This window comes from Streptomyces sp. NPDC045846 (assembly GCF_056431605.1).
Genome location: NZ_JBWKKJ010000012.1, coordinates 172,814 through 288,156, shown reverse-complemented (window position 1 = coordinate 288,156; position 115,343 = coordinate 172,814). Strand labels below are relative to the sequence as shown.

General features: G+C 71.2%; 88 protein-coding genes and 2 pseudogenes (2 of these 90 running past the window's edge). 41 read left to right on the top strand and 49 right to left on the bottom strand.

Going from position 1 to position 115,343, the window contains the following annotated elements; genetic code table 11:
- The 3 genes from zapE to AC07F3_RS31635 all read left to right on the top strand — a co-directional run.
- Positions 1 to 328, top strand: partial view of a cell division protein ZapE gene (zapE, locus tag AC07F3_RS31645; protein ID WP_479117835.1) — the 3' end only. It extends 779 nt beyond the left edge of the window; only the last 328 of its 1,107 coding nucleotides appear in the window; its start codon lies beyond the left edge, outside the window; its stop codon occupies positions 326 to 328.
- 66 nt (positions 329 to 394) lie between these two features.
- The gene (locus tag AC07F3_RS31640) at positions 395 to 820 is read left to right on the top strand and encodes an OsmC family protein (protein WP_189965666.1); all 426 of its coding nucleotides are present in this window, start codon (positions 395 to 397) and stop codon (positions 818 to 820) included.
- A gap of 79 nt (positions 821 to 899) precedes the next feature.
- Positions 900 to 1,772 carry a PPK2 family polyphosphate kinase gene (locus tag AC07F3_RS31635; protein WP_479117834.1) on the top strand — a complete coding sequence of 291 codons (873 nt, stop codon included), beginning with the start codon at positions 900 to 902 and terminating at the stop codon, positions 1,770 to 1,772.
- Positions 1,773 to 1,784: 12 nt separating this feature from the next.
- Here AC07F3_RS31635 and AC07F3_RS31630 read toward each other — a convergent pair whose 3' ends face one another.
- Entirely contained in the window at positions 1,785 to 2,540 is a 756-nt protein-coding gene (locus tag AC07F3_RS31630) for a hypothetical protein (protein ID WP_479117833.1), read from the bottom strand.
- A 230-nt stretch (positions 2,541 to 2,770) separates the two neighbouring features.
- Here AC07F3_RS31630 and AC07F3_RS31625 point away from each other — a divergent pair, with 230 nt between their 5' ends.
- The gene (locus AC07F3_RS31625; protein WP_479117832.1) at positions 2,771 to 3,634 is read left to right on the top strand and encodes a polysaccharide deacetylase family protein; all 864 of its coding nucleotides are present in this window, start codon (positions 2,771 to 2,773) and stop codon (positions 3,632 to 3,634) included.
- 14 nt (positions 3,635 to 3,648) lie between these two features.
- On the opposite strand, the gene AC07F3_RS31620 is transcribed toward AC07F3_RS31625, so the two are convergent.
- From AC07F3_RS31620 to AC07F3_RS31605, 4 genes are all read right to left on the bottom strand, one after another.
- Positions 3,649 to 3,855: a hypothetical protein gene (locus AC07F3_RS31620; protein ID WP_479117831.1), complete on the bottom strand. Its 207-nt coding sequence runs from the start codon at positions 3,853 to 3,855 to the stop codon at positions 3,649 to 3,651.
- A 67-nt stretch (positions 3,856 to 3,922) separates the two neighbouring features.
- Positions 3,923 to 4,591, bottom strand: a complete 669-nt coding sequence (locus AC07F3_RS31615) for an ABC transporter (RefSeq protein WP_479117830.1) — start codon at positions 4,589 to 4,591, stop codon at positions 3,923 to 3,925.
- A complete protein-coding gene (locus AC07F3_RS31610; protein WP_479117853.1) occupies positions 4,588 to 5,424 on the bottom strand; it encodes an ATP-binding cassette domain-containing protein in 837 nt (278 codons plus the stop codon). Before AC07F3_RS31610 ends, AC07F3_RS31615 begins: the two co-directional genes overlap by 4 nt.
- A 14-nt stretch (positions 5,425 to 5,438) precedes the next feature.
- Positions 5,439 to 6,116: an AIM24 family protein gene (locus tag AC07F3_RS31605; protein WP_479117829.1), complete on the bottom strand. Its 678-nt coding sequence runs from the start codon at positions 6,114 to 6,116 to the stop codon at positions 5,439 to 5,441.
- A 70-nt stretch (positions 6,117 to 6,186) separates the two neighbouring features.
- Between AC07F3_RS31605 and AC07F3_RS31600 the strand changes: the two genes are divergently transcribed.
- The 6 genes from AC07F3_RS31600 (at position 6,187) to AC07F3_RS31575 (ending at position 12,947) form a co-directional block, all read left to right on the top strand.
- Entirely contained in the window at positions 6,187 to 6,903 is a 717-nt protein-coding gene (locus tag AC07F3_RS31600; RefSeq protein WP_479117828.1) for a peptidyl-tRNA hydrolase, read from the top strand.
- A 568-nt stretch (positions 6,904 to 7,471) separates the two neighbouring features.
- Positions 7,472 to 8,077 carry a DUF4142 domain-containing protein gene (locus tag AC07F3_RS31595; RefSeq protein WP_479117852.1) on the top strand — a complete coding sequence of 202 codons (606 nt, stop codon included), beginning with the start codon at positions 7,472 to 7,474 and terminating at the stop codon, positions 8,075 to 8,077.
- Between the two features lie 92 nt (positions 8,078 to 8,169).
- Positions 8,170 to 9,456, top strand: a complete 1,287-nt coding sequence (locus AC07F3_RS31590) for an MbnB/TglH/ChrH family RiPP precursor modification enzyme (RefSeq protein ID WP_479117851.1) — start codon at positions 8,170 to 8,172, stop codon at positions 9,454 to 9,456.
- Between the two features lie 164 nt (positions 9,457 to 9,620).
- On the top strand, positions 9,621 to 10,409 hold the full coding sequence (locus tag AC07F3_RS31585) for a DUF4142 domain-containing protein (protein ID WP_479117827.1): 789 nt from the start codon (positions 9,621 to 9,623) through the stop codon (positions 10,407 to 10,409).
- A gap of 74 nt (positions 10,410 to 10,483) precedes the next feature.
- Positions 10,484 to 11,242: a TIGR04222 domain-containing membrane protein gene (locus AC07F3_RS31580; RefSeq protein WP_479117826.1), complete on the top strand. Its 759-nt coding sequence runs from the start codon at positions 10,484 to 10,486 to the stop codon at positions 11,240 to 11,242.
- Between the two features lie 106 nt (positions 11,243 to 11,348).
- On the top strand, positions 11,349 to 12,947 hold the full coding sequence (locus tag AC07F3_RS31575; protein WP_479117825.1) for an alpha/beta hydrolase: 1,599 nt from the start codon (positions 11,349 to 11,351) through the stop codon (positions 12,945 to 12,947).
- A gap of 76 nt (positions 12,948 to 13,023) precedes the next feature.
- Here the strand turns inward: AC07F3_RS31575 and hemQ are convergent, their stop codons facing one another.
- Together hemQ and hemG are read right to left on the bottom strand one after the other, a co-directional pair.
- The gene (gene hemQ, locus AC07F3_RS31570; RefSeq protein ID WP_479117824.1) at positions 13,024 to 13,740 is read right to left on the bottom strand and encodes a hydrogen peroxide-dependent heme synthase; all 717 of its coding nucleotides are present in this window, start codon (positions 13,738 to 13,740) and stop codon (positions 13,024 to 13,026) included.
- 4 nt (positions 13,741 to 13,744) lie between these two features.
- Positions 13,745 to 15,175: a protoporphyrinogen oxidase gene (gene hemG / locus AC07F3_RS31565; RefSeq protein ID WP_479117823.1), complete on the bottom strand. Its 1,431-nt coding sequence runs from the start codon at positions 15,173 to 15,175 to the stop codon at positions 13,745 to 13,747.
- A gap of 215 nt (positions 15,176 to 15,390) precedes the next feature.
- On the opposite strand from hemG, the gene AC07F3_RS31560 reads away from it, so the two are divergent.
- The gene (locus AC07F3_RS31560) at positions 15,391 to 16,767 is read left to right on the top strand and encodes an FAD-dependent oxidoreductase (RefSeq protein WP_479117822.1); all 1,377 of its coding nucleotides are present in this window, start codon (positions 15,391 to 15,393) and stop codon (positions 16,765 to 16,767) included.
- A 6-nt stretch (positions 16,768 to 16,773) separates the two neighbouring features.
- Here the strand turns inward: AC07F3_RS31560 and hemE are convergent, their stop codons facing one another.
- Complete coding sequence (gene hemE, locus AC07F3_RS31555; protein ID WP_479117821.1) at positions 16,774 to 17,841, bottom strand: uroporphyrinogen decarboxylase; 1,068 nt, start codon at positions 17,839 to 17,841, stop codon at positions 16,774 to 16,776.
- A 91-nt stretch (positions 17,842 to 17,932) separates the two neighbouring features.
- On the opposite strand from hemE, the gene AC07F3_RS31550 reads away from it, so the two are divergent.
- The 6 genes from AC07F3_RS31550 to AC07F3_RS31525 all read left to right on the top strand — a co-directional run bounded on the left by AC07F3_RS31550 (position 17,933) and on the right by AC07F3_RS31525 (position 28,639).
- Positions 17,933 to 18,586: a DUF3000 domain-containing protein gene (locus tag AC07F3_RS31550; protein WP_479117820.1), complete on the top strand. Its 654-nt coding sequence runs from the start codon at positions 17,933 to 17,935 to the stop codon at positions 18,584 to 18,586.
- A gap of 261 nt (positions 18,587 to 18,847) precedes the next feature.
- Positions 18,848 to 19,510: a helix-turn-helix transcriptional regulator gene (locus tag AC07F3_RS31545; protein WP_114039865.1), complete on the top strand. Its 663-nt coding sequence runs from the start codon at positions 18,848 to 18,850 to the stop codon at positions 19,508 to 19,510.
- Positions 19,511 to 19,588: 78 nt separating this feature from the next.
- A complete protein-coding gene (locus AC07F3_RS31540) occupies positions 19,589 to 20,872 on the top strand; it encodes an HRDC domain-containing protein (RefSeq protein WP_479117819.1) in 1,284 nt (427 codons plus the stop codon).
- A 148-nt stretch (positions 20,873 to 21,020) separates the two neighbouring features.
- Positions 21,021 to 24,632 (top strand): beta-galactosidase, encoded by a 3,612-nt coding sequence (locus tag AC07F3_RS31535; protein WP_479117818.1) that lies wholly within the window; start codon positions 21,021 to 21,023, stop codon positions 24,630 to 24,632.
- 651 nt (positions 24,633 to 25,283) lie between these two features.
- A complete protein-coding gene (locus AC07F3_RS31530) occupies positions 25,284 to 26,510 on the top strand; it encodes a thiolase family protein (protein WP_189965629.1) in 1,227 nt (408 codons plus the stop codon).
- The gene (locus tag AC07F3_RS31525; protein ID WP_479117817.1) at positions 26,507 to 28,639 is read left to right on the top strand and encodes a 3-hydroxyacyl-CoA dehydrogenase NAD-binding domain-containing protein; all 2,133 of its coding nucleotides are present in this window, start codon (positions 26,507 to 26,509) and stop codon (positions 28,637 to 28,639) included. Before AC07F3_RS31530 ends, AC07F3_RS31525 begins: the two co-directional genes overlap by 4 nt.
- 204 nt (positions 28,640 to 28,843) lie before the next feature.
- Here AC07F3_RS31525 and AC07F3_RS31520 read toward each other — a convergent pair whose 3' ends face one another.
- From AC07F3_RS31520 to ngcE, 11 genes are all read right to left on the bottom strand, one after another.
- Complete coding sequence (locus AC07F3_RS31520; protein WP_479117816.1) at positions 28,844 to 29,995, bottom strand: PLL family lectin; 1,152 nt, start codon at positions 29,993 to 29,995, stop codon at positions 28,844 to 28,846.
- A 229-nt stretch (positions 29,996 to 30,224) separates the two neighbouring features.
- Positions 30,225 to 31,721 (bottom strand): ArnT family glycosyltransferase, encoded by a 1,497-nt coding sequence (locus AC07F3_RS31515; protein ID WP_479117815.1) that lies wholly within the window; start codon positions 31,719 to 31,721, stop codon positions 30,225 to 30,227.
- A gap of 74 nt (positions 31,722 to 31,795) precedes the next feature.
- On the bottom strand, positions 31,796 to 33,289 hold the full coding sequence (locus AC07F3_RS31510; RefSeq protein WP_479117814.1) for an amino acid permease: 1,494 nt from the start codon (positions 33,287 to 33,289) through the stop codon (positions 31,796 to 31,798).
- Positions 33,290 to 33,439: 150 nt separating this feature from the next.
- A complete protein-coding gene (gene dxs, locus AC07F3_RS31505; RefSeq protein ID WP_479117813.1) occupies positions 33,440 to 35,365 on the bottom strand; it encodes a 1-deoxy-D-xylulose-5-phosphate synthase in 1,926 nt (641 codons plus the stop codon).
- A 177-nt stretch (positions 35,366 to 35,542) separates the two neighbouring features.
- Positions 35,543 to 36,847, bottom strand: coding sequence for a sugar ABC transporter permease (locus AC07F3_RS31500; protein ID WP_479117812.1), 1,305 nt, complete (start codon positions 36,845 to 36,847; stop codon positions 35,543 to 35,545).
- Entirely contained in the window at positions 36,844 to 37,632 is a 789-nt protein-coding gene (locus tag AC07F3_RS31495; protein ID WP_114039873.1) for an ATP-binding cassette domain-containing protein, read from the bottom strand. Before AC07F3_RS31495 ends, AC07F3_RS31500 begins: the two co-directional genes overlap by 4 nt.
- Positions 37,633 to 37,826: 194 nt before the next feature.
- Positions 37,827 to 38,936 carry an ABC transporter substrate-binding protein gene (locus tag AC07F3_RS31490; protein WP_479117850.1) on the bottom strand — a complete coding sequence of 370 codons (1,110 nt, stop codon included), beginning with the start codon at positions 38,934 to 38,936 and terminating at the stop codon, positions 37,827 to 37,829.
- A gap of 133 nt (positions 38,937 to 39,069) precedes the next feature.
- Positions 39,070 to 40,269: an ROK family transcriptional regulator gene (locus AC07F3_RS31485; RefSeq protein WP_479117811.1), complete on the bottom strand. Its 1,200-nt coding sequence runs from the start codon at positions 40,267 to 40,269 to the stop codon at positions 39,070 to 39,072.
- Positions 40,270 to 40,493: 224 nt separating this feature from the next.
- Positions 40,494 to 41,390: a carbohydrate ABC transporter permease gene (locus AC07F3_RS31480; RefSeq protein WP_479117849.1), complete on the bottom strand. Its 897-nt coding sequence runs from the start codon at positions 41,388 to 41,390 to the stop codon at positions 40,494 to 40,496.
- Between the two features lie 25 nt (positions 41,391 to 41,415).
- The gene (locus tag AC07F3_RS31475) at positions 41,416 to 42,342 is read right to left on the bottom strand and encodes a carbohydrate ABC transporter permease (protein ID WP_479117810.1); all 927 of its coding nucleotides are present in this window, start codon (positions 42,340 to 42,342) and stop codon (positions 41,416 to 41,418) included.
- A gap of 45 nt (positions 42,343 to 42,387) precedes the next feature.
- Positions 42,388 to 43,812 carry an N-acetylglucosamine/diacetylchitobiose ABC transporter substrate-binding protein gene (gene ngcE / locus AC07F3_RS31470; RefSeq protein ID WP_479117809.1) on the bottom strand — a complete coding sequence of 475 codons (1,425 nt, stop codon included), beginning with the start codon at positions 43,810 to 43,812 and terminating at the stop codon, positions 42,388 to 42,390.
- A gap of 486 nt (positions 43,813 to 44,298) precedes the next feature.
- On the opposite strand from ngcE, the gene AC07F3_RS31465 reads away from it, so the two are divergent.
- The 3 genes from AC07F3_RS31465 to AC07F3_RS31455 all read left to right on the top strand — a co-directional run bounded on the left by AC07F3_RS31465 (position 44,299) and on the right by AC07F3_RS31455 (position 50,349).
- Positions 44,299 to 48,135: a GH92 family glycosyl hydrolase gene (locus tag AC07F3_RS31465; protein WP_479117808.1), complete on the top strand. Its 3,837-nt coding sequence runs from the start codon at positions 44,299 to 44,301 to the stop codon at positions 48,133 to 48,135.
- Positions 48,136 to 48,228: 93 nt separating this feature from the next.
- The gene (locus tag AC07F3_RS31460; protein ID WP_479117807.1) at positions 48,229 to 49,188 is read left to right on the top strand and encodes an FG-GAP repeat domain-containing protein; all 960 of its coding nucleotides are present in this window, start codon (positions 48,229 to 48,231) and stop codon (positions 49,186 to 49,188) included.
- Between the two features lie 195 nt (positions 49,189 to 49,383).
- Positions 49,384 to 50,349: an FG-GAP repeat domain-containing protein gene (locus AC07F3_RS31455; protein WP_479117806.1), complete on the top strand. Its 966-nt coding sequence runs from the start codon at positions 49,384 to 49,386 to the stop codon at positions 50,347 to 50,349.
- Between the two features lie 75 nt (positions 50,350 to 50,424).
- On the opposite strand, the gene acnA is transcribed toward AC07F3_RS31455, so the two are convergent.
- On the bottom strand, positions 50,425 to 53,139 hold the full coding sequence (acnA, locus tag AC07F3_RS31450) for an aconitate hydratase AcnA (RefSeq protein WP_479117805.1): 2,715 nt from the start codon (positions 53,137 to 53,139) through the stop codon (positions 50,425 to 50,427).
- Between the two features lie 436 nt (positions 53,140 to 53,575).
- Between acnA and AC07F3_RS31445 the strand changes: the two genes are divergently transcribed.
- Entirely contained in the window at positions 53,576 to 55,102 is a 1,527-nt protein-coding gene (locus AC07F3_RS31445) for a helix-turn-helix domain-containing protein (RefSeq protein ID WP_479117804.1), read from the top strand.
- Positions 55,103 to 55,207: 105 nt separating this feature from the next.
- On the opposite strand, the gene AC07F3_RS31440 is transcribed toward AC07F3_RS31445, so the two are convergent.
- Genes AC07F3_RS31440 through AC07F3_RS31430 form a run of 3 tightly spaced genes read right to left on the bottom strand, consistent with a single transcriptional unit; the run spans position 55,208 to position 58,112 of the window.
- Positions 55,208 to 56,185: an ornithine cyclodeaminase family protein gene (locus AC07F3_RS31440; protein WP_479117803.1), complete on the bottom strand. Its 978-nt coding sequence runs from the start codon at positions 56,183 to 56,185 to the stop codon at positions 55,208 to 55,210.
- Positions 56,182 to 57,183, bottom strand: coding sequence for a proline racemase family protein (locus tag AC07F3_RS31435; protein WP_479117802.1), 1,002 nt, complete (start codon positions 57,181 to 57,183; stop codon positions 56,182 to 56,184). The genes AC07F3_RS31440 and AC07F3_RS31435 overlap by 4 nt, the downstream gene beginning before the upstream one ends.
- 20 nt (positions 57,184 to 57,203) lie before the next feature.
- Positions 57,204 to 58,112 (bottom strand): dihydrodipicolinate synthase family protein, encoded by a 909-nt coding sequence (locus AC07F3_RS31430; protein WP_479117801.1) that lies wholly within the window; start codon positions 58,110 to 58,112, stop codon positions 57,204 to 57,206.
- 221 nt (positions 58,113 to 58,333) lie between these two features.
- Here AC07F3_RS31430 and AC07F3_RS31425 point away from each other — a divergent pair, with 221 nt between their 5' ends.
- On the top strand, positions 58,334 to 59,704 hold the full coding sequence (locus tag AC07F3_RS31425) for an aminopeptidase P family protein (protein WP_479117800.1): 1,371 nt from the start codon (positions 58,334 to 58,336) through the stop codon (positions 59,702 to 59,704).
- A 234-nt stretch (positions 59,705 to 59,938) separates the two neighbouring features.
- Here the strand turns inward: AC07F3_RS31425 and AC07F3_RS31420 are convergent, their stop codons facing one another.
- Both AC07F3_RS31420 and AC07F3_RS31415 read right to left on the bottom strand, forming a co-directional pair.
- Positions 59,939 to 60,337, bottom strand: coding sequence for a RidA family protein (locus tag AC07F3_RS31420; RefSeq protein WP_479117799.1), 399 nt, complete (start codon positions 60,335 to 60,337; stop codon positions 59,939 to 59,941).
- A complete protein-coding gene (locus AC07F3_RS31415; RefSeq protein ID WP_479117798.1) occupies positions 60,334 to 61,443 on the bottom strand; it encodes an acyl-CoA dehydrogenase family protein in 1,110 nt (369 codons plus the stop codon). Before AC07F3_RS31415 ends, AC07F3_RS31420 begins: the two co-directional genes overlap by 4 nt.
- Before the next feature lie 133 nt (positions 61,444 to 61,576).
- Here AC07F3_RS31415 and AC07F3_RS31410 point away from each other — a divergent pair, with 133 nt between their 5' ends.
- The 4 genes from AC07F3_RS31410 to AC07F3_RS31395 are packed head-to-tail and all read left to right on the top strand — an operon-like array spanning position 61,577 to position 65,393.
- Complete coding sequence (locus AC07F3_RS31410; protein ID WP_479117797.1) at positions 61,577 to 63,193, top strand: AMP-binding protein; 1,617 nt, start codon at positions 61,577 to 61,579, stop codon at positions 63,191 to 63,193.
- 4 nt (positions 63,194 to 63,197) lie between these two features.
- Positions 63,198 to 64,079, top strand: coding sequence for a PaaX family transcriptional regulator (locus tag AC07F3_RS31405; protein ID WP_479117796.1), 882 nt, complete (start codon positions 63,198 to 63,200; stop codon positions 64,077 to 64,079).
- On the top strand, positions 64,076 to 64,444 hold the full coding sequence (locus tag AC07F3_RS31400) for a BlaI/MecI/CopY family transcriptional regulator (RefSeq protein WP_479117795.1): 369 nt from the start codon (positions 64,076 to 64,078) through the stop codon (positions 64,442 to 64,444). Before AC07F3_RS31405 ends, AC07F3_RS31400 begins: the two co-directional genes overlap by 4 nt.
- A 4-nt stretch (positions 64,445 to 64,448) precedes the next feature.
- Positions 64,449 to 65,393: a M56 family metallopeptidase gene (locus AC07F3_RS31395; protein WP_479117794.1), complete on the top strand. Its 945-nt coding sequence runs from the start codon at positions 64,449 to 64,451 to the stop codon at positions 65,391 to 65,393.
- A 40-nt stretch (positions 65,394 to 65,433) separates the two neighbouring features.
- Here the strand turns inward: AC07F3_RS31395 and AC07F3_RS31390 are convergent, their stop codons facing one another.
- The 3 genes from AC07F3_RS31390 to AC07F3_RS31380 form a co-directional block, all read right to left on the bottom strand.
- Positions 65,434 to 65,889, bottom strand: a complete 456-nt coding sequence (locus tag AC07F3_RS31390) for a tellurite resistance TerB family protein (protein ID WP_479117793.1) — start codon at positions 65,887 to 65,889, stop codon at positions 65,434 to 65,436.
- A 132-nt stretch (positions 65,890 to 66,021) separates the two neighbouring features.
- A complete protein-coding gene (locus AC07F3_RS31385; protein WP_479117848.1) occupies positions 66,022 to 68,319 on the bottom strand; it encodes a bifunctional salicylyl-CoA 5-hydroxylase/oxidoreductase in 2,298 nt (765 codons plus the stop codon).
- 2 nt (positions 68,320 to 68,321) lie between these two features.
- Positions 68,322 to 69,149, bottom strand: a complete 828-nt coding sequence (locus AC07F3_RS31380; RefSeq protein ID WP_479117792.1) for an enoyl-CoA hydratase family protein — start codon at positions 69,147 to 69,149, stop codon at positions 68,322 to 68,324.
- A gap of 271 nt (positions 69,150 to 69,420) precedes the next feature.
- Between AC07F3_RS31380 and AC07F3_RS31375 the strand changes: the two genes are divergently transcribed.
- Positions 69,421 to 69,861: an ATP-binding protein gene (locus tag AC07F3_RS31375; RefSeq protein WP_479117791.1), complete on the top strand. Its 441-nt coding sequence runs from the start codon at positions 69,421 to 69,423 to the stop codon at positions 69,859 to 69,861.
- Here AC07F3_RS31375 and AC07F3_RS31370 read toward each other — a convergent pair.
- The 7 genes from AC07F3_RS31370 to AC07F3_RS31340 all read right to left on the bottom strand — a co-directional run bounded on the left by AC07F3_RS31370 (position 69,836) and on the right by AC07F3_RS31340 (position 79,950).
- On the bottom strand, positions 69,836 to 71,278 hold the full coding sequence (locus AC07F3_RS31370; protein WP_479117790.1) for an amino acid permease: 1,443 nt from the start codon (positions 71,276 to 71,278) through the stop codon (positions 69,836 to 69,838). The genes AC07F3_RS31375 and AC07F3_RS31370 overlap by 26 nt on opposite strands.
- Positions 71,279 to 71,432: 154 nt before the next feature.
- Positions 71,433 to 72,446 carry an ornithine carbamoyltransferase gene (gene argF / locus AC07F3_RS31365; protein WP_479117789.1) on the bottom strand — a complete coding sequence of 338 codons (1,014 nt, stop codon included), beginning with the start codon at positions 72,444 to 72,446 and terminating at the stop codon, positions 71,433 to 71,435.
- Between the two features lie 72 nt (positions 72,447 to 72,518).
- Positions 72,519 to 73,751 carry an arginine deiminase gene (locus AC07F3_RS31360; protein ID WP_479117788.1) on the bottom strand — a complete coding sequence of 411 codons (1,233 nt, stop codon included), beginning with the start codon at positions 73,749 to 73,751 and terminating at the stop codon, positions 72,519 to 72,521.
- 89 nt (positions 73,752 to 73,840) lie between these two features.
- The gene (locus AC07F3_RS31355; protein ID WP_479117787.1) at positions 73,841 to 76,399 is read right to left on the bottom strand and encodes a polynucleotide kinase-phosphatase; all 2,559 of its coding nucleotides are present in this window, start codon (positions 76,397 to 76,399) and stop codon (positions 73,841 to 73,843) included.
- Complete coding sequence (locus AC07F3_RS31350; protein WP_479117786.1) at positions 76,396 to 77,943, bottom strand: 3' terminal RNA ribose 2'-O-methyltransferase Hen1; 1,548 nt, start codon at positions 77,941 to 77,943, stop codon at positions 76,396 to 76,398. Before AC07F3_RS31350 ends, AC07F3_RS31355 begins: the two co-directional genes overlap by 4 nt.
- Positions 77,944 to 77,989: 46 nt before the next feature.
- Positions 77,990 to 79,018, bottom strand: a complete 1,029-nt coding sequence (gene mmuM / locus AC07F3_RS31345) for a homocysteine S-methyltransferase (RefSeq protein ID WP_479117785.1) — start codon at positions 79,016 to 79,018, stop codon at positions 77,990 to 77,992.
- A 2-nt stretch (positions 79,019 to 79,020) separates the two neighbouring features.
- Entirely contained in the window at positions 79,021 to 79,950 is a 930-nt protein-coding gene (locus AC07F3_RS31340; RefSeq protein ID WP_479117784.1) for an LLM class F420-dependent oxidoreductase, read from the bottom strand.
- 249 nt (positions 79,951 to 80,199) lie between these two features.
- On the opposite strand from AC07F3_RS31340, the gene AC07F3_RS31335 reads away from it, so the two are divergent.
- Entirely contained in the window at positions 80,200 to 80,451 is a 252-nt protein-coding gene (locus AC07F3_RS31335) for a hypothetical protein (protein WP_479117783.1), read from the top strand.
- A 163-nt stretch (positions 80,452 to 80,614) separates the two neighbouring features.
- On the opposite strand, the gene AC07F3_RS31330 is transcribed toward AC07F3_RS31335, so the two are convergent.
- The 5 genes from AC07F3_RS31330 to AC07F3_RS31310 all read right to left on the bottom strand — a co-directional run bounded on the left by AC07F3_RS31330 (position 80,615) and on the right by AC07F3_RS31310 (position 83,852).
- Positions 80,615 to 81,106, bottom strand: a complete 492-nt coding sequence (locus AC07F3_RS31330; protein ID WP_479117782.1) for a DUF6099 family protein — start codon at positions 81,104 to 81,106, stop codon at positions 80,615 to 80,617.
- Between the two features lie 125 nt (positions 81,107 to 81,231).
- Positions 81,232 to 81,612, bottom strand: coding sequence for a nucleotide pyrophosphohydrolase (locus AC07F3_RS31325; RefSeq protein WP_479117781.1), 381 nt, complete (start codon positions 81,610 to 81,612; stop codon positions 81,232 to 81,234).
- The gene (locus tag AC07F3_RS31320; RefSeq protein ID WP_479117780.1) at positions 81,609 to 82,775 is read right to left on the bottom strand and encodes an AAA family ATPase; all 1,167 of its coding nucleotides are present in this window, start codon (positions 82,773 to 82,775) and stop codon (positions 81,609 to 81,611) included. Before AC07F3_RS31320 ends, AC07F3_RS31325 begins: the two co-directional genes overlap by 4 nt.
- 124 nt (positions 82,776 to 82,899) lie before the next feature.
- Entirely contained in the window at positions 82,900 to 83,289 is a 390-nt protein-coding gene (locus AC07F3_RS31315) for a cell division protein SepF (protein ID WP_053730371.1), read from the bottom strand.
- A gap of 149 nt (positions 83,290 to 83,438) precedes the next feature.
- Positions 83,439 to 83,852 (bottom strand): Fur family transcriptional regulator, encoded by a 414-nt coding sequence (locus AC07F3_RS31310; RefSeq protein ID WP_114039909.1) that lies wholly within the window; start codon positions 83,850 to 83,852, stop codon positions 83,439 to 83,441.
- A gap of 597 nt (positions 83,853 to 84,449) precedes the next feature.
- Here AC07F3_RS31310 and katG point away from each other — a divergent pair.
- Entirely contained in the window at positions 84,450 to 86,684 is a 2,235-nt protein-coding gene (katG, locus tag AC07F3_RS31305) for a catalase/peroxidase HPI (protein ID WP_479117779.1), read from the top strand.
- A 123-nt stretch (positions 86,685 to 86,807) separates the two neighbouring features.
- Here the strand turns inward: katG and AC07F3_RS31300 are convergent, their stop codons facing one another.
- Positions 86,808 to 88,193, bottom strand: a complete 1,386-nt coding sequence (locus AC07F3_RS31300; RefSeq protein WP_479117778.1) for a M14 family zinc carboxypeptidase — start codon at positions 88,191 to 88,193, stop codon at positions 86,808 to 86,810.
- Between the two features lie 723 nt (positions 88,194 to 88,916).
- On the opposite strand from AC07F3_RS31300, the gene AC07F3_RS31295 reads away from it, so the two are divergent.
- The 7 genes from AC07F3_RS31295 to AC07F3_RS31265 all read left to right on the top strand — a co-directional run bounded on the left by AC07F3_RS31295 (position 88,917) and on the right by AC07F3_RS31265 (position 95,950).
- On the top strand, positions 88,917 to 89,504 hold the full coding sequence (locus AC07F3_RS31295; protein ID WP_479117777.1) for a helix-turn-helix domain-containing protein: 588 nt from the start codon (positions 88,917 to 88,919) through the stop codon (positions 89,502 to 89,504).
- A gap of 136 nt (positions 89,505 to 89,640) precedes the next feature.
- Positions 89,641 to 90,615: a class I SAM-dependent methyltransferase gene (locus AC07F3_RS31290; RefSeq protein WP_479117776.1), complete on the top strand. Its 975-nt coding sequence runs from the start codon at positions 89,641 to 89,643 to the stop codon at positions 90,613 to 90,615.
- Positions 90,616 to 90,972: 357 nt separating this feature from the next.
- Positions 90,973 to 92,190 (top strand): 5-aminolevulinate synthase, encoded by a 1,218-nt coding sequence (gene hemA, locus AC07F3_RS31285; RefSeq protein WP_479117775.1) that lies wholly within the window; start codon positions 90,973 to 90,975, stop codon positions 92,188 to 92,190.
- Entirely contained in the window at positions 92,187 to 92,714 is a 528-nt protein-coding gene (locus AC07F3_RS31280; protein ID WP_479117774.1) for an N-acetyltransferase family protein, read from the top strand. The genes hemA and AC07F3_RS31280 overlap by 4 nt, the downstream gene beginning before the upstream one ends.
- Before the next feature lie 5 nt (positions 92,715 to 92,719).
- Positions 92,720 to 93,802, top strand: coding sequence for a Gfo/Idh/MocA family oxidoreductase (locus AC07F3_RS31275; RefSeq protein WP_479117773.1), 1,083 nt, complete (start codon positions 92,720 to 92,722; stop codon positions 93,800 to 93,802).
- The gene (locus AC07F3_RS31270; protein WP_479117772.1) at positions 93,799 to 95,013 is read left to right on the top strand and encodes an MFS transporter; all 1,215 of its coding nucleotides are present in this window, start codon (positions 93,799 to 93,801) and stop codon (positions 95,011 to 95,013) included. The genes AC07F3_RS31275 and AC07F3_RS31270 overlap by 4 nt, the downstream gene beginning before the upstream one ends.
- 37 nt (positions 95,014 to 95,050) lie before the next feature.
- Positions 95,051 to 95,950 carry a LysR family transcriptional regulator gene (locus AC07F3_RS31265; protein WP_479117771.1) on the top strand — a complete coding sequence of 300 codons (900 nt, stop codon included), beginning with the start codon at positions 95,051 to 95,053 and terminating at the stop codon, positions 95,948 to 95,950.
- Between the two features lie 194 nt (positions 95,951 to 96,144).
- On the opposite strand, the gene AC07F3_RS31260 is transcribed toward AC07F3_RS31265, so the two are convergent.
- Positions 96,145 to 97,554: a short-chain fatty acyl-CoA regulator family protein gene (locus AC07F3_RS31260; protein WP_479117770.1), complete on the bottom strand. Its 1,410-nt coding sequence runs from the start codon at positions 97,552 to 97,554 to the stop codon at positions 96,145 to 96,147.
- 374 nt (positions 97,555 to 97,928) lie between these two features.
- On the opposite strand from AC07F3_RS31260, the pseudogene aceA reads away from it, so the two are divergent.
- From aceA to AC07F3_RS31245, 3 genes and pseudogenes are all read left to right on the top strand, one after another.
- Positions 97,929 to 99,214, top strand: a pseudogene (gene aceA / locus AC07F3_RS31255) (isocitrate lyase).
- A gap of 106 nt (positions 99,215 to 99,320) precedes the next feature.
- Positions 99,321 to 100,913 (top strand): malate synthase A, encoded by a 1,593-nt coding sequence (gene aceB, locus AC07F3_RS31250; protein ID WP_479117769.1) that lies wholly within the window; start codon positions 99,321 to 99,323, stop codon positions 100,911 to 100,913.
- On the top strand, positions 100,910 to 101,779 hold the full coding sequence (locus AC07F3_RS31245; protein ID WP_479117768.1) for a 3-hydroxybutyryl-CoA dehydrogenase: 870 nt from the start codon (positions 100,910 to 100,912) through the stop codon (positions 101,777 to 101,779). Before aceB ends, AC07F3_RS31245 begins: the two co-directional genes overlap by 4 nt.
- 791 nt (positions 101,780 to 102,570) lie before the next feature.
- Here AC07F3_RS31245 and AC07F3_RS31240 read toward each other — a convergent pair.
- The 4 genes from AC07F3_RS31240 to AC07F3_RS31225 all read right to left on the bottom strand — a co-directional run bounded on the left by AC07F3_RS31240 (position 102,571) and on the right by AC07F3_RS31225 (position 109,462).
- Positions 102,571 to 103,374 (bottom strand): hypothetical protein, encoded by an 804-nt coding sequence (locus AC07F3_RS31240; protein ID WP_479117767.1) that lies wholly within the window; start codon positions 103,372 to 103,374, stop codon positions 102,571 to 102,573.
- Positions 103,375 to 103,438: 64 nt separating this feature from the next.
- Entirely contained in the window at positions 103,439 to 105,571 is a 2,133-nt protein-coding gene (locus tag AC07F3_RS31235; RefSeq protein WP_479117766.1) for a UvrD-helicase domain-containing protein, read from the bottom strand.
- A gap of 65 nt (positions 105,572 to 105,636) precedes the next feature.
- On the bottom strand, positions 105,637 to 107,802 hold the full coding sequence (locus AC07F3_RS31230; RefSeq protein ID WP_479117765.1) for an AIPR family protein: 2,166 nt from the start codon (positions 107,800 to 107,802) through the stop codon (positions 105,637 to 105,639).
- Between the two features lie 82 nt (positions 107,803 to 107,884).
- Positions 107,885 to 109,462, bottom strand: coding sequence for a serine/threonine-protein kinase (locus tag AC07F3_RS31225; RefSeq protein ID WP_479117764.1), 1,578 nt, complete (start codon positions 109,460 to 109,462; stop codon positions 107,885 to 107,887).
- Between the two features lie 645 nt (positions 109,463 to 110,107).
- Here AC07F3_RS31225 and AC07F3_RS31220 point away from each other — a divergent pair.
- Together AC07F3_RS31220 and AC07F3_RS31215 are read left to right on the top strand one after the other, a co-directional pair.
- Positions 110,108 to 110,581: pseudogene (locus tag AC07F3_RS31220) on the top strand (helix-turn-helix domain-containing protein); the annotation flags it as partial.
- On the top strand, positions 110,535 to 110,879 hold the full coding sequence (locus AC07F3_RS31215; protein ID WP_479117847.1) for a DUF397 domain-containing protein: 345 nt from the start codon (positions 110,535 to 110,537) through the stop codon (positions 110,877 to 110,879). The pseudogene AC07F3_RS31220 and the gene AC07F3_RS31215, both read left to right, overlap by 47 nt.
- Here AC07F3_RS31215 and AC07F3_RS31210 read toward each other — a convergent pair.
- The 3 genes in view from AC07F3_RS31210 to AC07F3_RS31200 are tightly spaced (each overlapping or abutting the next) and all read right to left on the bottom strand, a layout consistent with a single transcriptional unit that may run on beyond the window.
- A complete protein-coding gene (locus tag AC07F3_RS31210) occupies positions 110,797 to 113,991 on the bottom strand; it encodes a type I restriction endonuclease subunit R (protein WP_479117763.1) in 3,195 nt (1,064 codons plus the stop codon). The genes AC07F3_RS31215 and AC07F3_RS31210 overlap by 83 nt on opposite strands.
- Positions 113,988 to 115,205, bottom strand: a complete 1,218-nt coding sequence (locus AC07F3_RS31205; RefSeq protein WP_479117762.1) for a restriction endonuclease subunit S — start codon at positions 115,203 to 115,205, stop codon at positions 113,988 to 113,990. The genes AC07F3_RS31210 and AC07F3_RS31205 overlap by 4 nt, the downstream gene beginning before the upstream one ends.
- Positions 115,202 to 115,343, bottom strand: the 3' end of a protein-coding gene (locus AC07F3_RS31200) for a type I restriction-modification system subunit M (RefSeq protein WP_479117761.1). Its footprint extends 1,850 nt past the window's final position; the window shows 142 of its 1,992 coding nt (coding positions 1,851-1,992); its start codon lies beyond the right edge, outside the window — the gene reads right to left on this strand; its stop codon occupies positions 115,202 to 115,204. The genes AC07F3_RS31205 and AC07F3_RS31200 overlap by 4 nt, the downstream gene beginning before the upstream one ends.

Here is a 115,343-nt window from a genome sequence, read left to right as displayed (position 1 = left end):
CGAGGGCGCGGCCCTCGACGACTTCCCGCAGCTGCTCGACCACCTCTCGCGCGTCCACCCCAGCCGGTACGGGGCGCTGACGGACGGGGTGCGCGCGGTCTGTCTGACCGATGTGCGGCCGGTGCCCGACCAGTCGACCGCGCTGCGGCTGGTGGTGCTCGCCGACCGCCTCTACGACCGCGAGGTGCCGGTGCTCGCCTCGGGCCTGCCCTTCGACCGGCTGTTCAGTGACGAGATGCTGAACGGCGGCTACCGCAAGAAGTACTTCCGGGCGATCTCCCGGCTGACCGCGCTCGCCCGCGACGCGAAGGACCTTGTCGCGCAGTAGGTTTGGGGCCGAGGGGGCCGAAGCTGCATCCGTCCGTGGCTCCCTCGGCCACAGAAGGGAATCACCATGGCCACCACGCGCACGGCGCACACGGTCTGGGAAGGCGAGCTCATCAAGGGCTCCGGCACCGTCACGTTCGACTCCTCGGGCATCGCGTCCCAGGCGGTCTCCTGGCCGTCCCGCGCCGAGCAGGCCAACGGCAAGACCAGCCCGGAGGAGCTCATCGCGGGCGCCCACTCCAGCTGCTTCTCGATGGCCCTCTCGCACGGCCTGACCGGCGCGGGCACCCCGCCCACCCGCCTGGAGACCAAGGCCGACGTGACCTTCCAGCCCGGCGAGGGCATCACCGGCATCCACCTCACCGTGCGCGGCGAGGTCCCGGGCCTGGACGAGGAGGGCTTCCAGGCCGCCGCCGAGGACGCCAAGAAGAACTGCCCGGTGAGCCAGGCCCTTTCGGGGACCACCATCACGCTCACCGCCGAGCTCGCCTGAGGCTCGCGCCAGCGGTAGCGCCGGGCGCCGTTCCATCGCACGATCGAGGGAACGTACCGGCGGCCGGAAGGGGTGCGCAGTGGCCGGGAAGGGCAGGAAGAAGGCGCCCGGGCAGGACCTCCGCGAGCTGCTGCGCATCCCCGAGGGCAAACGTCCCGACCTCGCCTCGTACGCCGGCGACGCCCTGCCCGCGGGGCCGCGGGACAAGGCCGCGGGCCTCGGGGAAATGGCCCGGATGGGTGAACGGCTCGCCACTCTCCAGGAGCGTCTGTACGCGGCGAGCACGGCGGGCGACAGGCGGCGGATCCTGCTGGTGCTCCAGGGCATGGACACCAGCGGCAAGGGCGGCACCGTCAAGCACGTGATCGGCCTGTTCAACCCCTCCGGCTGCCGCATCAAGGCGTTCAAGGCGCCGACCCGCGAGGAGCTGGCCCACCCCTTCCTGTGGCGCGTCGCCCAGGCCCTGCCGCTGCCCGGCGAGATCGGCATCTTCGACCGCTCGCACTACGAGGACGTCCTGATCGCCCGCGTCCGCGCACTGGTCCCGCGCCCCCAACTCGCCCGCCGCTACGAGGAGATCAACCACTTCGAGCGGTCCCTGGTGGACGACGGAGTGAGCGTCGTGAAGGTGTTCCTGCACATCGGTTACGAGCAGCAGCGCCGCCGTCTGCTGGCGCGCCTCGACAACCCGGACAAGCACTGGAAGTTCAGCCCCGGGGACATCGACGAGCGGGCACTGTGGCCCGCGTACCAGAAGGCGTACGAGATCGCCCTGGAGCGGTGCTCCACCGCCGCCGCCCCCTGGTACCTCGTGCCCGCCGACCGCAAGTGGTACCGCAACTGGGCGGTCAGCAAGCTGCTCCTGGAGCATCTGGAAGCGCTCGATCCGGCGTACCCGCCGGGCGACTTCGACGTGGCGGAGTGCAGGCGGCGCCTGCTCGCGGAGGGCTGACCCGGGAGCCGTTCACGCCGAGCGGCTCAGCAGCCCCGAGATGTCGACGCTGTCCGCGGCGGGCGGGGTGGCGGACGGAACCGGCCGGTCGAACCCGTCGAAGCGGACGGTCGCGTCGGGGGCCGCGCCGGCTTTGGCGACGGTGATCCGCACCGGGTAGGGCTTGCCGCTCGCCGCCACGTCGAGGGTGCGGGTGCGGCCCTGCTCGGTGGCCGAGACGGGGATGACGGCGGTGCCGTCGACCGTGGTCGGGCTGCCCTTGGTGAGCCCGGTGGCCGGCATCCCGGCGGAGGTGTCGAGGTACTTCTGGAAGGTGTCGAGGTCGCACACCGCGGTCGTCTGCCGCAGCACCGGATCGCTGGTGGTCCCCTTGAGGTACCGGTCGCCGACGAGCGAGGCCAGCGCGCTGCCGCCGCCGGGCACCTCGTTCTTCCAGAACGCGGCGTCCGGCTTCATCCAGATGTCGCCGCCGCGCTTCACGATCTCGACCGATCCCTGCGGGCCGAGGCTCACCGAGCCCCGGCAGTTCCCGGACCGGTCGAGCGTCAGGTCGAAGGAGGTCGAGCTGCCCGGCGTGCCGAGCTCGCCCTTGGCCGTCACGTGCAGCGAGTGCGCGCCGAGCAGGGCCTCGTGGGAGCGCTGGGAGATCTGCTCGGCGGTGAGCGAGCCGATGTCGTCCGCGTGCGCGGTGGCCGCGCCCGCGAGCGAGAGCACGGCGGCGGCCGAGCAGAGTGCCGCCGAGCCCGCGGCTGTACGGGATCCGGCCACGTCGCCTCCCTGGGCCGTGAACCGCGCCCCGCCTGCGAAGGGGCCGTGCGGGCGCATGTTCCGTATGCAACGAGCGTAGTCCGCGGGGGCGCGTCGGGCGCGCTGCGGAGCTTGGGCTCGGGGCCGCCGGGGTCCGCTCTGGGACCCGGTTGTGCGGCATTGGCCGGAATCTCCGCGCCGCCGCGTGCGCCGCTCACAAATCGGTCCATACGATCGGTTACTTTCCGAAAGTGACCACTTCTGTACGAAAACTGCTCGCGGTTGCCCTGCTCGGTGCCTCCCTCGCGGGCTGCGGCTCCGCCCCCGCCTCCCATCCCGCGGCGGCCAAACCCTCCTCGGCGCCTGCGGGCGCGGGCGCGCCGTCCTCCGCCGGAGCCCCCGCGACCCTGGCCCCCGGCCCCGGCGGGCTCACTCCGGTCTTCGAGCGGGGGCCGAAGAACCCGCAGGGCGAGAAGGTCGTGGCGCTCACCTTCGACGCCGACATGACGGCCGACCAAGGGCCGCGCGCGACGGGCGGTGAGCGCTTCGACAACCCCGCGCTCATCGCCGATCTGCGACGCCTGAAGGTCCCGGCCACCGTGTTCATGACCGGGCGGTGGGCCGAGGAGTACCCAGCCGAGGCGCGGGACATCGGGGCCGACCCCAACTTCGAGGTCGGCAACCACTCCTACAGCCACTACGCGTTCAAGTCCGACTGCTACGGGCTGCCCGTGGTCGAGAAGGACGCGATGCGGGCGGACGTCGAGAAGGCGACGGCCCAGTTCAAGAAGGCCCAAGTGCGCAACACCGTCCCGTACTTCCGCTTCCCCGGCGGCTGCTACGACGACGAGGTGCTGCGCGCGCTCGCCCCGCTGCGGATGACCGCCGTCCAGTGGGACGTGGTGAGCGGAGACGCCTTCGCCAAGGACGCGAACGCGGTGGCCGAGCAGGTGCTGGCCGGGGTCCAGCCGGGGTCCCTGGTCGTCATGCACTGCACGCGCAGCGCGGCGCCGGTCACCGACACGGCGCTCCAGCGCATCGTGCCGGAGCTGCGCAGGCGCGGCTACCGCTTCGTCAAGGTCTCGGACCTGATCCGCGGGGCCGCACGGCACTGACGGACGGGCGGCGGTCAGCCCGAGCAGGCCGTGCGCTGGGCCTCCTGCCACTCGCAGACCGGGCAGAGCGTGCTGCCCTTGGTGGACTCCGGGTACTCGGTGGGCCTGCGGCACAGCACGCACTCGGCGAAGGGGCCGTCCACCGGGACGGGAGCGGCGGCCTCCCTGGCGGGGCGGCCGTCGCAGTAGGCCGTGTCGTCGTGCGGGTGCGTCTCGTCCATGCGGTCGAGCCTAATCGGATGCCCCGGCGGTGGTGGGGCCGGTCGCTCCCGGCGCTCTCGCGCGGGCTCAGCGGCGTCGCGGGCTGAGGGCGCAGACCCCGGCCGCGACCGCCGCCGCGAGCACGGCCGCCGCGGCCAGCGGCAGCACCGCCGGGTGGACGGCGCCGGTGCGCGAGCCCGCGACGAGCGCGCGGACGGCGCACTGCGCGGGTGAGGGCGCGAGGACCAGGGCGAGCAGCGCGGCCAGCGCGGTGAGCGTGAGGGACCAGCCCCTGGCGTGCAGCACCGGACGGCTGCCCAGCGCGCCGACCGCGGCGCCGGTCAGCACGCAGACCCCGGCGGCCACGAGCCCCGCCAGGGTCGCAGACCCCAGCGGCACCGCGACCTTGTGGTCACCGCTCACGGGGTCGCTCACCGCGGCGACGTACGCCGTGCCCGCGAGGCCGAGCAGGGCGGCGCAGCCCGTCGCGGTCAGCAGGGACGAGAGGTGGACCCGCCCGGGGCCGGTCGCCGCGGCCGCGCAGACGCGGGCGGCGTCCGGCTCCTGGGTGACGCAGATCCGCACGAGCCAGGCCGCCACCGGCAGCAGTCCGGCGGCCGCGTACCCCATCGAGTCGAGCACCGGCTCGCCCACCTGCACGCCGATGCCCATGAAGGCGGCGTACACGAGGACCGGGCCCAGCCAGCGCTGGGAGCGCAGCAGCAGGGCGCTCTGGTAGCGCACCAGCGGGATCATTGGCCGCGTACTCCTTCGATGTGCCAGGGCGGCCGTGCGGCGAGCAGGGCGCGCAGCAGGTCGTCCGACCGGGCGGCGGCCACCCGGAGGGTGCGGGAGCCGCCGGGACCCGCCAACTCCTCGGGGCAGCCGGGCAGTTGGGGCGGAAGCGGGGCGCCCTCGGCTCCTGTGACGTCGATGAGGACGAACCCGGGGAGCGGTGCCGTCCTCGGCGAAGGCCGCGGGTCGGGGGTCACGGGCTTCAGGGCTGAGCCGGTCACCGCGTACCGCGCGTCCTCACGGTCGGCGAGCCGGATCGGGTCGTGGTCGACGAAGACGACCGTCGCGCCCGCCGCCACCCGCTCGTGCACCGCGCGGTCCAGTTCGGCGCGGGCGCCGGTGTCCAGGCCGGTCCACGCCTCGTCCAGGACGAGGAGCCCGGGGTCGGCGAGCAGGGCCTGGGCCACGGCGACCTTCTGGCTGGTGCCCTTGGAGAGTTCGGCGAGCGGGGTGCCCGCGTGGTCGGCCGCGCCGAACCGTTCGAGCCACCGGCCCGCGCGCTCCTTCGCCGTCCGGCGCGGCAGGCCGTGGATGCGGCCGAGGTGCGTCAGATACCCGGCCGCCGTGAAGGGCAGGGCCGCGGGGAATCGTTCGGGGACGTAGGCGGTGCGCGGGCGGCCGGTGACGCGGCCCTCGGTCGGTGCGTCGATACCGGCGAGGAGCCTCAACAGGGTTGATTTTCCGGTGCCGTTGAGGCCCTCGACCCGGACCAGGGTGCCCTCGGCCAGGTCCAGGTCGATGCCGCGCAGGACCCAGGGGCCGCCGATGGAGTACCGGCGGCCCACCCCCCGCAGGGCGCGTGCGGTGCTCAGTGCTGCTGCGCCTTCTGCGGCGTCGCCTCGCTCGGGCGGACTATGACGTAGCCCTCGCCCTGGAGCATCAGCTGGACGGCCTCGCCGGAGCCGCCGCGCAGCATCGAGCCGATGGACTGCGAGCGGTGCAGGGAGGTCTGGAGGTGCGCGCTCCAGCCGACCACCGCGTCGGTGTCGACGTACACCGGCAGCTGCGGGGAGACCGGGATGACCAGCGGGTTGCCCTCGCAGACCAGGCCGAGGCGGCCGTAGCCGGTGAACACGCTGTTGAACAGGCCGCCGCCGGCGATGCCGGAGCCCTTGACCGTCTTGATCTCGTAGCTGAGCGTGGCGTCGAAGCACAGCACGTTGCGGCCGTTGATGGTGAGGGCGTCGCCCTGCTCGATGTCGACGATGAAGCAGTTCTGCGCCTCGTGCGCGAACCAGGCCTCGCCCTGGCCGCTGACCGCCATCAGGGGCAGCCCCTCGCCGGTCACCGCGCGCTTGAGCATGCCGCCGATGCCCTGGCCCCGCCGCTCGAACTGGAGGGTGCCGCGGTAGGCGATCATCGCTCCCTGGCGCGCGAGCATCTCGCCGTTGACGGCGTACTTGATCGACTTGGCGTTCTCCAGCGTCATTCCGGCGGCGGTCGCCGGCTGGGCCATGTTCTCGATGGCAAAAAGGTCGCTCTTCATGGGCGCATCCTGTCCCGGAACGATTCGTTCCGCCAAGAATCACCGATTCGGCGGCTGGCAGACTGGGGGCGTGAGCACCCAGGACGCCCTTTCCGACAGCCCTTTTCACGACGAGTCCCCGCGCGACGAGGAGCGGCAGTTCGTGCTGCCGCTCGTCGTGCACATCGAGAAGGCCGAACCCCCGGCGCGTACCGACGCCTTGGAGACGGCGGCCCGGGCGGTGCTCGTGATGCTCGCCGACGAGCGGTCGCGGGGCGAGGGCGAGTGGGCCGCGGTGGTGCGCGCCTGGCAGGACGCGCGGATCCGCAAGGTGGTGCGGCGGGCCCGCGGCGCCGAATGGCGCAAGGCGTCCGCGCTCCCCGGCATCACGGTGACGGGGAAGGCCGCGGAGGTCCGCGTCTTCCCGCCGGTGCCGCTGGACGGCTGGCCCAAGGAGCTGGCCAAGCTCCAGGTGTCGGGAACCGAGTTGGACGACCCGGCCGATCCGGGCGTGCCCGATCCGCTGGCGCCGGTTCTCTGGCTCAACCCGGACCTCGACATGTCCGCGGGCAAGGCCATGGCGCAGGCGGGCCACGGCGCCCAACTCGCCTGGTGGGAGCTGTCGGACGCGGACCGCGAGGCCTGGCACGAGGCGGACTTCGCCCTGTCGGTACGCACCGCGGACCCGGCAGCGTGGCGTGAACTGACGCTCAGCGGGCTCCCGGTGGTCCGCGACGCGGGCTTCACCGAGATCGCCCCCGGTTCGTGCACGGTGGTCGCGGACCACCCGGCGCTGCGCACGGGATGAGCCGCGGCGGGCTCGCCGTTCACGGAGCCCGGCGAACCGGCGCGCGGTGCGTGTCGTGGCCGCGACGCCGGATCCCGGACGGCGGGACCCGTGGCGGTCGACCGGCCCGAGATCGACGACCGGCACGTCCACACCGCTCGCCCGCAGCGCCTTCTGGCATCCGGTGGTGTTGTGGGCGACGGCCCGCTCGTCGCCGGTCACCACGTAGAGCCTGGTCGGCGCGTGCGGAGCCCAGCCGCGGCGGACTGCATCGGTGGTCCGCAGAGCTCTTCGGACGCGCGAGCAGCTCCCGGCCGTGCCCGCTCGGCAGCTCGCCGAGCGTGTCCGGTGTGCCCCGCATCAGCTGCTCACCGGCGTGTGCGCCTCGAAGAGCGCTTCGACGCTCCGGTCGTACGGGGCCCGGAAGACGTCGCCGGGCCGGCCGACGGGGTGGAGCCGGTCGAAGCCGCTGAACGCACCACCCGTCTCTTACGTACCTTCCGATACCGCCGAGTAGCGATCACGCTCTCAACCGGCCGACCCGGGAGGCATCTTGTCGCGTGGAATAGTCCGCTCCAGCCGTTCCGCCCTGCGCCGTGTCAACGGCACGGGCCTGCTCATCGCGGTGCTCGTGGCCACGCTCGGCGCGCTCGCCTTTCCCGTCTGGTCGTACGCCGACCGGGCGGGCACGCCGCAGGCCACTCTCAACGCCGCCTCCACGCCCACCCCGTGGGGCCCGCTGTCCGCGACGGACCGGGACTTCGTCACCAAGGTGCGGCTCGCCGGGCTCTGGGAGGGTGCGGCCGGGCTACAGGCCCAGCAGCGGGCGCCCAGCGTGGCGATCAAGGCGGCCGGGGACCATCTCGTCATGGGCCACGCCGCCCTGGACCAGCACGACCGTGACGTCGCCGGGAAGCTCGGCATCGAGCTGCCCAGCCAGCCCAGCCCCCAGCAGCAGGGCTGGCTGCGCCGGCTCACGGCGGACACCGGCATCGCCTACGAGCGGGACTTCGCCAACCTCCTGCGCGCCGCCCACGGCAAGGTGTTCGCGCTGGTCGCCCAAGTCCGCGCGACCACCCGGAACTCACTGGTCCGCGGACTGGCCGACGACGCGAACACCACCGTCCTCGACCACATGACGATGCTGGAGGCGACGGGCCTGGTGGACTTCGACGCGCTCGCCACCCCCAGCTGACCGCGGGACCGGCAACCTCAAATCGAGCTCTGAACGTGCCCCGCGCGGGATTCGGCGCCGGGGCCGCGGGCCATGACCTGTCCATGAAGCATGTGGGCATCGGCATCGGCATCGGCTGGCGGCCTGAGATCGCTCGGGCCGTGGAAGAGCTCCCCGGCATCGACTGGGTCGAGGCGGTCGCGGAGAACCTCTGCCCGGGGCACCTTCCCGAGGCGCTGGTACGGCTGCGCGAGCGCGGCGTCACCGTCGTGCCGCACGGGGTCTCGCTCGGCCTCGGCGGCTCGGACCGGCCGGGCCCCGGCCGCCTCGCCGACCTCGCGGCGCGGGCCGAGGCGCTCGGCGCCCCGCTCGTCACCGAGCACATCGCGTTCGTGCGCGCGGGCGGGGCGCTGACCGCCTCGCCGCGCCTGGAGGCGGGCCACCTGCTCCCGGTGCCCCGCACCCGGGACGCCCTGCGTGTGCTGTGCGAGAACGTCCGCATCGCGCAGGACGCGCTGCCGGTGCCGCTCGCCCTGGAGAACATCGCGGCCCTGATCGGCTGGCCGGACGAGGAGTTGACGGAGGGTCAGTTCTTGTCGGAGCTCGTCGAGCGGACCGGGGTCGGGCTGCTCATCGACGTGGCCAACCTCCACACCAACCACGTCAACCGCGGCGAGGACCCCGCGAAGGTCCTCGACGAGCTGCCCCTGGAAGCCATCGCGTACGTGCACGTCGCGGGCGGCGTCGAGCGGGACGGGGTGTGGCACGACACGCACGCCCACCCCGTGCCCCGCCCGGTCCTCGACATCCTGGCCGGACTGGCCTCGCGGGTCTCCGCGCCCGGGGTGCTCCTGGAGCGGGACGAGGCGTTTCCGCCCGCGTCCGAGCTGGCGGGCGAACTCGACGCGATCCGGGCCACCCTGGGCACGGCGAAGCCGCCGACTCCGCGCCTCGCCGAGCCGAAGGGCCGGCCCCCCGCCTCGCCTCCCCCCGCCAACGACCGGTCGCGCGAGCGCCTCGCCCTCGCCGAGACCGCGCTGCTCTCCGCGCTGACCGCCGGGACGCCCGCCCCGGCGGGCTTCGACGGGCGGCGGCTGCGGGTCCAGGCCCGCGCGCTCGCGGCCAAGCGTGCCGATGTGGTGGCCAGGGTGGCCCCGGAACTTCCGCGGATCCTGGGCGAGGGCTACCGGGACGCCTTCGCCGCGTACGCCGGATCGCGGCCGCTGCGGGGCGGCTACCGCCAGGACGCCCTCGACTTCGCGCGGTTCGTGCTCGACGACCGGCCGCCCGCCGACGCGGACACCCGCCGCGCGCTGGCCCGCTGGTGGAAGGAGCGGGCCGGGGCCAGGCCGCCCGGCCGCACGGCCCGCCTCCTGCGCACCCTGACCCGGGCCGCCTGAAACGATGCCGCCGAACCGGTCAACGTACCGTGTGCGCACGGGAGTTGACCGACGGTTGCGCACCACGTGACGACCCCCACACCACCCGGCCACCCATTTCACGAAACGGCCTCCCGGATCGGCGGCACCCGCACTACCGTGCGGCACCGCACCAGGAGGCACCCATGCGTCGCTTGTCGTCCGGTACCGGGCTCGTCCTCGTCGCCCTCGCGGCGACGCTGCTCGCGCTGCTCTTCCCCGTCTGGTCGTACGCCGACCGCTCCGGCACCCCGCTGGCCGATCTCAACGCGGGCACGGTGGCGACCCGTTGGGGCCCGCTGTCCGCGGCCGACCGGGACTTCGTGGTCCGGGTGCGGCTGGCCGGGCTCTGGGAGGGACCCGCGGGCCGGCAGGCCATCGAGCGGGCGCCCAGCTCCTCGATCAAGGCGGCGGGGCAGCACCTCGTCGACGGGCACGCCTTCCTCGACGCCCGGGTCCGCGAGGTCGCGGCCGAGCTCGGCATGGAGCTGCCCGACCAGCCCAACGCCCAGCAGCAGGGGTGGCTGCGCCGGCTCACGGCGGACACCGGCACCGCCTACGAACGGGACTTCGCCAACCTCCTGCGCGCCGCCCACGGCAAGGTGTTCGCGCTGGTCGCCCAAGTCCGCGCGACCACCCGGAACTCACTGGTCCGCGGACTGGCCGACGACGCGAACACCACCGTCCTCGACCACATGACAATGCTGGAGGCGACGGGCCTGGTGGACTTCGACGCGCTCGCCCAAGGCGGCGCGGCGACCGCGACCGCGAGCCCCACCGGGCCCCCGCCGCCCACCCCCGGGGCCACCCCGAGGAGCCCGGCGCCCCTGACGCCCGCGCCGTCCGACGACGCCTCGCCGTCGTTCCCGCTGCCCCCGCCCGTGTCCCGGCCGAAGGACGAGGCCTCGCCCGAACCCGCCTCCCACACTCCGTAACGAAGCGATAGCCCGAGGTCCAAATTGTGGACAGACTGTGGCGGCGAAGCGTCAACTTCGCATACAACTCGGCCATGTTCTGGGTCCTCTTCCTTCTGCCCGCGATAGTCGCGGCCGGGTTGTCCTGTGGCCGCCTCTGCCTCGCCGCCGTCGCCGCGGCGCGCCCGCAACCGCGCCCGGACGGGGAGCAGGGCCTGTCCTGCTACGAGGCCGCGTTCCTGGCCGGCGGCCCCTACCGGGTCGCCGACCTCACCCTGGTCTCCATGCACCGCGCCCGCAGGCTGCTGCTCGCGCACACCGGCTGGGCCACCGTCGTCGACCCCGAGGGCCGCGACGACCTGGAGCGGTCCGTCCTGACCGCGATCGGCCCCGGCGGCCAGGAGCGGATAGCGGCCATACGCTCCGGCACGGCGGCCGCCGACGCGGTGCGCTCGCTCGCCGACCGGCTCGCCGGAGCCGGGCTCGCCGTCCCCCACACCGTGCGGTCCGGGGTGAGCGCCTCCCTCCACGCGGTGCGGTCGGCCACCGCGCTGATCACCGCGCTGGCCCTCGCCGCGCTCCTCATGCCGGGCGAAGGGGACACCGGGCGGGGCGAGATCGCCGCCTGGTTCGCGCTCCCCCTCGTCCTCACGCTCGGCTGCCTCGTCATCGCCCGGGTGGAGATCCATCCGTACACCCGCTGGGCCTCGCCCGACGGCCAACGGCTGCTCGGCGGGCTCGACCCGGCGGGCGATCCGCTCACCGCGGTCGCCGTGCGCGGCCTGCGGGCGGTGGACGACCCCCAGCTGCGCAGCGCCCTGACGAGCGGCCGCTTCGCGCATCGGGGTCAATGACCGCACCCGGCGCGGCCCCGCTGCTTTACTTCACTCCTGCCGAAGTATCCCCTTTTGATCTGTATGTACTTCCGTAGTACCGCAGCACGAAAGGGATGGACCGGCGATGAGAGCTGTAGCGCTGTACGGGACCCTGGGTTCCCTCGTTCTTTCCGCCCTCGTCGCCGCCCCCGCGGGCGGCGCCGACCCGCTCACCGCCGAGGCCCAGGGCGTGGCCGCCGCCGCCCAGCGCGCGGCCGCCACCCCGATCGCCTTCGGCCGCTGCCCGGACGTGGAGGCGCTGCCCGCCTCCGTCCAGTGCGGCACCGTCAAGGTCCCGCTCGACTACGCCCACCCGACGGGCCGTCAGATCGCCCTCACCGTCAGCCGCCTCAAGGCCGGGGGCAAGCCCGCCGAGCGGCAGGGCGCCCTGGTGTTCAACCCGGGCGGGCCCGGCGCCTCCAGCATGTACTTCCCGATGGTCGCCCAACTCGCCGACTGGAAGCGGATCGCCGGGGCCTACGACCTCGTCGGCTACGCCCCGCGCGGGGTGGCCCGCTCGGCCCCGCTGTCCTGCCAGGACCCCGGCGACTTCGCCAAGGCCCCCACCGCGTCGCCCTCGTACCCCTCCGAGTCGTACAAGAAGGAGCGGATCGCGCAGGCCCAGGCGTACGCCCAGGGCTGTGCGCGCAACGCGGGCGCGGCGCTGCGGTTCTACACCAGCATCAACAACGCGCGGGACCTGGACGTGCTGCGGGCGGCGCTGGGCGAGCGGAAGCTGACCTTCATGGGCGCCTCGTACGGCACCTACTTCGGCGCGGTGTACGCGACGCTCTTCCCCTCGCACATCCGCAGGATGGTCTTCGACTCGGCGGTCGACCCGGACCCGGAGCAGATCTGGTACCGCAACAACCTCGACCAGTCACGGGCCTTCGAGAGCCGCTGGGCGGACTTCCGCGCCTGGGTCGCCAAGCACGACGCGGTCTACCACCTCGGCGACACGGCGCAGGAGGTGCTGGAGAGCTACGAGAAGGTGCGGGCGGGGCTGACCCGCGAACCGGCCGGCGGCACCGTGGGCCCCGGCCAGTTGCAGGCCGCGATCCTCAAGGCCGGGTACTACGACGACTACTGGGCGAGCCGGGCCACCGCGCTGTCGGAGTACCTCAAGGGCAATCCGCGGCCGCTGGTCCAACAGGCCGCGCCCAGGCCGGAGTCGGCGCGAGACGACGAGAACGGCAACGCCGTCTACACGGCCGTGGAGTGCAACGACGCGGCGTGGCCGCGGGACTTCAGGACGTGGGACCGCGACAACACCAGGCTCGCGCGGATCGCGCCGTTCGAGACGTGGGACAACGCGTGGATGAACCTGCCGTGCGCCTACTGGCCCGCTCCGCAGCAGAAGCCGGTGGACGTGGGGGCCAGGGAGGGGGCACTGCCGCCCACGCTGATCCTGGCGGCCGAGCGGGACGCGGCGACGCCGTACCCCGGCGCGCTGGAACTCCAGCGGCGGCTGCCGGGCTCCGTCCTGGTCACGGAGAAGGACGCCGGTACGCACGGCATCGCGGGCGGCGCGAACGCCTGCGTCAACGGCTATGTGGAGGACTACCTGCTCAACGGCCGGACGCCGGTGCGGCGCGCTGCGTGCGCGCCGCACCGGGAGCCGAACCCGGTGTCGCTGGACGAGCGGGCAGCCGGCAGGCCGGGGCATGTGTTGCCCGCTCTCTGATCTTCCGGGTCAGGGGTGACCGGGTTCCGCTCGCGTGGCGCGGACCCCGGTCACCTGGTCTTTCAGGGCCTGTTGGTCAGGCGAGGCCGTCGACGAGGTCGGCGACGCTCTTGCGCCGGCCGGTGTAGAACGGCACCTCTTCCCGCACGTGCATGCGGGCCTCGGAGGCGCGCAGGTGGCGCATCAGGTCGACGATGCGGTGCAGTTCGTCGGCCTCGAAGGCGAGCAGCCACTCGTAGTCGCCGAGCGAGAACGAGGCGACCGTGTTGGCCCGCACGTCCGGGAAGCCACGGGCCATCTTGCCGTGGTCGGCGAGCATCCGGCGGCGGTCCTCGTCGGGCAGCAGGTACCAGTCGTAGGAGCGCACGAACGGGTACACCGACACGTAGTCGCGGGCGTTCTCGTCGGCGAGGAACGCCGGGATGTGCGACTTGTTGAACTCGGCGGGCCGGTGCAGCGCCATGTTCGACCACACCGGTTCGAGCGCGCGGCCCAGCTTGGTGCGGCGGAACAGGTTGTAGGCGCTCTGGAGCTCGTCGGAGGTCTCCGCGTGCCACCAGATCATGATGTCCGCGTCGGCACGCAGACCCGACAGGTCGTAGGTGCCGCGGACGGTGATGTCCTTGGCGGCGAGCTGGTCGAACAGCTCCTGGACCTCAGCGGCGTAGCCGGTGCGGTCCTCGGGCAGGACGTCGCGCAGCTTGAAGACAGACCACAGGGTGTAGCGGATGACCTCGTTGAGGTCCTTCGCCTTCTTCCCCGCGTTGGGAATCTTTTCCGGAGCAGCACTCATGTGGCTATTGTCCCGCGTCCCTCTGGGTGTTCTGCGCCAGGGTCGACGTGGCGATGATCTCGTCCGCCGCCCGGTGCGCGCTCGCGATGCACGCGGGGATGCCGACGCCCTCGTAGACGGCGCCGCAGACCCGCAGTCCGGGCAGCTTGGCGACTTCGGCGCGGATGCGCGCGACCCGGCCCAGATGGCCCACCGGGTACTGCGGGAGCCCGCCGATCCAGCGGGTCACCTCGGTCGCGACGGGCCGGGCGGACAGGCCGACGGCCTCGCCGAGGTCACCGAGCGACACGTCCACGAGGTCGGCGTCGTCCCACTCCAGGTGCTCCTCCTCGCCGTAGCGCCCGATCGAGGTCCGCAGCACGAACAGGTCCGAGCCGCGGTCGGCGACCCACTTCCACTTGTACGAGGAGAACGTCGAGGCCTTGATGGTGCGGCCGTCCACCGGCGGCACCAGGAACCCGGACCGCTCCTCGAGACCGGCCAGGTCGGCGCGCCGGAAGGCGAGGGTGACCAGCGCCATCGAGGCGTACTCGATCTCGGCGAGCTCGGCGGCCGCGACCGGCGACTCGGCGGCGAGCAGCGCGGAGGCGGACCACGCGGGGGTGGACAGGATCACGCCGTCGGCGTCGAGGAGTTCGGTGTCGGTACGGATCCGCCAGCCCCGCGCGGTGCGGCTCAGGTCGAGCACGGGAGTCTCGGTGCGGATCTCGCCGCCCTGGGCGCGCACCGCGTCGGCGACCGCGCCGGGCAGGGTGCCGATGCCGCCGTCGAGGCCCGCGAACACCGACCCGGTCTGCTGCCGGGCGGCGGCCCTGGCCTGGATGTCCTGGACGCCGTCGAGGAGCGAGCCGTGGGTGCGGGCGGCCTCGAAGAGCTGGGGAACGGCGGCCCGCAGGGAGATCCGGTAGGCGTCGCCCGCGTACACGCCGCCGAGCAGCGGCTCCACCAGGCGGTCGACGACCTCGCGGCCGACCCGTTTGGCGACGAACTCACCGACCCCGATGTCCTCGCCGACCTCGGTGGAGGGAAGCTCGCGGTCCTGCGCGACGCGGGCCAGGCCCTCGGCGGACAGGATGTCGTGCAGGGTGCCGGGCTGCGCGGGGACGCCCATCACATGGCCCTTGGGCATCGGCCGCAGGGCGCCTCTGGTCCAGATGGCGGCGGACGCGGCGGCGGGCTGCTGGATCCGGTCGCCGAGGCCGACCGCGCGGGCCAGCTCCACGCCCTCGGGGCGGCGGGCCAGCATCGACTCGGCGCCGAGGTCGACGGGCGCGCCCTCGATCTCACCGCTCAGCAGCTTGCCGCCGAGCACCGTGCTCGCCTCCAGCACGGTCACCCGGGCGCCGGCGCCCAGCAGCCGGTGGGCCGCGGCGAGTCCGGAGATACCGCCTCCGACGACGACGATGTGCGGGGTGCGGCTGACGGCGTTGTCCATGCCTCCACTGTCTCAGACCGCCCCCGACGAGCGGAAACGAGTCCCGGCACGCCCGGGCCGGGTCCTCAACGACCGCATGCGGAGGGCGCGTTGGAGGGGCGGCGGGACCAACGGCGAGGACGTCATGGGCCGGGAGGGGAATTCCCCGCTCCCCCGGTACGTATCTTCACCAGGAGAAGGCGGATCCGGAGCAACCCACGACGGAGGCAACCCCCATGGCGGCGGAGCGACTGGTGGTCATCGGCGGTGACGCGGCGGGCATGTCCGCGGCGTCGCAGGCGCGCAGGCTGAAGGGCCCCGAGGAGCTGGAGATCGTCGCCTTCGAGCGCTCGGACTTCACCTCCTACTCCGCGTGCGGCATCCCGTACTGGGTGGGCGGCGACGTACCGGCCCACGAGGACCTGATCGCCCGCACGCCCGAGGAGCACCGGGCCCGCGGCATCGATCTGCGCATGCGCACCGAGGTGACGGAGCTCGACGTGGCGGGGCGCCGGGTGCGGGCCCGTGACCTGGCGACCGGCGCCGAGGAGTGGACCTCGTACGACAAGCTGGTCCTGGCCACCGGGGCGCGCCCGGTGCGGCTCGCGCTGGCGGGGATCGACGCCCCGGGGGTGCACGGGGTGCACACCATCGACGACGGGCGGGCCCTGCTCGACAGCCTGGAGGCGGCCGGGAGCCGGCGCGCGGTGGTGGTGGGCGGCGGCTACATCGGCGTCGAGATGGCGGAGGCGCTGACCGGGCGCGGGTTCGAGGTGACGCTGCTGACGCGCGGCGCCGAGCCGATGCACTCGCTCGACCCGGACATGGGCCGGCGCGTCACCGAGGCGATGGAGCGCTCCGGGATCCGGGTGGTCACGGGCGCCGAGGTCACCAAGGTGCACACGGCGGAGTCGGGCCGGGTGCGGGCGGTGGCGACGGACTCCGCCGAGTACGCGGCCGACGTGGTGGTGCTCGGCCTGGGCGTCGCGCCCCGTACGGAGTTGGCCCGCGCGGCCGGGCTGCCGCTCGGCGAGACGGGCGGGCTGTGCACGGACACCTCGATGCGGGTGCGCGGACACGAGGACATCTGGGCGGGCGGCGACTGCGTCGAGGTGCTCGACCTGATCTCGGGCCGCCACCGCCACATCGCGCTCGGCACCCACGCCAACAAGCAGGGCCAGGTCATCGGCTCCAACGTGGGCGGGGGCTACGCCACGTTCCCCGGTGTCGTGGGCACGGCCGTCACCAAGGTCTGCGACACCGAGATCGCGCGCACGGGGCTCACCGAGGAGGAGGCCCGCGCGGAGGGCCTCCAGTACGTCACGGCGACCATCGAGTCCACCCACACCGCCGGGTACTACCCGGGCGCGGCCCTGATGACGGTGAAGATGCTGGCCGAGCGGCGCACGGGGCGGCTGCTCGGCGTGCAGATCGTGGGCGGCGCGGGCGCGGCGAAGCGGATCGACGTGGCGGCGGTCGCCCTGACCGCGGGGATGACGGTGGATCAGCTCACCGCCCTGGACCTCGGGTACGCCCCGCCGTTCTCACCGGTGTGGGACCCGGTCCTGGTGGCGGCGCGCAAGGCGGTGTCGGCCGTGCGCGCCGCCGGATAGCCGCCGCTAGCGGGCGGTCTGCTCGTGGACGTACGCGACGAGGCGGGTCAGCGCGTCCGGGTCCATCGACGGCAGCACCCCGTGGCCGAGGTTGAAGACGTGGCCCTCCAGGCCGGCGGCCGCGTCCAGGACCTCGCGGGTCTTGGCCTCGACGGCCGCGGTCGGGGCGAACAGGACCGCCGGGTCGAGGTTGCCCTGGAGCGCCTTGCCGGGGCCGACGCGGCGGGCCGCCTCGTCCAGCGGGACGCGCCAGTCGACGCCGACGACGTCCGCGCCGGCCTCGCCCATGAGGCCGAGCAGTTCGCCCGTGCCGACGCCGAAGTGGATGCGGGGGACGCCGTAGGAGGCGACCGCGTCGAAGACCTTCGCGGAGGCGAGCAGGATCGAGCGGCGGTAGTCGGCGGGGGCGAGCGCGCCGACCCAGGAGTCGAAGAGCTGCACCGCGGAGGCGCCCGCCTCGATCTGCACCTTGAGGAAGGCGGCGGTGATGTCGGCGAGGCGGTCGAGCAGGTCGGCCCAGAGCTCGGGGTCGCCGTACATCATGGCCTTGGTGTTCTCGTGGTTGCGGGACGGGCCGCCCTCCACGAGGTAGCTGGCCAGCGTGAACGGGGCGCCAGCGAAGCCGATGAGCGGCGTGGCGCCGAGCTCGCCGGTCAGCATGCCGATCGCCTCGGTGACATAGTGGACGTCCTCGGGGGTCAGGTCGCGCAGCCGCGCGAGGTCCGCCCGGGTCCGGATCGGCTCGGCGACGACGGGTCCGACGCCCGGCTTGATGTCCAGGTCGACGCCGATGGCCTTGAGCGGGACCACGATGTCGCTGAAGTAGATGGCCGCGTCGACCTTGTGCCGGCGCACCGGCTGGAGCGTGATCTCGGTGACCAGTTCGGGCCGCATGCAGGACTCCAGCATGGGGATGCCCTCGCGCACCTTCAGGTACTCGGGGAGCGAGCGCCCCGCCTGGCGCATGAACCAGACCGGCGTGTGCGGGACGGCTTCCCGCCTGCACGCCTTGAGGAACGCGGAGTCGTGCGTCTTGCTGTTCGGCTGGCCCACAGGGCGGTCGTTGGCGCTCACGACCAGAATCTTCGCATGTGCCCGCAAGCCACTGCCCCGGGCCGGGTGTCCCTACCGGCGCCGAGCGGCCGTTCCGCCTAGTCTTCCCCGCATGGCTGCCGCTCAGGGACGAACTTCGGATGGCGCTGACGGCAGGGAAGCCGCGGACGGGACCACCGTTCCGATCCCCTTCCGTCAGGCCGTCGACGCACTGCGGACGGCGCGACTGCGCCCCGAGATCGAAGTGGACGAAACGCGTCCGCCCCAGCGTCTCGCGCCGCACGCCTACGCCGTGGAAGCGGCGGTCGTCGAGGGCGAGGAGGACCTGGCCGACGGCCGGCTCGTCCTACTGCACGACCCGGCGGGCCACGACGCCTGGCAGGGCACCTTCCGCCTGGTCACGCTCGTACGGGCCGAACTGGAGCCGGAGATGGCGGCCGACCCGCTGCTGCCCGAGGTCTGCTGGTCGTGGCTGACCGGCGCCCTGGACGCCCGGGGCCTGTCCTACGGGGAGGCGAGCGGCACGGTCACGCGGGCCGGTTCGCACTACTTCGGGGGGCTCGCGGAGCGGCTGCCCGCCACCCAGATCGAGATCCGGGCGTCCTGGACGCCGCGCGAGGGCCTGGGCGGGGTGCCGGACACGGCGGGCCACCTGTCGGCCTGGTGCGATCTGCTGTGCCAGATCGCGGGCCTGCCCCCGGTGTCGGGTCCCACCGAGGCGGGTAGCGGCGTGGTGACCCTGCCGCAGCGCCGCGACCCTCGCTGACCTCACCTTTCGCGTCCCGCGCGCCCTGCCGTCGGCGGGGCGCGCGGCGTTGTCACGGGCCCCTGCGCGGGCCCGCGCGCCCCGGCGGCCGCTCGACGATCGAGCATCTGTCCGAATTGCCCTAAATGTTTCTCACCAAATCGTGATCATTCTCTAAAGGCGGAGGGGTTTGGTGCCGAAGAGGTTTGTGACCCTAACTGCACGGTTCGCCCCGGCTTCATCCCCGAGCCGGCTACGTCCCGCACCTTTCCAGGAGGCCTGGTGTCCGTTCTTCTTGAGCAGCCCGCAAGCCTGGTCGCCTACCGCCCGAACAAGCCGACGGCCATGGTCGTCGTTGCCGACCCCCGAGTCCGCTCCACCGTCACCCGGCACCTGTGGGCGCTCGGAGTACGTGACGTCATCGAGGCGTCGTCCATCGCGGAGGCCCGTCCCCGCGTCGGCAACCCGCGCGACATCTGCGTTGCCGACGTCCACCTGCCCGACGGTTCCGGGCTGACCCTGCTGTCCGAGACCCGAGCCGCGGGCTGGCCCAACGGCCTGGCCCTGTCCGCGGCCGACGACATCGGTGCCGTGCGCAACGCCCTCGCGGGCGGCGTGAAGGGCTACGTCGTCACCGGTACCCGCACCAACATCGGCCACCCCGGCCGCCCCGGCGCCGCCCCCATCGGCGCCGCGGCCGCCCGTATGCACCGCCGCCCCCCGGGTGCCCCGAGCCACCCGGGCGGCTACCGCGAGCTCTCCGGCCGAGAGGTCGAGGTGCTCCGGCTGGTCGCGGAAGGCCAGTCCAACAAGGCGATCGGCGTCTCCATGGGCCTGTCCGCCCTGACCGTGAAGTCCCACCTCGCCCGGATCGCACGCAAGCTCGGCACGGGTGACCGCGCCGGCATGGTGGCCGTCGCGCTGCGTACCGGAATCATCCACTGACTGGATTACGACCCTCGCGCGCCCGTCGACGGAACGTTCCGTCGACGGGCGCCGTGCATACACAGATACCCTTGACAGGTGACCGACGCCCATAAGACCGCAGCAGAGACAGCACTGCGAACCACCGGGGGCGCTCCCCCGGACGACGTCGACAAGGCGCCGATTCCCTTGCTGGAGCCCCGAGAGGGCATTCCCCCTGTCGTAGCGACCGATGACGCGCTGGCCGAAGTGGTCGCCGCCTTCGCGGCCGGCACCGGCCCCGTCGCCGTGGACGCCGAGCGCGCGTCCGGCTACCGCTACGGACAGCGCGCCTATCTCGTGCAGATCCGCCGGGAGGGCGCGGGCTCCGCGCTCATCGACCCCGTCGGCTGTCCGGATCTGTCCGCCCTGGGGGAGGCACTTTCGGACACCGAGTGGATCCTGCACGCCGCCACCCAGGACCTCCCGTGCCTGCGTGAAATAGGCATGGTCCCCTCCCGGATCTTCGACACCGAGCTCGCCGGGCGGCTCGCGGGCTTCCCGCGCGTGGGCCTCGGCGCGATGGTGGAGAGCGTGCTCGGGTACGCCCTGGAGAAGGGGCACTCGGCGGTCGACTGGTCGACCCGGCCGCTCCCCGAGCCCTGGCTGCGGTACGCGGCGCTCGACGTGGAGCTCCTGGTCGACCTGCGAGACGCGCTGGAGAAGGAGCTCGACCGGCAGGGCAAGCTGGAGTGGGCCCACGAGGAGTTCGACGCGATCGCCTCCGCGCCGCCCGCGCCGCCCCGCAAGGACCCCTGGCGCCGCACCTCCGGCATGCACAAGGTGCGCAGGCGCCGTCAGATGGCCGCGGTGCGCGAGCTGTGGACCGCCCGCGACAAGGTGGCCCAGCGGCGCGACGTCTCGCCGGGCAAGGTGCTGAGCGACTCCGCGATCATCGAGGCCTCGCTCGCACTGCCCGCCCACGTGAACGCGCTGACCGCGCTGCCCGGCTTCGGGCACCGGATGGGGCGGCGTCAGCTGGAGCAGTGGCAGGCGGCCGTCGAGCGGGCCAGGGCCCTGTCGGAGGCGGAACTGCCGCAGCCCGGCCAGCCGTTGCAGGGCCCGCCGCCGCCGCGCTCCTGGGCCGACAAGGACCCGGCCGCCGCGGCCCGGCTCTCGGCGGCCCGCGCGGCGGTCTCGGAACTCGCCGAGCGGCTGAACATGCCGCAGGAGAACCTGATCACCCCGGACACCGTGCGCCGGGTCTGCTGGGAGCCGCCGGGCGACCGCTCCGAGGCCGCCGTGGCCGAGGCCCTCGCCGCCCACGGGGCCAGGCGCTGGCAGATCGAGCAGGTCACGCCCCTGCTCTCGGCGGCGCTCAAGGACGCGCCCGCCAAGTCCTGACCGGCTGAGCCGGCCGGGCCCGCGGCGCTTTCGTGCCGCCGCGGGCCCAGAATTCCCCAAGACCGGACCGTATCCAACAGCCTCGAACAGCTTTAGGCTGTGCGCCGCATCAGATTCTTTCAGTGCACCGCACCACGGAAGGAATGACATGCGCACGCCATTACGTGCGGCGGCTCTCGCGACCGCCACCGTGCTCGCGCTGGGCGCCGCGGGCCTGACCGCCGCCGCGCCCGCCGCCCAGGCCCGCCCGCAGGCGCCCGCCGCCGCCCACACCGTCGGCCACGACGACCACGCCCTCACCATCGACGGCAAGCCGCTCTCCATCTGGTCCGGCGAGTTCCACTACTGGCGCCTGCCCAGCCCCGACGCGTGGCGGGACGTCCTGCAGAAGATGAAGGCGGGCGGGTTCAACGCCGCCTCCGTCTACTTCGACTGGGACTTCCACTCCCCCAAGCCCGGCGTGTACGACTTCACGGGCGTCCGGGACGTCGACAAGCTGCTCGACATCGCACGGGAGGTGGGGATCTACGTCATCGCCCGCCCCGGCCCGTACATCAACGCCGAGACCGACGGCGGCGGCTTCCCCGGCTGGCTGGTCACCCAGAAGGGCAAGGCCCGCACCACCGCCCCCGACTACCTGGCGGCCGCCGACGCATGGCTGTCGAAGATCGACGCGATCCTGGCCCGCCACCAGCTGACCAACGGCACCGGCACGGTGATCGCCTACCAGGTCGAGAACGAGTACTACCAGGACACCGCCGACGGCCACGCCTACATCCGGCACCTGGTCGACAAGGCGCACGCCGACGGCATCACGGTGCCTCTGACGGGCAACCACAACGGCGTGTTCGCCAAGGAACTCGACATCGACGGGCACGACTCCTACCCCCAGGGCTTCAACTGCTCCAGCCCCGACACCTGGCACGCCCTGCCCGATCTGTCCGGCGCGAAGAAGAAGGACCAACCGCTGTTTCTGGCCGAATTCCAGGGCGGCTCCTTCGACCCCTGGGGCGGCCCCGGCTTCGACAAGTGCCGGCAGCTCACGGGCGGCGACTTCGAGAAGGCGGCGTACGAGAACAACATCGCCTCGGGCGCCACGATGCAGAACTTCTACATGGCCTACGGCGGCACCTCCTGGGGCTGGCTGCCCTCGCCCGGCGCGGTCTACAGCTCCTACGACTACGGCGCGCCCCTGCGCGAGGACCGCCGGCTCAGCGAGAAGTACCTGGTGGACAAGCGGCTCGGGTACCTGGTGCAGTCGGTGGCGCCGCTGACGCGGACGGAGAGCGCGGCCGCGAGCGCCCCCGACAACGCGGCCGTGCAGCGCCGCGACCGGCGCAACCCCGAGGACGGCACCACGATCACCGTCGTGCGCCACAGGGACGTCAACAACAAGGCGAAGGACACCACGCATCTCGCGCTCGGCGGATACGCGTCGGTGCCGCAGGAGCCCGGCACGGCGCTCACCGTCGACGGCCGCGACTCGAAGCTCCTGGTCTCCGACTACGCGATGGACCATCAGCGGCTGAGGTACTCCACGTCCGAGCTCATGACGCACGGCACGTTCGGCGCGCGGGACGTGGCGCTGCTGTACGGGCGGCACGGGCAGGACGGCGAGAGCGTGCTGCGGTACGCGGCGCGGCCGGACGTGCAGGTGCTGGCCGGACAGGCCAGGCAGACCTGGGACGCGGCGACCGGCGACCTCCGCCTCAACTACACCCACACCGGGCTGACCCAGGTCCTCGTCACCCCGGCCGACGGCTCGACTCCCCTGCTGCTCCTGCTCGCCGACGACGCGACGGCCGACACCTACTGGCGCCTCGACACCCCGCAGGGGCCCGTCCTGGCGAGCGGTCCGGAACTGCTGAGGACCGCCTCGTACGACAAGGGCGTACTGAAGCTCACCGGGGACACCGACAAGGCCGCCTCGCTGCACGTCCTGACGGGCACGCCCGCGACCTCCGTCAGCTGGAACGGACGCGGCGCGCCCGGCGCGCTCGACACCTCCGGCAGCGCGCTCGACGGCCCGAAGCCGGTGTCGCTTCCCGCGCTGGGAAGCTGGAAGGTCCAGCGGGAGACCCCGGAGGCGGCGCCCGGGTTCGACGACGCGGCCTGGCGGGCCGCCGACCGGCCGGCGCTCTCGGCGGACGACTACGGCTTCCACGCCGGGTCCGTCTGGTACCGGGGCCACTTCACGGCCGCCGGTACCGAGTCCGGCATCCAGGTCAACGCCAGTACGGGCCGGGGCGGTTCGTACCTGGCGTGGCTGAACGGCACCTACCTGGGCGGCTCCGCCGACGCCACGCACCTGTTCGCGGTGCCCGGCGGCGTCCTGAAGGCGGGCGGGGACAACGTCCTCGCGGTGCTCGCCGCCGACATGGCGCACGAACAGGACTGGTCGGCCGACGACAGCCACAAGCAGCCCCGCGGTCTGACCTCGGTGCGGCTGGTGGGCTCGGCGAAGCAGATCGGGTGGCGGCTCCAGGGCGCGCTCGGCGGTGAGGACCTCGTCGATCCGGTCCGCGGGCCGCTCAACACCGGTGGCCTGTACGGCGAACGGCATGGCATGCACCTGCCCGGCTATCCCGACGGCGGCTGGGCCACCACCGCCCTGCCGGACCGGAGGGCGGGCGCCGCCGGGGTCTCCTGGTACCGCACCGGCTTCGACCTCGACCTGCCGCAGGGCCAGGACGTACCGCTGGGCCTCACGATCTCCGACGACAAGGCGAAGCACTACCGGGCGCTGGTGTACGTCAACGGCTGGATGACCGGCCTGTACGTGAACGACCTCGGCCCGCAGACGTCGTTCCCCGTCCAGCCCGGCATGCTGCGCACCCACGGCCACAACACGGTCGCCATCGCCGTGATCGGCCAGGACGCGGCCGGGGACGGACTCGGAAAGGTCACCCTCGACGCTTCCGGGAACTACACGACGCCGCTGCGGTACGGGGACATCGCCTCGCCGGGCTGGTCGGCGGCGGCGAACCGCGACCCGCGGGCCGGTGCGGACGTACGCGTCTCGGCGCCGGACACGCTCGCGCGCGGTGCCACGGGTGAGGTGACGGCGTCCTTCACGCCGCGCCGGTCCCCCGCGCGGGACGCCTCGCTCACCCTGCGGCTGCCCGACGGCTGGACGGCCTCGGCACCGCTCACCCAACAGCTCGGCGACGTGCCGGCCGGGCGCACGGTGACGCGCGCCTGGAAGGTGACGGCGGCGAGCGGGGCGCAGCCCTGGTCGGCGGTGCTCTCTGCGGCGGCCCGGTACCGCGGCGGCACCGCGTCCGCCGCGGTGGGCGTGGCCTCGCCTCCCCCGGCCCCGGGGCCCGGGCCGCACGACCTCGCCGATCTCGACTTCACCGCGACGAACGGGTGGGGACCGGTGGAGCGCAACACCTCCAACGGGGAGGACGCGGCGGGCGACGGGCGCCCGATGTCCATCGCGGGGGTCTCCTACGCGAAGGGGCTCGGCGTGCACGCCGACGGCGACGTGACGGTGTTCCTCGGCGGGGCGTGCTCCCGGTTCACGGCGTCGGTCGGGGTGGACGACGAGACGGGTGGCGGCGGGTCGGTGACCTTCTCCGTGCTGGCGGACGGGCGTTCGGTGGCGTCGACGCCGGTGCTCCGGGGGCGGGGGGCGGCGGTGCCGGTCGCCGCGGACGTGTCCGGGGCTCAGGTGGTCGACCTGGTCGTCGGGGACGGTGGGGACGGGAACGGCCTGGACCACGCGGACTGGGCGTCCGCCCAGCTGACCTGCGCGTAACCCCGCCGTCCTGGGGCTCCGCCCCAGACCCCTCACGCCCCACCCCACCCCTTCCCGAAACCCGCCGGGGGTGGAGGTGAGGGCGGGCCGGTCTGTCGGTCGGGTGCGGACCGCGCGTGCTGATCGCGCAGTTCCCCGCGCCCCTAAGCAGCGTGCTTCTCAGCCCTCCCGGGAGCAGGCGGCCGCGTGCAGGCCGTGCGTGGCTGAGCGCGCCTTCCCCGCCCCCTGAGCAGCGGGCTTCCCGGCCCGCCCGGAGGCAGGCGGCCGCCTGCGGACCGTGCGTGGCCGGGCGCGCAGTTCCCCGCGCCCCTAAGCAGCGTGCTCCCTGGCAGGGGCTTTCCCAGCCCGTCCGGCGATTGAGGACGAGCGCCCTTGAGGCGCGATGGGGGGCCGGGGGCGGAGCCCCCGGGTGGGGGCCCCGGGTGGGGGCCCCGGGTGGGGGCCCCGGGTGGGGGGCCGCGGGGGCTCCGCGGCTCCCGGAGGGTTTTGGGAAGGGGCAGGGGTGGGGGCACAACCCGGTGTGACGTTCGCCGCTCCCGCCCCCGGGACTGGGCAGTTTGGTTACTCGTAAGTAGCATGGGCCGGGTGAGCGCGCGCTCAGTCGCGTGCGCAGCAGTGCAGTGCCACCCCGCACCCTGGAGGAGAGCCATCGTGCCTCGTACCGTCAGGGACGTCGTCTTCGTCGACGGCGTCCGCACCCCGTTCGGCAAGGCGGGCCCGAAGGGCATCTACCACGAGACCCGGGCCGACGATCTGGTCGTCAAGGCGATCCGCGAGCTGCTGCGCCGCAACCCGGCCCTGGACCCCGCGAAGATCGACGAGGTCGCCATCGCGGCCACCACGCAGATCGGTGACCAGGGTCTGACCCTGGGCCGCACGGCCGGCATCCTCGCGGGCCTCCCGCAGTCCGTGCCCGGCTACTCCATCGACCGCATGTGCGCGGGCGCCCTGACCGCGGTGACCTCGGTCGCGGGCTCCATCGCGTTCGGCGCGTACGACGCCGTGATCGCCGGTGGCGTCGAGCACATGGGCCGCCACCCGATGGGCGAGGGCGTCGACCCGAACCCGCGGTTCGTCAGCGAGAAGCTGGTCGACGAGTCGGCCCTCTTCATGGGCATGACCGCCGAGAACCTGCACGACCGCTACCCCCAGATCACGAAGCTGCGTGCCGACGAGTACGCGGTGCGCTCGCAGGAGAAGGCCGCCAAGGCGTACGCCGACGGCAAGATCCAGCAGGACCTGGTCCCGATCTCGGTGCGCAACACCAACGCCGAGGTGGGCGAGACCGGTTGGGGTCTCGTCACCGCCGACGAGCCGATGCGCCCGGGCACCACCCTGGAGAGCCTCGCCGGCCTCAAGACGCCGTTCCGCGTGCACGGCAACGTCACCGCGGGCAACGCGGCCGGCCTCAACGACGGCGCCACCGCGTCGATCATCGCGTCCGAGGAGTTCGCGCGGGAGAACAACCTCCCCGTGAAGATGCGCCTCGTCTCCTACGCCTTCGCCGGCGTGGAGCCCGAGGTCATGGGCTACGGCCCGATCCCGGCGACCGAGAAGGCACTCGCCAAGGCCGGCCTGTCGATCGAGGACATCAACCTCTTCGAGATCAACGAGGCGTTCGCCGTCCAGGTCCTCGCGTTCCTGGACCACTACGGCATCGCCGACGACGACGCGCGCGTCAACCAGTACGGCGGCGCCATCGCCTACGGTCACCCGCTCGCCTCCTCCGGCGTACGTCTGATGACGCAGCTGGCCCGGCAGTTCGAGGAGCAGCCGGAGGTCCGCTACGGCCTCACCACCATGTGCGTCGGCTTCGGCATGGGCGCCACGGTCATCTGGGAGAACCCGCACCACAAGGACGCCGGAGGCAGCAAGTGAGCACCACCACCGCTGAGCTTCTCAAGGGCGCGGCCGAGCTGTTCCCGGACGAGGTCGTGACGTCCGCGAACGTCCGTCACCTGGAACTTCCCTACGGCGCCGGGCGCTTCGCGCTGATCACCCTCGACAACGGCTTCGACCACACCAAGCCGACCACCTTCGGCCCCGGCTCGCTGGCGAACCTCAACGCCGCCATCGACCAGGTCGAGAAGGAGGCCGCCGAGGGCTCCATCGTCGGCGTCGGTGTCACCGGCAAGCCGTTCATCTTCGCGGTCGGCGCCGACCTCAAGGGCGTCGAGATCCTCAAGCGCCACGAAGACGCCCTGGCCATCGGCAAGAGCGGCCACGAGGTCTTCAAGCGGCTCTCGGGCCTCGCCGTTCCGACCTTCGCGTACTACAACGGCGCGGCCATGGGCGGCGGTGTCGAGGTCGGTCTGCACTGCACCTACCGCACCGTCTCCAAGGCGCTGCCCGCGTTCTCGCTGCCCGAGGTCTTCCTCGGCCTGGTCCCGGGCTGGGGCGGCTGCACGCTGCTCCCCAACCTGATCGGCGCCGACAAGGCCGTCTCGGTCATCATCGAGAACTCGCTGAACCAGAACCGCCAGCTCAAGGGCAAGCAGGTCTTCGAACTCGGCATCGCCGACGCCCTCTTCGAAGGTGCCGACTTCCTGGAGCAGTCCCTCGTCTGGACCGCGAACGTCCTCAAGGGCGACGTCACCGTCGAGCGCCCCGAGGTCGACCGCGGCGAGGCCTGGGACCAGGCCGTCGCCAAGGGCCGCTTCATCGCCGACTCGAAGGTGCACGGGGCCGCCCCGGCCGCCTACCGCGCCCTCGACATCATCGCGGCGTCGAAGGACGGCGACCTCCAGGCCGGTTTCGACGCCGAGGACAGCGCGCTCGCCGACCTGATCATGGGTGGCGAACTGCGGTCCGGCATCTACGCGTTCAACCTGGTGCAGAAGCGCGCCAAGCGCCCGGCCGGCGCCCCGGACAAGAACCTGGCGCGCCCGGTCACCAAGGTCGGCGTCGTCGGCGCGGGCCTGATGGCCTCGCAGCTGGCCCTGCTGTTCCTGCGCCGTCTGGAGGTGCCGGTCGTCCTGACCGACATCGACCAGGAGCGCGTCGACAAGGGTGTGGGCTACGTCCACGCCGAGATCGACAAGCTGCTCTCGAAGTCCCGGATCAACCAGGACAAGGCCAACCGTCTCAAGGGCCTGGTCTCCGGTGTCCTCGACAAGGCCGAGGGCTTCTCGGACGCCGACTTCATCATCGAGGCCGTCTTCGAGGAGATCGGCGTCAAGCAGCAGGTGTTCGCGGAGGTCGAGGCGGTCGCTCCGGCGCACGCGATCCTCGCCACCAACACCTCCTCGCTGTCGGTCACCGAGATGGCGTCCAAGCTGAAGCACCCCGAGCGGGTCGTCGGCTTCCACTTCTTCAACCCGGTCGCGATCCTGCCGCTCCTGGAGATCGTCCGCGGCGAGCAGACCGACGACGTCTCGCTGGCCACGGCGTTCGGCGTGGCGCGCAAGCTGAAGAAGACCGCGGTCCTGGTGAAGGACGCCCCGGCGTTCGTCGTCAACCGCATCCTGACCCGCTTCATGGGCGAGATCCAGAACGTCATCGACGAGGGCACCCCGGTCGCCGTCGCCGAGAAGGCCGTCGAGCCGCTCGGCCTGCCGATGTCGCCGCTGGTCCTGCTCGAGCTGGTCGGCCCGGCCATCGGCCTGCACGTGTCCGAGACCCTCAACCGCGCCTTCCCGGACCGCTTCACGGTCTCCGAGAACCTGGCCGCGGTGGTCAAGGCGGGCAAGCGCGGCTTCTACAAGTACGACTCCGGCAAGCCGGAGCTGGACCCCGAGGTCGCGGCCCTCCTCAAGCAGGGCGACGTCGTCCTGACCGAGGAGCAGACCCGTGACCGCGTCCTGGACGCGGTGGCGCAGGAGATCGGTCTGATGCTGGACGAGGGCGTCGTCGCCGAGGCCCAGGACATCGACCTCTGCCTGATCACGGGCGCCGGCTGGCCCTTCCACCTGGGCGGCATCACGCCGTACCTGGACCGCGAGGGCGTCTCGGAGCGCGTGAACGGGAAGAAGTTCCTGGCGCAGGGCGTCGCGAGCGTCCCCGCGTAACAGCGTTGCACGGCAGAGGGCCCGCACTTCGGTGCGGGGCCTCTGCCGTGCGCCCGACTGCCATGGCGCACAAGCCTGTTGACGGTGCGACAGGGTAATCGCGCGGGCGACCCCGTACGCTCCGCGGACGAAGGGGCCCACGGACGGGGTGTGCGAAGGCCCGGGCCGCGACGCGGTCCCGGGCCTTGCCTGTCGTGCGGTGCGTCAGACCTGCTGCCAGGCCTCCAGGGCGAGGCCGGGCTCGTCGGTGCGCTGGCGGGTGATCCGCAGACCGCCCTCGGGGGTGAACACGCCGAGCACGATCCGGCCGTCGGCGTCCAGCGTCAGCGCCGGGGCGCCCGCGCAGACCTCGCCGGTCGGGGTCCAGGTGACCCCGGCGCCCTCCTGCTCGCTGGGGTAGGCCGCTATCGAGGGGCGGCCGTCGCGATCGCGCTGGGCGAGGACGGTGCAGTCGACGCCGTCGATCTCCTTGCGGAGGAGCGCGACCGGGCCCGAACCCCGGCCGCCGAGCGGCTCGGTGGGGCCGTCGCCGCGCCAGGCGCGCAGCTCGCCGGACTTGGCGTCGCGCAGGAAGAAGGTGATGCGGCCGCCCTCGCCGGTCACCAGACCGCCGATGGTGCCCGTCTCCGGGTCGGCCGCCAGCTTCTCGATCTCCTCGAACTTGGCGTCCGCGGCGGCCCGTTCGAAGCGCATGACACCGGTGTTGGACGGAGCGTGGATGACCATCCGGCCGGCCTCGCCCGCCACCACCGATATCGAGCGGTCGGCGCCGTTTCCGTTGAGGTCGGCCCAGCCCGCCCACTTGCCGGAGGGCTCCTGGCCGCGTGCGGAGACGCCGCCGAAGGCGTTGCGCACCACGATCTGGGCGTTGCCCGCCGAGTCCACGCCCACCGAGGGGTGGCCCATCTTGAGGCCCTTCTCCCAGTCGCGGCGCGGATAGGGGGAGCCGACGACGGCCCAGCTCTTGACCGGGCGGCCCGTCTGGTACTGGATGGCGTGGACGAGCTCGGCCCAGGTGCCGCCGTCCTCCATCGGCGTGTGCCGCAGCGCCGTCAGGTGCACATAGCCGTCGGCGCCCTGGGCGACGGAGAGGTGCGACTGGAGGCCCTTGCCCGGCGCGACCAGCTCGGGACCGCTCCACGCGCCGCCCGGCCGCGACTCGGTCCAGCGGGCCACGCCGCCGGCGGCGGGCGCGTACGCGGAGAGCCGGCCGTCCTTGCCGAGCCGGAGCCAGTCGGTGACCGTGGGGCGCCCGTCCTCGGTCGCCACGACCGGGGTGGCGGGGGACGGGGCGGTGACGATGCCGCCGGTCCTGGCGGGCTGCCCGTTCGATGCCTGTCGAGACCTCAGTGCCATGGTCCGCGACCACCTTTCCCCACCGGATCCGCGCGACGCGTCCGGGTCCAGCAAACCAGCGACTTTCTGCCGACCATAACACTGGTCAGTACCCCTGATTTCCCCTGGTATTTCCGTCCCGACGTGCGGCTTTTCGGCAGTCGGCGCAAGCGGGGCGGGCGGGGTTTCCGGTCCGGTCCGTTCGGCCGGTCGGGTGAGAGTCGGGCGGTGCGTACGCGAGAGAGGAGGGTCAGTCGGTGCGTACGTACAGGACGGCGCCGTCCACGACGGCGGTCCTCTCGTACCGGGAGGCGAGGAAGCGGCGCAGGGTGGGCAGCCGGTCCGCGGCGTAGGGAAGGCCCCGGGAGTCGTCGACGACCAGCGCCGGAGGGCGGTCGGCGAGCTCGGCGCGGAACACCGGCCAGGTGCCGTCGACCCCGTACTTCTCCCCCACCTGGGGTCCGTCCCGGCCACCGCTGTAGTTGGTGAGCAGTCCCGCCGTCAGGTAGCGGCTGGCCGGGGCGCGGCGGGCCAGCCAGTACGTCTCGGGGTGTATCCCCCACACCAGGACCCGGTCGGCGGGGCCGGTGCGGGCCTGGACCGCGGCGGCGAGGCGCTCGGCGTGGGCGAGGTCCGGGCGCGGGGCGAGGAGGCCCCACAGCAGGAAGAGGGCGCACGCGCAGGCGGAGGTGAGCAGCGCGCTGGTGAGCCGGTGGGTCGGCAGGATCTGGAGCGCTCCGGTGGCGAGCAGGACCAGGGGCGGCATGAGCTGGAGGTAGTAGTGGCCGAAGAAGTGGCAGCCGAGCAGGACGGCGCCCGCCGACGCGATCAGCCAGAGCCACAGGTCGGCGGCGCCGGTCCGCGCGATGCGCAGCACCCGCACGACCGGCGGCAGCAGTCCGGCGCAGCCCGCGGCCCAGAGGGCGGTGTTGGTCAACCCCCGCAGCAGGACGTGGAGTTCGGATCCGGCGAAAGAGGCGTACGCCCCGGAGCCGGTGACCGTCCAGAACAGGAAGCGGGACGGGCCGGTGAGCAGGGCCACCGCGAGGACGGGCAGCGTGAGACCAACAACCGTACGCAGCAAGGAAGTTCGCCGGTGATCGGGCCGCTGCCAGAGCAGCCACAGGACGGGGGCCAGGGCCGCGCCGCCGGTCTGCTTGGTGAGGCAGGCCCCGGCGACGGCGAGGCCCGCCCGGGTCCACTGGCCCCGGTCCGCGCAGCGGACGGCCGCCGCGGTGAAGGGCAGCATGAACACCTCGAAGGTGGCGGCCTGGGCGTCCTCGGGGTTGAGTCCCACCGAGACGAGCAGATGGAGCACGCCCGCGGCGCGGCCCGCGCGGTCGCCCCAGCGGCGGCGGGCGGTGGACGCGAGCGCGAGGGCGGTGAGCAGCTGAGCGGCGACGGCGGCGAGGCGGAGCGGGCCGAGCGACCCGTCGCCGCACAGCGCGAACGCGGCCTCGTACAGCCAGGGCAGCAGGGGCGGTTTGCGGTCGACGACGGTGCCGTAGAGCGTGCCGCCGCCCGCCAGGAGGCGCGCCTGGACGGCGAGGTAGCCCTCGTCGGGGTTCCACAGCGGGTGCCGGAACGAGGGGAGGCGGGTGAGCAGGGCGAGGGCGGCGAGGACCGGGAGCAGCCGCCCCCAGTAGCGGCGCGGGGCGGTCGCGGGCGGGTCCGAGGGGCGGCGGCGCTGGCCCGGCAGCCCGCGCCTGGTCACGGTCCGTAGTGAGGGCGGCGGCTCGGCGAGCATGCGGGTCACCCTATGCGGCCCCGTACGCCCGGTTCAGGAGGGACATTCGGGGCCGCGCTGGAATCGGGCCCCGATTACTGGGGGTTGTGACCGGGCCGGGCCTCGACACGGCTGTGCCGACGGCCGTAGCCGAAGTAGATGACGATGCCGATCGCCATCCAGATGCCGAACCGGATCCAGGTCTCGGCGGGCAGGTTGAGCATCAGCCACAGCGAGGCGGCCACCGCGGCCGCGGGCACCCAGGGCACCAGCGGGGTGCGGAAGGCGCGGGGCAGGTCGGGGCGGGTGTGGCGCAGGATGACGACGCCGATCGCGACGACGACGAAGGCGAACAGGGTGCCGATGTTGACCAGTTCGGCGAGTTCGCTGAGGCTCGTGAAGCCCGCGACGATCGCGATGATCACGCCGAGCAGGATGGTCGGCCGGTGCGGGGTGCGGAACCGCGGGTGGACGTGCGAGAAGAACCGGGGCAGCAGACCGTCCCGGCTCATCGCGAAGAACACCCGGGTCTGGCCGAGCAGCAGGATCATGCACACCGTGGTCAGGCCCACGGCGGCGCCGAAGCTGATGACGCCCGCGAAGAACGGGTGGCCGGTGGCCTTGAAGGCGTCGGCGAGCGGCGCGTCGACGGAGAGGTCGGTGTAGTGCTGCATGCCGGTGACGACGATGGAGACGGCGACGTAGAGGATCGTGCAGATGAGGAGGGAGCCGAGGATGCCGCGCGGCATGTCGCGCTGCGGGTTCCTGGTCTCCTCGGCGGCGGTCGCCACGACGTCGAAGCCGATGAAGGCGAAGAAGACGACCGAGGCCGCGGTGAAGATGCCCATCACACCGAAGTTGGTGGGCGCGTAGCCGGACATCAGCTGGATGAGCGGGGCCTTGAGGTCGCTGCCCGCGGTCTGCGGCTGGGCCGGGGGGATGAACGGCGAGTAGTGGGCGGACTTGATGAAGAACGCGCCCGCCACGATCACGATCAGGACGACGGTCACCTTGACGGCGACGACCACCGAGGTGACCCGGGCGGACAGCTTCATGCCGAGGACGAGGATGGCGGTGAGCACCAGGACCAGGGCGGCCGCGAGGATGTCGAAGCCGAACCCGTGGGCGCCGTCGCGGCCGCTGAGCGCCTCGGGCAGGTGCCAGCCCGCGTTGTCGAGCAGGGAACGGACGTAGCCGGACCAGCCGACGGCCACCACCGCCGTTCCCAGGGCGAATTCGAGCACCAGGTCCCAGCCGATGGTCCAGGCCGGCAGCTCGCCGAGCGAGGCGTAGGAGAAGGTGTACGCGGACCCGGCCACCGGCACCGTCGAGGCGAACTCGGCGTAGCAGAGCGCGGCCAGCGCGCAGACGATGCCCGCCACCACGAACGCGAGGGAGACCGCGGGCCCGGCGTTCTCCTTGGCCACCTTGCCGGTGAGGACGAAGATGCCGGTGCCGATGATGACTCCGACCCCGAAAACGGTGAGGTCGAGCGTGGACAGGGACTTTTTGAGCGCGTGTTCTGGCTCCTCTGTGTCCTGAATTGACTGCTCGATCGATTTGGTCCGGAACAGACTTCTGCTGACCACCCGTGCACCTCCGCTAGCTCAACGTCCTCGCCATGATCGGGAGGACTGGCGCTACGGGTACCGGGCCGAGCCCGTTATTCACGCGAACGGGCCGGACCGATCACCCGTACAGGGAGATCGGTCCGGCCCGTTGACCCGGCGGTCACATGATCAGTCGCGGGCGGGCTCCACCGCGGCCCGGCTCTCCTCGAACCGGCCGTCCAGCTTGGAGACGAGACCGGTGACCTGACGGGCGATGTCCGGCGCGGTCAGGCCGATCTCCGCCATGACCTCGCCGCGCGAGGCGTGGTCGAGGAAGCGCGGCGGGATGCCGAAGTCGCGCAGCGGCACGTCGACGCCCGCGTCGCGCAGCGCCTGGCTGATCGCCGAACCGACGCCGCCCACGCGGCTGTTGTCCTCGACCGTGACGACGACGCGGTGCTTCTCGGCGAGCGGCGCCATGGCCTCGTCGACCGGCTTGACCCAGCGCGGGTCGACCACGGTCGTCGAGATGCCCTGCGCGTCGAGGAGGTCGGCGATCTCCAGGCACATCGGCGCCAGCGCGCCGACGGAGACCAGGAGCACGTCCGGGCGCACGGCGTCGGAGGACGGCTGGCGCAGCACGTCCATGCCGCCGACCTTGCCGACGGCCTTGACGGCGGGGCCGACCGCGCCCTTGGAGAAGCGCACGACGGTCGGCGCGTCGTCGACCTCGACGGCCTCGCGCAGCTGGGCGCGCACCTGGTCGGCGTCGCGCGGGGCCGCGATCCTGAGGTCGGGCACGACCTGGAGGATCGACATGTCCCACATGCCGTTGTGCGAGGCCCCGTCGGTGCCGGTGACTCCGGCCCGGTCGAGCACGAAGGTCACGCCGCACTTGTGCAGGGCCACGTCCATGAGGACCTGGTCGAAGGCGCGGTTGAGGAAGGTGGCGTACACCGCGAACACCGGGTGCAGGCCGCCGGTGGCCAGGCCCGCGGCGGAGACCGCGGCGTGCTGCTCGGCGATGCCCACGTCGTAGACCCGCTCGGGGAAGGCCTTGGCGAACTTGTCGAGGCCGACCGGCTGGAGCATGGCCGCGGTGATCGCGACGATGTCCTCGCGCTCCTTGCCGAGCCGGACCATCTCCTCGCCGAACACCGAGGTCCAGTCGAGACCGGAGGTCGAGACCGGCAGACCGGTGTCGGGGTGGATCTTGCCGACGGCGTGGAAGCGGTCGGCCTCGTCCGCGAGCGCCGGCTGGTAGCCGCGGCCCTTCTCGGTGAGGCAGTGCACGATGACCGGGCCGCCGAAGCGCTTGGCGCGCTGCAGGGCCGACTCCAGGGCGTCGATGTCGTGGCCGTCGATGGGGCCGACGTACTTCAGGCCGAGGTCCTCGAACATGCCCTGCGGTGCGATGAAGTCCTTCAGGCCCTTCTTGGCGCCGTGCAGGGTCTCGTACAGCGGCTTCCCGACGACCGGGGTGCGCTCCAGGAGGTCCTTGCCCTTGGCCAGGAAGCGCTCGTAGCCGTCGGTGGTGCGCAGGGTGGCCAGGTGGTTGGCGAGGCCGCCGATGGTCGGCGCGTAGGAGCGCTCGTTGTCGTTCACCACGATCACGAGCGGGCGGTCCTTGGCGGCGGCGATGTTGTTCAGCGCCTCCCAGGCCATGCCGCCGGTCAGCGCGCCGTCGCCGATGACGGCCACCACGTGGTCGTCCTTCTTCAGCACCTCGTTCGCCTTGGCGAGGCCGTCGGCCCAGCCGAGGACCGTGGAGGCGTGGCTGTTCTCGATGAAGTCGTGCTCCGACTCACCGCGCGCCGGGTAGCCGGACAGGCCGCCCTTCATCTTCAGGCGGGAGAAGTCCTGCCGCCCCGTGAGGAGCTTGTGGACGTAGCTCTGGTGTCCGGTGTCCCAGAGGACCTTGTCCTTCGGGGATTCGAAGACGCGGTGCAGTGCGATGGTCAGTTCCACCACACCGAGGTTCGGACCGAGGTGTCCGCCGGTCTTGGAGACCGCGTCCACCAGGAAGGTCCGGATCTCTGCCGCCAGCTGGTCGAGCTGCTCCGGGCTGAGCCGGTCAAGATCGCGCGGTCCCCTGATACGGGTAAGCAGCGGCACCCGTGCCTCCTTGCATCCGTGCTGGTCGAGCATGCCGATCCGTTGAGTCTAATGTTCCGCCCGCGCCCGCGGTCGCGGGGCGGTGCGTTCCGCGTCACCCGTGTGGCTGACGGGCGCGGCCGCGCACAGACGTGCCCGGCGCCTCAGGGGCACCGGGCACGTCGGTAGTCGCGCAGGTCAGGCGCGGCCAGCGGACTTCTGGGTCTTCCGGGTGACGGCGTCGATGATCACGGTGAACAGAAGCACACCGCCGGTGATCATCTGCTGAATCGCCGAGGCGACGCCTTCGAGCGCCAGGCCGTACTGGATCGAGACGATCACCAGCACGCCGAGGAGCGCGTTCCAGGTGCGGCCGCGGCCGCCGAAGAGGCTGGTGCCGCCGATGACGGCCGCGGCGATGGCGTTCATCAGCAGGTCGCCGCTGCCGGCGCTCTGGTTCGCCGCGCTGATCTTGGAGGCGATGAAAAGACCGCCGACCGCGGCGAAGGTGCCCGAGATCGCGTAGACCGAGGTGCGGATCATCACGATGTTGATGCCGGCCCGGCGCGAGGCCTCGACGCTGCCGCCGAGCGCGAAGATCTTGCGGCCGTACGCGGTGCGGCGGAGCACGAAGTCCGTGACGATCAGGACCGCGAGGAAGATCACCACGGCCAGCGGCAGACCCTTGTACTGGTTGAACATGTAGGCCGCGGCGAAGGCCACGATGGCGAGCAGCGCGGTGCGCAGCACGATCTCGTTGAGCGGCCGCGACGGGACGCCCGCGGCCTCGCGGCGGCGGTTGTCGAAGAACGCGGACAGGAAGAACACGGCGACGGCCACCGCAGCGGCACCGTAGGCCACCGCGACATCGCTGAAGTAGTAGTTCGACAGGTTGTAGAAGACGCCGGAACCGTTGGTGTTGATCGTGCCGTTGTCGCCCAGGATCTTCAGCATGAAGCCGTTCCAGAACAGCAGACCGGCCAGCGTGACGGCGAAGGCGGGCACGCCGATCCGCGCGAAGATGAAGCCGTGGATGGCGCCCGCGACCGTACCCGAGAGGATGGCCAGGACCAGCGCCAGCCACTCGGGCGTGCCGTGCAGGATGCTGAGCACCGCGAAGGACGCGCCCGCCACACCGCTGACCGAACCGACCGACAGGTCGATCTCGCCGAGCAGCAGCACGAACACGATGCCGACCGCGATCATGCCCGTGCCGACCATGGCGACCGAGATGTTGGAGAGGTTGCCCGCCGTGAGGAAGTTCGCGTTCAGGCTCTGGAAGACGATGCAGATGATGATCAGGCCGACGATGACGGGCAGCGCGCCCAGCTCACCGGCGCGCACCTTGCGCTTCAGTTCGCCGACGTAGCCGGCGAAGCCCTGCTCGCGCACCAGCAGCCGGGGGTCGACGGCGGTGGAGGCGGCCTCGGCGGCGGGCGGCGCGTCCACGGGGGCCGCGGCCGGCTTGCCGAGACCGGCCGGGGAGGTCTTGTCGGTGCTCACTTCTGAACCTCCGCGTTGCGCGCCGCACGGCGGGTCACGGCGTTGTCCGTGGCCCCGGTGATGGCGGAGATGATCTCTTCCTGCGTGGTGGTCTTCACGTCGAAGACACCGTTGTTCCGGCCGAGCCGGAGCACCGCGACCTTGTCGGCGACGGCCTTCACATCGGCCATGTTGTGGCTGATGAGGATGACCGCGTGGCCGCGCTCGCGCAGCCGCTCCACCAGGTCGAGGACCTGCGCGGTCTGCTCGACGCCGAGGGCCGCGGTCGGCTCGTCGAGGATGACGAGCTTGGGCTCGCCGAGCATCGAACGGGCGATGGCCACGGTCTGGCGCTGGCCGCCGGAGAGGGAGGCGATCGGGATGCGCACGCTCGGGATGCGGATCGACAGCGTGGTGAGCAGCTCGCGCGAGCGGCGCTCCATCTCGACCTCGTCGAGGATGCCGCGCTTGCGGAGCTCGCGACCGAGGTAGAGGTTGCCGACGACGTCGATGTTGTCGCACAGCGCGAGGTCCTGGTAGACGGTCGCGATGCCCAGGCTCTGGGCGTCGTGCGGCTTGGCGATCTGGACGGCCTTGCCCTCCCACTCGATGACGCCGTCATCGATGGGGTGCACGCCGGCGATCGTCTTGACCAGCGTGGACTTTCCGGCGCCGTTGTCGCCCACCAGGGCGACCACTTCACCGGCGTGGACCTCAAGCTCTACGTCGGTGAGCGCCTGAACGGCACCGAACCGCTTGGAGACCCCGCGCAACGCCAACACGGGCGTAGCGGACACGTGAACCATCTCCTTCGCCGCCTGACCGGCGGGGATGCCGCGCCCGGAGGGGGTGGGGGCGCGGAGGTCGAGCAGAAGAGAACAGAAAGGGGGAAACGTTCCGTCCGGCGCCCGCGCCCTCGCGGGGGCTGAAGCGGGCGCAGGGCGCCGGACGAGTGGAAGGGGCTCAAGTCCCGCGTGGTGAAGGGGACTTGGCGAGGTACCTACTTGAGGCCGAGGGCGTCGCAGGCGGCCTTGTAGTTGGCCGTGCAGATGTCGGCGATCGTGTAGATCTTGTCCTTGATGACGGTGTCGTTGATGTTGTCCTTGGTCAGGGAGACGACCGGGACGATCGTGGACGGGACGGCCTTGGTGGTCGGCGAGTCGACCTTCTTCGCGTCGAGCGAGCCGAGCTCCTGGCCCTTGGCGAGCTTGACCGCCATCTCGGCGGCGATGGCGTCCTCCTGCGGGTAGGACTTGTAGACGCTCATGTACTGCTCGCCCGTGATGATCCGCTGCACACCCGCGAGCTCGGCGTCCTGGCCGGTGACCGGGGGGAGCTTGGCGAGACCGGCAGCCTTGAGGGCCGTGATGATGCCGCCCGCCATGCCGTCGTTGGCGGAGTAGACGCCGATGACCTTGTCCTTGCCGAGGGCCGAGAGCGCGGCCTCCATGTTGGCGTTGGCGTTCTCGGGCTTCCACTCCTTGGTGTCGTACTCCTTCCCGATGTTCACCTTGCCGTCGAGCTCGGCGTGGGCGCCCTTCTTGAAGAGCGCGGCGTTCGGGTCGGTGACGGCGCCGTTCATCATGACGATGTCGCCGGACTTGGCCTTGTCGCCCAGGGCCTGGAGGAGGGCCTTGCCCTGCACGTGGCCGACCTCCTCGTTGTCGAAGGACACGTAGGAGTCGATGGGGCCCTCGGCGAGGCGGTCGAAGGCGACGACCGGGATGCCCGCGTCCTTGGCCTTCTTGACCGAGCCCGCGATGGCCTTGGAGTCGACCGCGTCCACGATGAGCGCGTCCACCTTGTTGGTGATCATCGTGTCGGCCTGCTGGTTCTGGGTCGTCGCGTCCTGCTTGGCGTTCGCGTAGACGATCTGGCCCTTGCCGTTGGTCAGCTCCTTGACCTTGGCCTCGATCAGCGGCTTGTCGAACTTCTCGTAGCGCGCGGTCTGGTTCTCGGGGAGCAGCAGGCCGATCTTGAGGTCGTCGCCCTTCTTGGCGCTGCTGGTGCCGGACGACTTGGTGCCGCCGCCCGACTCCTTGGCGCTGCCACAGGCGGCGAGCGAGACGGCCATCGCGGTGGCGGCAACGGCTACAGCGGCACGACGCATGTTCGTGTTCACTTCAGAAACCTCCCTGACGAGGCCGCGACGTTGCGGCCGAGGTGGCTGGAAGTCAACTCGGCGTTAAGCCCACCGTCAAGGAGTAAATCCTTAACGAGATGACAACGGTGCCATCCGTTATCTAAGTGAAGGCAGGCGCCGAGGCGGGCAGGGCACTGTCCAACAGGGTGGAATCCCCCATTTCGCTCAGGACGAGGGCGAGCGCGCCGAGCACCTCCGCACGGCCGCCGAGCGCCCCCGGAAGAACCGACAACTGCCGTGCGGCGCTTGGGATCGCGTACCGCGACACCGAGTCCCGGATGGGCCCGAGCACGAGCTCTCCGGCCTCCGCGAGGTCGCCGCCGAGGACCACCCGGCTCGGGTTCAGGAGGTTGCACAGGTTGGCGACGCCGCTGCCGATGTGGCGCCCGACGTCCGCGATCACGCGGCGGCAGCCGGGGTCGCCCTCGCGGGCCAGTTGGACCACCCGCTCCATCGTCAGGTCGGCGCCGTGGCTGGATTGCAACAGGGGGAGCACGTAGCGGGCCGCGGCGAAGGTCTCCAGGCAGCCGCGGTTGCCGCAGCGGCACACCGGGCCCGACTCGTCCAGGGTGATGTGCCCGATCTCGCCCGCGGTGCCGCCGGGCCCCCGGTAGATCTGCCCGTCTATCACCAGGCCGGCGCCGACACCGCTCGCCACCTTGATGTACGCCAGGTCCCTGACCCCGCGCCCGCCGCCCCAGACCAGCTCGCCGAGCGCGCCCAGATTGGCGTCGTTGTCGACGTACACCGGGACGCCCAGGCGCCCCGAGAGCTCCTCGCTGGGGTTGATGCCGGTCCAGCCCGGCAGGATCGAGGTGGAGCCGAGCGTGCCGGACTCCACGTCGATGGGGCCGGGCACGCCGAGGCCCACCCCGATGACCTTGTCCTGGCCGATGCCGGTGGCCGCGATCAGCCGCTTGACCAGCTCCTCCGCCCGGTCGAAGCCCTCCGCGGATGAGGCGTCGACATCGAGCGGCTCGGACTCCTCGGCGAGGACCTGGTGCGCCAGGTTGCCGACGGCCACCCTCAGGTGCGTATGGCCGAAATCGACGCCGATGACGATGCCGGCCGAGCCGCTGAGCGAGACGCTGCGGGCCCGCCGGCCGCCCGCCGAGGTGGGCGTGACCTCGACGGTCCCGCCGTCCTTCAGCTCGCGGACGATGTTGGAGACCGTGGCCGCGGACAGACCCGTCGTTCTGGCGATCTCGGCCTGGGTGAGGGAGCCCGCCATGCGCACGGCACGTACGACCCGCTCGAGGTTGGCCCGGTGCAATGACGTCTGCGACCCCGGAGTCTCCATCGACTCATCCACTCCCGCCGTAGGCGGACGGCACGACGGCCGCCCCCGCACGGAGCCGCAGCAATGAGGCCCCGTCTTTTCTCCAACATGTGAACTCTAAGCTCAGCCTTCAGGGTGGTCTCCCGTCAAGACCTGAGCAGATGCGGAGCACGGGGCCCCCACGCCGGACCGCCCGCGGGCGGGGGGCCCACGGGCGGTCGGGAGGAGATGAGGAAGGCGGCGCGCTACTTGAGGGCGCCCGCCGTCAGGCCCGCCTGGACCTGCTTCTGGAAGACGACGTACACGGCGAGCACGGGCAGCATCGCGATGGTGAGCCCCGCGAAGAGCGCTCCCCAGTCACCCTGGTAGCCCTGCTGCACGGCGAGGTCCGCGAGTCCCTGGGTGAGCACCCAGTTCTTGGTGTCGCCCTGGTTGAGCACCAAAGGCAGCAGGTACTGGTTCCACTGCCCGAGCACGTTGAAGATGCCGATGCTGATGATGCCGGGCTTGGCCATCGGCAGCATGATCTGGAAGAAGGTGCGGGTGTGCGAGGCCCCGTCGATCAGCGCGGCCTCGGCGACCGTGGTCGGCAGCGTCCGGAAGAACGCCGTCATGAAGAACACCGTGAACGGCAGCGAGTACGCGATGTAGATCAGGATCAGGCCGGGCAGCGTGTTCAGGACCCCGAGGTTCTTCGCGACGAAGAACAGCGGGACGAGCACCATCACCACGGGGAACGCCATGCCGCCGACGAACAGGAAGTAGATGAACCTGTTGCCGGGGAACTCGAAGCGGGCCAGCACGTAGGCCGCCATCGAGCCGAGCAGCATGGTGCCGAAGGTGGAAACGCCCACCACGAACGCGGTGTTGAGGAAGTACTGCCCGATGTTGGCCTTGCTCCAGGCCCGCGACCAGTTGTCGAAGTGGAGCTCGGTGGGCAGCGACCAGGGGTGGGTCAGGATGTCGCCGGAGGTCTTGAACGAGCTCCACAGCGCCCACAGCAGGGGCACGCCCACCATGAGCGCCCACACCACCAGGAACACGTGGCTGAACGCGTTGAGCACGCCCCCCTCGCTGCTGCGCCACTTCCAGCGGGCCGCGCTCGCGGCGGGTGCGGACGACTGCTCGCCGTCCACCTTCATCGTTTCGGTCGTCATCGCGCCACCCCTAGAATTCGATGCGCTCGCGGCGCGAAAGACGCATGCTGAGAATGGCGAACACCAGGGTCACGATGAGCATCGCGACACCCATGGCGGCGGCCATTCCGTACTGGCTGTTGTCCCGGAACGCCGTCTTGTAGAGGAGCAGCGGGACCACGTCGGTGGATTCGTCGGGGCCGCCGACGTTCACGGACATCAGCTGTACGTAGATGAACGCGTCCATGGCGATGATGCCCATGTAGACCCAGGCGGTGGCCACCGTGTCGCGCAGCAGCGGCAGGGTGATCCGGAAGAACGTCTTGACCTTGGATGCGCCGTCCAGGAGCGCCGCCTCGTAGATCTCGCCCGGAATGGAGGCCATTCCGGCCGAGAACAGGACGACGTAGAAACCGACGTTCGCCCAGACCATCACGACCATGATGCAGATCAGCGCGATGCTGGAATCGCCGAGCCAGGACTGCTGGAGCGAACTCAGACCGACGTCCGCCAGCAGGGAGTTGAGCATCCCGTTCTTGGGGTCGGGGTTGTAGATCTGCTGCCACAGGATCGCGATGATCGTGATCGAGAGGACCTGCGGGAAGAAGAAGATCACCTTGTAGAAGCCGGAGCCCCGCACACCGGCGACCCCCGCAGAACCCCTGCGACGGCCGCCGACGTTCAGCATGAAGGCGAAGAAGAGACCGAGGGCCAGCGTGACGACCGGCACGAAGAGGAGCAGGAGGACGTTGTGCCACAACGCCTTCCAGAACAGGTCGTTGTGAATCAGTTTCTGATAGTTGTCCAGCCCGATGAAGTTCTTCTCGGGCGTCAGTCCGCTCCAGCTCGTCATCGAGATCTGGAAGTCCTGGAGGAACGGCGAGATCACGAGGACCCCGTACAGCGCCAGGGGAATTGCCAGGAACCCGATGATGAACCGGTACTTGCCGTGTCGCATGTCGCCGGTCGCTCTCGTCTCAGCCAGTAAGGGTAAGCGCCCTCGTCAGAGGTGCTTGAACTTCGGGACGGAGGAGTCCTTCTTGGTGTCGTCCGACGCCTTCTGGGCCTTGTCGATCCACTCGGCGGCCTTGATCTTGCCGGTGAGCAGGTCCAGGGTCAGGTTGCCGATGGTCTCGTTGTTCAGCTTCTTGTACCAGTCCTGGAGACGGGAGTTGAGCACATTCGGCCCGGCCGCCTTCAGGGCCGCGTTCGCGGAGGTCAGGCCCGGGGTGAGGGTGAGACCGTCGGCGGCGCCCTGCACGCAGGTCAGCGACTTGATGGCGTTGGTGAAGTTCGTGGTCTGCTTCTTGCTGAGCATGATGCGCAGCAGTTCCATGCCGCCGACCGGGTTCTTGCCGTCCTTGGCGACGATGAAGGGCTCGCCGGCCGCCGCGTACAGGGCGCCGAAGGGGAGCTTGTCGCTCGGCCCGGAGCCGATGAGGGAGCCGACCGCGAGGTCGAAGTCCTTCGGCATGGTGGGCGCGGCCTCGTTCTCGACCCAGGAGCCGTCGGCCACCATGGCGGCGCGGCCCTGCGTCCAGGCGGTCTGCATCTGGATGTGCGTCATGCCCTCGGAGCCCTGGAGGAAGTAGCCCTGTCCGGCCAACTCCTCGTAGTACGTGATGACTTCCTTGACCGCGTCGGTCTTGAAGGCGCCGTCGTCGAGGTTGTCGATCGCGTTGAGGGCCTCCTTGCCGCCGACCTTGCCGATCTGGTGCAGCAGGTCGAAGTGCACGTAGTAGGGGTACTTGCCCGGGTACGTGAAGGGGGCGATGCCCGCGGCCTTGATCTTCTTGCAGAGGGCCAGCATGTCCGAGAAGGTCTGCGGGTACGTCCAGCCCTTCTCCTTGAACAGCTTGTTGGAGTAGAAGGTGCCGTAGACGGTGAACGCGTAGTTGAACGCGTACATCTCCTTGGAACCGAACTGGCCCTGCTCGATGGTGCCGGCGATCAGGACGTCGCGGACCTTCTTCGACGGGTCGTCGATGGTGGGCGCGTCCAGGAGCGGGGTGAGGTCCTGGAGCTTGCCGGTCTTGGCGAGGGCCGCGGTGTCGAGGTTGTCGGCGCCGGAGTTGTCCATGAAGTCCGGCGGGGTGCTGCCCGCGAATCGCGGCTGGAGCTTGGGGCCGATCGCCTGCGTGCCGGTGTGCTTGATGGTGATGCCGTACTTGGCGTTGTAGTCGGCCTCGGCGGACTTGATGTAGTCGTCGCCGAAGCCACCCTTGAAGACGAACGCCTCCAGGGCGGTGCCCTTGTTGACGCCGAGCGGATTGTCCGCCGACTTGGTGCCCTGGGAGCTCGGCTTCTTGGTGGTGTCACCGCCGTCGGAACTCGCACACGCGCTCAGCAGTGAGGTCGCCGGCACAGCCAGCAGGCCGATTGCCATGGCCCGCTTGAGTGCGTCACGGCGGTTGATCTCGGATCCCATGCTCAAGTCCTCGCCTTCTCCAGGACTCATGCGGTGCAGCGGAATCCGCCGACGCCCGCGAACAGTTGAAGCGTGAGTGATGCCGTACATCCATCGCGGAGGCTGCCCGGTCCCGGGCCGACCGGCCCGCACGCGGTTCCCCCCGCCCGCGTTCAGCGGGTTGCCCGGACGCCGACAGGTATAGTCCACTTCCCGTCAACTGAGCAAGATCGAAAGCAGGGTTGGCCGACAGTCTTTCCCGAGTTGAGACCTCGCGGATATATCCATTGGTACGTACCAATGTGGATGAGGCTGCTCCTTTTGACGCGCATTACACACCTTGACGTCTGCATTGCCCCTGTTGATTCAGGCCATCCATTCCTTCTCAACACCCTTGACATGAAGAGGCACTTGCCGTGCTACTGGATCCTGCGTTTCCACTCTGACAACGTTGTCCACCTCGCAAACGTCGGTTCATCCCGGCTTGCACCGAAGGAAAGGGCCCACATGCTGCCCAGATCCCGGTACCGACGAGGACCGGCGGCCGCCCTGGTGGCCGCCTCGTTCCTGCTCGTAGTGACGGCGCAGTCGGCCGTCGGCGCGCCGTCCGCGACCGCCCAACCCGACCGGGGCGGCGGCCGGTTCAGCACCTCGTTCGAAACAGGCCAACCCCAGCCGGACTGGACCAATACCGTCGATACGGACCGCGCCGGGAACAAGCGGTCCTCGGGCGTCGACGGCGGCTTCACCAGCGGCATACCGGGCAATGTGACCGACAGGGTCACCGACGTCCGGGCCAGCGCGGAGAACACCGACGGCGGCGAGGTGAAGGAGAATCTCGTCGACGGGCAGCCCAGCACGAAATGGCTCGCCTTCCAGCCCACGGCATGGCTCGAATTCGATCTGTCCGAACCGGTGAAGACGGTCACCTACGCGTTGACGTCCGCCAACGACGCCCCCGAACGCGACCCCAAGGACTGGACGCTGAAGGGGTCGACGGACGGCAAGGACTGGAAGACCCTGGACAGCCGCACCGGCGAGAACTTCAAGGACCGCTTCCAGACCAGGACGTACGACTTCCCGAGCGCCACGGCGTACGCGCACTACCGCCTGGAGATCACCGCCAACCACGGCGCGCCCATCACCCAGCTCGCCGACATCCAGTTCTCCAACGGCGACACCAGCACCCCGGTCCCCCCGGACATGCGCACCGCACCGGACCGCGGCCCCGGCGGCTCCCCCACCGCCAAGGCGAACGCGGGCTTCACCGGGAAGCGCGCGCTGCGCTACGCGGGCACCCACAAGGCGGACGGCCGGGCCTACTCGTACAACAAGGTCTTCGACGTCGACCTGCCGGTCGGGCGGGACACCGAGCTCGACTACAAGATCTTCCCGTCGATGACGGAGACCGACCTCACCTACCCCGCCACCAACGTGTCCGTGGACCTGGCCTTCACGGACGGCACCTATCTGAGTGACCTCAAGGCGCTCGACGCGCACGGCGGTCTGCTCAGCCCGCAGGGGCAGGGCACCGCCAAGACGCTCTACGTCAACCAGTGGAACCAGGTGTCCTCGCTGATCGGCACCGTCGCCGCCGGCAAGCGGGCGGACCGGATCCTGGTGGCGTACGACTCCGTCAAGGGGCCCGCCAAGTTCCAGGGCTGGATCGACGACCTCTCGATCGCGCCGAAGAAGCCCGAGAAGCCGCTCGCGCACCTCGCGGACTACGCGCTCACCACCCGCGGCACCAACTCCAGCGGCTCCTTCTCGCGCGGCAACAACCTCCCCGCGACCGCGGTCCCCAACGGCTTCAATTTCTGGACGCCGGTGACCAACGCCGGTTCGCAGGACTGGCTGTACGACTACGCGCGCCGCAACAACGCCGACAACCTGCCGACGCTCCAGGCCTTCAGCGCCAGCCACGAGCCGAGCCCCTGGATGGGCGACCGGCAGACCTTCCAGGTGATGCCGTCCGCGGCGGCCGGGACCCCCGACGCCTCCCGGACCGCCCGCGCGCTGCCCTTCCGGCACGAGAACGAGACCGCGAAGCCGTACTACTACGGCGTCACCTTCGAGAACGGCCTCAAGACGGAGATCGCGCCGACCGACCACGCGGCGATGATGCGCTTCACCTATCCCGGTGACGACGCGAGCCTGATCCTCGACAACGTCAACAACCAGGGCGGCCTCACCCTCGACCCGGCGACGCGTTCCTTCACCGGCTTCTCGGACGTGAAGAGCGGCCTGTCCGCGGGCGCCGGACGGCTCTTCGTGTACGGCGTCTTCGACACTCCGGTGACCGCGAGCGGCAGGCTGCAGGGCGGCGGGGGCGCCGACGTGACGGGTTACGCGCGCTTCGCACCCGGCAAGAACCGCACGGTGACCCTGCGCCTGGCGACCTCACTCATCAGTGTGGACCAGGCGAAGGCGAACCTGGCGGCCGAGATTCCCGCGAAGACCGGGTTCGACAAGGTCAGGGACCGGGCCCGGCAGGCCTGGGACGACATCCTGGGCCGCATCGAGGTCGAGGGCGCCTCGCACGACCAGCTGACCACCCTGTACTCCTCGCTCTACCGGCTGTACCTCTACCCCAACTCCGGCTTCGAGAAGGTCGGTTCGAAGAACCAGTACGCCAGCCCCTTCTCGCCGAAGACCGGCGCGGACACGCCCACCCACACCGGCTCGAAGGTCGTCGACGGCACCGTATACGTCAACAACGGGTTCTGGGACACCTACCGCACGACCTGGCCCGCCTACTCGCTCCTCACCCCGAAGAAGGCCGGCGAGATGGTCGACGGGTTCGTGCAGCAGTACAAGGACGGCGGCTGGATCTCCCGCTGGTCCTCGCCCGGCTACGCGGACCTGATGACCGGCACGAGCTCGGACGTCGCGTTCGCCGACGCCTATGTGAAGGGCGTGAAGTTCGACGCGGAGGCGGCGTACGAGGCGGCCCTGAAGAACGCCACGGTCGCCCCGCCCTCCTCCGGCGTCGGCCGCAAGGGCATGGACACCTCCCCCTTCCTCGGCTACACCCCGACCTCGACCCCCGAGGGCCTGTCCTGGTCGATGGAGGGCTACGTCAACGACTACGGCCTCGCGAAGATGGGCCAGGCGCTGTACGCGAAGACGAAGAAGCCCCGCTACCAGGAGGAGTCGGCGTACTTCATGGGCCGCGCCCAGAACTACGTGAAGCTCTTCGACGCCAAGGCGGGCTTCTTCCAGGGCAAGGACGCGAACGGCCAGTGGCGCGTGGACAGTGCGAAGTTCGACCCCCGGGTGTGGGGTTACGACTTCACCGAGACCAACGGCTGGGGTTACGCCTTCACCGCCCCGCAGGACTCGCGCGGCCTCGCCAACCTGTACGGCGGCCCGGCGGGCCTCGCCAAGAAGCTCGACGCCTACTTCTCCACTCCCGAGACGGCCTCCCCCGAGTTCGCCGGTTCGTACGGCAGCGTCATCCACGAGATGACCGAGGCGCGTGATGTGCGGATGGGCCAGTACGGCCACTCCAACCAGGTCGCCCATCACGTGACGTACATGTACGACGCGGCGGGCGAGCCCTCCAAGGCGCAGGAGAAGATCCGCGAGGTCCTGAGGCGTCTGTACAACGGCAGCGAGATCGGGCAGGGCTACCTCGGTGACGAGGACAACGGCGAGCAGTCGGCCTGGTACGTGTTCTCGGCGCTCGGCTTCTACCCGCTGGTGATGGGCAGCGGCGAGTACGCGATCGGCTCTCCCCTGTTCACCAAGGCGACCGTCCATCTGGAGAACGGTCGCGATCTGGTGGTGAAGGCGCCACAGAACAGCACGCGGAACGTGTACGTGCAGTCCCTGAAGGTCGACGGGAAGCCGTGGAACTCGACGGCGCTCCCGCACGACCTGCTCGCGCGGGGCGGCACGCTCGACTTCACGATGGGTGCGCGTCCCTCGTCCTGGGGCACCGGCAAGAACGCGGCGCCGGTCTCCATCGCCAAGGACGACAAGGTGCCCGCTCCCCCGGCCGACGCGATCACCGGCTCGGGCCCGCTGTTCGACAACTCCTCCGCGACGTCGGCCGAGTTCGGCCCGACGGACCTTCCCGTGAGCAAGGCCACGAAGGCCACGCAGTACACGCTGACCTCGGCCACCGCCGGGACGGCCCCCTCGGCCTGGGTCCTCGAAGGATCACAGGACGGAACGAAGTGGACGGAGTTGGACAGGCGAACCGGCGAAACCTTCGCCTGGGACCGCCAGACGCGGGTGTTCTCGATCCATTCGCCTGGTTCCTATGCCCATTACCGAATAGTCCCCGCAGCGAAGGCCACGCTGGCCGAATTGGAGCTACTCGCCCCGTCCGCAAACTAGTTGACACGCAAAGATTGCGTGAAAGGATCCAGAAGATCGCGCGTCGCGCCTCGACCAGACGCGGCGCGTCTCTTCCTCGACATGGAGAAATACGTGGCCATACTTTCCGGCCGTAAGGGCGGTCGCGCCCTGTCCCGCATCGCCGTCGCGGCGATCGCAGCAGCCCTCGTGGGCACGACGGCGGGCGCGGCTTCCGCCGCCAGCACGCCGGCCCCCGCCGCGGCGACGGCAGCGCAGAAGTTCGCCCAGGCCCAGGCCAAGGCCAAGCAGTCCCCCTCCGCCCAGAAGCGCGCCTTCGCGGCGGGCAGCGAGACCCCGGCCGCGGAAACGTTCCCGCTCATCGCGGCGGACGGTTCGGGTCAGGGATACCTCTACCCGCCGAACGGCTCGGGTGGCTTTGGTGACCGTGTCGCACTGCAGGGTTCGTACGGCGATTTCAGCCAGGCGACCAAGGTCGACAACAACAAGGACGGCGCCTTCGACGCGTTCTATGAGCTCTACAACAACGGCCACCTGGTCTACGACGGCACGGACGGCACCGTGAAGGACCTGGGCGGCGGCTGGAACGCCTACGACCGCGTCTTCTCGCCCGGCGACCTCGGCGGCGCCCCGGCCGACGACCTGCTGGCCCGTGACAAGTCCGGCGTGCTGTGGCTCTACACGGCCAAGGGCGACGGCTCCTTCACCCCGCCCGTCAAGCTGGGCGCGGGCTGGGGCGCCATGACCAAGATCGCCGGTCGCGGTGACATGAACGGTGACGGCAAGGCCGACATCGTCGCCGTCGACAACTCGGGTGTTGCCTGGCTGTACCCGGGCACCGGCAACTGGGCCGCCCCCTTCGGCAACCGCGTCAAGCTCGGCGGCGGCTGGAACACCTACAACACCCTGGTCGGCCTCGGCGACCTGAACTTCGACGGCAAGGCGGACCTCATCGGCCGCGACGCCGACGGCGGCCTGTGGTTCTACGCGGGCACCGGCACCACCGACGGCGCCCCCTTCAAGGACCGCGTCAAGGTCGGCACCGGCTGGAACGGCATGCGCCTGATGTTCTGATCCATCGGCCACACCCGGGCAAGGCCCGTACTCCCCTGTGGAGTACGGGCCTTGTCTCGTATCTGCCGACAAGTCACCCCCGGATGCGGGGAGTCCGTATGTGCTGTGCGAAGATCTCGTAAAGAGAGCCTAAAGCGCTCTTACCGCATCTTGACCAGATGCGGGTCTCTCGCTTTTCGCATGTTGGAGTAACACATGGCCCCTTTCAACGGCCGTAAGCACGGGCGGACCGCTTCTCGCATAGCCGTCGCCGCCATCGCCGCGGCCCTCGTCGCCACCACCGCGGGCACCGCCGTCGCCGACGGTGTCCCCTCCGCCAAGGACGCGGCGGGCAAGGCCCAGCAGCACGTCAAGCCGAAGGCCAAGAACCAGCAGCGGTCCGCGCCGTACGCCTCCGGCTTCGGGGGGTCCGCCGAGCACTTCGAGCTCATGGCGGTCGACGAGTACGGCACGATGTGGAACTACCCGCCCAACGGCTCGGGCGGCTTCGGCGAGCGTGTGGTCAACATCCCCAGCGGCATGAAGGGCCTGGCCGAGGCCACTCAGTTCGACAACAACAAGGACGGCTACGGGGACGGCTTCTACTTCACGGCCACCGACGGCTCGCTTCTCCACGTGAAGTACCACGAGGACGGCTACGGTTCGGACGTCAAGGACCTGGGCGGCGGCTGGGACGCCTTCAACCGCGTCTTCACTCCGGGCGACCTCGGCGGCGCCCCGAACGACGACCTGCTCGCCCGCGACAAGTCCGGCGTGCTGTGGCTCTACACCGCCAAGTCCGACGGCTCGTTCACCCCGCCGGTCAAGCTGGGCGGCGGCTGGGGCGCCATGACCAAGATCGCCGGCCGTGGCGACCTGAACGGTGACGGCAAGGCCGACATCGTCGCCGTGGACAACTCCGGTACGGCGTGGCTCTACCCGGGCACGGGCAACTGGGCCGCCCCCTTCGGCAACCGCGTCAAGCTCGGCGGCGGCTGGAACACCTACAACAACCTCGTCGGCATCGGCGACCTGAACGGTGACGGCCAGGCGGACCTCATCGGCCGCGACACGTCGGGCGGCCTGTGGTTCTACCCGGGCACCGGCACCACCAACGGCGCCCCCTTCAAGGACCGCGTCAAGGTCGGCACCGGCTGGAACAGCATCCGCGTGATGTTCTGATCCCGCACTCCGCCCACAAGCAAGGCCCGCACCCCCAATCGGGGTGCGGGCCTTGTTCGTTGGTGGGGGGTGGGGCTAGTTGCGGATCAGGTTGCGCAGGACGTACTGCATGATGCCGCCGTTGCGGTAGTAGTCCGCCTCACCGGGGGTGTCGATGCGGACGATCGCGTCGAACTCGACGCCCGTGTCGGTGGTGACCTTCACGGTGCGCGGCGTGGTGCCGTTGTTCAGCTCCTCGACGCCGGTGAAGGAGAAGGTCTCCTCGCCGGTCAGGCCGAGGGAGGCCGCCGTGGCGCCCTCCGGGAACTGGAGCGGCAGGACGCCCATGCCGATGAGGTTCGAGCGGTGGATGCGCTCGTACGACTCGGCGATGACGGCCTTGACGCCGAGCAGCGCGGTGCCCTTGGCGGCCCAGTCGCGGGACGAGCCCGAGCCGTACTCCTTGCCCGCCAGGATGACCAGCGGGATGCCGGCGGCCTGGTAGTTCTGGGAGGCGTCGTAGATGAAGGAGACCGGGCCGCCCTCGACGGTGAAGTCGCGGGTGAAGCCGCCCTCGGTGCCCGGCGCGATCTGGTTGCGCAGGCGGATGTTCGCGAAGGTGCCGCGAATCATGACCTCGTGGTTGCCACGGCGCGAGCCGTAGGAGTTGAAGTCGCGGCGCTCGACGCCGTGCTCCGTGAGGTACTTGCCGGCCGGGGTGTCGGCCTTGATCGCACCGGCCGGGGAGATGTGGTCGGTGGTGACCGAGTCGCCCAGCTTCGCGAGCACCCGGGCGCCGGCGATGTCGGAGACCGGGGTGGTCTCCATCGTCATGCCCTCGAAGTAAGGGGGCTTGCGCACGTAGGTGGACTCGGCGTCCCACTCGAAGGTGTTGCCGGTCGGGATCGGCAGCGCCTGCCACTGCGCGTCACCCGCGAAGACGTCCTGGTAGGACTTGTTGAACATGTCCTCGCCGATGGCGTTCGCCACGACGTCGTTGACCTCGGCCTCGGTGGGCCAGATGTCCTTGAGGAAGACCGGGTTGCCCTCGGCGTCGGAGCCGATCGCCTCGGTCGTGATGTCGACCTTCATCGAACCGGCGATGGCGTACGCGACGACCAGCGGCGGCGACGCCAGGTAGTTCATCTTGACGTCGGGGTTGATCCGGCCCTCGAAGTTGCGGTTGCCGGAGAGCACCGAGGTGACCGCGAGGTCGTGCTCGTTGATCGCCTTCGAGATCTCCTCGTCCAGCGGACCGGAGTTGCCGATGCAGGTGGTGCAGCCGTACCCGACGAGGTTGAAGCCCATCTTGTCGAGGTACGGGGTGAGACCGGCCTTGTCGAAGTAGTCGGTGACGACCTTCGAGCCCGGGGCGAGCGTGGTCTTGACCCACGGCTTGCGGGTCAGGCCCTTGTCGACGGCCTTCTTCGCGACGAGCGCCGCGGCGACCATGACGTACGGGTTCGAGGTGTTGGTGCACGAGGTGATCGCGGCGACGGTGACGGCGCCGTGGTCGATCTCGAAGGTGGTGCCGTCGGCGAGGGTGACCGGGGTCGGGCGGCTCGGCACGCCGTTGGTGGCGGCCGGGGCGTCGGAGGCCGGGAAGGACTCCTTGCCCGCCTCGTCGTCGTCCTCGACGTAGTTGCGGACGTCCAGCGCGAACTGCTGGGCGGCGTTGGCAAGGACGATGCGGTCCTGCGGACGCTTCGGGCCGGCGATGGAGGGGACGACCGTGGAGAGGTCGAGCTCCAGCTTCTCGGAGAAGTCCGGCTCGGCGGCCGGGTCCAGCCAGAGGCCCTGCTCCTTGGCGTACGCCTCGACGAGCGCGACCTGCTGGGCGTCGCGGCCGGTCAGGCGCAGGTACTTGAGGGTCTCGTCGTCGATCGGGAAGATCGCGGCGGTGGAGCCGAACTCCGGCGACATGTTGCCGATGGTGGCGCGGTTGGCGAGGCTGGTCGCCGCCACACCCTCGCCGTAGAACTCGACGAACTTGCCGACGACGCCGTGCTTGCGCAGCATCTCGGTGATCGTGAGGACGAGGTCGGTGGCGGTGGTGCCCGGGTTCAGCTCGCCGGTCAGCTTGAAGCCGACGACGCGCGGGATGAGCATCGAGACCGGCTGGCCCAGCATCGCGGCCTCGGCCTCGATGCCGCCGACGCCCCAGCCGAGCACGCCGAGGCCGTTGACCATGGTGGTGTGCGAGTCGGTGCCGACCAGGGTGTCCGGGTAGGCCTGGCCGTTTCGGACCATGACCGTACGGGCGAGGTGCTCGATGTTGACCTGGTGGACGATGCCGGTGCCCGGCGGGACGACCTTGAAGTCGTCGAAGGCGGTCTGGCCCCAGCGCAGGAACTGGTAGCGCTCCTTGTTGCGGCCGTACTCCAGCTCCACGTTCTGCGCGAACGCGTCCTTGGTGCCGAACTTGTCGGCGATGACGGAGTGGTCGATGACCAGCTCGGCCGGGGAGAGCGGGTTGACCTTCGCCGGGTCGCCGCCGAGCTCCTTGACGGCCTCACGCATGGTGGCGAGGTCCACGACACAGGGCACACCGGTGAAGTCCTGCATGATCACGCGGGCCGGCGTGAACTGGATCTCCTGGCTCGGCTGAGCCTGCGAGTCCCAGCCGCCGAGCGCGCGGATGTGGTCGGCGGTGATGTTCGCGCCGTCCTCGGTGCGGAGCAGGTTCTCCAGGAGAACCTTCAGGCTGTAAGGGAGGCGCGCGGAGCCCTCGACCTTGTCCAGCTTGAAGATCTCGTACGACTCGTCGCCCACGCGCAGCGTGCTGCGGGCGTCGAAGCTGTTCGCCGACACGACAGTCTCCTTCATATATGTGCGCGTTCCACCACAATCCTGCCGCCACGATCTGTGGTCTATCCGCTAAGGTAAGGCTAAGTTAGGTAACCCTTACCGAGCGTTGGCTGCGGTGCGCCTCGGTAGATATCTCGATGTCGAGATAACTCTAGTACATGGCCGCCGGTAGGTCATGCGCGGGCGGCGCCATTCAGGGCACGGGTGTCGGCGCCAGGCCGCGCGGCTCCCGCGACCTCGGGTTCCGCGGTCACGGGAGGCGGGCTCCACGGCCGCGCGATCCGACACGCCCGGCGTCCGCACGGTGGCACGTTCCCCGGACGGAGCACCTCCGGTTGCCCCTCCTACGCGGGAATCGCAGTATCGGAATTGACGGTTCCTCACCCTGATGGACCCTCCCAGCGCGAGCGCCATCTCATATCTGAGATAACCTGCCCCTATGGCAGACGACTACCTCGTACGCATCGGCAAGCTCATCCGTGACGCCCGGCAGCACCGGGGCTGGACGCAGACGCAGTTGGCCGAGGCTCTGGGCACCAGCCAGAGCGCCGTGAACCGCATCGAGCGCGGGAACCAGAACATCAGCCTTGAGATGATCGCGCGCATTGGTGAGGCGCTCGACAGTGAAATCGTCTCGCTCGGGTACGCGGGTCCCATGCACCTGCGCGTGGTCGGCGGCCGCCGCCTCTCGGGCTCCATCGACGTCAAGACGAGCAAGAACGCCTGTGTCGCGCTCCTTTGCGGCTCGCTGCTCAACAAGGGCCGCACCGTGCTGCGCCGCGTGGCCCGCATCGAAGAGGTCTACCGGCTCCTCGAAGTCCTCAACTCCATTGGTGTGCGCACTCGTTGGATCAACGAGGGGACCGACCTGGAGATCGTCCCGCCGGCCCGGCTCGACCTCGACGCGATGGACGCGGACGCCGCCCGCAGGACCCGCTCCATCATCATGTTCCTCGGCCCGCTGCTGCACCGCATGGACCGCTTCCGCCTCCCCTACGCCGGCGGCTGCGACCTCGGCACCCGCACCATCGAGCCGCACATGATCGCCCTGCGCCGGTTCGGCCTGGACATCACGGCCACCGAGGGGATCTACCACGCCGAGGTGGAGCGCACCGCGCCCGACCGCCCGATCGTGCTGACCGAGCGCGGCGACACCGTGACCGAGAACGCGCTGCTCGCGGCCGCCCGCAACAACGGCGTCACCGTCATCCGCAACGCCTCCTCCAACTACATGGTGCAGGACCTGTGCTTCTTCCTGGAGGCCCTGGGCGTACGGGTGGACGGCATCGGCACCACCACGCTGACCGTGCACGGCATGGCCGACATCGACGTCGACGTGGACTACTCGCCCTCCGAGGACCCGGTCGAGGCGATGAGCCTGCTGGCCGCCGCCGTCGTCACCGAGTCGGAGCTGACGATCCGCCGGGTCCCGGTGGAGTTCCTGGAGATCGAGCTCGCGGTCCTGGAGGAGATGGGCCTGGACCACGACCGCACCGCCGAGTACGCCGCCGACAACGGGCGCACGCGGCTGATCGACCTCACCGTGCGCCCCTCCAAGCTGGAGGCGCCCATCGACAAGATCCACCCGATGCCGTTCCCCGGCCTCAACATCGACAACGTGCCGTTCTTCGCGGCGATCGCGGCGGCGGCCCAGGGCAAGACGCTCATCCACGACTGGGTGTACGACAACCGCGCGATCTACCTCACGGACCTCAACCGCCTGGGCGGCCGCCTCCAGCTCCTCGACCCGCACCGGGTCCTGGTGGAGGGCCCGACCCGCTGGCGCGCCGCCGAGATGATGTGCCCCCCGGCGCTCCGTCCGGCGGTGGTGGTCCTGCTCGCGATGATGGCCGCCGAGGGTACCTCCGTGCTGCGCAACGTGTACGTCATCAACCGCGGCTACGAGGACCTGGCCGAGCGGCTCAACTCGGTGGGTGCCCAGATCGAGATCTTCCGGGACATCTAGGGCGATCCGGGGCGAAGGGGTGCGCGGCGTTCGGCCGTCCGCGCCCCTCCGCCCGGTCGCGATACCCCGGCCGCCGCGGGGCGCCGGCCGGGTGAACCCGGCGGCTCACCCCGCCGGCGGACGGCCCGGGCCGTGGAGATCCGCCCCGACCGGCACGGCGCGCAAGGTGCCCGACGCCTGGAACACCGCCGCGGCCACCGCGAGATCCTCCCAGGCCATGCCCACGCTCTTGAAGAACCGGGGGCGGTCTCCGGGGGGTGCCGCCTCGCCGCGTACCAGGGCGGCCAGGGTGCCCGTGATGTGGTCCTCGCCGATCGCGCCCTCGGCCAGCGGGATCAGCAGGTCGCCCGCCTCGCGCAGGGCGGCCGTCCGGGCCTCCACCCAGACCGAGGACCGCCGTACCAGCGCCGAATCGATCTCGCGCACGTCCGGGCGGTGCGAGCCGACCGCGACGACGGCGGCGTGCGCGGGCGGCCGCCGCCCGTCGAAGAGCGGTCCGTGGGCGGTGGTGCAGCAGATGACGAGATCGGCGACCGAGACGTCCGAGGCGCCGCCGGTCCGCGCCTCCAGACCGAGACCCCGGGCGTACGTCACCAGCCGCTCGGCCGATGCTGCCGTTCGCGACACCACCGTCACCTGGGTCAACTCCCTTGTGTTCAGGGCGGATTCGAGGTGGGCGTAGGCCTGGGGGCCAGCGCCGAACAGGACCAGGCGGGTCGCGTCCGGCTCGGCGAGCGCGTCGATCGCCAGGGCCGACACGGCCGCGGTGCGCACCGTGGTCAGCGCGGCCGCGTCCAGCAGGGCGAGGGGCAGCAGCGTCGGACCGTCGAGGAGGAGGAAGCCGCCGGTGATGCGGGGCAGCCCGCGCCCCGGGTTGGCGGGTGCGATCCCCGCGATCTTCACGCCCGCGTACGCCGCCGAAGCGGTCGGCATGATGAGCAACTCGCCTGCCGGAACCGCGACGTTGGAGCGGGCCGGGTCCTGCTCCGTGTCGAGGCCCGCGCGCAGGACCGCGGCCAGCGCCTCGGCCGCGGCCGTCGGCGTCAGCAGCGCCGCGAGGTCGTCCGCGCCGAGGTGGATCACAGCAGGAAGCCCTCCGGGAACGGGTCGGACGGGTTGAGGAAGTACTGCGCGGTCCCGGTGATCCAGGCCCGCCCGGTGACCGTCGGCACGACCGCGGGCAGCGGGCCGACAGTGGTCTCCCCGACGAGCCGTCCGGTGAACTCCGTGCCGATGAACGACTCGTTGGTGAAGTCGCGGTGCAGCGGGAGTTCGCCGCGGGCGTGCAGCTGGGCCATCCGCGCGGAGGTTCCGGTGCCGCACGGCGAGCGGTCGAACCAGCCCGGGTGGATCGCCATGGCGTGGCGCGAGCGCGTCGCGCCGGAGCCCGGGGCGGCGAGGTAGACGTGCTTCACCCCGGCGATCCCCGGGTTCTCGGGATGCACGGGCGGCTCGCCCGCGTTGATCGCGGCCATGATGTCGAGCCCGGCGGCGAGGAGTTCGTCCTTGTGGGCCCGCCCGAAGGGCAGGCCGAGCGCTTCGAGCTCGACGAAGGCGTAGAAGTTGCCGCCGTACGCGAGGTCGTAGGTGACCGTGCCGAGGCCAGGGACCTGCACCTTGCGGTCGAGCGCCAGGCAGAACGCGGGGACGTTGGTCAGCGTGACGGAGCGCGCCTCGCCGTCCTCGACCCGCACGTCCACGCTGACCAGGCCGGCCGGGGTGTCCAGCCGTACCGTGGTGACGGGCTCGGTGACCGGCACCATCCCGGTCTCCACCAGCACGGTGGCCACGCCGATGGTGCCGTGCCCGCACATCGGCAGGAGGCCGGAGACCTCGATGTAGAGGACGCCGTAGTCCGCGTCGGGACGGGTCGGCGGCTGGAGGATCGCCCCGCTCATCGCGGCGTGTCCGCGCGGCTCGTACATGAGGAGCGTACGGATGTGGTCGAGGTGCTCCATGAAGTACAGCCGCCGCTCGGCCATGGTGGCGCCGGGGACGACGCCGAGGCCCCCGGTGATGACGCGGGTGGGCATGCCTTCGGTGTGCGAGTCGACCGCGTGGTAGACGTGTCGGGTGCGCATGGGTTCGCCTCCCTGGCGGGCTACTTGTGGCCTTCGGCGAGCGCCTTCTCGGTGGCGGCGCGCACGACGGCGTCCTGTTCGGGGGTGAGCGGCTGCCGGGGCGGCCGGACCGGGCCGCCCGGGCGGCCCGCCAGGTCCATGGAGACCTTGATGGCCTGGACGAACTCGGTCTTGGAGTCCCAGCGCAGCAAGGGGTGCAGCGCCCGGTAGAGGGGGCGGGCGGTGGCGAGGTCGCCCGCGACGGCGGCGTGGTAGAGCCGGGCGCAGGAGGCGGGCAGCGCGTTGGGGTACCCGGCGATCCAGCCGACGGCGCCGGCCAGGGCCAGTTCGAGCAGCACGTCGTCGGCGCCCGCCAACAGGTCCAGTTCTGGGGCGAGTTCGGCGATCTCGTAGGCCCTGCGGACATCGCCGCTGAACTCCTTGACGGCGACGATGCTGCCGTCGGCGTACAGCTGGGCGAGCAGGCCGGGCGTGAGGTCGACCTTGGTGTCGTACGGGTTGTTGTAGGCGACGACGGGCAGGCCCGCCTTGGCGACCTCGGCGTAGTGGGCCCGCACCGAGCGTTCGTCGGCCCGGTAGGCGTTGGGCGGGAGCAGCAGGACGGAGCCCGCGCCCGCGTCGGCGGCCTGCTCGGCCCAGCGGCGGGACTCGGTGCTGCCGTAGGCGGCGACGCCCGCCATGACGCGGTCGCCGTCGCCCGCGGCCTCGACGGCGGTGTGCACGACGCGGGCCCGCTCCTCGTCGGAGAGGGTCTGGTACTCGCCGAGCGAACCGTTGGGCACGACGCCGTCACAGCCGTTGTCGATCAGCCATCGCACGTGCTGGGCGTAGGAGGTGAAGTCGACGGAAAGGTCGGAGCGCAGGGGAAGCGCGGTCGCGACGAGGATTCCGTGCCAGGGCCGGGTGCGCTGGGGTGCTGCAGACGTCATGTCGAACTCCCTAGTGTGGTGTGTGACATTTTACTGACCAACGACGGGCACCCACAAGAGTCCGAGCTCAATCCCTGCGTACCGATGGGCACTTGGGAAACTCGAAGACGCCTTATGGGCTGTGACATAGTAATGTGAAATTGCACTCAGCGCCCAGGGTGGGTCCTCGCCCCCGCATCGGCGCCCCTTTCCCTACCCGTTCCCACCCTTGGGAGACCTCGATGGCCGAGCGCCCCACATCCCTCAACACCGGCAGCCACGACCTTCCCGTCAGCCCCGAACTCGCCGCGTTCATGAGCACCGACTGGGCGCCGACCCCGCTGCCCGCGGACGCCCGGGTGCCGGGGTTCGACGTCATGCCGGGCCGCCGGGCCCGGCTGTCCGCCCGCTTCCCCGGCGAGCGGCTCGTCGTGCCCGCCGGGGAGTTGAAGGTCCGCACCAACGACTGCGACCACCGCTTCCGCCCGCACAGCGCGTACGCCTGGCTGACCGGCCTCACCGGCGAGGACCAGGTGGGCCACGTCCTGGTTCTGGAGCCGTCCGGGTCCGGCCACGAGGCGGTGCTGTATCTGCGGCCCCGCTCGCCGCGCGCCGGGGGCGACGACGCGTTCTACCGCGACCGCAGATACGGCGAGTTCTGGGTGGGCCGCCGTCCCGACCTGGCGGAGACCGAGCGCCTGACGGGCCTGCGCTGCGCCCACCTGGACGAGCTGAACACGGCGGCGCCCGGCCGCAACGCCGCCACCGACCAGGAACTGGCCACCGCTCTCTCGGAGTTGAGGCTGGTGAAGGACGCCTGGGAGCTGGCCCAGCTCCAGCTGGCCGTCGACCACACCACCGCCGGATTCGAGGACGCCGTACGCTCCCTGCCGCGCGCCCTGGCCCACCCGCGCGGCGAGCGGCTGCTCGAAGGGGCCTTCGCCGCGCGGGCCCGCGCGGAGGGCAACGGCACGGGGTACGAGACGATCGCCGCGTCCGGGGCGCACGCCTGCGTGCTGCACTGGATCCGCAACGACGGGCGGCTCGACCCCCAGGACCTGCTGCTGCTCGACGCGGGCGTGGAGACCGACACCCTGTACACCGCCGACATCACCCGCACCCTGCCGCTCTCCGGCCGCTTCTCCCCCGTCCAGCGCCAGGTGTACGAACTCGTCCTGGCCGCGCAGGATGCGGGCATCGCGGCCCTGCGGCCGGGGGCGGCCTTCCGCGACTTCCACCGGGCCGCGATGGGGGTCATCGCGGAGGGCCTCGCCGAGTGGGGCGTCCTCAAGAGCGCCTCGGGCGAGCTGCACCGCCGCTACACGCTGTGCGGCAGCGGGCACATGCTCGGCCTGGACGTGCACGACTGCGCGAAGGCGCGCGCCGAGACCTATCTGGACGGCGTCCTGGAGCCGGGCCAGGTCCTCACCGTGGAGCCGGGCCTCTACCTCCAGCCGGACGACGAGACCCTGCCGCCCGAACTGCGCGGCATCGGCGTCCGCATCGAGGACGACCTGGTGATCACCCAGGACGGCGCCCGCCTGCTGTCCGGGGCGCTGCCCCGGTCCGTGGCGGGCGTGGAGGAGTGGATGGGAGCGCTGCTCGAAGGGTGAGCCGGTGCGGGGGCCTTCGCGGACGGGACGCCGATCGGACGATGAGCAGGTGGGGGAAACCTTCGCGAACGGGGGCGCGCGAAGGCCGCCCCCGTCCGGGAAGCTTCGTGAACAGGGGCGCTCGAACGGCGGCCCCGTGCGGGAGTCTCCGCGAACGGGGGCGCTCGAAGGACGCCCCCGTGCCGGAACCTTCGTGAACAGGGCCGCTCGAACGGCGGCCCCGTGCGGGAGTCCTCAGTCCAGGACGGCGAACCCGTCCAGTTCGACCAGGGCCTCGGTGTCCCACAGCCGGACCGCGCCGACCACGGCCATCGCCGGATAGTCCCGTCCGGCCAACTCGCGCCAGATCGCGCCCAGTTCACGCGCCTTCTCCCGGTAGTCGGCGACGTCCGTCGCGTACACGGTGACCCGTGCGAGGTCGCCGGGGCCGCCGCCCGCCGCGGCCAGCGCGGCGAGGAGGTTGGTGAGGGCGGTGCGGAACTGCTCGGGCAGGGTGGCGCCCACCACCTTGCCGTCGGCGTCCAGCGCGGTCTGCCCGGCGAGGAAGACGACACGCGACCCGGTGGCGACGACGGCGTGGCTGAAGCCGGTGGCCGGGGAGAGCCCGGCCGGGTTCACTCGCTCAAGGCTCATCGGAACAGCTCCTTCGCGATGATCGTGCGCTGCACTTCGCTCGCGCCCTCGTAGATGCGGGGCGCGCGGACCTCACGGTAGAGGTGTTCGAGCAGGTGCCCGCGCTGGAGTGCGCGGGCGCCGTGCAGTTGCACCGCCGCGTCGACGACGTACTGAGCGGTCTCGGTGGCGAACAGCTTGGCCATGGCGGAGCCGCGGGCGATGTCCGCCTCGCCCCGGTCGTAGGCGGCGGCCGCCGCGTACACCAGCAGGCGGGCCGCCTCGGTGCGCGTCGCCATGTCGGCGACCCGGTGGGCGACCGCCTGGAGGTCCTTGAGCGGGCCGCCGAACGCGGTGCGCCGGGCGGTGTGCGCGAGCGTCGCGTCGAGGGCCGCCTGCGCCATGCCGACGGCGAACGCCCCGACGCTCGGCCGGAACAGGTTGAGCGTGTTCATCGCCACGCTGAAGCCCCGGTCCGGCTCGCCCAGCACGTCGTCGGCGCCGACGGGCACGCCGTCGAAGTCGAGGCTGCCGATGGCGTGCGGGGAGAGCATGTCGAGCGCGGCGCCGCTCAGGCCCGGCCGGTCGGCGGGGACCAGGAAGGCCGTCACCCCGCGCGCTCCCGCGTCCGGTGTGGTGCGGGCGAAGACGGTGTAGAAGTCGGCCTCGGGGGCGTTGGAGATCCAGCACTTCTGGCCCGTCAGCCGCCAACCTTCCTGATCCTGAACGGCGTTGAGGCTCAGGGCGGCCGCGTCCGAGCCCGCCTCGGGCTCGCTCAGCGCGAACGCGGCGACCGTGCGGCCCGCCGTCACCCCGGGCAGCCAGCGCTCGCGCTGCGCGGCCGTCCCGTACGCGGCGACCGGGTGCGCGCCCAGGCCCTGAAGGGCGAGCGCGGTCTCCGCCTCGGTGCACGCGTACGCCAGGGACTCACGCATCAGGCAGAGGTCGAGGGCGCCGGACCCGAAGAGCCGGGCGAGCAGTCCGTGCTCGCCGAGCGCCTCCACGAGTGGCCGGTTGACCCGCCCTGGCTCACCCTTGTCCGCGAGGGGGCGCAGCCGCGCCCCGGCGAGCACCCGCAGTTCCCCGCACCATTCCAGCTGGTCCGGCTCCAGCGCGAATCCGGGCATGGCCACCCCTTTCCCACTTGGGTTCCGACTGTCCCACTCGGGCCGCTACAACCACAGGGACCGCTCTATCGCGAACTGTTGACTGTCGTCATCCAAACGATACGCTCCAGAGGCGACAAGGGGGCGATCCCGTATGGAGCTGAAGACCTCAGCGCACGCCGACACCTTTCCCCGCGACCACCTGCCGCCCACCGACCAGTGGCCGGACCTGGTGCTCGGCCCGCCGGGGCCGCACTACCCCGACCGGCTCAACTGCGGTGCCGAACTCCTCGACGCCACCATCGAGCGCTTCGGCCCGGACCGCCCCGTCTTCCGCACCGGCGAGGGCGAGGTCTGGACGTACCGCGAACTGCGCGACCGGGTGGACCGCATCGCCCACGTCCTGACGGGCGAGCTCGGCGTGGTGCCCGGCAACCGGGTGCTCCTTCGCGGGCCGACCACGCCGTGGCTGGCCGCCTGCTGGCTGGCCGTGATGAAGGCGGGCGCGGTCGCCGTCACCGTGCTGGCCCAGCAGCGCGCCCATGAACTGGGGGTCATGTGCTCCATCGCGCGGATCAGCCACGCGCTGTGCGACGCCCGCGTCCTGGCCGACCTGGAGCGGGCCGAGGCACCCGGCCTGCGCATCACGGCGTACGGGGGTGACGGGCCGGGCGATCTCCTCAACCGGGTCAAGCGGGCGCCCACGGGGCGGTTCGCGGCCGTGGACACCTCGGCGGACGACGTCGCCCTGATCGCCTTCACCTCCGGCACGACGGGCCGCCCCAAGGGCTGCATGCACTTCCACCGCGATGTGCTCGCCATCGCCGACACCTTCGCCCGGCACGTGCTCAAGCCGGTGCCCGACGACGTCTTCGCGGGCAGCCCCCCGCTCGGGTTCACCTTCGGGCTCGGCGGTCTCGTCGTCTTCCCGCTGCGGGCCGGCGCCTCGGCGCTGCTGCTCGAACAGGCCGGGCCCCGGCAACTGCTGCCCGCCCTCGCCGAACACCGCGTCTCGGTCCTGTTCACCGCGCCGACCGCGTACCGGACGATGCTGGACGAGCTCGGCGCGTACGACCTGGGCGCGCTGCGGCGCTGCGTGTCGGCCGGTGAGAACCTTCCCGCGGCGACGTGGCAGGCCTGGCACGAGCGCACCGGCCTGCGCATCATCAACGGCATCGGCGCCACCGAACTGCTGCACATCTTCATCTCGGCGGCGGACGAGGACATCCGGCCCGGCACCACCGGCAGGCCGGTCCCCGGCTGGCAGGCCCGGGTCGTCGACGGGCAGGGCCGCCCCGTCCCGGACGGTGAGCCCGGACTGCTCGCCGTGCGCGGCCCGGTCGGCTGCCGCTACCTCGCCGACGAACGCCAGCGCCAGTACGTCCGCGACGGCTGGAACGTCACCGGCGACACCTATGTGCGCGACGACGACGGCCGGTTCCGGTACGTGGCCCGCGCCGACGACATGATCATTTCGGCCGGGTTCAACATCGCGGGCCCCGAGGTCGAGGACGCCCTGCTGCGCCACCCCGACGTGACCGAGGCCGCGGTGGTGGGGCGCCCCGACGAACACCGCGGCCATGTGGTCGTCGCCTACTGCGTGTTGCGGCCGGGGGCCGCGCGCGGGCCGGACACGGTGGCGCTCCTGCGCGACTTCGTGAAGTCCGAACTCGTCCCCTACAAGTGCCCGCGCGAGATCGTCTTCCTGGACGCGCTTCCGCGCACCCCCACCGGCAAGCTCCAGCGCTTCCGGCTGCGGGAACTAGAGTGATCACGTGGCCGAGCAGCACACCCCCCGATCCCTGATCGTGACCCTGTACGGCGCCTACGGGCGCGAGACCTCCGGCTCCCTCGCGGTGGCCGAACTGATCCGGCTGCTCGCGGCGGTCGGCGTCGACGCGCCCTCCGTGCGCTCGTCGGTGTCCCGGCTCAAACGGCGCGGGCTGCTCGTGGCGCAGCCCACCACCGCGGGCGCGGCCGGATACGCGCTGTCCGCCGACGCGCGCCAGCTCCTGGACGACGGCGACCGGCGCATCTACGCCCACCCCTCGCCCGAGGTCTCCGAGGGCTGGGTGCTCGCGGTGTTCTCCGTCCCCGAGTCCGAACGCAGCAAGCGGCACGTGCTGCGCTCACGCCTTGCCGGGCTCGGCTTCGGCACCGCCGCCCCCGGGGTGTGGCTCGCGCCCGCCCGGCTTCACGACGAGACCCGGCACACCCTGGAGCGGCTCCAACTCGCCCCGTACGTCGAGCTGTTCAGGGGAGAGCACCTCGGCTTCGCGCCCACCGCGGAGGCCGTCGCCCGCTGGTGGGACCTGCCCGCCATCGCCAAGCAGCACGAGGACTTCCTCGACCGCCACGAACCGGTGCTGCGCACCTGGCAGTCACGGGCGCACGCCGCGGCCGGCTCGCCGCCCGGCCCTGACGCCGGCGCCGAGGCCGCTTACCGGGACTACCTCCTCGCCCTCGACTCCTGGCGCCGGCTGCCCTACGCCGACCCGGGGCTGCCCGCCGAGCTCCTGCCCCGCGACTGGCCGGGAGCGCGCTCCGCCGAGGTCTTCGGGCACCTGCACGGGCTGCTGCGCGAGGCGGGCGCGGCGTTCGTGCGCGACGCGCTGCCCGGCCGCGGGCCGCGGCCGCCTCGTACGATGACGACGTGACGCAGACGAGGCGCCCCCGCCGGGGGCAGGGCGAGCTGGAGGCGCGGGTGCTCGCGGCGCTGCGGGAGGCGCCGGGCCCGGTCACCGCGGGGTGGGTGCAGGAGTGGCTCGGGGAGCCGCTCGCGTATACGACCGTGGTGACGATCCTGACCCGGCTGCACACCAAGCAGGCCGTCGCCCGCGAGCGCGCGGGCCGCTCGTTCGTATGGACTCCCGCCGACGAGGCGGGGCTCGCGGCCCGCAGGATGCGCAAGGTGCTCGACGCCGAGCGGGACCGGGGCGCGGTGCTCGCCAGCTTCGTCACGGACCTCTCGCCGGACGACGAGCGGCTGCTGCGCGACCTGCTCGGCGGGGCCGGGGACTGATCCGGTGGGTGTGTTCGTCGTCCTGCCGCTCGTGCTGCCGCTGACCGCGTGGCCGATCGCCCACCTGGCCGGGCCGAGGCTGCACCCGCGCACGGCGACGCGCGTCCTGGCGCTGGTGGGCGCGGTGCTCGCGGTGTGCAGCACGCTGTGTCTGCTCCTCCTCATGGTGGCCGGGACGGCGCAGTTGCCCGGCAATCCGCTGCCGGACGCCTGGGCCGATCCGGAGGTCCGGGCGGTGGTGCCCTACGACGAGGCGGTCGGTCAGGTGGCCCTGGTCGCGCTGGCCGCCGTCGTCGCGTCGTGCGGTCAACTCCTGTGGCACCACTGGCGGGTGAGAACGGAGGCCGCCCGCGCGCTGAACGGGCTCACCCGCGACCGCCGGGCCGTGGTGCCGGACGAGCGCCCTTACGCCTACGCCCTGCCCGGCGGCCCGCGCGGGCGCGTCGTGGTCTCCAGCGCGATGCTGGAGCTCCTGGACGCCCGCGAACGTCAGGCCCTGATCGCCCACGAGGAAGCGCATCTGACGGGGCGTCACCACTGGTACCTGCTGGTGGCCGGGCTGGCCGCGCGCGCCAACCCGTTCCTGCGCCCGCTGCGTTCCGCCGTGGCGTTCACGGCGGAGCGCTGGGCGGACGAGGACGCGGCGCGCGCGGTGGGCGACCGCAGGGTGGTGGCGCGCGCGATCGGCAAGGCGGCGCTGGCATCGGCCCCGGGGCGGCGGCTGCCGCTGCCCGCCTTCGCGGCGGCGGGCCCGGCTCCCGGACCGGTGCCGCGCAGGGTGGCGGCGCTGCTGCGCCCGGTGCCGCCCGGCCGCGCCTGGCCGCCCGCGGGGACGGCCGCGGGGCTCGCCCTGTGGACCGCCACGGCGGGCGCGGCCGCCTCCGCCCTGTCGTCCGCGAACGCGACCCTGGTTCTGGTCACCGTACTGAGAACGACCGAGGCCCTGTGACGGGACCCGCGCCCCGAGGCCCGGCCGCGCGGCGCGGCGCCTACAGGTCGAACTCCACCGGCGACAGGCCCAGCGCGTAGCAGGCCTCGCGGACGACGGCCTGTTCGGTCTTGTCGAAGTCGCCGTCCGCGCCGCCGATGACGATGCCTATCTGGATGACGGCACGCGCCTCGGCGGGCTTCTTCTTCGCCTTGGCGACCTCCTGGAGCAGGCCGACCTTGCCGAAGTCGAAGTCGGCGGCCAGCTTGTCGAGCCCCTCGTCGAAGCGGCGCTGCAGATCGGCGGCCGGGAAGTTCTGCAACACCTCGTTGGAGGCGATGAGCTGGGCCACCCGGCGCCGCTCGCTCGCGTCGATGGTGCCGTCCGCGGCGGCGACCAGGGCACACATCGCCATGCTGGCGTCGCGGAAGGCGCCGCTCTTCAGGTCGTTCTTCTTGGCCACGAGCTGCGTCTGCATCGTCGTGGCGGATTCCTTGAGGCGGTCCCACAGGGCCATGGTGCTTCTCCATGCATGTCGTCAAACTTCTACAGCACTGTAGAAACTGACGACCGGTGCGAATGGTTCCCGGGGGGCTCCGGAGATTTCCGCGGCCCGGTCGCGACCGGTGCCGCGGGGCGCTGCCGCGCCTCAGTCGAGGCTGAGCCGGGGCCTCGGCGCGTCCGTGCGGCCGGTCGGCGGTGTGCGGCTGCCCGCCCGGTAGGGCAGCGGCCAGGGCGCGCCGGGGCCCGCGTAGTCCTGCTCGGCCGCGGCGTGCAGGGTCCAGTGCGGGTCGTACAGGTGCGGACGGGCGAGCGCGCACAGGTCCGTGCGGCCCGCCAGGAGCAGGGAGTTGACGTCGTCCCAGGAGGAGATGGCGCCGACCGCGACGACCGGGACGCCCAGCGCGTTGCGGATCCGGTCGGCGAAGGGGGTCTGGTACGAGCGGCCGTACTCGGGCTGTTCGTCGGGGACGACCTGGCCGGTGGAGACGTCGATGGCGTCGGCGCCGTGCGCGGCGAAGGCCCGCGCGATCTCGACGGCGTCCTCGGCGGTCGTGCCGCCCTCGGCCCAGTCGGTGGCGGAGACGCGGACCGTCATGGGCCGCTCCTCGGGCCAGCACGCGCGCACCGCGTCGAAGACCTCCAGGGGGAAGCGCAGGCGGTTGGCGAGGGAACCCCCGTAGGCGTCGGTCCGTTGGTTGGTGAGCGGGGAGAGGAATCCGGAGAGCAGGTAGCCGTGGGCGCAGTGCAGTTCGAGCAGGTCGAAGCCGCAGTCGGCGGCCCGGCGGGCGGCGGCCGTGAACTGCTCGCGCACAGCGGTGAGTCCCGCGCGGTCCAGCGCGTGCGGGACCTGGTTGACGCCCGGGCGGTACGGGAGCGGGGAGGCGGCGGCCAGGGGCCAGTTGCCGGTGTCGAGCGGCTGGTCGATGCCGTCCCACATGAGCCGGGTGGAGCCCTTGCGTCCGGAGTGGCCGAGCTGGATGCCGAAGGCGGTGCCGGGTGCCTGGCGGTGGACGAAGTCGGCGATCCGCCGCCAGGCCTCGGCCTGTTCGGGGGTGTAGAGGCCGGCGCAGCCGGGGGTGATGCGGCCCTCGGGGCTCACGCACACCATCTCGGTCATGACCAGGCCCGCGCCTCCCAGGGCCCGTGCGCCCAGGTGCACGAGGTGGAAGTCGCCGGGGACGCCGTCCACGGCGGAGTACATGTCCATGGGCGAGACGACCACGCGGTTCCTCAGTTCGAGGCCGCGCAGCCGGAAGGGGGTGAACATGGGCGGGGTGCCCGGTGGGCAGCCGAATTCCCGCTCGACGGTGTCGGTGAAGGCCGGGTCGCGCAGCCGCAGGTTGTCGTGGGTGACCCGGCGGCTGCGGGTGAGGAGGTTGAAGGCGAACTGCCGGGGCGGCTGGTCGAGATAGCGCCCCAGCTCCTCGAACCAGCGCAGGCTGGCGGCCGCCGCCCGCTGTGTCGACTCGACGACGGGCCGGCGCTCGCTCTCGTACGCGGCGAGGGCCGCGGGCAGATCGGGCCGCTCCTCGATGCAGGCGGCCAGCGCCAGGGCGTCCTCGACGGCCAGCTTGGTGCCGGAGCCGATGGAGAAGTGGGCGGTGTGGGCCGCGTCGCCGAGCAGCACCGTGTTCCCGTACGACCAGCGGTCGTTGACGACGGTGCGGAAGGCGGTCCATGAGGACTTGTTGCCGCGCAGCGGCCGTCCGCCGAGGGCGTCGGTGAAGATCTTGGCGCAGTAGTCGGCGGAGGCGCCCTCGTCGAGCGCGTCGAATCCGGCGGCCGCCCACACCTCTTCGCGCATTTCCACGATGACGGTGGAGGAGTCGGCGCAGTAGGGGTATCCGTGCAGCTGCATCACGCCGTGTTCGGTCTCGGCGATCTCGAAGCGGAAGGCGTCGAAGGCGAAGTCGGCGGCGAGCCAGATGTAGCGGCAGCGGTGCCGGGTGATCCGGGGCGCGAAATGGGCCGCGTGCGCCTCGCGGGTCAGGCTGTGCACCCCGTCGGCCGCGACCACCAGGTCGTACGCGGCGACGAGTTCGGCGGCGGGCGGTGCCTCGACGCGCAGGCGCAGGTCGACGCCGAGGGAGTGGCAGCGCTCGTGCAGGATCTCCAGGAGCCTCTTGCGTCCGAGCGCCGCGAAGCCGTGCCCGCCGGAGGTGAGCGTGCGCCCGCGGTGCACGATGTCGATGTCGTCCCAGCGGACGAACTCGGCGCGCAGCGCCCGGTAGACGTCCGGGTCGGCGTGTTCGATGCCGCCGAGGGTCTCGTCGGAGAGGACCACGCCGAACCCGAAGGTGTCGTCGGGGGCGTTGCGCTCCCACAGTGTGACAGCGCGTTCGGGGTCGAGCCGCTTGAGCAGAGCGGCGGCGTAGAGCCCGCCGGGGCCGCCCCCGATGACGGCGATCCGCAGCGGGGCGCGCGCCGCGTCCGGGCCCGGCATCGCTAGCGTCCCTGCCACTTCGGGGGCCGCTTCTCGGTGAAGGCCGCGTGGAACTCGGCGTAGTCCTCGCCGTTCATCAGCAGCGCCTGGGTGGCCGCGTCCAGTTCGACGGAGGCCGCCAGCGGCATGTCGAGCTCCGCGGTGAGCAGCGCCTTGGTCTGGGCGTGGGCGAGGGCGGGGCCGTCGGCGAGGCGGCGGGCGAGCTCGGCGGCGCGTTCGTCCGCGCGGCCCTCGTCGGTCAACTCGCTGAGCAGGCCGATGCGTTCGGCCTCGGGGGCGCGGACGGGCTCGCCGAGCATGAGCAGCCGGGTGGCGTGGCCGAGGCCGACGACGCGGGGCAGGAGATAGGCCGCGCCCATGTCGCCGCCCGACAGCCCCACCTTCGTGAACAGGAAGGCGAACCGCGCGGAAGGGTCGGCGATACGGAAGTCGGCGGCGAGGGCGAGCACCGCGCCCGCACCGGCCGCGACACCGTGCAGTGCGGCGATCACCGGGAAGGGGCACTCCCGGATGGCCCGGACGACCTGGCCGGTCATGCGGTTGAAGTCCAGGAGCTCGGCGGTGTTCATCGACAGGGTGGCGCCGATGATGTCGTCGACGTCGCCGCCCGAGCAGAACCCGCGCCCCTCACCGGCCAGGACCAGGGCGCGCACGGAGCGCTCCCGGGACAGCTCGGCGAGCAGGTCGCGCAGGTCGGCGTAGGCGCCGAAGGTCAGCGCGTTGAGTTTCTCCGGCCGGGCGAGGGTGACGGTCGCGACCCCGTCGTCCACCGACAGCCGCAGATGGCGCCAGTCCTCGGTGGGCGATGCGGAGCTGGGAAAGGGGCTCATCTCGGTGCGGCCTCCTTCGGCGGGACGGCCGGTGCCGCCGCTGCTTCTGCTGCCTGCCCGTCGAAGGTATCACTCTTACGTGACTGTCGTCACGAGTACGCGATACGCCCGTGGGGCGGGCCAGAGGACAAGGTCCCCGATGCCGATGCCCCAGGACCCGGCCGCCTCCGACGGGGGCCTCTACTGGGGCGAGGCCTCGGGTTCGTAAGGTTGAAAGCAGGACGACCTCATACGCCCGAGGCGCCTCACGCGACCCGAACGGAACTCCGCCGTGCCCGACCCCTGCGGCCCAGCCCCCGATGCCACGCCGACCGCCTGGCGCATCGCGCTGCCCCACACGACGGCCGCGGTGCCCATCGCCCGCGCCCTGGTGCGCACCGCGCTCGCGGACATCGACGCGCCCGCCGACAGCGACACCGCCGAGCTGCTCACCGCGGAGCTCGTCGCCAACGCGGTCGAGCACACCGCGGGCGAGGCGCCGATCGAGCTGGTGGTGGAGCTGCTCGCGTCCGGCTGCCAGGTCGAGGTGCACGACGGCTCGCCCCTGCCGCCGGGCGATCTCTCGTCCCCGCGGGCGGCCGCTCCGCCGGACCCCTGGCAGGAGCACGGCCGCGGCCTGCTCCTCATCCGCACCCTGAGCTCGGCCTGCGGTCACCGCCCCACCGCGCACGGCAAGGCGGTCTGGTTCACGCTGCGGGGCCGTCCGGGCTGACGAGCCGCGAACGGCCGCGCCCGTAGCAGGCGTACACCGCCAGTCCGGCCAGCAGGAACGCGGCGAACTGGAGCCAGGTCGCCCAGCCGGTGCCGTACATCAGGTAGAGGCAGAAGCCGACGCCCAGGACCGGACTGACGGGGTAGAGCGGCACCCGGAACGAGCGCTTGAGGTCCGGTTCGGCGCGGCGCAGCGCGATGACGGCGAGGTTCACGACGGCCATGACGGCCAGCGTGCCGATCGTCGTCAGGTTGACCACCGCGTCCAGGGACGCGAACGCGGCCGGGACCGCGAAGACCAGCGCCACGATCCAGGTGTTGGCGACCGGCGTCGCGGTCCTCGGCGAGACCCGCTCGAAGACCCGCGGCACGAGGCCGTCGCGGGACATCGACATCAGGATGCGGGTCTGGCCGTACATCACGGCGAGCACCACGGACGCGATGGCGACGACCGCGCCGAACGCGATGACACCGCCGCCGAACGTCGAGTCGGTGACGTGGTTGACGATCAGGGAGAGCGCGGCGGGCTTGTCGCCGACGGCGTCCGCGCCGAGCCCGCCGATCGCGGCCACGGCGACCGCGCAGTAGAGCACGGTGACCAGACCGATACAGATCATGATCGCTATCGGCACGTTCTTGCGCGGATTCTTCACTTCCTCACCCGCTGTGGTGATCGCGTCGAAGCCGATGTACGAGAAGAAGGCCAGCGAGGCGCCCGCGGTGACCCCGCCCGCGCCGTGCGTGGCGAACGGCGAGAGGTGGCCCGCCTCGAACGCCGTGAACGCGATGGCCAGGAACAGCAGCAGGATCCCGATCTTGAGCACGGCCATCGCGGCGGTGGCCCGCGCGCTCTCCCGCACGCCCCGCACCAGGAGCGTCGCTGCGAGCACGATGACGACGACCGCCGGAAGGTTGATCACCCCGCCGTCGCCAGGGCCCGCGGAGAGCGCGGTCGGCAGCTGCCACCCGACGAGGCTGTTGAGCAGCTCGTTGAGGTACTGGCTCCAGCCGACCGCGACCGCGGACACCGAGACGCCGTACTCCAGGAGCAGGCACCAGCCCGTCAGGAACGCGACGCGCTCGCCGAGCGTGGCGTACGCGAAGGAGTACGAGGATCCGGAGACCGGGATCGCGCCGCCGAGCTCGGCGAAGGAGAACGCGGTGAACACACAGGTGACGGCCGCGAGCACGAAGGAGAGGACCACGGCGGGGCCGGCCTTGGCGACGCTGTCGGAGAGCCCGACGAAGATCCCGGTGCCCACGATCGCGCCGACGCCGAAGCACACGAGCTGGAAGAGCCCCATGGTGCGGCGCAGGCCATGGCCTTCGAGGTCCGCGCCGGATTCGGCGATCAGCTGCCGCGGCGGTTTGATCCGCAGCACGGCGGGAGGGCGGGGGGCGGGGTGGGGGCGCCGCATGGGGTGGTTCTCATTCCTGGTCGCACACGCCGGCCGGGCAGGGGCCGTACGCAAAAGAAAGCGGGGTCCGAGCGCGCTCGGACCCCACCAAGAAGCGACATAGTAGCCACCTCACCGCATGTTCACCCAATCGGGCGCATTCCTATTCGGCGCCTCAGCTCACCGGCCGGTCCCCCAGCGTGGCGACCATGATCGCCTTGATGGTGTGCATCCGGTTCTCGGCCTCGTCGAAGACGACCGAGTGCGGCGACTCGAAGACCTCGTCGGTCACTTCGAGCTCGGTCAGGCCGAACCGGTCGTGGACGTCGCGGCCGACCTGGGTCGCGAGGTCGTGGAAGGCGGGCAGGCAGTGCAGGAACTTCACCTGCGGGTTGCCGGTGGCGCGCAGCACGTCCATGGTCACGGCGTACGGCGCGAGGGCCTTGATCCGCTCCGCCCAGACCTCCTGGGGCTCGCCCATCGAGACCCACACGTCGGTGGCGACGAAGTCCGCTCCGGCGACGCCCTCCTCGACGGACTCGGTGAGCGTGATGCGCGCCCCGCTGCCCGCGGCCGCCTCGCGGGCCTGGGCGATGATCTCCCCGCCCGGCCAGTACGCCTTGGGCGCCACGATGCGGACGTCCATGCCGAGCAGCGCTCCGGTGACGAGGTAGGAGTTGCCCATGTTGAAGCGGGCGTCGCCCAGATAGGCGAAGGCGACCTCGCCCAGCGGCTTGTCGGTGTGCTCGGTGACGGTGAGGACGTCGGCGAGCATCTGCGTCGGGTGCCAGTCGTCGGTGAGGCCGTTGTAGACCGGCACACCGGCGTGCGCGGCGAGCGTCTCCACGGTCTCCTGCCCGTCGCCACGGAACTCGATCGCGTCGAACATCCGGCCCAGCACACGGGCGGTGTCGCGCGCGGACTCCTTCTTGCCGATGTGTGAGCCGACGGGATCGATGTACGTCGTCGAGGCCCCCTGGTCGGCGGCGGCCACCTCGAAGGAGCAGCGGGTGCGGGTCGAGGGCTTCTCGAAGATCAGCGCGATGTTGCGGCCGCGCAGCCGCCGCACCTCCTCACCGGCCTTCTTGGCAGCCTTGAGGTCGGCGGCGAGCGTGACCAGCCCGAGGAACTCCTCGGCCGTGAAGTCCAGCTCCTTGAGGAAGTGGCGGCCTGCGAGATCTATCGCCATGGGGCTGCTCCTGAGCACGGATAGGGGACGACGAACGGACAACGCTGGAAGTCTATACGAAAGAGCGCATCACTATACGGCGTCGCGTTCCACCGGACAGCTCATGCACCGCGGGCCGCCCCTCCCCCGCCCCAGCTCACTGCCCCGGATCTCGATCACCTCGATGCCCTCCTTGCGCAGATGCGTGTTGGTCGTGACATTGCGCTCGTACGCCACGACCACTCCCGGCTCGACCGCGAGCACGTTGCACCCGTCGTCCCACTGCTCGCGCTCGGCGGAGTGCACGTCCTGGGTGGCGGTGAGCACCCGGATCCGGTCCAGGCCGAGCGCCGCGGCGATCGCGCGGTGCATGTGCTCCGGCGGATGGTCGGTGACCTTGAGCTCCTGCTCGCCCGCGCCCGGCTCGATCGTGTACGAGCGGAGCATGCCCAGGCCCGCGTACTGCGTGAAGGTTTCTCCGTCGACCATCGTCATCACGGTGTCGAGATGCATGAACGCCCGCCGCTTCGGCATGTCGAGCGCCACGATGCTGCGCGCCGAACCCGCCGCGAACAGGCCCCGGGCCAGCATCTCCACGGCCTGCGGGGTGGTCCGCTCGCTCATCCCGATCAGCACGGCGCCGTTCCCGATCACCAGGACGTCGCCGCCCTCGATGGTGGAGGGGTAGTCGCTCTGCCCCCGCGACCAGGTGTTGAACGGGCCCGCCTGCGGCCCCGTGAACAGCGGATGGTGACGGTAGATCGCCTCGAAGTGGACGGTCTCGCGCTGCCGGGCCGGCCAGCGCATCGCGTTGATCGAGACCCCGTCGTAGATCCAGGCCGAGGTGTCCCGGGTGAAGAGGTGGTTCGGCAGCGGACCCAGCAGGAAGTCGTCCAGATCCATCGCGTGGAAGCGCACCGACGTCGGCTCCGGATGCCCTTCCAGGAACTCCCGCTTGGTCATCCCGCCGACCAGCGCCTCCGCCAGCTCGGCGGCGGGCAGGTCCTCGAAGGCCGCCCGCAGATGGCCCGTCGCGAGCGGCCCGTACTCCTTCTCGTCGAAGACCCGGTCCAGCACGAGGGCCCGGGCCTCCCGGATCTCCAGCGACTCGCGCAGCAGGTCACCGAAGAGATGGACCTGCACCCCGCGGTCGCGGAGCACATCCGCGAAACCGTCGTGCTCCTGTCTGGCCCGGCGCACCCACAGCACGTCGTCGAAGAGCAACGCGTCCTTGTTGCTGGGCGTGAGCCGCTTCAGCTCCAGATCTGGCCGGTGGAGTATGACGCGGCGCAGCCGCCCGGTCTCGGAATCGACATGGAATCCCATGCACCCATCCTGTCCCCCGACGGCCCCGCTCACCCGGAGAACACGGCCGCCGCGTGGGCCGGTGGGCCGCCGCGGCGGCCCACCGGAACTCACAGCCTCGGGTCCACCGGCTCCGATTCGAGCGCGAGGACGGCGAAGACCGCCTCGTGGACCCGCCACAGCGGCTCCCCGGCGGCGAGCCGCTCCAACGCCTCCAGGCCGAGCGCGTACTCCCGCAGCGCGAGCGACCGCTTGTGCCCCAGGAACCGCCCGCGCAGCCGCTCCAGGTGGTCCGGGCGCGTGTACTCGGGACCGTAGATGATCCGCAGGTACTCACGCCCCCGCACCTTGATGCCGGGCTGCACCAGGCGCCCCTTGCCGTCCCGGGCCAGCGCCTGGAGCGGCTTGACGACCATGCCCTCGCCGCCCGCGCCGGTCAGCTCCAGCCACCAGTCGACACCGGCCCGCACCGACGCCTCGTCACCGGTGTCGACCACCAGACGCCGCGTCACCTGGAGCAGCCCCGTCGGGTCGTGCTCGACCAGCCGGTCGAGCCAGGCCAGCTGCTCGTCGTGCGGCACCCCGGCCAGACTGCGCCCCCGCGCGGCCAGGATCTGGAACGGTGCGATCCGCACCCCGTCGAGACCGTCCGTCGACCAGCAGTAGCGCCGGTAGGCCTCGGTGAACGCGGCCGCGTCGGTGGCCCGCTCCCGCTGCCGCGCCAGCAATCCCGCCACCTCGACACCCCGGCCCGACGCCGCCTCCAGCGCCTGGACGGCGGCCGGGAGAGCGGACCCGGACGCGGCGCCCACCGCGGCGTACTGCGAGCGCAGCAGCCCGGACGCCTTCAGCGACCAGGGCATCAGCTCGGCGTCCAACAGGAGCCAGTCCGTGGCGAGTTCGTCCCACAGCCCGGCCGCCGTCACCGCCGACCGCAGCCGTTCGAGGACCTCCTCGGTGACGGCCGCGTCGTCGAAGAACGGCCGCCCGGTGCGGGTGTGCAGCGCCCCCGTCGGACCCTGGACCCCGAACCGCTCGCGCGCCGCCTCCGCGTCGCGGCAGACCAGCGCCACCGCCCGCGAGCCCATGTGCTTCTCTTCGCACACGACCCGGGCGACGCCGTCCTCGCGGTACTGCGCGAACGCCTCCGCCGGGTGTTCCAGGTAGCCCTCCGCGGCGGATGTCGCGGTCGGCGCCATCGTCGGCGGCAGGTGGGCGAGCAGCCGCGGGTCGACGGCGAACCGGCTCATCACCTCCAGCGCGGCGGCCGCGTTCTCCTCGCGCACCGCGACCCTGCCCATCAGCCGGGTCTCCACGGTCCTGCGTCCGTGCACGTCGGCGAGGTCGAGCGGACGCCCCTCATGGCCGCCCGGCACCCCGGTGACCAGCGGCTTGACCGGCTCGTACCAGACCCGCTCCGCGGGCACGTCGACGAGCTCGCGCTCCGGCCAGCGCAGCGCGGTCATCCGGCCGCCGAACACCGCGCCGGTGTCCAGGCAGATGGTGTTGTTGACCCACGAGGTGTTCGGCACGGGCGTGTGGCCGTACACCACCGCCGCGCGGCCCCGGTAGTCCTCCGCCCACGGGTAGCGCACGGGCAGCCCGAACTCGTCGGTCTCCCCCGTCGTGTCCCCGTACAGCGCGTGCGAGCGGACCCGGCCCGAGGTGCGCCCGTGGTACTTCTCGGGCAGCCCCGCGTGGCAGACGACCAGGTTGCCGCCGTCGAGCACGTAGTGGCTGACGAGCCCGTCGATGAACTCCCGCACCTGCTCCCGGAAGCTGTCGTCCTCCTTCTCCAACTGGGCGATGGTCTCGGCCAGTCCGTGCGTGTGCTGGACGTTGCGTCCCTTCAGGTAACGGCCGAGCTTGTTCTCGTGGTTCCCGGGCACGCACAGCGCGTTGCCCCCGGCCACCATCCCCATCACCCGGCGCAGCACCCCGGGGCTGTCGGGCCCCCGGTCCACCAGGTCGCCGACGAAGACCGCGGTGCGGCCCTGCGGGTGGACGCCGTCGACGTAGCCGAGCCTGCCGAGCAGGGTCTCCAGCTCGGAGCGGCAGCCGTGGACGTCACCGATGATGTCGAAGGGCCCGGTGAGGTGGGTGAGGTCGTTGTAGCGCCGCTCGGTGACGATCTCCACGCTCTCCACCTCGGCCACGCTGCGCAGCACGTGCACCTTGCGGAACCCCTCGCGCTCCAACCCGCGCAACGAGCGCCGCAGTTCGCGCCGGTGCCGGCCGATCACATGACGGGGCATCCCGGCCCGGTCCGGGCGCTGCGCGTTCCGCTCGGCGCAGACGTCCTCCGGCAGGTCGAGCACGATCGCGATCGGCAGCACGTCGTGCTCCCGAGCGATGCGGACGAGCTGCTTGCGGCTCTCCGGCTGCACGTTAGTGGCGTCGATGACGGTCCGCCGCCCCGCCGCGAGCCGCTTGCCGGTGATGTAGTGGAGCACATCGAACGCGTCGCCACTGGCGCCCTGGTCGTTCTCGTCGTCGGCCACCAGGCCCCGGCAGAAGTCCGAGGAGATCACCTCGGTTGGCCTGAAGTGGCGGCGGGCGAACGTGGACTTGCCCGATCCGGTCGCGCCGACGAGGACCACGAGCGACAGGTCGGTGACGGCGAGCGTCCGCCTCCCGTCCGGGGTGGGCGTGCTGGTCTCGGTGCTCATGCTGCCGTCGCCTCCTTCGGCGTCGTCGGGGATGCGTCCTGCGTGTCGGTGGGGGACCCGGAAGTCCGTGCGGTCGCGCCGGCCTCCTGCGCCCGCCGCTCGGCGCCCGTCAGCGTGAACACCGCCATCTGGGTGGGCGGGCCCACCTCCGGGTCGTCCGGGCCGACCGCGGCGAACCGGACGCCGTAGCCGTGGCGTTCGGCGACCGTGGCCGCCCACGCCCGGAACTCCGCCCGGCTCCATTCGAACCGGTGGTCCCCATGGCGCACGTGCCCGGCCGGAAGCGACTCCCAGCGGACGTTGTACTCCACGTTCGGCGTCGTCACGATCACCGTGCCGGGCCGCGCCGACCCGAACACCGCGTACTCCAGCGCCGGCAGCCTGGGCAGGTCCAGGTGCTCGATCACCTCACTGAGCACCGCGGCGTCGTACCCCTTGAGCCGCTTGTCCGTGTACGCGAGAGAGCCCTGCACCAGCGTCACCCGCGCCGCCTGACGCTCCGTCATGCGCTCCAGTCGCAGCCGCCGGGACGCTACGGTCAGCGCGCGCATGGAGACGTCCACCCCCACGATCTCGGTGAACCGGACGTCCTTGAGGAGCGCCTGCACCAACTGGCCCTGGCCGCACCCGAGGTCGAGCACGCGCTGGGCACCGGCCGCCGCAAGCTCCGCGAGGATCGCGACCCGCCGCTGCTCGGCGAGCGGCACCGGCCGGTTGGAGGTGTCGTCGGTCTCGTCGACGGCGTTGTCGACCTCCTCGACGTCCAGTCCCTCGGTCTCGGCGAGGCGGACCAGTTCGAGCCGCTCCATCGCCTGGCGGGCCAGACCCCGGCGCCGCGACAAGTACCGGCTGGTGATCAGCTGCTGCTCGGGATGGTCGGCCAGCCAGCCGTCCCCGGCCCGCAGCAGCTTGTCCACCTCGTCCGGGGCCACCCAGTAGTGCTTGGCGTCGTCGAGCACGGGCAGCAGCACATACAGCTGCCGCAACGCGTCGGCCAGCCGCAGCTCCCCTTCGAGGACGAGCCGCACATAGCGCGAGTCGCCCCACTCCGGGAACCGCTCGTCCAGCGCGACCGGCTCGGCGGCCACCGCGTCCCAGCCCAGCGGCCCGAACAGCCGGTGCACGAGCTCCACCCCGCCGCGGGCGGGCAGCGCGGGCACCTCGATGCGCAACGGCAGCGGAGCCGCCGCCCGCTCCGGCAGCACGGCGCACACCCCGCGCAGCGCGCTCTTGAACACGGTGGACAGCGCGACGGACATCAGCGAAGAGGCCGCGTACGGCCGGTCGTTGACGTACTGCGCGAGCGCCGCATCGGGAGCACCGCCCCGGCCCTTGCCCTGACCTCGCCGGACCAGCGCGATCGGATCCACCTCCAGAACCAGCGCAGCCGTGCAGCGCTCGGCGGTCGCCTCCGGGTAGAAGACGTGCGCCGTGCCGTGGGAGGTGGAGAAGCGCTGCGCCTTGTCGGGATGCTTGTGCAGCAGGAATCCGAGGTCGGTCGCGGGGCTTTCCAGGGTGCCGGTGGTGGTGATTGTCAGGAACACACCGCGAGTATCGCCGCCCTGCCTCCCCTCCCACCAGCGGTTTTCGCTACGCCGCCCGCCCCCTCACCGCCGCAGCCAACTCGGCGATCAGCGACGGGCCGACCCGGCAGCACCCGCCGACGAGCCGCGCCCCGGCCGCCACCCAGTCCCCCACCCGCGCCACGTCGAACGTCGCACCGCCCACCCAGCCCCGCCGCTCCGCGTCCCACCGCTCGCCACTGTTCGGATAGACCACCACCGGCTTGCCCGTGGCCGACGCCGCCAACGGCACGGCCCGGTCGGCATCGGTCGGCGTGCAGCAGTTCACCCCGGCCGCGATCACCTGCTCATGCCCCGCCACCAGCCCGAACGCCGCGCCCAGATCCTGACCGGCCCGCGTACGCCCGCCCTCCACGCTGTACGACAGCCACACCGGCACCCCGCACCCCTCGACGGCCCGCAGCAGCGCCTCCGCCTCGTCGATGTCCGGCACGGTCTCCAGAGCCAGCACATCCGGCCCGGCCGCCACCAGCGCCTCGATCCGCGGCCGGTGAAACCGCTCCAACTCCCGCACGCTCAGCCCATAACGCCCCCGGTACTCACTGCCGTCGGCGAGGAAGGCACCGTAGGGGCCGATGGAGGCGGCCACCCAGGGGGTGGTGGGGGGCGGGACGGGAGGCTGGGGGGCTCCCCCCTCCCCCCTCCCCCGCCCCACCCCTCCCCCCGAGCCCCCGCCCGGTTCCCCCTCCACCCCGGAATCCGCGGAGTCCGTCGCGATCAACGCCAACTCGCCTGCCGCACGCGCGAGTTGGACGCTCTCGGCCAGCAGGCGTGCCGCCTCGTCGTGGCTCAGCCCACGGCGGGCGAAGCCTTCGAAGGTGGCCTGGTAGCTGGCCGTGGTCAGGACCTCGGCGCCCGCCCGTACGTAGGCCGCGTGCGCGGCCTGGAGCTGCCGGGGGGCGTCGGCGAGCAGCCGGGCCGACCACAGTTCGTCGCTCAAGTCGCAGCCCTGCGCCTCCAGTTGGTTGGACAGTCCGCCGTCGAGGACGACGGGCCCCTGCGCGAGGGCCGCGGCGAGTGTCCGGGCGGGCGGCACGGTCAGGCCCCGGTCAGCTGCGGCAGCACCTGCGAGGAGATCAGTTCGAGGTGGTCGAGATCGTCGAGGTCGAGCAGCTGGAGGTAGATCCGGGACGAGCCGGTCGCCTCGTACTTGCCGATCTTCTCGACGACTTCGGCGGGCGAGCCCGCGAGTCCGTTGGCCTTGAGTTCCTCCACCTCCCGTCCGATGGCGGCGGCCCGGCGGGCCACCTGTGCGTCGTCCTTGCCCACGCAGACCACCAGCGCGTTGGAGTACACGAGGTCGTCCGCCCTGCGTCCGGCGGCTTCCGCGGCCGCCTTCACCCTGGTGAACTGCCGCTCGCTGTCCTCGATGGAGGCGAACGGGATGTTGAACTCGTCGGCGTACTGCGCGGCGAGCCGCGGCGTGCGAGTCGCCCCGTGGCCGCCGATCAGGACGGGCACCTTGGCCTGCGCGGGCTTGGGCAGCGCGGGTGAGTCGCTGAGCTGGTAGTAGGTGCCGTGGTAGTCGAAGGTCTGGCCGACCTCGGTGGCCCAGAGTCCGGTGACGATGGCCAGCTGCTCCTCCAGCCTGGCGAACTTCTCCTTGGGGAACGGGATGCCGTACGCCTTGTGCTCCTCCTCGAACCACCCTGCTCCCAGGCCGAGTTCGACCCGGCCCCCGGACATCTGGTCGACCTGGGCGACCTGGATGGCGAGGACGCCCGGCAGCCGGAAGGTGCCGGCCGTCATCAGGGTGCCGAGCCGGATCCGCTTGGTCTCGCGGGCGAGCCCGGCCAGGGTGATCCAGGCATCGGTCGGCCCCGGGAGCCCGTCGGCGGACCCCATCCGCAGATAGTGGTCTGAGCGGAAGAAGGCGTCGAAGCCGAGGTCTTCGGTGGCCTTGGCGACGGTCAGGAGGGTGTCGTAGCCGGCGCCCTGCTGGGGCTCGGTGAAGATGCGAAGATCCATGCCTCCATCCTGCACCGTTGGACCGCCGTCAACCCCGCCTCCACCACGCGCCGCACGAAAGCCCGGTCGGGTGAATATTCGTCGGTCTGGCGGGTCGCGCCCCCTCTGACCAGTGACGTTAGCGTCGAGCGTTCGTTGGCTCGGGCGGAGCCGGACCGCCCGGCCCGCGTGTCGGCGGCCCTGTCCGGTGCGTCGACCGATTCTCCGCCCTGTCCGCCGCGCGGGAGGGCTTGGGCCGAGGAGGCCGCCATGTCCCAGGAAGCCGTGCCCGAACAGACCGTGCCGCAGCCGTCGGCGCCGCAGTCCGCCTCCCAGCGGGAGGGTGCGCCGAAGGGGCTGTTGCAGCAGATGGAGGAGCTGATGGCGGCGTTGAGTGCCGATCTGACGCAGCTCGACGCGGATCTGCAGTCCACCGCCGACCGCGTGCCGTCCCCGGGCGAGCCGGGCGAGGCGCGGCAGACGTACGGCCGTGAGGAGCGCGAGCAGCACGAGAGCCGCTAGCCGGAGGCGCGACGGTGGCGGCGGGGGCCTGGGGGCGGGCCGCCGGTCCGGGGCTCCTTCTCCACCGTGGCCGGACAGCTCGTACGACCCCTGCTCGCCCCGCTCGCCAACGCCCTTTGACGTGTGGGGGCGTCAGCGGGCGGGGCTTTCCTGTCCGCCGCTCTCATGGCGGGCCCGTCGTCGTGTCGCGCAGCTCTGCGGTCGATCTCTCCCGGTCTCGTAAGGCGAGTCGGCGCAGCATCGCGCGGACTCGGTCGCCCGATTCGTCGGCGGCGTCGATGGCCTCTATGCACTGCCAGTACAGCCCCTCCTCGTCGGTGGCGCAGGCGACGGAGACGAGGGCCATGGAGACGTCGCCGAGCAGGGCGCCCAGGGAGGTCAACGCGCTGGCGGGGTCGGTGACTTCGGACAGCTGGGCGGCCCGGATGCCGCCGCGCCGCATGCCGGAGTGGTCGAGGACGGCGCAGCCCCGGCCTCCCGCTTCGCTGAGGCCGCGCGCCTCGCTCCTCAGTTCCGGCGGGCCGGTGGCCGCGAGGTGGCCGCCGATGGCCTGGGCGAGGGCTTGTGCCTGCCAGGCCTCGGCCACGATGTCGAGTACTGCCCGGCTTTGGGCCAGGGCGTGTTGGCTGACTTTGAGGAGCCGTACCGCATCCATCCGATATCCCCGTTCGTGCGACGGACCCGAGCTTCGCGTCCACTACCTAGAGTGAGCTTGCGGGGCTCGGAAAGCCAGAGGAAATCGGAAATCTGTGCACAGCAAGCCGATTGTGAGTATCTCGGTCACTCGGATGAGTGACTCTCCGTGTCCGTCGGCGAGTTGTGCGAGTGCTTGATGGGCTTCGGGGCGGGAAAGCGGAGTTCGTTGCGGTCGATCTTGGCGGCCAGGGCCGCGAGGGCGTCGATGCCGAGGACGTCGCAGAGTTGGAGCAGATAGGCGAGGACGTCGGCGACCTCGTCGGTGACGCGGTGGGCCTGGTCGGGGTCGCTCATGACGCGGGCCGACTGCTCGGGGGTCAGCCACTGGAAGATTTCGAGGAGTTCGGAGGCTTCGACGCTGAGGGCGGCGGCGAGGTTCTTCGGCGTGTGGAAGGGCTGCCAGTCGCGGGCGGCGGCGAAGTCGGCGAGCCTGCGCTGCAGGGCCGGTACGTCGAGTTGGTTCACGCTCCCAGGTCTACCACCGTCGCTCCGTGGGCTTCGCGGGCGCCCGTGCCGTCACCGACGGCGGCGAGCAGCCGGATATGGCCGCGGGCGCACATCTCGGCGGCCAGGGCGATGAGTTCGCGGCTCTGGCGGGGGTCGAGGGCGCGGTCGAGTCCGTCGGCGAGGACGGTGAGGGTCTGCATGGCCGGGGGCACCTCGGCGACGGTGTCGACGGCGAGGACGCCGGGTCCGGTGAGCAGGACGAGGGCGAGGGCGAGGTAACGCAGTTCGCCTTCGCCGAGCCGGTCGACGGGGGTTCCGCTTCGGGTGCCGCCGCGGGCGAGGACGGCTCGTAACGTGCCGTCGGCGAGTGCCTCGGTGGTGAGTCCGGTGACGGGGCCCGTGCAGCCGGCGCGGGCGGCGGCGACGAGGCGGCCGTGGCGGATGCCGCATTCGGTGCGGGTGCGCAGGAGGACTTCGGCGAGGTTGTCGCAGTCGCGCCGCAGCCGGCCGCCGCCGCTCGTCCGGGTGGGGGCGACGGGTTCGCGCATGCGCCGGGGCTGGGGGTCGCAGGGGAACACCGAGCGCAGGGCGACGACGACTTGTTCGGCGGCGGCCAGGACGCGCAGCTGTCCCGGCGTCTTGCCCGCGACGCGCAGGGGCAGCAGCGCGGTGCCGAGCCGGTCGTCGGGGAGCGGCGCGCGCGTGACGGGGACCGCGCCGGCGGTGTGCCAGGCCGCCTGGACGGTGGAGCGGCTGGGGTCGCGCAGGGCGGTGCTGAGGAGGGTCTGGCCTTCGCTGGTCAAACGCTCGCCGACGACGCGGAGTTCCGGTTCGGCCTGGACGGCGAGGTCGAGGCGGACGGGGCCCGCGGGGCCGTCGACGGTGCAGCCGATGCGGAAGCCGCGGCGGCCCTGGGCGTCGGCGTCGGCGCGTTCGGGCACGCAGCTCGCGGGGTCGCGGAACACGCTTGCCAGCGGCGCTCCCGAGCCGAGTCGGGCGAGGGCTTCGAACGCTTCGAGGATGCTCGTCTTGCCGCTGCCGCTCGGCCCGGTGACCAGGGTGAGCGGGCCGAGCGGGATGGCCGCGCCGCGGTGGGTGCGGAAGGCGGAGAGCCGCAGTTCGGTGACGGTGGGTCGATCGGGCTGGTCGGTTCGGTCACGGGGGGTGGTCGCGGTGGTCATGGCTGGGACCGTACGCAGCCGCAAACTGACGAACCGTTCCGCCTCGTTGACCTTCCTACTAATGAGGGACGGCTCAGCGCTGCGGGACGGTCCTGGGCGGGGCGGGTGGGGCGAGGGGCTGGGGTCAGGGGTGCGGGACGGCCGCCGCTGCGATGCCTTCCACTTCGGTGCCGGCCGGGGCGAGCAGGAAGACGTTGCGGTCGACGCGGTGCATTCCGCTGCCGAGGCCGAAGACGACGCCGGTGCTGAAGTCGAGGATCCGCTTGGCCACTTCGGGGTCGGCGCCGGTCAGGTCGAGGAGGACCGGGATCTGTGCGATGAGGTATTCGGCGACCTCGCGGGCGTCCGCGAAGATCTGCACCCTCAGGACGACGAAGCGCCGCTGTTCGACGGTCGCGTAGTCGCCGGGAATGGTCTGGTGGTCGACTCTGGACGGCCATTCGTTGCGACCGCGCAGCGGAACGACCTGGGCGAGCCCCTCCCACTGTTCGTCGGTGACGTCGTACCTGCTCACCGGACCACCTCGCCCACGTGCTGTATCTGCATCCGGCCATGATGACGCCGCTCACCCGTTCAGCCCAACTTCGACACGGCCGCGGGGGTGTCGGCTATGACTCATTTCATGGGTGACGCCGGGTGTCGGCCCGGGCGGGCCGGGCGCGTTCAGGCGCAGGAGGGGCAGAGTCCGCGGTAGGTGATCTCGGCGCGGGAGAGGGTGAATCCGAACCGTTCTTCCGCCGGGAGGTCGGCGAGCGGGTCGCCGGTGGGGTGGACGTCACGGATGGTGCCGCAGCGGGAGCAGACCAGGTGCTGGTGCGGCCGGTGCGCGTGGGGGTCGTAGCGCTTGGCGCGGCCGTCGGTGGAGACCTCCATGACCTCGCCGAGCGAGACCAGCTCCCCGAGCGTGTTGTAGACGGTCGCCCGGGAGATCTCGGGCAGCAGTCTGGCGGCGCGGACGTGGACCTCGTCGGCGGTCAGGTGGACGTGGTCGCCGCCGTCCAGGACCTCCGCCACGACGCGCCGCTGGGACGTCATCCGCCAGCCGCGCCCTCGCAGCCGTTCGAGCAGGTCACTCATACCGGTTCACCTGTCCACGCTTCGGGTTCGGCGGACTGCGCGGCGTGTCCGCGAGGGGCCGCCGCGCGATCCGAGGGGATATGGATTTGGTGTACTTCTTGACTTGGATTTGGTCCATCGTAGGATCGATATCGGCGTTAGCCTAGGGACAGGAAGAACTCCGAACCCACCCGCAACAAGACTCCGACCCATCCGGGAGACAGAGACGTCATGGGGGATCGCCGCCGCGAAGGCGCGGGGTGCCGGCCCGCGGGTGCGTGCCGCCGCCCTCGTCGCAGTGGTGGAGACCGCCCGGGCGGGCGACCGCCCCGCCGTCGCCGCGACGCCTTCCGGGGTGCGTGATCGTGTGGGCCGTATTGTCCTGCCAAGTCGTCTGCGCGGCCCACTACTTGTCCACCCCGTCCAGTGCGGCCCGTGGCGTGGCGTGGCCCGTCGTGACCGGCCCTCGCGGCGGGGGCCCCGATCCGGCCCCGCCACCCTCCGCCCCGGCTTCGCGATCGTAACGAGGCCGAGGCCACCCGCCGGAGCCCGCGCCCCGGCCGTTCCACCGCCCGTAGTTCCTGAGCACCGTGATCCACCGAGCCAAGAAGGATTGCCATGTCCGAGAACCCCGATGCAATCGTCACCGACCCCAAGACGGAGGGCACAGGTGGCGGCTGCCCGGTCGCGCACGAGCGCGCCCCGCACCCGACGCAGGGCGGCGGAAACCGCCAGTGGTGGCCGGAGCGGCTCAATCTGAAGATCCTCGCCAAGAACCCGGCCGTGGCCAACCCGCTCGGTGAGGAGTTCGACTACGCCGAGGCGTTCAAGGCCCTCGACCTGCCGGCCGTGAAGCGGGACATCGCGGAGGTGCTCACGACCTCGCAGGACTGGTGGCCGGCCGACTTCGGCAACTACGGCCCGCTGATGATCCGGATGGCGTGGCACAGCGCGGGCACGTACCGCATCAGCGACGGGCGCGGCGGCGCCGGCGCCGGGCAGCAGCGCTTCGCCCCCCTCAACAGCTGGCCGGACAACGTGAGCCTCGACAAGGCCCGCCGTCTGCTGTGGCCGGTGAAGAAGAAGTACGGCAAGAACATCTCGTGGGCCGACCTCATGGTGCTCACCGGCAACGTGGCCCTGGAGACGATGGGCTTCAAGACGTTCGGCTTCGGCGGCGGCCGCGCCGATGTGTGGGAGCCCGACGAGGACGTGTACTGGGGCCCCGAGACCAACTGGCTCGACGACGAGCGCTACACCGGCGACCGCGAGCTGGAGAACCCGCTCGGCGCGGTCCAGATGGGTCTCATCTACGTCAACCCCGAGGGCCCCAACGGCAACCCGGACCCCATCGCGGCCGCGCGGGACATCCGCGAGACGTTCCGCCGGATGGCGATGAACGACGAGGAGACCGTCGCCCTGATCGCGGGCGGCCACACCTTCGGCAAGACGCACGGCGCGGGCCCCTCGGAGGCGGTCGGCAACGACCCCGAGGCCGCGTCCCTGGAGCAGCAGGGCCTCGGCTGGAAGAACAGCCACGGCACCGGTGTGGGCCCCGACGCGATCACCAGCGGCCTCGAGGGCATCTGGACGAACACGCCGACCGCCTGGGACAACAGCTTCTTCGAGATCCTCTTCGGCTACGAGTGGGAGCTGTTCAAGAGCCCCGCGGGCGCCCACCAGTGGCGGCCGAAGGACGGCGCGGGCGCGGGCACCGTGCCGGACGCGTTCGACGCGTCGAAGTCGCACGCCCCGACGATGCTGACGACCGACCTCTCGCTCCGCTTCGACCCGGCCTACGAGCAGATCTCGCGCCGCTTCCTGGAGAACCCGGAGGCGTTCGCCGACGCCTTCGCCCGCGCCTGGTTCAAGCTGACCCACCGCGACATGGGCCCGGTCGTGCGCTACCTCGGCCCGGAGGTGCCCTCCGAGGAGCTGCTGTGGCAGGACCCGCTGCCGGCACGCACCTACGAGCTCGTGGACGCGCAGGACATCGCGTCCCTCAAGGAGCAGGTCCTCGCGTCGGGCCTCACGGTGTCGCAGCTCGTGTCGACGGCGTGGGCGTCCGCCTCGTCGTTCCGCGGCAGTGACAAGCGCGGCGGCGCCAACGGCGCGCGCATCCGGCTCCAGCCCCAGAGCGGCTGGGAGGTCAACGAGCCCGACGAGCTGGCGACGGTCCTGCGCACCCTCGAAGGCGTCCGTACGTCCTTCAACTCGGCGCAGTCCGGCGGCAAGCAGATCTCGCTGGCCGACCTGATCGTGCTGGCCGGTGCCGCGGGTGTCGAGAAGGCCGCCCAGGACGCCGGCACCCCCGTCGAGGTCCCGTTCACGCCGGGCCGGGTGGACGCCTCGCAGGAGCAGACGGACGTGGAGTCGTTCGCCGCGCTGGAGCCGACGGCCGACGGCTTCCGCAACTACCTCGGCAAGGGCAACCGCCTCCCGGCCGAGTACCTGCTGCTCGACAAGGCGAACCTGCTGACGCTGAGCGCCCCCGAGATGACGGTCCTCGTCGGCGGTCTGCGCGTGCTGGGCGCGAACTACCAGCAGTCCTCGTTCGGCGTCCTCACCGACCGCCCGGGCACGCTGACCAACGACTTCTTCGTCAACCTGCTCGACATGGGCACGACGTGGAAGGCGACGTCGGCGGACGAGAGCACCTTCGAGGGCCGTGACGGCGCCTCGGGCCCGGTCCGCTGGACCGGCACCCGTGCCGACCTGGTCTTCGGGTCCAACTCGGAGCTGCGCGCGCTCTCCGAGGTGTACGCGAGCGACGACGCGAAGGAGAAGTTCGTGCGCGACTTCGTCGCGGCGTGGGACAAGGTCATGAACCTGGACCGGTTCGACCTCGTCTGATCGTCCGGCCCGGGCCGGCCGCTCCAGGCCGGCCCGGGCCACTGCGCGGGGGCGCCGACGCGGCACCCGTCCCAACCAAGGGGCAGCTCAAGGGAGTTGCCCCCTTCGCGTGTGGCGAGGCCCTCAGCGTCCGGCGGCCGGGGCGGTCCGGTAAGGCGCCGCGGCGTGCTGGGCGGCGTACAGGAGGGCGGGCTTCAGCTTGGGCCAGAAGTAACCGTCCTGGCAGGAGTACGGCGGGGTGAAGCCGTCGCAGCCCTGGCCGTCGCTGTCGCCGATCTCGATGGTGAAGCTGGCGAGGCCCAGCTTGTCGAAGGTCCAGTCGTCGGTGCCGCCGGACGCGTCGTACAGGATCTCGCCGGCCTGCCCCGACTGATAGCCGGTCATCGAACCCATCCGGTCCGCGAGGGCGCGCAGCGCGGCGTCGTTCCCGGTGTGCACGGTGTGGTCGAACTCCCAGGGCAGCAGCACCATGCTCGCGTCGCTGTGGAGGCTGATCATCATGCCCCGGGCGTCGGCGGGCGCGGGGTCGCCGTTCCCGGTGCCGGTGCGCACCGCCGGATACAGCTGCCGGAAGAGGCCTTCCAGGGCGGAGTTCTCCGGCTCGGAGTCGGCGGCCGGGCCGAGGTACTGCTCGGCGCAGGGCTGCCGTGAGGTGCCGAGACCGCCCCAATGCGTACCGGCGTTGCGGTTGAGGTCGACGCCGATGCGGCCGCTCCAGCCGCAGGACGCGCCGTGGGAGTTGTCGGCGTTCTTGCGCTGGAGGACGGGGTTGTCGCCGCCCGAGGCCACGATGTCGACACCGTCCGGGTTGGCGATCGGCACGACCCACATCTCGGTCGTGTCCATGAGCCGGGTGATGTCGGGGTCCTTGCCGTACTGCGAGGTCAGCTCGTCGATCCACCGCCAGGTGACCTCGCCGGTGGTGATCTCGCGGGCGTGGATCTGGCTCATCAGGAAGAAGCGGGGTTTGGCGGAGTTCGGATTCGGCGCGCAGTCGCCCTGCCGCATCCTGGTGACGCAGATGGCCTTGAGGTCCCGCCCGCCCGCTCCGTTCTTCTTCCGCCAGGACTGCCCGTAGGTGACGACGGTGGCCAGGTCGGGGTGCTGGGAGGCGACTTGGTCGAGGTGGGCGTAGTGCCCGTCGACCGTGTGGTAGCCGCCGTAGTAGGTGGTACCGGCCGCGGGCCGCACGGCGCCGGGCACCGGGCGGGGCTGGGCCTTGACGGCGACCGGGCTGAACCCGAGACGCCGCAGCGACGCGACGGTCGCCGAATCCCCCAGCACGAACAGGTCGTTGCCCTGGCGCCGCTCCAGGAGGTCGTACCCGGCGGCGACGAGGGTCTGCGCGTCCTCGGCGTGCCGGATCGGCACACGGTAGGTGACGAGCGGGCTGGGGGCGGTGGCGCGCGGGCCGGGGGTGTCGGCCGTGGCCACGGAGGACGGGGGAAGCGCGGCGGCGGCCAGGACGAGGGCTCCGGCGGCCATGAGCGCGAGACGTCTGCGGGACATGAGCGGGCCTTCCGTGGGGGGTACGGGGCGCGCGGGGCCAAGGAGCCGACCCGGCGGACCTCGCGCACACGCCGCGAGCCGACGCCGTGCTCCGTGAGCCGGAGGCCTTGTTGGTGCGGGTGGGCCTTGTGCGGGGAGGCCTCGCGGCTCGCGACGGCGGCTCGCGCCTGAACAGCGGCGGAGGGCCCTCCGGGGGTGCGGAGGGTCGTACTGGGGGGGCTCAGCCGATGCGGACAGACGGGTCGGATCGCATGATGGCATGCACACGCCACGAACAGAAGAGGGGTCGCGCCCCCGTGCGCCCTCCTCCCTGCGGAACGACGCAGGTCAGGAGGGAGGCCTCGGTCGCCGCAGGGGGCGAATTCCGGTCGATGCGTGGGCGGTTGCTCGGGTACGGGGACGGGGGGCGAGGGGTTGCCGGGCGGACGGAGGTGCCGTTCAGCCGTGCAACGGGGCGCGCCAGAGAAGGCAAGGCGAGGGGGTTTTCCTCAACTTCGCGCCAGGTCAGGCAGGTTGAGGGTCCCCATCGGTCGCCCGTCGCGGGATCGTGGTGGACGCATGGGCCCCCGCGCGTCCCGATTCGCCAGAAGAGCGCAGCCTCCGCCCCCCTGTCGACCATCGCCAGCGGAAGCTACGGACGCCCGGCACGCCCGGCACTCCAGGGGCAGCACCGCCGCGGGAGCCCGCATGCCCCTCTTGCGGCCGCGGCATACGGTGTTGCCCATGACGCAAAGTGACGGCGACCTCGACAGTCTCGTACGCAAACGGATCCGTGCCCTGCGCCTGGCGCAGGGCTGGTCGCTCGACGAGTTGGCCGGGCGGGCCAAGCTCAGTCAGTCCACGCTCAGCCGCATCGAGAACGGGCAGCGGCGCCTCGCCCTGGACAGCCTCGTCACGCTCGCCCGCGCCCTGGACACGACGCTCGACCAGTTGGTGGAGACCGCGGAGGACGACGTCGTCTCCAGCCCGACGATCGACGCCTCCCGGGGCCAGCTGCGCTGGCCCGTCAAGGCCGACCCCGGCATGACGGTCATCCGCCAGCGCATGACCGAGCCGCCGCCCGACAGCCCCTCCCGCATGCGCGCGCACCCGGGCCGCGAATGGCTGGTCGTCCTGTCCGGCACCGCGGTGCTGCTGCTCGGCAACCGCCGCTTCCGCATCGAGACCAATCAGGCCGCGGAGTTCCCGACGATGCTGCCGCACGCCATCGGCGCGGAGGGCGGGCCGTGCGAGGTTCTCGGCATCTTCGACCGCGATGCCCGCCGCGGCCACCAGCGCCCGGACGACGGAGGCGAGAAGCGTCGCCCCTGAGGGCCCCGATCCGTTCGTGCTGGGCCAGGGACGAACAGGGCCCTGACTTGCGCGTTCGGCAGCTCGAACCACTCTCGCCTTGCGCATCCCGCAAGAAGCGATGCCGGTTGCGCAACGCGCGCTTAGCGTGGGCGTCATGACCCACTCATCCCCGCAGGCAGCACATCACCACGGACCCGAACCGGGAGCCGAAGGCCATGCCCACCACCACGACTCCCGACAGGAGGCCGACAAGCACCCCAGCCCTGGGCAGGAAACCGTGACCGACGGCCACCGCCACGGTGACGGATCCGCCCACGAGACCGAGGCCCACAGCCAGGCCGAGATCCTCGACCTGGACGCGGAGGTGCTGGCCGAGCACACCGCCGCCATCACCGCGTCGCTGCCCGTCAGCGCCGCCCCGCGTCACATCGTGGACCTGGGGTGCGGCACCGGGACCGGCACGTTCGCGCTGCTCGCACGCTTCCCCGAGGCCGAGGTGATCGCCGTCGACTCCTCGGCCGCCCATCTGCGCCGGCTGCGCGAGAAGGCCGAGGCCCTGGGCGTGACCGACCGGGTGCGTACGGTCCAGGCCGACCTCGACGCGGAGTGGCCCGAACTGGGCACGCCCGAACTCGTCTGGGCTTCGGCCTCGCTGCACCACATGGCCGACCCCGGGCGCACCCTGCGCCAGGTGCGCGATCTGCTCGTGCCGGGAGGGCTGTTCGCCGTCGTGGAACTGGCGGGCTTCCCCCGCTTCCTTCCCGCCGACGCTCCTCAGGAGCGGCCCGGCCTGGAGGAGCGCTGCCACACCGCGAGCGCCCGCCACCATGCCGAGCACCTGCCGCACCGCGGCGCGGACTGGGGCCCGAGGCTGACCGCGGCCGGGTTCACCGTCGAGGAGGAACGCACGATCAAGGTGGATCTGCCCGGCTCGCACAGCGAGGCGATCGGCCGGTACGCCCTCCACAGCCTCCAGCGCCTGCGCGCCACCGTCACCGAGACCTTGCCGCCCGAGGACATCACCGCCCTGGACCACCTCCTCGACCCCGAAGGCCCCCACAGCATCCTGCGCCGCGAGGACTTGGCGGTACGCACGGAACGGACGGTGTGGGCGGCGCGGCGCGCCTGAACCGGCCTCGGACCACGGGCATACCCCCGTCCTCCAGTCCAGCCGCACAATATGCGCAACGGTCCTGCATATTTCCCCTATGCCGCTCCTAACTCCCTTTAACTGAACCCGAGTTGTCCGGCAGCCCTCCCCGAATGCCCCATTCCCCCACCACCCCCCAGCCGTAACAAGAAATTCACCTCCCACGGTGTGACTGGCGTCTCAAGCCCGGCCGTTCGCAGCGGTGACCTGGGGGCATGCAGGGGATGCATCAGAGATGCGGGCGGGCGGTTTGCGGGGAGGGTGCTCGCTGTATGTAATTCCCTCGTTTACAGATCGCGTGCGACCAACGGCGCATGCTGGTTACAGGGGGATGGAATGTACGAGCAATTCCTGTCGGAAAAACTCGACAAGTTGAGACGTGACGGCCAGTACAGATCGTTCGTCGAAATCAATCGTCAGGCGAACGCCTACCCGAAGGCGATGCACCGCACCGCCGACGGACGCGATCAGCAGGTGACCGTCTGGTGCAGCAACGACTACCTGGGCATGTCGCAGCACCCCAAGGTCGTGGGGGCGATGCACCGGGCGATCGACGCGTATGGTGCCGGGTCCGGCGGCTCGCGGAACATCGGCGGAACTCACAGCCACTACGCCGCACTTGAGGCCTCGCTCGCCGAGTGGCACGGGAAGGAAGCCGCTCTGGTCTTTCCCACGGGATACGGCTCGAACGATGCGACGCTGCAGTGCCTTCTGCGCCTGCTGCCCGATCCCATCATTCTCTCGGACGAGCTGAACCACGCTTCGATCATCAACGGAATCTGCAGCACCAAGGCCGAGCGCCGGGTATTCCGTCACAACGACGTGGACCACCTGGAAGAGATCCTCGCCGCGCAGCCGCTGGACCGCCCGAAGATCGTCGTGTTCGAGTCCGTGTACTCGATGGACGGCGACGTCGCCCCCATCGAGCGGATCGTCAAGGTCGCGCACGAGTACAACGCGCTCACCTATCTCGACGAAGTGCACGCGATCGGAATGTACGGCCCGCGGGGCGCGGGCATCGCGGCGGAGCTGAACGTCGATCATTTCGTCGACATCATCCAGGGCACGATGGCCAAGGGCATCGGTGTCATCGGCGGGTACATCACCGGTTCGACCACCCTGGTCGACACGATCCGCAGCTTCGCCTCGGGCTTCATCTTCACCACCTCCCTGCCGCCCGCCGTCGTGGCGGCCTGCCACGCCAGCGTGGAGCACCTGAAGACCTCCACCGCCGAGCGGGACGCGCTCCAGCGCAAGACCGCCCAGCTGCGCACGGCCCTGGAGGCGGCCGGGATCCAGGTGATGCCGCAGAGCACCACGCACGTCCTGCCGGTCCTGATCGGGGACTCCGAGCTGTGCAAGCGGTCCGCCGCCCGGCTGCTGGAGGTGCACGGCGTCTACCTCCAGCCGATCAACTCGCCGACCGTTCCGGCCGGGACCGAGCGGTTCCGTGTCAACGTCACGCCGAACCACTCCGACGAGGACATCGCCCACCTGGTGGCCGCCCTGGACGAGGTCTTCACGCACTTCGGCCTGCACGGGAGGACCGCGTGACGACAGCGGCCACCTCCGTCGTCCGCCAGGCCGAGCCGGCGGACATCGACGAACTCGTCCGCCTGCGCGCCTACTTGCTGGACGGCGAGGACGACACCGCCTCTGCGGCGCTCCCCTACACCGCGGCGACCCCGCAGGCACGCGAAGCCTGGCGGACGGGCTACCGGGCCTGGCTGGCCAAGGCGCTGCCCCACGACGCCGACGTGTGCGTGGCGGTCGCCCCCGGCCCGGGCCGCCTGCGGGCCTGCGCGATCGCCGTCATCGACCAGCGTCCTCCCTCGCCCGCGTACCCCAGCGGCCGGGTGGCGTGGATGCAGTCCCTCGTCACCGATCCGCGCGACCGGGGCCAGGGCCTCGGCACCACGGTGGTCGACCACCTCTTCGACTGGGCGCTCACCCGCGGCGCGGACGTCGCCCTGATGCAGAGCGCGAGCGGCGCCGTGGACTTCCACCGCCGCGCGGGCTGGCTCCCCACCGGCGAGGGCCTCTACCACCAACCGGTCACCACGAGTCGGAAGGGCTGACCCCCATGGACACCGTCAAGGTACTGATCGCGGGCATGGGCTACGCCGGCACGCGGTTCCTGACCGCGCTGCGCAGCCTCTCCGGCCCGCGGGAACTCGGTCTCGACATCGAGATCGCCTACCACGCACGCCACCGTACGGTCGAGGACGTCCCGTACTTCGCCACCGTGGAGGGGGCTCTGGAGGCCTTCTCGCCCGATCTCGTCATCGTCGCGGTGACGGACTCGGCGCACGCCGAGATCCTGACGCGCATGGCGGGCTACCGGGGCTTCGTGCTGGCCGAGAAGCCCCTCACCTCCGTCCACGACGACCTGGACGCGGTGGCTTCGGCCATGAGCGAGGTCTCCGGGTTCGCCGTGGACCTGGTGGGGCGGTACTCGGAGGCGAGCACGGCCCTCCACGCGTACGTGCACCGCCACCGGCTCAACCTGGTGCGGGCACACGCCACTTGGGGCAAGAACCGCATCAACGACCACCGGCCCACGGTCGGGGTCACGAGCGAGGTCATCCACTCCCTGGACCTGGTGCAGCGACTCGCCCTGGACGGCGAGCGGCTGCGGCTGCGCGACGCCGTCGGCGTCTGCTCCGACTACTCGGTCTCCGGACCCGACGTCCTGGACAGCGTGGCCCTGACGGCCCAGCTCGGCGACGCGGTGGTGAGCTGCTACAGCAGCTTCGTCAACGTCACCCGGCAGCGCACGATCGACTGCACCTTCCGCGACGCCGACGGCGGCCTGGTGTACGCCGCCGCGGAGTACTCCAACCCCACGTGGGACGCCGACCAGTTGCGGATCTGGCGGGTCGTCGACGGGCGCGAGGAGACGCTCTGCTCGGTGGACACCCGCAGCGATCCGGTTCCCGAAGGGCTCGACACCATCGTCGGGCTGCGTCGCGTCGTCGCGGACGCCGTGCGGTTCGCCCACGACCGGCAGCCGCCGGTGGTGCCGTTCGCCGGGATCGAGGAGTCGGTCCGCCTTCAGCTCCTGCTCAACGAGATCGAACAGACCGCCCAGTTGACCGGGCCGGTCGGCTACTTCCCCGACGGCCGGCAGATCAGCACCGAAACGGACTTGGAGCGCCTCGGATGAGCGCCATACAGACAACCGCACCTCCCCAGGCACAGGACGGACGCGGCAGGTTCATCCCGCTGCTCGCGCTGGGCACGTTCGCGCTGGGCGTGGACGCCTACGTGATGGCGGGGCTGCTGCCGCACGTGTCGGATGACCTGAGCATCTCGGCGTCGTCGGCCGGGCAGATGGTCACCGTCTTCACGCTCTGCTACGCGCTGGGCGGGCCCGTCTTCGCCACCCTGCTGGCCAAGCGGTCGGCGAAGGTGGTGCTCGGCGTGGCGCTGGTGGTCTTCACCATCGGCAACGCGCTGACCGCGCTCGCCCCGACGCTGCCGGTCCTCCTGGTGGCGCGCGCGGTGGCGGGCGTCGGCGCGGGCGTCTACTCGCCCATAGCCGCGGCCACGGCGGCGGGGCTCACCACTCCGGAACGGCGTGGCCGCGCCCTGGCCACCGTCATGGGCGGCCTGAGCATCGGCACCGTCATCGGTGTCCCGGTCGGCATGCTCCTCGCCTCGCACATCGGGTGGCGCGGCACGCTGTGGCTGATCACGGCGCTGGGCGTGGTCGCGCTGATCGGCATCGTGCGCCTGCCGAAGATCGAGGTGAGCCCCCCGCCGCCGCTGGGCCGCCGGGTGCGCGCCCTCGCCAGCGGCCGGGTCGCGGGCATCGTCTCCGTCTCGCTGCTCGGCGGCATCGCCAGCCTGGGCCTGTACACCTACCTCGCCGAGTTCCTCCTCGACGCCGCCCACACCCACCAGACGGTCTGGGCGATGTGGGCCTGGGGCGCGGGCGGCATCGTCGGCAGCCTTCTGATCGGCCGCGTCGTGGACCGCACCCGCCGTCCGTTCGCCGCGGTCACCTGGATCCTGGTGCTCATCGTGGCCAGCCAGTTCGCGCTGCCGACCGCCGCTCACACGGCCGCGGCGCTGGCGGTCGTGCCGCTCGTGATCTGGGGTGCGGCCGGCTGGGCGGTGCAGGTGCCGCAGCAGCACCAGCTGATCGCGGCCCAGCCCGAACAGGCCACCGTCGCCGTCTCGCTGAACAGCTCCGCCGTCTACCTCGGCAGCGGCATCGGGTCCGCGCTGGGCGGCCTGGTGCTGGGCCTCGGCGCGGCCCCGGGCGCGCTGCCGTACTACACGGGTGCGCTCACCGTGGTCGCCCTCGTGCTGCACCTGACCGTCGTACGGGGTGCCGTCCGGCGGGCAGAGAGCGCGGTCACAACCCCCTGACCTGGGCAAATGGCCATGGTTGGCTAGCATTGCCCTCATGGATATCGGGCTGCGTCATCTGCAATGCTTCCTCACCCTGGCCGAGGAGCAGCACTTCACCTGGGCCGCCGACCGCCTCGGTATGTCCCAGCCCACGCTCAGCCGGCACATCCAGCGACTGGAGGCCGTGCTGGGCCGCGAGCTGGTGGACCGCAGCACCCGCCACCCCCGCCTGACCGCGGAGGGGCACCGGCTGCGCGCCGATCTCCAAGTCCTGCTGCCGCAGCTGGAGTCGGCGCTCCAGCCTCCCGAGCCGCAGCCCTCGCTGCGGCTCGGCTATGCGTGGGGCTACCCCCTCCAGCGTGGCCGCCAGGCGCAGGCCACGCTGGAGGAGCGGCACCTCGTCCTCGTGCAGACCGTACGCAGGGACGACCGCACCGCCGGCCTGCGCGAGGGCGCGGTCGACGCGGCCCTGCTGTGGGGGACCGTCCGCGATCCGCGTCTGGTCACCACCGAGATCCTGCGCGAGCCGCACATCGCGGCGGTCGCCCGCACCTCCACGCTCGCGGTGCGCGAGCGGGTCACCTGGCGCGACCTCGGCCGCCGCTGCCTCATCGTCAACACCGTCAGCGGCACGCTCAGCGCCCAGGACTGGCCGGCCGACGCGACCCCCGAGATCGGCGCGGAGACCTCCAACATCGAGGAGTACCTGCATGCCGTGGCGGGCCGCCGCGGGGTCGGCGTGCACCCGGTCTCGGTGGCCGCGCAGCACCCGGACCCGGACATCCTGTACCTCCCCCTGACCGGCGCCCCGCCCGCCGTCCTGACCTACGCCTACCCGCGCACCAACCCCCACCCCTACGCAGCCACCTTCGGCCAAGCCCTGCGCCAGCCCCACCCCACCGAGCGATCCGCCCCGCGGGCGGAGGAGCAGCGGAAGGCTTCTGCTGAGGTTTAGGGGGCGCTGTTTGGGTGCTCCGGGGGCCGGTGCTGTGACCGCATGGGTTCACCGAGTGGGGATGCGTGCTTTCCGTCGGAGGGGACCAGCTTGGTGACCCACCCTTTCGAGGCGCCCATGCGTCCGCCCCGCCTCTCCCCCGCCCGGCCGGACTCCGGCGCAGTTCGGCCGGTGCCTCGGAGCGCGCGGTAGGGTCACGCGGCTCCGCCGTCCTCGACGGGGTAGGGCACGAACGGGCTGCTGTTCTGGTCGATGAGCAGGGAACGCCCCAGCGGTGGCACGGCCCGTTGGGAGCAGCCGAGGCGTTCGCAGACCCGGCAGCCCATGCCGATCGGGGTCGCGGAGGAGGCGTTGGCGAGGTCGAGGCCGTCGGAGTAGACAAGCCGGTGGGCGTGGCGGAGTTCGCAGCCGAGGCCGATGGCGTAGGTCCTGCCGGGTTCGCCCCAGCCGCCGCGACGACGGGTGACCGCGCGGGCGGTCCACAAGTAACGCTGCCTGTCGGGCATTTCGGCGATCTGCACGTGGATGCGGCCGGGGGCGGCGAACGCCTCGTAGACGTTCCACAGCGGGCAGGTGCCGCCGGCCCGGGAGAAGGGGAAGCCGCTGGCCGACTGGCGTTTGGAGAGGTTCCCGGCCCGGTCGACGCGGACGAAGGAGAACGGCACCCCGCGCAGCCGCGGGCGCTGGAGGGTGCTCAGGCGGTGGCAGACGGTCTCGTAGCCGAGGCCGTAGTGGTCGGTGAGGCGTTCGATGTCGTAGCGCGCCTCTTCGGCGGCCGCGTGGAACGCGGTGTACGGCAGGATCAGCGCGGCGGCGAAGTAGTGGGCGATGCCGATGCGGGCCAGCGCGTGGGTGGGCGAGCCGGGCTCGAAGTCCTCGGCCGCCTGTCGGTCGAGGTCCTCGCGGTGTTCCAGCAGGGCGAGTTGGGTCGCCATGCGGAAGGCACGCTGACCGGGTCGTAGCCGCGGGGACAGATGGAGGGTGCGGCTTCTCTCGTCGTAGCGGTGCAGCAGTTCGCCGGGCTCGGCGGCGAGCCGGATGCCATGGGCCTCGTTGAGCCGCGCCGTCAGAGCCCCGATCACCTCGCCCGGCCGGATACCGATCTCCCCGGCGAGTCGCTCGGCCGCGAGGTCGCTGTCGTGGAGGTAGTTCTGGCGGTGGTAGAAGAAGTCACGGACCTCCTCATGCGGTGAGAAGGCGGTGAGCCGGTCGCCGTCCCTGCCGTCCGCGGCCCCGGCCAGGCGCTCGGACAGCAGCTGGTTGCGGCGGCCGAGGTCCAGCAGGACCTGGGCGACGGCGGGCATCCGCGCGGCGAGGTCGGCCAGGTCGGCGGCCGCGACCCTGGCCTCGGACAGCTCCCCTGCCAGTGCTTCACGCAGGTCCGCGACCAGCCGGGTCGTGTCGCGCTCGGAGAAGAACCCCGGGTCGACGCCGAACGCCTCGGTCAGCCGGAGCAGGACGGGGACGGTGAGCGGACGGGAGTCGTGCTCCATCTGGTTCAGATAGCTCGGTGAGATGCCCAGCACGCGGGCGAGTTCGGCCTGGCTCATCCGACGGTCCTCACGCAGTCGCCGCAGCCTCGCCCCCGCGTACGTCTTGCTCACCGATCGCTCCTCCCCACCGGATTCCGATCCCGTCAGCGTACGGGACGCACCTTGCGCCGGGACCTTCGCAAGATTGGCAAAACACGGCGGGAAGATTCGCAGAAGTTGGCATCGATCCACGGTTGTTGGCACTCAGTGCCAGTGCCAAGGTCGTAGTGCGGCCCGCCGGACCCCGACGGGCACCGACCGAAACCCGGGCACGGCTCCTGCCTTGACGTCGGAGACCCGGCAGCGGTGGCGGCCCGTACGAGGCATTGCTCGGCTTCGTCCCTCCACGGCGACGGCGGGCCGCCCAACGATGACACGCAGTGCCACCTCTGTTCATTCGGACCGCGGGGTTGGCAGCCAGCACAGACGGAGGAGACGTGACAGTCATGGCAGAGGCCAAGCGGACGCAGGCGGCCGAGGAACTGGCGCGGCGCTGGGCCACCGCCCCCCGGTGGCAGGGCGTCGAGCGCACCTACAGTGCCGAGGACGTCGTACGGCTCTCCGGCAGTGTCCGCGAGGAGCACACCCTGGCCCGGCGCGGCGCCGACCGGTTGTGGCGGCAGTTGCACGAGCAGGACTACATCCACGCGCTGGGCGCGCTGACCGGCGGTCAGGCCGTCCAGCAGGTCAAGGCGGGGCTTCAGGCCATCTACCTGTCCGGATGGCAGGTCGCCGCCGACGCCAACCAGGCCGGTCACACCTACCCCGACCAGAGCCTCTACCCGGCCAACTCCGTTCCCCAGGTGGTGCGCCGGATCAACAACGCCCTCCTGCGCGCCGACCAGATCGCCACCGCCGAGAACGCGGGGGACACCACGGACTGGCTGGCGCCGATCGTCGCCGACGCCGAGGCCGGCTTCGGCGGACCGCTGAACGCCTTCGAACTGACCAAGGCGATGATCGCGGCGGGCGCGGCCGGCATCCACTACGAGGACCAGCTCGCCTCGGAGAAGAAGTGCGGCCACCTCGGCGGCAAGGTCCTCGTGCCGACCTCCCAGCACATCCGTACCCTCAACGCGGCCCGTCTCGCCGCCGACATCGCCGATGTGCCGACGGTCATCGTCGCCCGCACCGACGCCCTCGCCGCGAACCTGCTGACCAGCGACGTCGACGAACGCGACGCCGAGTTCGTGACCGGTGAGCGCACGGCGGAGGGCTTCTACCGGGTCCGCAACGGCATGGCCCCGGTCATCGCCCGCGGTCTCGCCTACGCTCCCTACGCCGACCTGATCTGGGTGGAGACCGGCACGCCGGACCTGGCCCAGGCCCGCGAGTTCGCCGAGGCGATCCACGCCCAGTACCCGACCAGATGCTGGCCTACAACTGCTCGCCGTCCTTCAACTGGAAGGCCGCCCTGGACGACGACCAGATCGCCAAGTTCCAGCGGGAGTTGGGAGCGATGGGCTACCGCTTCCAGTTCATCACGCTGGCCGGGTTCCACTCCCTCAACCACGGCATGTTCGACCTCGCCCGCGGCTACGCCGAGCACGGCATGACCGCCTATGTCGACCTGCAGGAGCGGGAGTTCGCAGCGCAGGCGCAGGGGTTCACCGCGGTCAAGCACCAACGGGAGGTCGGCACCGGCTACTTCGACCTGGTCTCCACCGCCGTCAACCCCGCCTCCTCGACCACGGCGCTGGCCGGGTCCACGGAGGAGGAGCAGTTCCACTAGGCCCGCCCCACGGCGGCCGTCCGGTCCGCTTCGGCCGAGCGGGGGTCGCACGACCGTCCCCGTCCGACCCCCGCTCCCCTCCTCTTCCCTCGCGCAGGAGAAACCGATGTCCACCACTGCCCTGACCCACCGCGTCCGCGTCCTCGCGGCCCCTGGCGACCGTCACGACGAGATCCTCACCCCCGCCGCCCTCGACTTCGTCGGGCACCTGGCCGCGGCCTTCGGTGAGCGTCGTCGGTGGCTGCTCAAGGAGCGCCGACGGCAGGTCCTGCGGCTCGCGAGCGGTTCCCCGCTCGACTTCCCCCTGGTCACCGCCGCCGTCCGCGCCGACTCCGACTGGCGGGTCGCGCCGCCCGCTCCCGGGCTCGCCGACCGCCGGGTGGAGATCACCGGCCCGCCCGAGCGCCGGATGGCGGTCAACGCGCTCAACTCCGGCGCCCGCGTGTGGATGGCGGACTTCGAGGACGCCACGGCTCCCACGTGGGAGAACATCGTCGGCGGCCAGCTCACCCTGCTCGACGCGATCGAGCGCCGCATCGACTTCACCTCGGACGAGGGCAAGGACTACCGGCTCCACGACGACATCGCCACGATCATGGTCCGGCCGCGCGGCTGGCATCTCGAGGAGGAGCACCTGGAGTACGACGGCCGGCCGGTACCCGCCGCACTCGTCGACTTCGGCCTGTACTTCTTCCACTGCGCGCGGCGGCAGATCGACGCCGGGTACGGCCCGTACTTCTACCTGCCCAAACTGGAGAACCGCTACGAGGCCCGGCTGTGGAACGACATCTTCGTCGCCGCACAGGATCTGCTCGGCATCCCCCGCGGCACGATCCGCGCCACCGTCCTCATCGAGACGATCACCGCCGCATTCGAGATGGAGGAGATCCTCCACGAACTGCGCGAACACAGCGCGGGGCTCAACGCGGGCCGCTGGGACTACCTGTTCAGCCTGATCAAGACGTTCGGGCACCGCAGCGACTTCCTGCTGCCCGACCGGGCGAAGGTCACCATGGCCGCCCCCTTCATGCGGGCGTACACCGAACTCCTCGTCCGCACCTGCCACCGGCGGGGCGCCCACGCCATCGGCGGGATGGCCGCCCAGGTGCCGGGCAAGGACCCGGCCGCGAACGAGGCCGCGCTCGCCACGGTCCGCCTCGACAAGGAACGGGAGGCGGAGGACGGCTTCGACGGCTCCTGGGTGGCCCACCCCGCCCTCGTGCCGGTCTGCCGCGAGGTCTTCGACGGCGTCCTTGCCCGGCGGCCCCACCAGATCGACCGGACCCGCGAGGACGTGGACGTGACGCGCGCCGACCTGCTCTCGGTGCGGCGGGTCGGCGGCCTGCCCACGCCGGAGGGCGTCCGTACCAACATCGCCGTCGCGCTGGGCTACTTCGCCGCCTGGCTGGGCGGCCGGGGAGCCGTCGCGCTGGACGGCCTCATGGAGGACGCGGCCACCGCCGAGATCGCCCGCGTCCAGATCTGGCAGTGGCTGCGCCACCGCGTCATCGACCGGGAGGCGGTCCTGCGCCTTCTGGACGAGGAGGTCGCGACCCTTGCGGCCCGGTACCCGCGGGCGTCCGTCGACGACGCCCGCGCCCTCTTCGAACGCACCGCCATGACCGGCGAGTTGCCGCTGTTCTTCACCCCGGACGCCTACTCCCGCCACCTCGTGCGACAGACCGGGGAGCAGTCATGAGCGGCGGCATCCGACGCGTCGGCGTGGTCGGCGGCGGGCAGATGGGCGCGGGCATCGCCGAGGTGTGCGCACGGGCCGGCCTGGACACCGTGGTCTGCGAGGTGGACGCGATCGCGGCCCGCGCGGCGCGCGACCGGGTGGCGGCGTCCCTCGACCGCGCGGTGCGGCGCGGCAAGCTGGAGCGGGCCGACGCGCAGGACGCCTTGGCCCGCGTGGTGTTCACCGGCACCCTGGAGGACCTCGCCGACAGGCAGCTCGTCGTCGAGGCCGTCGTGGAGGACCCCGGCGCCAAAGTGGAGGTCTTCGCCGCCCTCGACAAGATCGTCGACGACCCGGCGGCCGTCCTGGCCACCAACACCTCCTCCCTGCCGATCATGCGGCTGGGCATGGCCACCCGCCACGCCGACCGCGTCGTGGGCCTGCACTTCTTCAACCCCGTCCCGGTGCTGCCCCTGGTGGAGGTCGTCACCTCCCTCCACACCTCCTCCCACACGGCGTCGGTCGTCCAGGACTTCGCCGCGGGGAGTCTCGGCAAGACGGTGATCCACTCCCGGAACCGGGCGGGCTTCGTCGTCAACGCCCTGCTCATCCCGTATCTGCTGGCAGCCGTGCGGATGGCGGAGTCCGGGTTCGCCACCGCCGCCGACATCGACACGGGCATGGAACTGGGCTGCGCCCACCCCATGGGCCCGCTCAGGCTCGCGGATCTGATCGGTCTGGACACCGTCGCCTCGATCGCGGAATCCCTCTACGAGGAGTTCCGCGAGCCGCTCTACGCACCGCCGCCGCTGCTCCAGCGCATGGTGGAGGCCGGACTGCTGGGCCGCAAGAGCGGCCGGGGCTTCCACACCTACGACCAGGGCTGAGGGCCTGGTACGACGCGGGTTGGGAGGCCCGCACACGCCGCCCCGGGGTGAGGGCCCCGGACGGCGCCGCCAAAGGGGGCGGGAAGCGCACACACGGCGCTTCCCGTCCGCCGCTCGTTCCGCGGGGCTCACTTCCCCGTCCAGGCCCGCAGGTCGGCGATGCGGCCGACGGGATACCTGTCCATCCAGCACGGCTGGGTGCGGCCCTGCGGTCCCCGTGCGTCAACTGTGCGTCAGGTGCGTCGAACATGCGCCAAGACATCGCCCGCGACGCGCTTGGCGCACATCCTGCACACTCCAAGAGACCGCAGGTCAGGCGTCCTCGCGGACCGGCTCGAGGAGCGCCACGCACTCGACGTGATGCGTCATCGGAAACAGGTCAATAGAAAACACGTCGAAGAAAATTGCAGGTCAGAGGCCTATGTGACACTAATCGGGCTCAAGATCAATGTGCACTACGGGCGTTACGAGCGCTACGTGCGATTCTTTGACGCACGCCGAAGCATCCGCAGGAGCCTCCCAGGCCGGCCTCCTATGGGAATCCCACCGTATGAGCTCGCAACACGAGCACGCCCGGCGGGCGACTCTTGAGGCCGCGCAGGTCGTGATTCCGTCCGCTGTCGGTCCACTTCTTGCCGACCCACGGCCAGGTGGCATGAAGGGCCGCACTGCCCTACCCCTCCGTCGGCAGTTCGCAGTCTGGCAGCCTGACCGCCACGGCTTCGGCTGGCCGCAGCCCCGCGTAGCACGTCCTGCCGAAGAGCCCGACCTGCGGACTCACGGCGGTGGCATCAGCCCTTCTCCTGAACGCCCAACCATGACTCGAAGGCCATCAGCTGCTCGCCCATGGCTCCGAGCGAGTAGGGATCTGACTCGTACTGCACCGACAGATTGGCCTCGTAGAGCTTGTATATCGCCGGGGCCGTCTCCCCCGCCAAGGACGCCTCCTTCAAGGCCCGCGCCACCCTTCCGAGGTCCTTTCCGCGGAGGCCATCCGTGACCTCCGGCCACACGGTCTCCGCGAGGTGTTCGCAGAGTTCCATCAAAAAGCGGCCCGCCCGTACGGCACAGTCGGAGATCGCTTCCTGCCTCGCCTCACGCAGATGGTCCGCAAGATGATCCTTGCGCTCGTTCTCGCTGTCCCATGAGCCATCGTCGTAGATTCTCTTCCAGATGCCGACGGCCCGATCCGTCGCCACCTGAACCTCCTGGTCGAGTGCCTCTTGAGTGAGTGTGGGATGCGATGCCTTGACGTCCTTCAGACGGCTGATGAGGGTGTCCACGGACGCGGCGGGGACAGGATCTCCGTCCCGAACCGCGGTCAACAGCGCGACTGTGTCGACGGCCCGCCGAACCTGTTCGCTATCGACCAGACCCCATAGCTCGTAGGCGCATCGTTCGACGGCTGGATAGTTGTGATCGGCGATCTCTCCGTCGAGTTCCCCTGAGAGGTTAAGGAGCGCCTCGCACACGCTCTCGACCTCTTCCATGGCGCATTCGATCTCTTCGTCGACCTTCTCCATGACTCGCAGCGCCTCTTGGGCCTCCGCGACCTCACCTTCCAACTGGGCCACGCGGTCCGCGAGCTCGCCCATCTCTTCTCCTCATGTTGTCGTGACACCACCTGTGACTGTTTACGGGGCCGGTCCAGGCCGTCCCTCACATCCCGGCCGCAAGCAGGAAGGGACTGGGCTCACCTGACCAGGACACATACAGGCCGTCGCGCGCCCGGGTGCAGGCGACGAAGAGCAGGCATCGTTCGGCGAGGAGGTCGGCCTCGTGCTGCAGGCGGTCGACCTCCTCGGGCGTCACCGCCTTGGAGTAGGGGAGGGCGCCGTCGTGGACACCAACCACTGCCACGCAGCGGTATTCCAGGCCTTTGAACGCGTGCATGGTGCCCACGTTCACCGCGGTGGGCACTGCGGGCCGGTCAGCCCGCAGCCGCTGCGCAGGGATACCAGCGACGGTCAGTCGCTCGGCCGCCCGATCGCAGGTGCGGTTGAAGCGGGTACTCACACCGATGTCCTCGGGGGCGACGCCTGCGTCCAGCCACCCCTTGACCCGCTCGACGAGTGCGTCCAGTTCGTCTTCCACAGAGGTGGCAGCGTGCATCTCGGGGCCGCTCCCGTGCAGGGCGGACCTGTAACCGAGCAGCGTTTCGTTGCGGGCATCGTCCGCCAGCTCGGCGAAGGGCCGGCCGGTCAGGAGGGTCGTGGACCAGCTCAAGATCTCGTGCGTGGAGCGGTAGTTCTTCCGCATCTTCGTCGACCGGCCCGCGACCTTGATCCCGACAGCCTTCAGGGAAACCTTGCTGTCGTAGATCCGCTGATGCGGGTCGCCGGCGATGAACAGATCGTCGGGGCGGGCCGGTGCGGCGGCGCGCAGGAGCCGCCACTGGGCGGGATGCAGGTCCTGGGCCTCGTCGACGACGATGTGACGGTAGCGCGGCCCGGACCGCTCCAACAGCTCCGCGGCCTCGGCGCAGGTCCCGAGGTAGGTCCGGCGGCCGTCGGCGGCGAGCCGACCGGTGAACTCTTCTACGCCCCGCCACACCGGAGGCCGGGCGGAAGGAGGCAGCGCACTGCCGCGTCCCCTCCGCTCGGCGGCTTCGTACTGCTCGTACGTGCGGAGATTCTGGGCGAGCACCACGTGCCTGTACTCCTGGGCGAGGAACTGCGGGCTCCCGGCGAAGCCGGCGGCCTGGGCCGCCTGCTGCCAGCGGCTCACTTCCTCGTCGGCCCGCAACGGCCTGCGAGAGGTGGACACCACGCGCCCGGCGAACGCGTCGACGGTCAGGACGTCCACCCGCTCCCGGAGCGTCTCGTCGTCGACCAGCTCTGTGAGTCCGGCACGTAGGGCCGCCACCAGGGCGTTGGTATAAGTGGTGAGCAGGATGCGGTCGCCGTCGCGGAGGTGGCCGAGCAGGTGTCGTACGCGGTGGAGGGCCACGACTGTTTTTCCCGTCCCGGGGCCCCCGGTCACTTGGGCCGGACCCGAGTATGACGGCCGGTAGGCCACCCTGTGCTGGGAGGGGTGCAGGAAGACGCGCCATGCGGCGAAGGGCTTGTCGAGGATCTCGCGGAGTTCTTCGGATCCGGTGACCAGCGCAATGCGGGTGCGGCTGTGGCGGATGGCTGTCTCGTAGTCGGCCGGGTTCACGGGCTCCGTACTGTCGGTGGCGGCCAAGTTGACGGCCACCACGTCCCGCCACACGTCCTCCACCGTGAATCCGGCCGCGAGGTACTCCAGGACCTCGCGCTGGTCTTGGGGGAAGAAGGGCGCGAATGCTTCCAGCTGTTCGAGGGTGGTCAGGACCCGTGCCTGGCGCAGGGTGGTCTCGTCGATGCCCAGGGCGGCCAGGTCCCCGTCCGAGAGCGCGGCGAAGAGGCGCTGCGCGGGTTCGGGCGCCACCCGCTCGTAGGCGGGGGTGAGTTCCTCCAGGACGGCAATATCCCGGATCTCCACGGCCCGGGTGACCGTGTTGATGCTCGCCTTCTGCTTGACCGCCCAGGCGTTGGCTTTGTCGTGCGGCAACACCCGCAGCAGAACATATGTGTCCCCGCTGTCGGGCGCGAGCACGACGCCACGGGTGCCCCGGTCGATCCGGATGGTCCGGATATGCCGGTCACGAGCCCCTTCAAGGGATTCCAGCTTCAGGCCGGGGTCCTTGAACAGCTGCTCCAGGGTGAGCCGTTCGAACTTCTCCCAGGCATCAAACACCCCCTGCCGGACGGTCCCCTGGAGTTTGGGGAGCTGCGCGCAGAAAGCGATGTCGAAGGCGAGGTGGGGCATGGTCGGTGGTTCTCCTCACCGGATGCGAGGGTGCCGCAGGAGCGGCCCGCCTCGCCCCGCGCGTGTCAGTCGTCTTCGGAGCCCGATACCGGCTCTTCGAGCCCGTTGAGGACTCGCCAGGCCAGGTCGGCGAGCGTCTCGCCGGTAGGAGCCACCCATCGGGCGGTGCCCTGGTTCGCCACGGGTTGTTCCGCCCATTCCGCGAGCTTCCACATGTGAGTGATCAGTCCGGAGGGCGAGTAACGCTTGCCGTCGGCCGCCCACAGAACGGGCTTGGTCCGGTGCTTCACCCAGGTCGCACGGGAGCGCTTCTCGTCCTGGGCGAGCCAGTCCCGGAGGGCCTCCGCCTCCATCGGGTAGGCGGTGGTCAGGGTGAGCGGGTCACCCTCCTCCAGCACCCCCTGATCGATAAGCACGTGGACGGCGTTGGGGCGTCGGGGCTTGCGCTGCGCCGGGACGCGCCGGTATTTGTCCCGCACGACCGGGTCTTGCGGGTCTCCGGCACCGCCGAGGACCCGGCCGACCACCTCTCGGCAGCGGGCGACGTCCGCGCACACGCCGCGGATCTGTGATCGCTCGCCGTACAGGTCATCGATGACCGCGGCGACGGCGGGAAGCAGTTCCTTGATCAGGCCCGGCACTCGTGCGAGGGCATCGGCCGACCATTCCAGCTGGGGGTCCGGCTCGTCGATGGATTCGGTGTCCAGGCGCTGGAAGACCAGGTGGGCAAGCAGGTACACACCGTTGTCGATGAGGGCGGCGCCCCGTCCCTCGTAGCGCGGGCGCAGGGCGTGGAGGGCACTGCGGACGGCGCGCAGGACCCGCACGCTGTTCCACAGGAGGTACACCCCGGGCTGGGGCCGGAAAAGCACGTCGTAGATACCCTGGGAGCCGCGTTCCCACAGTACGTCGAGGGTGGTCGACATACGGGCCGCGTACTGGCTGTCGGGGTGCGCGCACGCCAGGGCGCACGCTGCCTCGACCACCGAGCAACCGGTGCCCTCCGGCGGGTCCAGTTCACCACGCCGGACGCTGTAGTCGAGTCCGAGCTCGGCCCGCATCTCCTCCAGGATGGCGGCCTGGACAGGGTCGAGCGTGATGAAGTCGCGCGCTTCCACCCGGTTCTGCCGGTTGGTGGCCTGGGTTGTCCGCTTGGCGAAGTCGACAGCCTTGCCCGTCACGATGATCCGTACGGGGACCTGCGCGGATGCCGCTGCTTCGTCCGCGGCGATCGCGTCCGCCACGGACCGGACCGTCTGAGCGCCGTTGACAACGCTGGCGTTGTGCAGCGTGAGCGTGAGCGGGGAGGCGTGGGGTGTCCGCATCGACGCGTACGTCTTCTCGACCGACTCGCACAGGACGGTGATGCCGTTGTTGAAGTACAGGAAGTGGGCCGGCTCCTCCGTGAGCGTCTCGATCAGCTCGTTGTTGATCGAGGTCCTGCCCAACGGATTGCGGATGTTGAGGTTGAACAGGTTGGAACCGTGTGCGGCCCACTCCGCGACCAGCTCCGCCGAGACGACGCCCTGGTAGGAATCGTAGGGGGTATTGACCGCGAACCAGGGAAAGAGAACCGTGGTGAGCTCGACGGGCTTGGGAGCCAGGTCGTTGCGGACCGAGGCCCAAACATCGGGGGCCAGGATGATCTGGTGGTCCAGAAGTTCGCCGAACCGGTTGAACTCCTTCTCCCCGTTGATCAGCGCATGACGGAAACCCTCAAGCACCTCGTCCGTTCGCATGAGTACGACGACCTGCGTGACGGGTACGGGCCCCTTTGACATGACGGCCTTGGCCTGCTCGGCCAGCTGCCGCCCCCGGGGGTTGAACGGCGCGAAGTCCTCGTCATCGATGAGCCGCAGACCTGCCAGCAGTTCGAGGACGGCCTCCCGCTCGCTCTTGGCCTTCCCGTACTGGCTCCACTTCGCCTGAACGAGGTAGATGTGGGGATCCGGGCCGTCCACCACGGCGATCGCGTCGATGCCCTGGTCGGCGATGCCGTCTATGACGGTGTCCGCGGCTTCCTGCGGACTGAAGCCTGTGACCATGCGCACGGCCTGCGCCGTCAGCGCCCTCGACAGGAGGCGCGGCTCCCGTTCCTGAAGCGACTTGTCCTCCAGGTCGCCCACGTGTAGAAGGCCCCCGTCCACGTACACGCTCCGGAGCGCCTGCTCCACCTGACGTACCTGGAGCGCGACGCTCTCGCTGCCCCCTGCAGCCTTCTTCCCGCTCATCGTCTTCCCTTCCCTCACCATCTGCCGCAGCCCGGCACGGCTGATGCCAACTCTTCGTACGATCGTCCCTGTCTGGCGTGGATCAGGACTCCTGGGACCCGTCGAGGTCGAGACGGATCAGGGCCAGCGCCTCGGCGATCTCCATGGTCAGCTCGTCCTCGGGCCCGTACACCAGGACGAGGTCGGCGTGAAGCGGTTCGAGGATGGCGCGGGCGTCCGCCGCCCTGCCCTGTGCGAGCAGCAGCATGCCGATGTCGCGGCGCAGTTCCAGGGCTTCCTCGCTCGCATCGCTGTCGACGGACCGTACGACGCCCAGTACCGCTTGCAGCGCGGCGAGCGCCTCGGTCACCTGGCCGAGTTCGGCCCGGCAGCGGGCGGCCTGGGCTCGGCAGGCTCGGGCCTGCTCACTGGTGGGGCCGTTGATACGGCCGTACGCGTCGGCGAGCGCGGTGAACTCGGGAAGCGCGGCCCGGTAGTCGCCGCCGAGCAGTTGGATGGCGGCCCGCTGCGTGCGCAGTTCCAGCACCGGCCGGCTCTCCGGGCCGAGCAGGCGGGCGGCCGGTTCGATGACCTCGCTCAGTACCTCGGCGGCCTGCGCGAACCGCTCCTCCTCCAGGAGGGCGTCGGAGTGCGCGTACGCCTCCTTGATCTCGGCCCGCAACTCGGCCGGGACGGGCAGGGGCCCGGCAGCCGGGGTGTTCGAAGCGAAGGCGCCCTGCACGCCGTGCGCGCTCTGGGCCCGGGCGCGGGGCGCATACGGGTTGCGGAACAACCCGGTCGGGTCGGGTGCGCCTGCCGGCCCGGCCTCGTCGGGCGCCGGTGGCTGGCCGGCCCCGGGCAGGAAGGGCCGCAGCCGCTCGTACACCTCCTGGATGTCTGCGGGCCGCGCTTCGGGGGCTTTACGCAGCAGGTGCAGGACGAGCTCCTCCAGCGCGGTCGGCACCTCGGGGCGCAGCCGCCGGAGCGGGGTGGGGGCGGCACTGACGTGCTGGTACATGAGAAGGAACTCGCTGTCCGCCTGGAACAGCACCCGCCCGCTGAGCAGCTCGTGCAGCACGCACCCGAGTGCGTACAGGTCCGTCTGCGGGGTGATCCGGCCCCCGCGGACCTGCTCGGGCGCCATGTACTGGGAGGTCCCGATGGGCGTGCCGGTCGCGGTCAGCTTGGTGGCGCCGGTGCGCAGGATGGCTGCGATGCCGAAGTCGAGGACCTTCACGGTGCCGTCTCGGGCCACGAGGATGTTGCCCGGCTTGAGGTCCCGGTGGATGGCCGGCACCTCGTGGGCGTGCGAGAGCACCGTGGCCACCTGGGCGGCGACGGCTGCCGCCCAGGTCACCGGCAGTGGCCGGGCGGGGTCCACGTAGCCGGACAGCTGGACGCCCTCGACCAGCTCCATGACGAGGAACAGCCGCTCGTGGGTGTCGTCGAGGACCGCGTCATACACCTGCGGCACGCCGGGGTGCTGGATCCGGGCGGTGATCCGCGCCTCGCGCCGGAACCGCTTCGCGAACTCCTCAGCGAGCTGCGGGGAGGTGACGGATTGCTGCCGGATCAGCTTCACGGCGACGGGCCGGTCCAGCACGGCGTCATAGCCGCGCCAGACATCGCCCATACCACCGTGACTGAGTTCCTCCAGAAGTTCGTATCTCCCGACAATCACCTGCTGCGACACCTTGCCCCCACCCCCGTCGCGCGTCCGTGCGCCGGCGTACGTACACGGGTGGTGTCGGCCGGCCCGACATGCCAGGATCAGTCTGGGGCGTGTGGCGATCTTCCGTCCAGTAAGGTTAGCCAGGTTTGGCAGCTATGGCCGAGAAAGGTCCTTGACCTGTCGGTTCAGGTGCGAACTCGGCCCAGACGCACTTGCCCGGTGCCCCGCAGGGGCGGAAGTGCCGGCCCCACCGGCCGGCGAGGGCCGCCACCAGGAGCAGGCCCCAGCCGCCGGTGTCATCCTCACGTGGAAGTACCGGCCGGGGACGCGTCCGTGGCGGACGGCGCTCGCGGCGAGCTCGGCCACGAGCAGGCTGAGGGTGTCGTGCGCCTCGGTGCGGGGTGCCCCAGGCGTGCAGCCGCTCGCCACACAGGCGACGGGCGAGGCAGGCGCCGCGCGGGGTGGAGCTGAAACGCATCTCGAAGTGGCGCGTGGGGTGCGGGGGTTGGATGGTGGGCGTGCGCGGCGGCGGGGTTGGTCGTCATGACCCCACGGTGAGTCGCGGTGGCGTAGCGTGACCATGGGTGACGCGCCGTCGCGTTCGGCTTGTACGAGAGCGTCGGCGCGATGCACTTGCGCTGAAGGGTGACGGCGATGACGGACGATGACGAGGCTGAACGGGAGCCTGTGGGGCAGCGCCCGGAGGACGAACCGGGTCAGGGTGTGGTGACGGCGTTCGGGCGCCAGTTGAAGCTGTTGCGGATACGGGCCGGGCTGGAGCGGCCGGAATTCGGGAAGCTGGTGGGGTACGCGGCGCAATCGGTGGCGTCGTTCGAGCAGGAACGACGGATTCCACCGCCCCGGTTCATCGACAAGACGGATGACGTACTGGATGCGGGCGGCATGCTGAAGGTACTGAAGGAGGAAGTCGCACGGGCGCAGTACCCGGCGTTCTTCCGCGACGCGGCGCGGCTTGAGGCGTCGGCTCTGGCCATGTACGTGTACGCCGCGCACGCGGTTCCTCGCCTTCTTCAGGTGGAGGAGTGTGCGCGGGTCCGGATGCAACGACCCCTGCTCGACGATGCCGTTATTAAGCAGCGCCTTGAATCGCGCCTCGCACGACAACAGAAGCAGCTACAGCGGCGGCGAGTGCGTCGAGGTGGCCGCCGCAGCCGGCGCCGTGCACGTACGGGACTCGAAGGAGCTTGGCGGCCCCGTGCTGACTGCCGGACCCGCTACCTGGGCCAGGTTCGTGGAGCTGGCGGCCGGGCCCCAGGGCGTAGCCGAGCGCGGCACGAGGCCCGCGTACACCGCCACGGTGTACGCGCGCTCAGTCCGGTGGTCTAGGCGGCGTCGTCCACGCCCTCCTCGCGGCGGATCATCCGCCACGCGGCGCGACGTGCGCTGCGGTCGAGGCTGGACTTGAAGTTTCGGTCGGCCCCGAAGTACTGGCGGCCGAGACCGGCGATGGTGTCAATGTGGTCTGCCATCTTGTCGGCGAAGACCTTGTCGAAGACCTTCCCGAAGTTGTCCTCGTCGTTGACGACGGCGGCGGCCCGTACCTTCGCGTCAGCCTTGGCCTCCTCGAAGGGCCGGATGACGTCCTGTTCGGTGAAGTCCGTGCCGAACTTGGCGTTGAACTTCTCGATCAGCTCCGACAGGAGTGACTTCTCGGCCTCCTTGGCCCCGCCTTCGCCCTCGCCGAAGCCCGGCAGCGTCGCAGCCCCCTCGGGACTGAGGGAGACGTCATGTTCGCCGGTCTTCTGTACCCGCAGGTGGCTGAGGTCCACCTCGCCGATGTCCACTCCGCCGTCGGTACGGCCGCGGAGCCGGGTGAGGAGGTAACGGCCGTAGAGGTGCAGGCGCTCAAGGTCGGGGTCGTGGTAGGGCACGATCTGGGCGAGGAAGCCGTACTTGCGCACGAAGTCGTTGAGGTCGGCGCGGAAGTCCTCGGCCGTCTTGACGTCCTCCTCGTCCTCGTCATTGTCGCGGAGGGCTTCGTAGCGGGTGACGGCCGGAGAGAGCTGCCGGTACAGCTCGGCGTGTTGCTTCTCCCACTTGGCCTGGGAGCCCGCGGCCTTCTCCTTCGCCTCGAAGTAGGCAGTGGCGAACTCGTCCATCTCCACCTCGGAGATGATCGGCGCCGACATGACCCGGCTCTGCGCGGTGTAGAGCAGGTTGGGGTCCGAGGGAAGCGTTTCCGTCTGCTCGAAGTAGGGGCGGAAGGCTTCCTTGATGTCCTCGGCGTCATTGGCGAAGTCCAGGACGGCGAGGTCGGCCTGCGTCTTGCGCTCGGCGGTGCGGTTCAGACGGGAGAGGGTCTGGACGGCCGAGATGCCGCTCAGCTTCTTGTTGACGTACATCGTCGTCAACAGCGGCTGGTCGAAGCCGGTCTGGTACTTCTCGGCGACCACTAGGATCTTGTACTCGTGCTGGCCCTTCCCGCCGGCCTTCACCGCCTTGTCGTCGGCTCGGGTGTAGCCGAACGCCTTGGGCAGCGCGCTCTCCGCGATTCCGCTGTTCTCCTTCGGCTCGGTGGTCTCCTCGCCGTCGATGGTGAGCGAGCCGGAGAAGGCGACGAGGACGCCGAGGTCCGGGTACCTGGTGTGGTAGTCGCGGTCCTCGATGTAGCTCTTGATGGCGCGTGCCATCTGGACGGCCGAGTGGCGGGAGGCCGTCACGACCATGGACTTGGCGCGCCCGCCGAGGCGGCCTCGGGTGTGAGCGACGAAGTGCTCGACGATCACCTGGGCGTGCTGCGAGACGGTCGAGTCGTGGGTGAGGGCGTACCGGGCGAGCAGGGAGTTCGCCTTGGCCGGGTCGACCTCCAGCTCGTCACGGTTCTGGTTGACCAGCTTCCAGTACGTGCCGTACGTGACGTAGTTGCGCAGGGGGTCGAGGATGAACCCTTCCTCGATGGCCTGGCGCATGGAGTACGTGTGGAAGGGGCGGTAGGCGGCCTTGCCGTCGACCTGGTCGGGGGTACCGAAGAGTTCGAGGGTCTTGGCCTTGGGGGTGGCGGTGAAGGCGAAGTAGGAGAGGTTGGCGGCCTTCGACCGGTCCTCGGCCTTCTTCTTGAGCTGCTCGGTGACGGTGAGGGTGGTCGCGCCGACGTCCTCGGAGTCGGAGTCCAGGCCGAGGTCGCGGAGGGCGGCGCGTACGGAGGTGGCCGCTTCTCCAGACTGGGAGGAGTGGGCCTCGTCCACGATGATCGCGAAGGTGGTGCCCTTGATTTCGGTCGGGTTGCGCTGGATGTAGTCGAGCAGCGCAGGGAACGAGTGCAGGGTGACCGTGACGATCTTGCCGGTGTCGCGGGAGAGGGCGCGGGCGAGCTGCTCGCTCTTGGCGCCGTGCTTCTCGTCGATCTTGACGACCAGACCGTCCGTCTGAGAGAAGCTGCCAACCGTTTCGCGGAGCTGGGCGTCCAGGTTCCGACGGTCGGTGATGACGATGACCTTGTCGAAGACGGGTTCGCCGGGCTTGATCAGTCCGGCGGTCAGCGCCTCGGGGTTGAGGGTGCGGGGGTCGGTGTCGGCGTGCAGGTCGGAGAGGCGGTGGGCGAGCCATCCGATGGTGTTGGACTTGCCGGAGCCGGCCGAGGCCATGATCAGGTAGTCCTGCCCGGCGCCGTGGGTGGCTGCGTGAGCGGTGATCTTCTTGACCACGTCCCACTGGTGGTAGCGCGGGAAGATCGTGGCGCGAGTGGCGGCGCCGCCTCCGGACGTCTTCGACTTCGGCTTGGCCTGGTGGACGAAGCGCTGGAGCAGGTCGAGCCAGTTGTCCCGCTCCCAGACCTGCTCCCAGAGGTAGGAGGTCGCGTACTGGCCGAAGGCGGTGGGGGCGGGGTTGCCGGCGCCGCCGGGGCGGCCGGGGCCTGCGGAGCCGGTGTTGAAGGGAAGAAAGCGGGTGTTCTTGCCCTTGAGCTGGGTGGCGACGAAGACCAGGTCCGGGTCCACGGCGAAGTTGGCGATGACCCGGTGGGTGAAAATCAGCTCGGTGGGGTCGCGGTCGGTGCGGTACTGCTCCTTGGCGTGCTCGACGCCCTGGCCAGTGAGGGGGTTCTTGAGCTCGGCGGTGGCAACGGGGATGCCGTTGAGGAACAGGGTGAGGTCGAGGCGGTGGCTCCAGTCGAGCTGCTTCGTCGCGTAGGGAAGCTCCCGGACGACGGTGAGGCGGTTGGCCCGGTAGCCGTCGAGGACGGAGTCGTCGGCGACCAGGTTTGGCTTGAAGTAGGCCATGCGGAGGAGTACTCCGCGATCCTTGACGCCGTTTCGGAGGACGGTGAGCAGGCCGTCGTTGGCGATGGCCTGATCGAGGCGCCGGGCGAAGCCGCGCTGCGCCTCGTTGGCGTCGCCGTAGACGGTCCGGAGCTCGTGCCACTCCTCGGCCTGGGTCTTGCCGATGAACTCAAAGAGTTCCTGGGTATCCAGGCCGAGGTCGGGCTGGTAGCCGGCGGGGCTGGCTTCGCGCCAGCCGCGCTCGGTGAGCGCGGCGACTATGGCGGAGCCGAAGGCGGACTCGTCGTGGACGGGGCTCATGCGGTGATTCCCTCCGTTACGTTGCGCCCGCTGGCGGTGGTTACGTCGAACTGGCCGGTCACGGCGGCGGTAATGAGCGCCTGCCGGCGCTCCCTGAGGAGGGAGATCTGTCGAGTGACGGTGGTTCGCAGTCTCCCGGTGGCCTCGGTGCCCCGCCGAATCTGCTCCACCAATGCAGTCTGCTGCGCCTGCGTCGCCAACGGCATCGGCCACGCTTTGATGTCCTCGCCACGCAGCTTGACCATGGACTGGGACGATCCACGGGCTACCGCTTCGATCAGCGAACGTACGCGGCCACTCATAGCTACCTCGGCTACGAAGTGTGCGCTTACCTCCGGAGAGAGTCCGACCCTGTAGATCAGATCAGGAAGCAGCAGCCTCTTATGATCGTCCGCTACAACTGCGACGTCACCGACCAGGCTTGGCGTATTAGCACGCGTCACCAATAGGTCGCCTCGCCTGACTTCATTGGCAGTGACTGGCTGGACATCGTCCGGCAGCCGTTTGTTCTCAGCAGGCTCAAAGCGCCCGCTCTTGACGGCGCTCAACTTCAAGACACCCCACTCGGAGTCATTCCGCCGTGAGATGGCTTCACATTGCGGACTAGCGCCCTGCTCGATCCTTGTCGAGAAGCGGCGAAGCGGAGCCTCGCCTGCGGCCTCCACCAACTCGGTGACCAGACTGTCCCTTAGGGTCCGATCGCGGTCGTCAAGTCGCGACCTCAGGGTCTTCTGCAGTACCACAAGCCTGTCGATGCGGGCGATCTCGGTATCGAGAAAATCCGCGATGCGGCACTGCTCGCTCTTGGACAGGTCTGGGTACGGAAGGGCCCCGACGTCCTCCGCCGTTACTGCCCTATAGGTCGTTCCAGTGGAAACAGCGTCAAGCCAAGGGCGGGCATGGTGCAGCCACCACCACATGAAGCGGGCGTCACAATCTTCGGCAGTGACGGCGCAGAGACCACGGCCGATGCCATACGGCAGGTCCGCGATGTTCAGTGCGCCAACCGGAGCTCGAACAGACAGCAGTATGTCGCCGACGTTCGCTGTCTTCGGGGCAGCATCGCACTGGTAGCGGGCGGAAGGATGGACCGCTCGAAACTCGGCATTTCCCTGGAGAAACGGCCGCCCTGCTACGAGATCAGCCACCTCAGCAGAGGGAGGGGACTGGCCGGCATTGACCCGTGCGACATACTTCAGGCGGACGGCCATCATTCCGCAACCTCGCCCAACAGCGCCTGAATCTCCGCCTCCAGAGCCTTCAGCTCCGCGTCGATCTCCGCCAGTGGCCGCGGCGGCTCGTACACGTAAAAGTGTCGCGTGAACGGAATCTCGTAGCCGATCTTCGTCTTT

Coding starts and splice junctions, on each gene's coding strand:
- AC07F3_RS31640 (WP_189965666.1), top strand. CDS start 395: ATGGCCACCACGCGCACGGCGCACACGGTCTGGGAAGGCGAGCTCATC.
- AC07F3_RS31620 (WP_479117831.1), bottom strand. CDS start 3,855: ATGGACGAGACGCACCCGCACGACGACACGGCCTACTGCGACGGCCGC.
- AC07F3_RS31615 (WP_479117830.1), bottom strand. CDS start 4,591: ATGATCCCGCTGGTGCGCTACCAGAGCGCCCTGCTGCTGCGCTCCCAG.
- AC07F3_RS31605 (WP_479117829.1), bottom strand. CDS start 6,116: ATGAAGAGCGACCTTTTTGCCATCGAGAACATGGCCCAGCCGGCGACC.
- AC07F3_RS31585 (WP_479117827.1), top strand. CDS start 9,621: ATGCGTCGCTTGTCGTCCGGTACCGGGCTCGTCCTCGTCGCCCTCGCG.
- AC07F3_RS31580 (WP_479117826.1), top strand. CDS start 10,484: ATGTTCTGGGTCCTCTTCCTTCTGCCCGCGATAGTCGCGGCCGGGTTG.
- AC07F3_RS31575 (WP_479117825.1), top strand. CDS start 11,349: ATGAGAGCTGTAGCGCTGTACGGGACCCTGGGTTCCCTCGTTCTTTCC.
- hemQ (WP_479117824.1), bottom strand. CDS start 13,740: ATGAGTGCTGCTCCGGAAAAGATTCCCAACGCGGGGAAGAAGGCGAAG.
- hemG (WP_479117823.1), bottom strand. CDS start 15,175: ATGGACAACGCCGTCAGCCGCACCCCGCACATCGTCGTCGTCGGAGGC.
- AC07F3_RS31560 (WP_479117822.1), top strand. CDS start 15,391: ATGGCGGCGGAGCGACTGGTGGTCATCGGCGGTGACGCGGCGGGCATG.
- AC07F3_RS31550 (WP_479117820.1), top strand. CDS start 17,933: ATGGCTGCCGCTCAGGGACGAACTTCGGATGGCGCTGACGGCAGGGAA.
- AC07F3_RS31535 (WP_479117818.1), top strand. CDS start 21,021: ATGCGCACGCCATTACGTGCGGCGGCTCTCGCGACCGCCACCGTGCTC.
- AC07F3_RS31520 (WP_479117816.1), bottom strand. CDS start 29,995: ATGGCACTGAGGTCTCGACAGGCATCGAACGGGCAGCCCGCCAGGACC.
- AC07F3_RS31515 (WP_479117815.1), bottom strand. CDS start 31,721: ATGCTCGCCGAGCCGCCGCCCTCACTACGGACCGTGACCAGGCGCGGG.
- AC07F3_RS31495 (WP_114039873.1), bottom strand. CDS start 37,632: ATGGTTCACGTGTCCGCTACGCCCGTGTTGGCGTTGCGCGGGGTCTCC.
- AC07F3_RS31490 (WP_479117850.1), bottom strand. CDS start 38,936: ATGCGTCGTGCCGCTGTAGCCGTTGCCGCCACCGCGATGGCCGTCTCG.
- AC07F3_RS31485 (WP_479117811.1), bottom strand. CDS start 40,269: ATGGAGACTCCGGGGTCGCAGACGTCATTGCACCGGGCCAACCTCGAG.
- AC07F3_RS31480 (WP_479117849.1), bottom strand. CDS start 41,390: ATGAAGGTGGACGGCGAGCAGTCGTCCGCACCCGCCGCGAGCGCGGCC.
- AC07F3_RS31475 (WP_479117810.1), bottom strand. CDS start 42,342: ATGCGACACGGCAAGTACCGGTTCATCATCGGGTTCCTGGCAATTCCC.
- ngcE (WP_479117809.1), bottom strand. CDS start 43,812: ATGGGATCCGAGATCAACCGCCGTGACGCACTCAAGCGGGCCATGGCA.
- AC07F3_RS31465 (WP_479117808.1), top strand. CDS start 44,299: ATGCTGCCCAGATCCCGGTACCGACGAGGACCGGCGGCCGCCCTGGTG.
- AC07F3_RS31455 (WP_479117806.1), top strand. CDS start 49,384: ATGGCCCCTTTCAACGGCCGTAAGCACGGGCGGACCGCTTCTCGCATA.
- AC07F3_RS31445 (WP_479117804.1), top strand. CDS start 53,576: ATGGCAGACGACTACCTCGTACGCATCGGCAAGCTCATCCGTGACGCC.
- AC07F3_RS31435 (WP_479117802.1), bottom strand. CDS start 57,183: ATGCGCACCCGACACGTCTACCACGCGGTCGACTCGCACACCGAAGGC.
- AC07F3_RS31430 (WP_479117801.1), bottom strand. CDS start 58,112: ATGACGTCTGCAGCACCCCAGCGCACCCGGCCCTGGCACGGAATCCTC.
- AC07F3_RS31425 (WP_479117800.1), top strand. CDS start 58,334: ATGGCCGAGCGCCCCACATCCCTCAACACCGGCAGCCACGACCTTCCC.
- AC07F3_RS31420 (WP_479117799.1), bottom strand. CDS start 60,337: ATGAGCCTTGAGCGAGTGAACCCGGCCGGGCTCTCCCCGGCCACCGGC.
- AC07F3_RS31415 (WP_479117798.1), bottom strand. CDS start 61,443: ATGCCCGGATTCGCGCTGGAGCCGGACCAGCTGGAATGGTGCGGGGAA.
- AC07F3_RS31410 (WP_479117797.1), top strand. CDS start 61,577: ATGGAGCTGAAGACCTCAGCGCACGCCGACACCTTTCCCCGCGACCAC.
- AC07F3_RS31390 (WP_479117793.1), bottom strand. CDS start 65,889: ATGGCCCTGTGGGACCGCCTCAAGGAATCCGCCACGACGATGCAGACG.
- AC07F3_RS31385 (WP_479117848.1), bottom strand. CDS start 68,319: ATGCCGGGCCCGGACGCGGCGCGCGCCCCGCTGCGGATCGCCGTCATC.
- AC07F3_RS31380 (WP_479117792.1), bottom strand. CDS start 69,149: ATGAGCCCCTTTCCCAGCTCCGCATCGCCCACCGAGGACTGGCGCCAT.
- AC07F3_RS31370 (WP_479117790.1), bottom strand. CDS start 71,278: ATGCGGCGCCCCCACCCCGCCCCCCGCCCTCCCGCCGTGCTGCGGATC.
- argF (WP_479117789.1), bottom strand. CDS start 72,446: ATGGCGATAGATCTCGCAGGCCGCCACTTCCTCAAGGAGCTGGACTTC.
- AC07F3_RS31360 (WP_479117788.1), bottom strand. CDS start 73,751: ATGGGATTCCATGTCGATTCCGAGACCGGGCGGCTGCGCCGCGTCATA.
- AC07F3_RS31355 (WP_479117787.1), bottom strand. CDS start 76,399: ATGAGCACCGAGACCAGCACGCCCACCCCGGACGGGAGGCGGACGCTC.
- AC07F3_RS31340 (WP_479117784.1), bottom strand. CDS start 79,950: ATGGATCTTCGCATCTTCACCGAGCCCCAGCAGGGCGCCGGCTACGAC.
- AC07F3_RS31335 (WP_479117783.1), top strand. CDS start 80,200: ATGTCCCAGGAAGCCGTGCCCGAACAGACCGTGCCGCAGCCGTCGGCG.
- AC07F3_RS31330 (WP_479117782.1), bottom strand. CDS start 81,106: ATGGATGCGGTACGGCTCCTCAAAGTCAGCCAACACGCCCTGGCCCAA.
- AC07F3_RS31320 (WP_479117780.1), bottom strand. CDS start 82,775: ATGACCACCGCGACCACCCCCCGTGACCGAACCGACCAGCCCGATCGA.
- AC07F3_RS31310 (WP_114039909.1), bottom strand. CDS start 83,852: ATGAGTGACCTGCTCGAACGGCTGCGAGGGCGCGGCTGGCGGATGACG.
- katG (WP_479117779.1), top strand. CDS start 84,450: ATGTCCGAGAACCCCGATGCAATCGTCACCGACCCCAAGACGGAGGGC.
- AC07F3_RS31300 (WP_479117778.1), bottom strand. CDS start 88,193: ATGTCCCGCAGACGTCTCGCGCTCATGGCCGCCGGAGCCCTCGTCCTG.
- AC07F3_RS31295 (WP_479117777.1), top strand. CDS start 88,917: ATGACGCAAAGTGACGGCGACCTCGACAGTCTCGTACGCAAACGGATC.
- AC07F3_RS31290 (WP_479117776.1), top strand. CDS start 89,641: ATGACCCACTCATCCCCGCAGGCAGCACATCACCACGGACCCGAACCG.
- hemA (WP_479117775.1), top strand. CDS start 90,973: ATGTACGAGCAATTCCTGTCGGAAAAACTCGACAAGTTGAGACGTGAC.
- AC07F3_RS31275 (WP_479117773.1), top strand. CDS start 92,720: ATGGACACCGTCAAGGTACTGATCGCGGGCATGGGCTACGCCGGCACG.
- AC07F3_RS31270 (WP_479117772.1), top strand. CDS start 93,799: ATGAGCGCCATACAGACAACCGCACCTCCCCAGGCACAGGACGGACGC.
- AC07F3_RS31265 (WP_479117771.1), top strand. CDS start 95,051: ATGGATATCGGGCTGCGTCATCTGCAATGCTTCCTCACCCTGGCCGAG.
- aceB (WP_479117769.1), top strand. CDS start 99,321: ATGTCCACCACTGCCCTGACCCACCGCGTCCGCGTCCTCGCGGCCCCT.
- AC07F3_RS31245 (WP_479117768.1), top strand. CDS start 100,910: ATGAGCGGCGGCATCCGACGCGTCGGCGTGGTCGGCGGCGGGCAGATG.
- AC07F3_RS31240 (WP_479117767.1), bottom strand. CDS start 103,374: ATGGGCGAGCTCGCGGACCGCGTGGCCCAGTTGGAAGGTGAGGTCGCG.
- AC07F3_RS31235 (WP_479117766.1), bottom strand. CDS start 105,571: ATGCCCCACCTCGCCTTCGACATCGCTTTCTGCGCGCAGCTCCCCAAA.
- AC07F3_RS31230 (WP_479117765.1), bottom strand. CDS start 107,802: ATGAGCGGGAAGAAGGCTGCAGGGGGCAGCGAGAGCGTCGCGCTCCAG.
- AC07F3_RS31215 (WP_479117847.1), top strand. CDS start 110,535: ATGCCGTTATTAAGCAGCGCCTTGAATCGCGCCTCGCACGACAACAGA.
- AC07F3_RS31210 (WP_479117763.1), bottom strand. CDS start 113,991: ATGAGCCCCGTCCACGACGAGTCCGCCTTCGGCTCCGCCATAGTCGCC.
- AC07F3_RS31205 (WP_479117762.1), bottom strand. CDS start 115,205: ATGATGGCCGTCCGCCTGAAGTATGTCGCACGGGTCAATGCCGGCCAG.